Genomic DNA, 113,853 nt, shown 5'->3' on the forward strand with positions numbered 1-113,853 from the left:
TGCTTCCCCAGTATCCCTCGAGCGCTGGGTCGAACATGGTCCCGAGCCAGTGCAGGATCACCGGCTCGTCTGCCTCCGCCAGCAGGATCCCGTAGACGTATTCGTAGTCGGCCGGGCTCTTCGCCACGGCCGCGAGCGCGCGGGAAGCCATGAGGATGACCTTCGCACCGGCGTCGGACACTACCTTCACCTGCTCGCGGTAGGCCTCGACGACGGCGTTGAGCCCCGCGCGTCCGGACGGCAGCGTTGCAATGTCCAGCTGGTCAGTCCCGGCACCGCACGCCAACAGGTCGCGGACCGACTTGCCGCGCGTAGCGTCCGCGTTGGAGCCGACGACGGCGGCAGCCTCGGCACCGGAGCGCCGGATCAGTTCCTGCGTGGCAGCCCAGTCCAGGCCCATGCCGCGCTGGGCTGTGTCCATGGCGTCAGCGACGCCGAGCCCGTAGGACCACAGTTCCCGGCGGTAGGCGAGGGTAGTATCCCAGTCGAGTACGGCGGGGGCTCCGGGGGTGTTGTCCGCAGTCACCACCGGGACCACATGCGCGGCGGCATAGGCGTGCCGGGCGGTGAGCGGCGACGTCGGCTTTGTCCAGGCTGTCGCCGGAGCCAATTCGTAGCGCTCGAGCGAACCCGCGGCGGTAGGAAGGTGAAGCGAGGTCATAGCGTGATCTCCGGGATGTCCAGGGTGCGGCGCTCGGCGGAGGACTGCAGGCCCAGTTCGGCCAGCTGAACACCGCGGGCTGCGGACAGGAGGCCGAAACGGTGCTCGCGGCCGGCGGAGACGTCGCGGAGGAACTCTTCCCACTGCAGCTTGAAGCCGTTATCCAGCTCGGCGTTTGCGGGGACTTCCTGCCACTGGTCGCGGAAGGACTCGGTGACGGGAAGGTCCGGGTTCCAGACCGGCTTCGGGGTGTGGGCGCGCTGCTGGGCAACGCACTTGTTCAAACCGGCGACGGCGGAACCATGGGTGCCGTCAATCTGGAACTCAACCAGCTCATCGCGGTAGACGCGGACGGCCCAGGAGGAGTTGATCTGCCCGAGTACCTGATCCCCGGCGGGGGTCTCCAGTTCGAAGATGCCGTACGCGGCGTCGTCGGCGGTTGCCTTGTATTCCTTGCCCTGCTCATCCCAGCGGGTGGGGATGTGGGTGACGGTGTTGGCGTTGACGCTCTTGACCTTGCCGATGATGCCCTCAAGCACGTAATTCCAGTGGCAGAACATGTCGGTGGTCATGCCGCCGCCGTCTTCCTTGCGGTAGTTCCACGAGGGGCGCTGCGCATCCTGGAACTCGCCTTCGAAGACCCAGTAGCCAAACTCGCCGCGGAGGGACAGGATGCGGCCGAAGAAACCTTCGTCGACCAGGCGGCGCAGCTTCACGAGGCCGGGCAGGTAGAGCTTGTCGTGGACTACGCCAGCGGTGACTCCAGCCTCCTGCGCGATGCGGGCCAGTTCCACGGCCTCTTCGAGCGTCTCGGCGGTGGGCTTCTCGGTGTAGATGTGCTTACCGGCGGCCATGGCCTTCTTCAGGGTGGCGGCGCGGAGGGAAGTCATGGAGGCATCGAAGATGACGTCGACGCTCGGGTCATTGATGATCCCGTCGAGGTCGGTGGTCCAGTGCTCCACCTTGTGCTGCTGGGCCAGCTCGCGGATCTTCGCTTCATTGCGGCCTACGAGGATGGGCTCAACCTGCACCTTGGTGCCGTCAGCGAGGGTGACGCCACCCTGGTCGCGGATAGGGAGGATGGACCGCAACAGGTGCTGCCGGTAGCCCATGCGGCCGGTGATGCCATTCATCGCGATGCGGATGGTCTTGGTCTCTGTCACGTTCACTCCTGTTGACTTGAATTTTTGTCGCCTAGTTGCCGCTGAACTGCCCCTGGAGGAGCAGGTAGGCAACAAAAACTCTAAAGATTGATGGAAAGCGCTTTCCAATATAAGGTGGTGTTCAGCAATTCGTCAAGACCCTTCTCCGCTGAATGTGCAGATAATCGCCTTTCCAGGTGGTTGTAGACCGATCGTGCGCACTCAACGGGAGGCAATGCAAAGGAGCCCGGTGGCCGCTGTAACCCTGTCCGGCGTCGCGAACCACGCCGGCGTCTCCCTCGCCACCGCGTCACGCGTACTGAACGGATCATCCCGGCGCCCCGCGGAAGACATCGCAGAGCGTGTCCGTGCCGCCGCCGTCGAACTTGGATATGTGCCCAATGCGCAGGCCCAGGCCCTCGCCCGTTCATCCACGGGCCTCGTGGGTCTGGTGGTGCACGACATCGCCGACCCCTACTTCTCCTCCATCGCCCGCGGCGTCCAGCACGCGGCCCGCAACTACAGCAAGCAGGTGCTGCTCGCGAGCACTGACCCTTCGGAGGGAGCAGAGCACGACGCCGTCAGCGCGTTCGCGTCCCACCGCACCGATGCGATCATCCTCGCGGGCTCACGGCGGGCAACGCCCCACCCGGGCCTTGAGGACGAACTGCTCCGCTACGAAAAGAATGGCGGGCGTTTGGTCACCATCGGCGGTTCGCCGGGGGCCGGCCTCACAGTCCCCGTAGGGAACGCCGACGGCGCCGCAGCCCTGGTCGCGGAACTGGTGTCCCGGGGCGTCTCCCACTTCGGCATCCTTGCCGGCCCTGCTGAACTGAACACGGCACGTGACCGGGTAGCCGGCTTCACTTCCGCATTGCGGGCAGCCGGGCTTGAGGCCGCCGCCACCGTCGAATCCGCCTTCACCCGAGAAGGGGGCTACGACGCCGCGAAACGCTGCTGGAAGCAGGCCGGCGGGGAGCGCGGGCTCTGCATGCTCGCGGTCAATGACGTGATGGCCATCGGCGCCATCGCGGGCCTACGGAGCATCCGCGTCTCGGTTCCGGAGGAGGCCCTGGTCACGGGATTCGACGACATCCCCACCCTGCGCGACTACTTTCCCGCCCTGACCACCGTCCGGCTCCCGCTGGAGTTGATCGGCGAGAGCGCCGCCAACCTCGCGCTGAACCCTGACCACGCCGGCCTGGAGCCCATCCTCGGTGAAGTGATCATCCGGCAGTCTGCAGGAGCGAACGCATGAGAATCCTCATCGCACCGGACAAGTTCAAGGGCACCCTTACCGGCGCCGAAGCCGCAAACGCGATAGCCGTTGGTGTCCGCAGGGTCATCCCGGACGCCGAGATCACCACCCAGCCAATTGCCGACGGCGGCGAAGGCACCTTCGAGGCGGTGCTCGCCGCGGGCGGCACTCGGCGCCAAACAACAGTGCGGGGTCCGCTGGATGAGCAGCTGGCCGCACCGTGGGCGCTCACCGGACACACCGCGGTGATCGAGACCGCCCGCGCCAGCGGCCTGGAGTTCGTGCAGCCTTCCGTGGACACGGCCGGTGTTGCCCATTGCTACGGCAGCGGAGAGCTGATCGCCGCCGCCCTCGATGCCGGCGCCACCGAAATTGTGCTCGGCGTGGGCGGGTCGGCGATGACTGACGGCGGCTCGGGCGCCTTGCGCGCTCTGGGTGCGCGGATTCTCGACGACGACGGCGCAGAGCTGCCGTTGGGTGGGCTCGCACTGACTCGCGCAGCTCGGCTTGATCTCACCGGCCTGGATCCCCGCCTCGGCGCAGTCAGGCTACGGATAGCCGTCGACGTCCAGAACCCGCTGCACGGTCCCGACGGTGCAGCACACGTCTTTGGCGCCCAGAAGGGCGCGGACGCACACCTTCGTGAGGAACTGGATGCAGCGCTTCTGCGCTGGGCGGAAGTTCTTGAGGAAGCTACGGGAGTGGACGTCCAGCAACCCGGCGCCGGAGCAGCTGGTGGGTTTCCGTCGGCTTTCGTTGCATGCACCACCGCCTCGCTGGAGCCCGGCTTCGACCTCGTCGCCGATCTCACCGGTCTGGACGAGTTGCTTTCGGCCTGCGATCTGGTGATTACCGGCGAGGGTTCGCTCGACGCGCAATCTGCGTTCGGGAAGGCACCCCTCGGCCTCGCAGCCCGGGCGAGGGACCTGCAGTTGCCTGTGCTGGCCGTGGGCGGGAGGATCACCCTTCCCCCGGATGCCCTGAGGATTCATGGGGTCCTTCATGCGCGGAGCCTCGCGGACATTGCCCCATCGGTGGCAGCGGCGATGTCGGAGGCTGCACGGTACACCAGCGCGGCGGCCGAGCAGGTCATAAAGGATTACCTATCTGCCTCATAAGTTATTGATTACTCCTTTTTCGACCCTGCACGGTTGATTCCCGTCAGATCATAAGTAAGCTGATGATTAGACAGATAAACGGTTCGACAGGGAAGGTGAAGTGCGCATGCCCGATCTTTCGGCCTGGTCGACAGGCAGACTCCTCACTACGGCGGCGCGGCTGGTGGAGCAATCTTGGAACCAGCGGCTTGCCGAACTGGACGTAACTCACGCCGGATTCACCGCCCTTGCGGTCCTCTCAGCGCAGGGTCCGTTGCGTCAGGCGCAAATCGCGGACTTCGTCCACGTGCAGGCTCAAACCATTGGGAAGACCCTCAACCGCCTTGAGTCCAAGGGGCAGATTGAGCGGACCAGGGGAGATGATGACCGGCGCAGTCAGACGGTCCGGATCACCGAAAAGGGCCGGGCCACACTGGAGCGTGGGCGCGATATTGAGCGAACTCTCGTATCCGATGAAGCGCTGCTCTCCCCTGACCTCCGAGAGCACCTGCGCGCCGCCATTCAGGAGCTCGCCGAACCCCAACGCACCGGCCGGCGAACCCCGTTGCGGACCGTCGGAGAGCCCGTGGGCTACAAGCCCGCTTCCTCGTAAAAGCCCTCGATATGGCGGGCCACCAGTCCAGCGGCACGGGCACCGTCGTCGTTCTTGATGGCTTTGTGGATCTCGCGGTGCTCTGAGCGGAGTCGGGCCGAGGTAGCCTCCCAATCCGGAAGGTTCCGCGTGAGCCGCAGGGTGTAGCCCTCGATTGATTCTCGCAGGGAAGACATCATGGCGCCGATCAGCACGTTGCCTGCGGCCTCAGCCAGCGCTACATGGAACAGGGAATCAAGGCGCAGGAACTCCTTCTCATCCAGCGCCTGCGTGTCCATTGCGTCGAGCAGGTTCGCCGCCTCGGCCATGGCCGGCGCGGATTCATCAGCGTGCGCCGCGGCCCAGGTTTCGAGCAGCAGCCGGGTCTGCACGATGTCCTCGATGGGCAGGTGCGAGGTTGCCATGTGTAGACGGAGCGCCGAGCCCAACGCCGCCGTGGGATTGGCCGTGATGACCGTTCCAGCCGCAGGGCCAGAGCCGACGCCGGCACGAACGATCCCCATCGCCTCCAGGATTCGAATTCCCTCGCGCACTGATGCCCTTGAGATTCCGAGCTGTTCAGCAACCAGGCGCTCGCCGGGCAGCCGATCACCGACGGAGAGCTGGCCGGCCGCGAGTTGCTCCTCGAGCCAGGACTGAACAAGCTGATGGGTGCGCACGGGAAAAGTTTAGCTTGTGTGGTCAGACCATAGGCGATATCGTGTTCTCAGTGTGGTCAGACCACAGCCTGTGACTTCCCATGACCCACGGCCTACCGTGTCTGACCACAGTGTCCCCCGATCAGGTTCTCCGAAGAAGGTTCCCATGACTGACACCCCCGCAGCCCTCAAGCGCCGGATTCCCAAAGTCGCCGACCTTGCGCCGCTCATGCAGTTCAAGAAGCCGGATTTCACCCAGTCGGCTCGCCTGAAGCGGGCCAACACCATCGGGGATCTGCGGGCCATCGCCAAGCGCCGTACGCCCACTGCCCCATTCGACTACACCGATGGCGCAGCTGAAGCTGAGATCACCCTGCGCCGTGCCCGTGAGGCCTTCCTTGATCTTGAGTTCCGCCCGGGCATCCTCCGGAACGTCGAGAAAGTGGATACCTCAGTCACGGTGCTCGGCAAGGAATCCGCCCTGCCCTTCGGCATTGCCCCCACCGGTTTCACACGGATGATGCAATCCGAGGGCGAGTACGCCGGATCCCAGGCCGCAGAGGCCGCAGGTATCCCCTACACCCTCTCGACCATGGGCACCGCCTCCATCGAGGATGTCGCCGAAGCCGCCCCGAACGGCCGGAACTGGTTCCAGCTTTACCTGTGGACCGACCGCGAGCGCTCCATGGAGCTGATCCAGCGCGCAGCTGCGGCTGGAAACGACACCCTGATGGTCACCGTGGACACTGCCGTCGCCGGCGCCCGGCTCCGCGATGTCCGCAACGGCATGACCATCCCGCCAGCCCTCAGCGTCAAGACGGTCATCGACGCGTCCTACCGGCCCGCGTGGTGGTTCAACTTCCTCACCCACGAACCGCTGGCATTCGCCTCGCTGAACCGGTACTCCGGCACGGTGGCGGACCTGATCAACTCCATGTTTGATCCCACCCTTACCTTCGAAGACCTCGACTGGCTCCGCGACGTCTGGAAAGGGAACCTGGTGGTCAAGGGCATCCAGACGCTTGAAGACGCCAGGAAGGTAGTTGATCACGGCGCAGACGGCCTGGTGCTCTCCAACCACGGCGGCCGCCAGCTCGACCGCGCCCCCGTGCCCCTGCACCTGCTTCCGGAGGTGGCGAAGGAGCTCAAGGGCAAGACGTCGATCATGCTCGACACCGGCATCATGAGCGGCGGAGACATCGTAGCGGCCCTGGCACTCGGCGCCGATTTCACGCTGATCGGGCGGGCCTACCTCTACGGACTGATGGCCGGCGGCCGGCCGGGGGTCGACCGCACCATCGCAATTCTCGAAAAGGAAATCTCACGCACCATGCAATTGCTGGGTGTCACGCGGGTCGACGAACTCACCCCGGACCACGTCCGCTTCCTGTAACAAGTCCGCCCACCTGCCTTGCGAACCGCAGTTCGATAATGGTGGCAGGTGGGCAACAATAACTTTTCCATAAGGCTTGCCCTGGCCGTGGTGGTGATTCGCCCCCGTGCTATTAGGATCAGGGATGGAACCCGTGGGGCGCGGGTTCCATCCCAAGGCCTGGGGGTCAAACTATGGAGCGTCAACGGGTGCATTATCCGTTGAAATTCCGCCGTGCCCGTACAGTTCTTTACGCTGTGGCGCTTTTCTGGATATGGGTCTGGCTGGGTAGCGCGGCTTTCCTGGCCGGCCTCTTCGATTCCCCGATTCACGCAATCATCGCGGCCTACGCCCTCTTCACTTTCGTTCTCCTCTCGATCCCCGTGTGTCTGCTGGCGGTGGCCCAGATGGCACTGAACCGGCCTCAGCGAGCGTATGACGACGTCGTCGTACCGCTGGGTGCCTCGCGGGCAATACCGCGCCCTCCGGCCGCAACGCAGCGCCAGGTTTCCTGAAACTGGAACCACAGTTACCTGACGAAATAAACAATTCAACGCAAGCCGTGAAATCTCGTGAATTTCCGACTATCGAATGCGCATTCGGCCGACCTGCGGAAAACCTGCGGAAAACCTGCGTTTTCGAGAGAATCCTTGGCCTAATTCGGGCGTTTCCCCTTACATTTATAAACCTATACTTGGTGCGGACCATCACCGTTGTCGAGAGGCGCGGACATGCTGCAACGGGGGCGTCGTGCGGCTCTGGTGGCCTGCCACACTCGTACCACCAAGGATCCTCATGCCTTCACTTCAGCGGTCAACAGCAGCGCTCTCCGGCCTCCTCCTCGCAGCAGGCCTTCTTACAGTTGGAGGATCGCCTGCCTCCGCGGAGACAGCAACCCCTGCTCCGTCAGCGGAAACCCTCGATCCGGTAGACACACCCGCCGGGGTCGGGGAGGTTGACGCACACGATTCGGAGCTGAGCCACGACCACTCCGGAATGTCGCAGCTTCAGATCCAAACCGAATCTGCCCTTGCGCTGCCGGACAACATCGCGCACTCGGACCACACCTATGAGGGGACCGTTCCAGGCTCCAGCTTGCGAGGGGCATCGCCGGACGGTGCGGCGATGGATCCGTTGGGCGCTGGTGGAACACTTGCGCGCAGCGGCGACATCAAGGTGACGCTCGTGACCCTGGACCTCGCCGACAGTTCCGCGCGGGTTTCAATGAGTCACGCTGTAGCAGCGGTACAGACTGCCAGCAATTTCTGGAGATCCATGTCGAACGGTCGCCTGACCATGTCGGTGGCCACCAAGTACGAGCACCGTGCAACAAAGGCCAGTTCCACCTGGGGTTACCAGGACATCATGAACCAGGTGACGGCAGAGTTGGGCTGGAGGTACGAGCCCTACAAGGCGCTGGTGGTTGTCACGCCGTCCGGCCTGCAGGGTGGAATCCTCGGGTATGGCTGGAGCAGCAACGGCACCAGCGGCAGGATCCTCCTTCCACAGATCAGCAACTTCACTAACAACGTCACCGCTCACGAGTTCGGGCACGTTCTCGGCCTGATGCACGCCGACTCGCTGCAGTGCATCAACGGTCAATCCGACACCGCAAGCTTCTCCGGTACAGGCTGCAGCATCCGCGAGTACGGAGACACCTCGGACCTGATGGGCATCTCCCGCTGGTTCGATACGCCCGCGATCAGCTCCAGCTTCTGGGATTACGGCGGATTCGGACGGGGAGACGAGATCTTCAACGCGGGCATTGCCACCGGCCGCAAGACCTATACCCTCAAACCCTGGGCCGGCACCAGTGCGAACCGTGCGGTGAAGTTCACCGACCCCCGCAGCCGCGAGATCTACTACCTTGAACTCCGCACCCCGACAGGTTTCGACCAGAACCTGGCCACGGGAGGAAACCGGGGCGTGAAGGTTGTGCAAAGCGGCGGGTGGGGGGCGTCGTCGTCCATTGCCTTGATGCCGTCCACCCGGCCCTACTCGGGCTACTACGCCAGCAACACGGCGTGGCAACAGGGCAGTGTATTCACCACCCACTCTGGAACCACCGTCACAGTCAAGACCGTTTCGGATACTGCCGCCACGGTGACCGTGGACGCCGGGCTTCCGTTCAAGGATCTGCGTACCTCTGGCTTCCGCAGCCAGATCGAATGGCTTGCGGCCAGCAAACTGAGCACTGGTTGGTCCGATGGGACCTACCGACCGTTCTCGGCGATGAACCGCGACGCCATGGCGGCCTTCCTTTACCGCCTCGCGGGCGTCACCAACTACACAGCGCCGGCGACGAGCCCCTTCAAGGACGTCTCAACCCGCCACCCGTACTACAAGCAGATCGCCTGGATGGAATCCTCCGGCCTGTCGGATGGCTACGCCGACGGGATGTACCGGCCCTACCAGCCCATCGCCCGCAATGCGATGGCTGCATTCCTCTACCGTTTCGCCAGCAAGTTCTGTGGAATCGGCGCAGCTGCCTCCTACACGATGCCCAGTACGCAAACCTTCAGCGACGTGTCCACCTCCGGCGCCTTCGCCAAGGAAATCGCGTGGATGAAGCACACTGCAATCTCCACCGGGTGGAATGACGGCACATACCGTCCCCTTGAGCCAATCACCCGCGAGGCCATGGCGGCATTCATCCAGCGACTGGACGGCTACACCGACCGCAACGGCGGCTGCTGACTGATCCGACCAAACACAGTGAGGCCCTCCATCCGGAGGGCCTCACTGTGTTTGAGCCTGCGTTTTACGCCTCAGCATCCAGATCCGGGTCGCTGCGGAAATTGATGAGCTTGTGCGTTCCGTCGCAGTACGGCTTGATGGTTGACGCCCCGCACCGGCACAGCGCCACAGTTTTGCGCCGACGGGGCACGGGGTCTCCCGCAGGAGTGACAATTTCGACGTCGCCCCGCACCAGCAGGGGCCCGTCCGGACACACAACGATGCTCTGGTCTTCACTGCCAGCCCGTGCGCCCATGGTCCTCCTTGTTGTTACCTGCTTCTACCCCTACGATACTAAGCCTGCTGGCCTTTGTAGCCTCAGCCGCCTGTACACCGGCGAAGAAGTTTCCGTCGCAGTCTTGTTATCAGATGCTAAGCATGCTTATTGTGTAGGAGCGATGACTTACTTTCCAGGAGTCCTCCACATCGATCGAAGGAGTCATTATGAGCACACAGAATTGGTCAGAAGACCCGCTGGTTACTTCACGGACTGGCGAGGAGACTTACACCTCCACGTCCGAACAGTCCACCACGTCCGCCGCGAAGGATGAGGCCAAGGACGTTGGGCGTGAAGGCGTAAGCGCAGCAAAGAACGTGGCACAAACCGCCGGATCCGAGGCGAAGAACGTAGCCCACGAGGCTGGCACGCAAGCCAGGAACCTCATCGGTGAACTGGGCTCGGATCTGAAGAGCCAGGCCAACACGCAGCAGCAACGAGTCACCGAAGGCCTCCGCGCCCTGAGCGACGAACTCCGCTCTATGTCTGACAACTCCGAGGGCGGAACCGCCCAGTCACTGGTACAGCAGGCTGCTGACCGGACCGGCGGCGCTGCCTCGTGGCTCGAGGGCCGCGATCCAGGTTCGCTCCTCAACGAGGTGAGCGGCTTTGCCCGGCAGCGCCCGGGCGCTTTCCTGCTGGTTGCAGCTGGCGCAGGCCTCCTCGCTGGACGGCTCGTACGCGGCCTTCAGGGCGGGTCGGATTCAGACAGCACGACGACGGCGGGCAACAGCCCCTCGGGTGCGGTCCCTGGCACGCAGCCGGTCGGCATTCAGCCGGTCAGCACGTATCCCCCGGTACCGGACGAGTATGGAACCGACACGCCCCTCTATGATTCCGGCGTTGAAATCGGCACTCCCCCGGTGGCACCCCCGGCCACCACACCGACACCTTCCATCAACCCTGCGAACCCCGTCAGCCCCGCTGATCCGTTCGCAGAGCCCGGCGTACCAGGCACCGAACCGCGGAGGGACTTCCAGTAATGACTGAGCCACACCTACACGGATCGCACACAGTGCAGCCGCCCGTGGATCGCGATCCAAATGGCGACGCAGATAAGGCATCCATCGGTCAGCTGCTCGGCGAAGTCACCCGTGACCTGTCCACGCTGATGCGCCAGGAAGTTGAGCTCGCGAAGGCTGAGCTCAAGGAATCGGGCACCAAGGCCGGCAAGGGAGCGGGGATGTTCGGCGGCGCTGCAGTCGCCGGGCACTTTGTACTCCTGTTTCTCTCCCTCGCCCTGATGTGGGGGCTCGCCGAGCTCATGGGGCTGGGTTGGGCGTCCGTCGTCGTGGCAGTCATCTGGGGCATCATCGCCGCAGTTCTGGCCATGAAAGGCAAGAAGGAAATGAAGCAGATCAAGGGCCTCCCGCAGACCGCTGAGACAGTCAAGGAAATTCCGCCCACGTTGAAACCAGGAGAGCACACGCCATGAGCCAGACACCTGACGAAATTCGAGCCGACATTGAGCGCACCCGTCGCGAACTTGGGTACGACGTTGACGCAGTCGCCGACAAGGTGAGCCCGTCCAACATTGCGCACCGGCAGACCGACAAAGTGAAGAGCGCTCTCGGCAACGTGAAAAACAGCGTGATGGGATCAGCACACGACGCAAAGGACAGTGTCATGGGATCAGCACACGGCGCAGGCCACTCCGCCAAGGACACCGCGCACAATGCCGGTGATGCCATCCAGGGCGCACCGCAGCGTGTCGCCTCCAAGACCCAGGGCAACCCTCTTGCCGCCGGGTTGATCGCATTCGGAGCCGGATTGCTGGCTGCATCGCTCATCCCCGCGAGCGAGAAGGAGAAGCAGGCTGCGCAGGCCGTCAAGGACAAGGCGCAGCCCCTGGTTTCCGAAGTGACCGACGCCGCCAAGCAGGTAGCCGAGGATATGAAGGAACCAGCGCAGCAGGCAATGGACTCCGTCAAGGAAACCGCCACCCAGTCCGCCAACACGGTCAAGGAAGAGGGCACCCACGCCGCTTCCGACGTGAAGGACCGGGCGCAGGACGCAAAGTCCAACGTGCAGGGCGGTTCAAACACCCCGTAGGGTCATTACCATTTCAACCCGGAGGGCACTGCAGGCATCTGCAGTGCCCTCCGGGTTTTTGCTGTTGACCCAAGCTGCTCAGGCACTCTCTGCGGGGCCCGACGTCGTCGTCGTTCCTGGCACAAGCTCCCTGATGAGCGCAACGAGCAGATCCCGTAGCTCCGGTGACGCATTGTGGAGGTTGGCCGTGAAGTCACGTTCGTCCTGTTCGGCGGCGGCCAGGCAGGCGCGGCCCTGATCCGTGAGACTGACCAGCACCGTTCTGCGGTCGCTGGCGCTTCCTTCGCGGGATACCAGGCCCTGTTGCTGGAGGCGGCCCAACGTCTTCCCCATGGTCTGCGCGGTGATGTGCAGCTGGGAGGCCAACTGCACCTGGGAAGCCGGACCCAGAACCTCCATGGCCCGCAGGGTGACGAAGCTGGCGTGGCTTATGCCGATGGCCGCAAGCCGCTCATTCCAGGCGTTCTCTGTCAGACGCGCGGCCGTGGTCAACAACCGCTCCGTTGACCACATCTCGGTGCCCATTGTGGCCGCCTCTTTCCTGTCAGGTCAGCACAGGTAGGATTCGGAGTCACGGAGACTTTGGATGGCTGTGACGTGCGTGTCGGCTGGCTGGCTGGCTGGCTGGCTGGCTGACCATCCGCTCCGGTGAGCGGATCTCAATCCGCGTGAAAGACCTCGGGGAGCTCGTGCCACCACTCACCGTCGCCGCGTTCAGCAACCGGACGTTGCATCGGCCCGCACACTGCCCACCACCGCTGGGTGGCGGGATCCTCAGCCATGCGGGCCATGTCGCCGTCGTAATCCTCGCCCACGTACTCAAAGTAGGAGAACAGGGTTTCGCCGTAGCGGTAGATCGAGTAGTTGCGGATGTTGCTGCCGGCGATCTGGGCCAGCACCTCGGGCCATACCTCCGCGTGCAGGGCCTCGTACTCGGCTGCGTGCTCGGCGGGTAATCCGATCACCGACGCGATCCGCTTCATGTGTGGCTCCCTGTGTATGTTCCAAGTAACGGACACTTCTGGCCTTCGCCCTGTCAGACGCGTACCGCTAGGGGGCTACAACCTCGATTGAGGCGAAGCGCTTTGCCTCTTCCTGCAGCGCTTCACCGCGCTGGGGATTCGGAACTGTCATCACCGCGTAGCTGCCTGGTTCCAGATCAGCATTGAGGCTGATCGGCGCAGAGTATTTTCCGGTGCCGTCAGCATGGAGAACTACGCTAATGAGCATGTCATCGGAGCGTGCCCAGCCGAAGGTCACGAGGATCTGGTCGCCAGGTTCGTATCCTTCGCCAGTAATGATGAAAGTAGATCCCGTTGTCGTCACGCGCTGCACCTCGTCGAACGTGGGTACGGGCGTGATTATTTGCTGGTCGGTTGGCGGCGGCACCGCCGGCTCGGAAGTTTCCACTTCGGGCTCCGTGGTAGCCGGGGCGGGTTCGGCGCTGGTGGCCTCAGGCTCCGGAGTCGCGGACTCGGTGGGTTCAACCGGGGTACTCGATTGTTCTTCCTGCGGTTCGGACGAGGCCTCGGTTTCAGCTGCGGAGGATTCAGCGGCGGAGGAAGATGCCTCCGTCTCACCAGCATCCGGATCCTGCGACGGTGTACTGCATCCGGCGAGAAGTACCATTGCGATCGATAATGCGGCAATGGAAGGGTATTTGGGCACGGCGGATCTTTCTCGATGAGACTGAAGTGTGGACAGAGGGGCGGGCGCTTGCCGGCCCGCCCCTCTACACCGAACAGTACGGTCAGCAAGACCCCCGAAACAGCACGGTTGGGTCACGTGAGCTAATCGTTATGAGGTGCCGTTCAGGCTCGGAAGAGGTCCTCAATCGGTGCTGTCGAAACGACGCCCGCAGCGCGCTCTGAAGCTTCCTGATCCACTGAGACGAAGGCATCTGCCTGAAGCTTCGCGACGGCGAGATACTCGGCGTCGTACGTTGTCTCCCAGCCCTTCTCCCGGGCGATCTTCCACGCGGTCCCGCGGGAAACCCTGTCACCGAGCAGCCGCATCTTCAGACCGGTCAGGCGCTCATGCTGGGTGAGCGCTTCTGCTTCTGTGAGCGCACCGTTCCTGACCTCTTTGAGCAGGAGCGCAAGCGCTTGGGATCGGATGAGGTTCGGGGCCACAAGTTGATGCCCTGGGTCAGGTGTCAGCTCGTTCGCAACGATGTGCAGGAGGGTGGGCGCGTCAATTACGTAGCGGGTCATCTCAGGCTCCGATCAATCCGCAATCTTTGCTACCAGTTCGGTGATGTGGGCTTCGCGCGCCTCGCGCGTCGACGGGCGTCCGGGAACACCGGGGCGCGCCTGCCAAGGCAGCGGACCTGACGCCTTCCGGTACTCCACACCGATCGCGTCGAGCCGCCCAAGGTGCTGCTCAAGCCGCGGAGCAAAGGCCTCATAGTCCCCGCCCGGCCCCGACCACAGAACCTCCGCGACGGCGCAAAGCCGGGGGAAGGCAAAGTAGTCGATGGTTCGCGGGGAGTCCATGTGCTCGGTCCAGACGTTCGCCTGCCCGCCGAGCACGCGCCGTCGTTCTTCGTCCGTAAGATCGGCGGGAGCCGGGTCGAAGGAGTAGACATCGGCGACGGTGAGTGAAATCGCCACGGGGATGGGCTCTCGCGGATCCTCCGACTGGCGGTAGTCGAGGTACACCTGGTCATCGGGGCAGGAAACCACGTCATTTCCCCGGCGCACCGCTGCCCGGGCGCCGGTCATGCCACGCCAGGAGGCGACCACCGCGTCCTTCGAGAGGTCGCCTTCGAGGATTTCATCCCAGCCGAAGACGCGCCGTCCGCGGGCAGCGATGCGCTCCTCAAGCCTGCCGATGAACCACGTCTGGATCTCGGCCTCGTCGCTCAGCCCGAGTTCGTTCATCCGTTCCTGCGTGCGTTCGTCGGATCGCCACTGATCGCGGGGGCATTCGTCTCCGCCGACCCCGATGAAGCGGCCGGGGAAGAGATCCATGACCTCCTCGAACACGTTGCAGAAGAATTCGACGGTGGATTCCTCGGCGTTGAGCACGGTGGGATTGATTCCCCAACGGGTGAACACCTCGACCGGCTTCCCGGAAACGCCGAGTTCCGGGTACGCAGCGATGGCGGCCTGCGCGTGCCCCGGAGTCTCGATCTCCGGCACCACGGTGATGAACCGTTCGGCGGCATAGGCGACGATTTCCCGGATGTCGTCCTGAGTGTAAAAGCCGCCATGGGGGCGTCCGTCCATGGTGGATCCGGGGTCCGCGCCGACCTGTGTCTCGTGCCGCCACGCGCCGACCTCGGTCAGCAGTGGGTAGCGCCGGATCTCGACGCGCCATCCCTGATCATCGGTGAGATGGAGGTGCAGGGTATTGAGTTTGTGCAGTGCCATGAGGTCCAGGAAACGCAGCACGTCGTGTTTGGGCAGGAAGTGGCGTACGACGTCGAGCATTACGCCGCGCCAGCCGTACCTTGGGTGGTCGGTGATATCGATGGGCGGGACACCCCATTCAATTCCGGTTACAGGCGCCTTGCGGAAAATCTGTGGCGGCAGGAGTTGCAGCAGGGTTTGCACACCGCGGAACACCCCCGCTGGGGCGCCTCCGGTAATGCGCACGACGTCGGTGGCAACCGTCAGTCGGTAGCCCTCCTCCGGGAGGGCCTCGTCCAACCGCAGGGTGATTGCGGCGTCGTCGTCGTTCATTGGCAGCACCAGTCCGGTGGCCGGGCGCAGCGAGGACTGCAGGCTCATTGCAACACCGGTCAATTCCGCGGGCGCCGAAATGGCGGTGGTTGCACTGAGTGTGAACGGAGTGCTCTGCGCTGGGTGCGTGGCCTCAACGGGAATCGGCAGCATGGTGGCCCTTCGGAGTCGGTGGTCTTTCACTGGAGCCTAGCGTCAGGTGGCGATCACACCGGGCGGACTACACGCGGCATTTTGCGGTGACTGCGGAAGCGATCGCGGAGGTCGCAGCGTCCAGGCTGGCTGAAGTGGCAGGCCGATCAGTTGATTCGGAGTCATGGATGAAAGCCTTCGCCCCGCGTTGCATGCCGCAAAAGTCAACGATCCCATGCTCGATCTGCGTACTGAAAGACTCCGCATAGCCATGCTTGGCGAAGGATTCTGGAGCGGTTCCGGAGACTGGCAGCAGATGCATGGTTAGCGACCCCAGCCGCGGGACTATCTTTCCGCTGCTGTCGGTGTCGAAGGCCCAGCCTGCGATGAAGACGCGGTCGATCCACCCTTTGAGCAGCGCGGGCATCGACCACCAGTAAACGGGGAAGACCAGCACCAGGTCCGTTACGCCGTCCAACCGTTCCTGCTCCGCAGTGATGGACGGGTCCACTGTCCCCAGGCCGAGGTAGGTCTGACGATCGTTCGCCGTGAACCTTGGGTCGAAGTTCTCCTGCGCGAGGTGTGCAATTTCAACCGCATCAGTGCCGAGCAGATCGCGTAGTTGTGCAGCGGCCTGATGGGTCAGTGATTTCGGGTCCGGATGGCAGGTGACAATAAGGGTGGTCATGAGCTCAACGTTATGCGCCGGGCACCTGACTCTAGACATCACATTGAGTGGGTCTGGTCACTCTACGCGGGCTCATGTTGCTGGACCAGCAACAATGATTGCTATTCCGATGCATGCACTCGAAGCTGGACCTACCAGCTAAAAGAGGAGACCGGCATGACAAGCAACCAAGTTCACAGCGACATTTTCTCGGCGGCGATGGAGGCGGAAGTATGCAGGCGCGTGCTCGGAGCTCGCCGCCACGGGTTGGACTGCGAATCGGCCAGCGTCGGCAATTATGTCGAGGGAGTAGAACGATTAAGCGAAGCCAGGCGCATGGCGCTTCCCGGCGTTCGCGCTGAGACTCGCCTCTGAGCCCCTATGCCTCTTGCAGATCGAGGTTGAGAGGGTGCTCGGCCCAGTTCGCTGGCATGGTCAGACGCGGTCGTCGCTGCGACAATGGGCCTGTGCATATCGAGCGAGTAGTCCCCAACCTGACGGTGGCCGACCTCCACGCCGCCGTAAGGGAGCACTCCGCCGCGCTCGGGCTCCGGGTCCTGATGGATCATGGTTGGATCGTCACCCTCGGAGACGACGACGGCCACCAGCTCAGCCTCCTGACCAAGGACGCCACGGCACCTGTCAACCCCGACGTGTCGATCTTCGTCGACGATGTCCACGAGGCGCTCGCCCGAGTCGAGACAGCGGGCCTAGAGATCGTGCATCCGTTGACCGGGGAACCGTGGGGAGTGACGCGATTCTTCTACCGCGCTACCGACGGCCGAGTCGTCAACGTCGGCATGCACACCGCCTCGCGCTGACGCCGACTCCATCGACCTTGAAACCTTGAAACGGCATCAAGACCGCATCCGCGCGTTCGTCGTCGCGGCGAGGTGGAATCCACGCAGATGTTCGACTACGTCGGAACTGTGGAGCTTAGGGGAATCGAACCCCTGACCTTTTCATTGCGAACGAAACGCTCTACCAACTGAGCTAAAGCCCCGCACGCACCAAGATACCGCAGCACCCCGGCGCCGGGCAGCCAAACCAAATGTCATCGGCCGGTTGTACGCTCAGACCATGCATTCCCCCGCTCCAGAAATTCGGGCTTGGCCTGCCCTGTGGTCGCTCGTCATCGGGTTCTTCATGATCCTCGTTGACTCCACCATCGTGTCCGTTGCCACCCCGGCCATCATGGAAGCGCTGGGAGCAGATATCGACAGCGCAATCTGGGTCACCAGCGCCTACCTGCTCGCTTATGCGGTTCCCTTGCTTATTACCGGGCGCCTCGGCGACCGCTTCGGCCCGCGCCGCATCTACCTCGCCGGTCTCACCGTCTTCACCCTTTCCAGCGCGCTCTGCGGATTTGCCGGCACCATCGAACTACTCATCCTCGCGCGGGTACTTCAAGGCCTGGGCGCAGCGTTGATGACCCCTCAGACCATGTCCGTGATCACCCGAATCTTCCCTCCCGATCGGCGCGGTTCCGCAATGGGCCTCTGGGGTTCCGTGGCTGGTATCGCCACACTTGTGGGGCCCATCCTGGGTGGGGTGCTGGTGGACTCCCTCGGCTGGGAGTGGATCTTCTTCGTGAATGTGCCCGTCGGCGTCGTCGGCTTCTTTCTCGCCTACCGCCTGGTGCCTGCCCTCACTACCACCAGCCACGCTTTTGACCTGCTGGGTGTTGTGCTGAGTGCGGCCGGCATGTTTTGCCTGGTCTTCGGCCTGCAGGAGGCGGAGAGCTACAACTGGGGCACCATCGCCGGGCCCATCTCGGTCTGGTCCCTCATTGTCACCGGCGCGGTCCTGTTCACCGCGTTCATCGTCTGGCAGCGCTACAACCGCAAGGAACCGCTCGTTCCGCTCAAACTCTTCCGGGACAGGAACTTCTCGCTCGGCAACACCGCCATCTCCGCGATGGGATTCACCATCACCACCATGAGCCTGCCGCTGATGCTGTACGCGCAGAACGTCCGCGGGCTCTCCCCCACGGAAGCCGCGCTACTGCTGACACCGATGGCGGTCATCTCCGGGGCACTCGCACCGTTTGTCGGCAAGCTCGTGCAGCGGGGCAACCCCAAATACATGGCCATCTTCGGGTTCGCAGGCATGGCCACCGCACTGTTCTGGCTCGGTGCCCTCCTCACCCCAACCACACCCATCTGGCTCCTGCTGCTGCCGCTTGGGCTCATCGGCCTGTCCAGCGCGGGAATCTGGGCGCCGGTCTCGCTGACCACCACCCGCAACCTCGCGCCGTCCCTCGCTGGTGCCGGATCCGGCGTGTACAACACCACACGGCAGGTCGGTGCGGTGATCGGAAGCGCCGGGATTGCGGCGATGATGCAGGCGCGGTTGACGGCGAACGCCGCTGAGGAAGGTGTTGCCAACGCAGCAGGCTATTCCGCGGCGATGGGGCAGTCGCTCATCCTGCCCGGCGTCGTTGTGATCATCGGCCTACTCGCTGCACTCTTCTTTGCGCCGCCAGAACAGCGCCAGAAGTGGTCTGCGGACCGGGAACACGCGGATTCAGTATCCGGACAGGGGTAGTTGCCTGCCACAACCACCGATAGGCTCGACGTATGGCTGAAGAATTCGCAACAGTAGACACCACCACCGAGAAAACCGAACCTGCCGCAGTCAAGGAAGTCAGCGACGACTTCGTGACCCGGCAGCACACCACCCGCTCGGGCCTCGCCTACACCACCACCACCGGCCGGCTGGTCCTGCGCCGCGAAGAGGTCAAGGACGGCAAATCGGAGGGCTTCAAACCGAAGGCGGAGATCTTCGTCGTCGCCTACACCAAAGACGACGGCGAGACTGACCGCCCCGTAACCTTCGCGTTCAACGGCGGGCCGGGCTCCTCCTCGGTCTGGCTGCACCTCGGCCTGCTCGGCCCGCGCCGGGTGGACTCCGGCGACGTCGGCGCCATGACGCCGCCGCCCTACGGCATCGTCGATAACCCGGAAACGCTCCTCGAGCACAGCGACCTCGTGATGATCGACCCAGTGAGCACAGGCTTCTCCCGCGTGGTTGAAGGCGAAAAGTCCGACGAGTTCCACGCGTTCATTGAAGACCGCGACCTCGTGGCCGAAGTCATCCGGCTCTGGACTACGCGCAACAACCGCTGGCTCTCCCCCAAGTACCTCGTCGGAGAGTCCTACGGGACGCTGCGCGCCGTAGCGGTCGCCGGCCGCCTGTACGAGGCCTACGGCATGGCCGTCAACGGACTCGGCCTCATCTCGACCGTGCTCAACATGTCCACCCTCCGCTTCTTCCCAGGCAGCGACACACCCTACGCGCTTCACCTGCCCACGTACGCTGCCATCGCGCACTATCACGGGCGCCACCCGGGGAGGGAACTTGCTGACGTCGTGCGCGAAGCCGAAGAGTTCGCTGCCCGCGAATTCGGGTACGCACTCACGCAGGGTGCGCGGCTAACGCAGCCCGAACACGACGACGTCGTCACTCGCCTGAGCGCGATCACCACCCTCGACGAGGCTTTCATCCGGCGGACGAACCTGCGGTGGGCGTACCACGAGTTCGCGGCCGAGCTGCTGCGCGCGGAGGGCCTGGTGGTGGGTCGGATCGACGGCAGGTTCACCGCGTCTCCCGCCAACCTCCAAGCCTCCGTCAACCATGACGACCCAAGCATGCGCGCCATTACGGGGCCCTTCGCCGCGGCGATCAACCACTATGTCCGCGCAGAACTTGGCTACGAGTTTGACCTGCCGTACGAGATCCTCAGCGCCAGGGTGCAACCGTGGAGCTACCGCACTTTTGAAGGCGCACCGGTGGACGTGAGCGATGTCCTCGAACGCCTCATGGTCAACAACCCGGCATTGCGCGTGCATGTGGACTACGGGTACCAGGACGGCGCCACCCCGCACTTCGCGGCGGAGTACGTCTTTGCGCATATGAACCTTGATGAGCAGGCTCGGGCCAGGATGACCCACCACTATCACGAGGCCGGCCACATGATGTACCTGAAACCGGAGTGCAGGCTCGCTCAGTTGGACGCATTGCGGGAATTCGTCAGCCCGTAGTGGCCAAGACAATAGTCAGCGTGCTTACTATAGAGGTGATGTACCTCAACGAAAGGCGGACATCATGTTGAAGAAGCTCCTCTGGACCCTCGCACCTGTCATTGCGTCGAAGCTGCTCGGCAAGCGGCAGAGCGGACGGGGCGGCACCAAGTACTCGGGCGGGAAGTCCTACGGCAAGAACTACGGCCGCAAGCGCCGCTAAGCTGCTGCCCCGGCGGGTCAGCGAGTGGCAAAATGCGCCCATACGGCGATGATCCACGCGCTGCCCGCCAGGCAGGCGAGCAGAAGCTCCACCATAATCCCGATACCCATGGCTTTCAGCGCCTCAATGCTTGACGCTGCTGCAGCCCGGAGATCTTTTAGCCGCGCCGCCTCACTCAGCAGGAGGCCCGCGAGAAATCCAACCAACAGGCCGACAACGGGTATGACAAACATTCCGACGACGCCGAGAACCAGGCCTACGGTGATTGACCGGCCGGGAATCTTCTGCTGACGCAGCTTCCTTCCCGTAAGGACGGTTCCGGCCACCATGCCGATCAGGGCCGCCACGCCCCCGACACCCAGCGCAACCCATCCTGCAGCACTTTGGACAGTCAGAGCCCAGATCAGCAGTGACGCCAAAATCAGGATGCCTCCGGGGAGGACCGGGATCACCACACCGGCCACGCCGACGCCGATTGCGAGTCCACACAGCACGGTGATGATGATCTGCCAATCCATGCTCCCAGTCTGCCACCACGTAGCCCCGCCCTTGTGACGAAGGGTGCAAAATACTAAGGTTGCTTATGAAGTCGCCTTAGGGCCCTGATATCAGGAGGCACCAATGAGTACACCAGTAACAGGGAACAACGATCGGGACAACAACACCCCGAAACACGTAGACCCATCGGCAACACCCGATGCAGGACGCAATGACCGCGATTCCCATGCGTCGGGCCCCGAGACCCGCGCGATGAACGTGAACCGGAACGACGACGGCGCGGGCCAGCGCGACGACGCCACGCGTCAGCACACGGCAGCGGTGCCGGTGTCCCACTCGAAGGACTCGGACGGGCATCACACCCGGGAGCGTCGACTGGATCCAGACCACAATGACCAGGACCGGCACGGGGACCGCGACAGGGATGCGACTCCGGTTCCGGTGGGTGCGGAGCGCGATGCCCTGCACCAGCGCGAGAAGGAAACTTTTGGCGGGATGAAGTTCGGCGCCGCATTCTTCGGTTGGCTCACAGCTACGGGAATGGCCGTGATCCTTACCGCGCTGGTGGCAGCGGCTGGGGCTGCTTTTGGGCTGTCAACGAACACTAACCTGAACGAAGCTACCGATCAGGCCGCTCAGGATCCGCAGACGGTGGGCATCACCAGCGCCATCATTCTGCTGGTAATCCTGCTCCTTGCTTATTACGCGGGCGGGTATGTAGCCGGCCGGATGTCGCGCTTCAACGGCGCCAAGCAGGGCGTTGCGGTGTGGTTGTGGGCCATCATCATTGCGATCATCGTCGCCGTACTTGGACTCATCTTCGGGTCGCAGTTCGACGTCCTCGCCAACCTGAACAGCTTCCCCCGCCTCCCCGTGAATGAAGGAACGCTGACCACGGCAGGCATAATCGCCGTCGTCGTTGCTTTGCTCGCAGCGCTGGCGGGTGCGGTCCTTGGCGGCATGGCGGGTATGCGTTACCACCGCAAGATCGACCGCGCTGACTACAACGCCGTCGACAACAACCGGTAAGTCCGCAGCACCACAACTGAGGGGAGCAGCCGCTTGGCTGCTCCCCTCAGTTATGCGCTCTCAAGGCGGCTACCCGGAAACTGGCGTAGCAGTAACGACGACGTTCTTCCCGAGTGGATCTGCCGTGTAGCAACTGATCAGCACGATCCTGCTGGGCTGGATGCCCCAGATGTCGCTGGACTTGAGCTCGGATTTGACGTAAGTAGTCACGCTGTCGACCCGGTAGGTCATGGACCCGGCGCCAGTGGTGACTTCGAACGTTAGGCAGAATGACGTCACCGGTATCACGAGCATAACCACCAAGCGAACTCAGGGACTCAGCAGCGGAGGAAGTCCGGCGTCGTCGCGCCGGGGTGTGCGCGCTGCCTGCGCCGCAGATCGCTCGCCGAGTTTCCGGCCTTCACGAGTTTCGATCCCGCGTACGGCATGCCGCCGGACAGTCGATACGCAACGGCCACCCAAACGGTGACGGCCCGCTCCGCGACCCACGCCGGTGCCCAGAGCGCGGCGGTGGGTGGGAACACAGCCCGGCCGTTCCGCCGTCGTCGTCCCCGTTCTGCCAATAGGACTGCAGCGAGCGCCGCGTACGCAAGAGCACGGGGACGACGGCGCGCGGCCAGCACCAGCGCCGGCAGCAGGGCCAGCTCGAGGAAGAGGCGGGACGGCTGTGCGAAGTCGTCGTAAGCGTGACGGATACGCTGCCGCAGGAAGTGCCGTACGGAGCATGGCAGCCGGCCAACGAATACATCGTCCGCCTGGGCCTCCACACCCCCTACCGCCCGCACCGTACGAATCAACTCAAGGTTCTCGAAAAGCACATCGCCGTCGTAACCGCCGGCGGCAAGGAGGGTTGACCGCCGCACGCCAAGCGTGCCGGGATAGTCCGATCCCAGCGCCCTGTTCAGCAACGTCCGCCCCGTGTCCCAGCGGGCATGCCAAGGCAACGTCAGGAAGTAGCTTTGAGGGCGTACGACGTCGGCGTCAGCCAGCAGCGCGACGACGCGGCGGAGGGTCGCGGCGCTGTATCGGACATCGTCGTCGGCAATCACCACGCGTGCGCGCGTGGTGTGGTGGAGTCCGGTGAGGACGCCTGCCACCTTCCCGTTCCGGCAGGAGAACTTCGGCCTCAGGTGGCGAACTTCGGGAGGGAAAGCTGCGGCGTGAGCGGCGAACAACTCGTCCGGCGAACCGTCCACCACCAGTACGTCTGCCCACAGCGCCACTTCGCATAGGTACTCGGCCAACTCCGGCAGCCCGGAATCCTCAGTCCACCGCAGCGGCAGCACGTACGCCGCGTCAGCGTTCACTGTTCACACCGCCGTCGGCACCCGCGGGCGCAGTGAAGACTCGCCCCTCTCCCACGCTTCCATGAGATGAATCCCGAGCATCCCGTCCACAGCGAGCGCTGCGGCCGCTCCGAAGTAGACGTCCTCAAGTAGTTCCGGCTCCACCTCGACCAAACCGCCGGCAAGGTCGCGACCGGCAATCTGCTCGTGGACGGCGTCGGCCTCGACGTGCTCGTCGAAGTACCAGGTGACGTCTTCATCGAAGCCGAGGCGCCGGAATCCGTTGCCGTAGAACCGGTTGGGCTGGGAGGACGTCATCTCGTACGCGGCAAGGTGGCCGACTATCGCCCCGCGCAGGCGCCGGTTCAGTCCGAAAAACGACATCATATTGTTGTTCGCAAGCGTGAGGGCCGGGACGGCATCTAGATAGTGGCCGTACTCATCTTCCAGGCCCACGCCGCGCATCGTACGTGCGAACAGTGCTGAGTGCATGCGCTCCGGGCGCCCGCCCCCGTACTCGTCCGCCTGGATTTCGACCATCGCCGCCTTCGCCCGGCCCCTCAGGCGCGGAATGGCCCAGGTGTGCGGGTCACCCTCCTTGAGCTGGTAGATGGACTTGTGAATGAGCCACTCGTGGGCCTGCTCCAAGGTGGCCTTCTTCGCGAGGAACCGGGACACGCTGGGGCCGGCATCAGCCCCGGTGAGCTCGAAAAGCACTGAAGCAACGCCGTCGCTGTCGCGCGGTTCGAGGGAGGGAAGTTCGACGGCGGCGCGAAGAGCCGCTTCGAAGTCCCGTTCGATCCGCTGCCGGACGCTGATGAGGCCCGGGGTCCACTCCCAGTCTGGGTGGGCGCCGTCGATCCCGCCGTAGTGCAGCTCGTAAAGGCAGAAAAGGGTGAGCTGGAGGTCTTCGTCGGCGAAGATGTTTGAAGTTGCGTTGAGCGCGTCGCTGACAGCCGCGCTGAGCGCCGCGACGTCGTCGTCGTTCGGCGCCGCCGACAGGATCCTCAGGAGCGCCTCGCTGGCAACTCCGCGCGCTTCGGGACTCTTCATGGTTCAGCCTTCCTCACCGGCGATACTGTGTCTCGCTGTGGTCCGCCGTCGTCGTCGGACCCCTCGTTACTAAGCCTACTGCGCATTGTGCCTCTGCTACTGAAAGGTCACCCGGACGCGAGACGCAGAACAGCCCGCCGCACCGAAGTGCAGCGGGCTGCCTGGAGCGCACGAACGCTACTCCTTCTTCAGCTTGTCCTGCACCTTGCCGGCCACCTTCTCCACGCTGTTCGGAAGTTCCGTGGTCCCGTAGAACCGGGAATCCGGGTGCGTTGGCGGCGGCATCGGAGCGCTCGTGGTGGGGCCCTCGTGGTAAGTGAACTCGCCGTAGCCGTCGGGGGTGGGGCCGGAAGCCCAGGACCCCTCCGAAGCAGCCTTGCCGTCGGAGAAGTTGAGGTATTGGTAAGACACCTCACGTTCCTCTTCCTTCAGCGGGAAATTGCTCGGTACCGGCAGGTTCTCCGAGCCCTCCTCCTGCAGCTCACGAGCCGCCGCGAGCCACTGGTTTTGGTGCATGGTGTCCCTTGCCAGCAGGAACTTCAACATGTCACGCACGCCGTGGTCGTCAGTCATGTGGTACAGCCGAGCCACCTGTACGCGGCCCTGCATCTCCGCGTTGGCGTTTGCAGTGAAATCGGCCAGCAGGTTGCCGCTTGCCGTGATGTAGCTGCCTGACCAGGGATTACCCATACTGTCCACTGGACGGGCACCCGCGCCGGCCACGATGGCCTGCTGCATGTCCGTACCGCCGATGACCGCGGCGATCGCGGGGTCGGACTGGACGGCGTCGTCGGTGATCCCCAGCGGTGCCTTTTCGAGCAACTGGGCGATCATGGTTGCCAGCATCTCAACATGCCCGAACTCCTCGGAACCAATGCCGAAAAGAAGGTCTCGGTACTTGCCGGGAATGTGCGTGTTCCAGGCCTGGAACGAGTACTGCATGGCAACCGTGATCTCACCGTACTGGCCGCCCAGGACTTCCTGGAGCTTGCGGGCGTAGACGGCATCGGGCTTGTCGGGGGTGGATTTGAACTGCAGTTCCTGCTTGTGAAAGAACACGGGGAAACCTCCGCGGTTGCGGTTCCGAACCTGGACGGCCAACTCATCTGTCGGGGTTGGAGAGAGCGAAACCAAGTCCTTCGACGCTAACCCGAGAGCCTCTCGGTTGGCTACTAATAAGCTTGCTTATTTTCTGCAAATTTTCTCTACGGTGTCGGACTGCCGCCGTTGACGTTCAACGTCTCGCCTAACACGTAGCTCGATTCCGGGGACGCGAGGAATACGTAAGCCGGCGCCAGTTCAGTGGGCTGTCCCGCGCGGCCCAGTGGAGTGTCCTTTCCGAACTCCGGCAGGGCGTCCTTGGGCTGGCCGTCCGAAACCTGCAACGGGGTCCAGAACGGACCGGGCGCGACGGCGTTCACCCGGATCCCGCGTGAAGCGAGCTGCTGCGCCAAACCCTTGGTGAAGTTGTTGATCGCCGCCTTGGTGCTTGCGTAGTCCAGCAGGGTGGGCGACGGGTTATAAGCCTGGATGGACGTGGTGTTGATGATGCTGGACCCAGCCGGAAGGTGTGCGAGTGCCGCGCGGGTGATTCGGAAGAACGAGTAGATGTTCGTCTTGAACGTGTGGTCCAACTGCTCGTCATCGAGGTCTTCCAGCTTCTCGACCGCGATTTGCTTGCCCGCGTTATTGACGAGGATGTCGAGATCGCCGAGACCCTCCACAGCCTGCTCCACCAGCTCCTTGCAGAACTCGGCGTCTTTGATGTCACCCGGAAGCTTCACGGCCTTACGGCCGCATGCCTCAACGAGCTCGGCTATCTCCGCGGCGTCCGCTTCCTCTTCGGGCAGGTAAGACAGTGCGACGTCGGCACCCTCGCGTGCGTAGGCGATGGCCACTGCCGCACCGATCCCGGAGTCGGCCCCGGTGATGAGTGCCTTGCGTCCTTCGAGCCGGCCGGTTCCTCGATAAGACTGCTCACCTCGGTCGCTCTGCGGGGTGAGGTCGCGATCCAGTCCAGGCTCAGGTTGGTCCTGCTTCGGCGGGCTGATCTCGGGGAATCGCGTGACAGGGTTCTGGAAGGTGTACTGATCACTCATGCGTTCCTCCTGGTGTTTCGGGCGATTGGCGCCGGGCCTTGAGGGCCCTTGAGCGTACGACTAGGCTCTATCCCATTGCTAAGCCTACTTATCACACTAGATCGGACCGGCTCGGGCCTTCAAGGGCCTGGACAGGCACCAGGAGGAACGGCTCGCCCATGACCACAGTTATCGGATTTCACGCTTCCCACGAACAGATCGCTCCATCCCAACTTCTGGCCGACGTGCAGTTGGCCGAACAGGCAGGGTTCGACGCCGCAATGTGTTCCGACCACTTCGAGCCGTGGTCCGCGGTGCAGGGCCATTCGGGATTCGCCTGGTCCTGGCTGGGAGCCGCGCTGGCCACCACGAACCTGCGTTTCGGCGTCGTCACCGCCCCCGGCCAGCGGTACCACCCGGCCATCATCGCCCAGGCGAGCGGCACCCTGGCGAGTATGTTCCCCGGACGGTTCTGGGCAGCGCTCGGCAGCGGCGAGAATCTCAACGAGCACATCACAGGCGACGAGTGGCTGCCCAAGGAACAACGGCAGCAGCGCATCGAAGAATGCGTGGATGTCATCCGCCGGATGCACGATGGCGAGGAGGTCACCCACAATGGGCTGGTCAACGTCCACGAGGCCCGGCTCTGGGACGCTCCGGAAGTGAAACCGCTACTGATTGCGCCCGCAGTGAGCGTGGAGACGGCGGCGCGCAGCGCCCGCTGGGCGGACGGCCTGGTCACTGTGAACCAGCCACACGACAAGCTCAAAGAAATGCTTCATGCCTACCGCGACGCCGGTGGCAAGGGTAAAGCCATCCTGCAGGTTCACGTTTCCTGGGCTCCTGATGAGGCCAGGGCACTGGACATTGCCCGGGAGCAATGGCTTTCGAACTGCCTGACCCCGCCCACCACCTGGGACATCTCCCGCCCCTCCGACTTCGAGGACGCTACCCGCAACCTCGGCGAGGAAGAGCTGCGCGGCGCCGTCGAAATCTCCTCGGATCTCGGCCAGCACGCACAGCGGCTCCGTGAGTACGCCGACCTCGGCTTCGACGAGCTGTACCTTCACTTTGTCGGCACGGATCAGAAGCCCTTCATTGAGGCATTCGCCGAGCACGTTCTTCCCGAGGTGCGCTGATGCGCATCACGGATACCGCAGACCTGTGGTGGAAGAACGCCGTCATTTACTGCCTGGATATCGAGACGTTCTGCGATTCCGACGGCGACGGCGTGGGAGACTTCACCGGCGCCGCCCAACGCATGGACTACCTCGCCGAGCTGGGCGTGACGTGCGTCTGGCTCATGCCGTTCTACCCGTCACCCCAGAAGGACGACGGCTATGACGTCATGGACTTCTACGGCGTCGACGGCCGGTTGGGCACGCTCGGTGACCTGGTCGAATTCATCCGGACGGCGAAGGACCGCGGGATGCGCGTGATCGCGGACATCGTGGTCAACCACACCTCGGACCAGCACCCGTGGTTCAAGAAATCCCGTGCGTCCAAGGACAACCCGTACCGCGACTACTACGTCTGGCGGTCCGAAGAGCCGCCCGACACGTCCAAAGAGGTGGTCTTCCCGGATAAGGAGGACTCCATCTGGAAAAAGGACGAGAAGACCGGAGAGTGGTACCTCCACAGGTTCTACTCACACCAGCCGGACCTGAACATCTCAAATCCCCAGGTACGGGACGAGATCGCAAAGATGATGGGCTTCTGGATGGAGCTCGGGCTCTCCGGATTCCGGGTGGACGCAGTGCCGTTCTTCCTCGAAACCATGGGAACCGATGCCGAAGACGGCGGCGACCCCCACGACTACCTGCGTGCCCTGCGCCGGTTCCTCTCAAGGCGGGCCGGCGACGCCGTCCTCCTCGGTGAAGTGAACCTTCCGTACGAGCAGCAGTTGGAGTTCTTCGGGGACGCAGCTGACGAGCTCAACATGCAGTTCGATTTCATCACCATGCAGCAGATGTACCTCTCGCTCGCGCGAGGTAAGGCCGGGCCACTGGCCGACACCCTCACAGCACGCCCGCCCATCGACTCCGACAACCAGTGGGCAACCTTCGTCCGCAACCATGACGAGCTCACCCTCGACAAACTCTCCGACTTCGAGCGTGAGGAAGTCTTCGCGGCTTTCGGCCCGGAGGACAACATGCAGGTCTTCGGCCGTGGCCTGAAGCGCCGCGTCCCGCCGATGATGGACGGCGATCTGCAGCGGATCAAGATGGTTTACTCGCTGCTGTTCTCCCTGCCCGGCACGCCCGTGCTGTTCTACGGCGAGGAGATCGGGATGGGCGAGAACCTGGACATCGAGGGCCGGATGGCTGTGCGCACCCCGATGCAGTGGACAGATGAAGACTCCGCCGGGTTCTCGGCCGCCCCGCCGGACAAGCTGATCGCGCCGCTGGTGAGCGGCGAGTTCGGCCCCGACAAGGTGAACGTTGCAGCGGCACGCAGGGATCCGGCGTCGCTCCTTGCCTTCATCGGTACGCTCATCCGCAGGTACCGCGAATGCCCTGAGCTGGGGTGGGGAGAGTTCCAGGTGATAGACCAGCCGAACCCCGCCATCCTGGCGCACAGGTCCGTCTGGGAGGCCAGCTCAGTGATCCTCCTCCACAACTTCGCTGACGAGCCAGCGAAGGTCACCCTGCACCTGGACGACGACGACGTCCCCGACAGCGGGGGCGTGCTCACCGACCTGCTGCAGAACAGCAAGCGCGACATTTCGCGCGGCGAGGACCTGGAACTTGAGCTGGAACCCTATGGCTTCCGTTGGCTGCGGGTTCAGAAACCGGGGACTGGCCGGCTGTGGTAGGCCGTCCGGGCTGACCGGAAATCAGAAGATAGTGGCGAAGAACCCCGCGCCCACGCTGACAACCAGCGCGACGACGAGCAACCAGACAATGGGCGTGCGGTATTTGTTGACGAATCGCATCATGGTGGACCCAGTCTACGGGCGAGGTGCGGCAGAGCGTGAAGGAAGGGAAATTTGATGAGCAAGCTTGACGAGGTATGGCCGGAGTGGGAGGAAGCGGTCAACATGACCGCCTCCGAAATTGAAAAGTGGCTGGACACTGATGAGTCCAGGGACGTGGGACAGAAGGACGACGGCGGCGAGTCGGTTGGACACGCCTCCGGCAGGCGGATTATCGAACTGCTGTCCACGAAGAAGGCGGACCTGACGGACTCGGATGTCGACCATATGCAGAAGGTGGTGGGCTACGTTCACCGGCACCTGGCGCAGAAGCCGGCCTCCGACGTCGAGCACTCTAAGTGGCGCTACTCGCTCATGAACTGGGGCCACGATCCGCTGAAGTAGGGTCCTCAGGAACGCCTGCTAAGTCCGCGAGGCCAGGCTGTCCCGCTGCGCCGCCAAGCGCTTCAGCCCGTCCGCCGGGCGGATCGGCTCCGGCCAGCGCGGTTCGAGGTGGTCGCCGAGGGTGATGTTACGGAGGCGCCGGCCGAACATGGGGATCACCCATTCGCGCAACCATACCGATTCCTGCTGCAGCCAGTCGCGTGCGGTGACGGGATTGCGCGGGCGGAACGGCTTCGACGTCAGCGTATGGTCGACGCCGAGCACCCGCAGCACGTGAGCGGCAAGATTTTTGTGCCCGGCCGGCGACATGTGGAGACGGTCGGCGTCCCAGAAACGTGGATCGTAGTACTCGTCGAAGCACCAGTAGTCCACCAGGAGGGCGCCGTAAGTCTCCGCTATCCGGCGGACGTGGTCGTTGTAGGTCCAGTTACGGCGCCGCATGGGCTCGAGCATCGGGTGCAGGCGCACGTCGAATCCGGTGAACAGCAGCGGGCGTGCTCCGGCGGCGGCGATGCGCGAGACCATCTCCTCATACATCTCCATGAGCGGCGTCATGCTGGTCCGCAGTTCCAGGATGTCGTTGCCGCCTGCGTACACGCTCACCACCGTCGGCTGCAGGTCCAGCGCGGGCTGAAGCTGCTCGTTGATAATGTGCCGAAGCCGCTTGCTGCGGATCGCCAGGTTGGCATACCGCCAGGATGGATCCTGCTTGCTCAGTTGCTTCGCTACCCGGTCCGCCCAGCCACGCACACCATTGGGGAACCGGGAATCCCAGTCCCCCACACCTTCCGTAAAGGAATCGCCAATCGCGACGAAGAGCCTGGACACTGCTTCACAGTAGGGACCGACGACGACGGCGGCGCGTCGCCCACGCGTCCGCTGGGCGAACTGCCATGGAAGCCGCAGTGAACTCGTGCCCGGGAATAGTAGTGCCAGCCCCAGCGCTCCATCCTTCATGACTCCACGACTGGCAGTAACTGGATCCACCGGGCATGTGGGCGGGCAGGTTGCGCGCGCCCTTTCCGAATCTGGACTCGAACAGACCCTGTTTGTCCGCAGCCCGGAGCGCGCACCGCAGCTGCCTGGCGCAAGCGTCGCCGGGGGGACCTACTCCGACCGAGCCGCCGCAGTGAAGGCCCTGCGCGGCGCGGAGACCCTCTTCATGGTGTCCGGCGCCGAAGCCGAGGACCGGGTACACCAGCACCGTACCTTTGTCGACGCCGCAGCCGAAGCGGGCGTGCGGCACATCGTGTACACATCATTCCTCGCAGCGGCAGAGGACTCGATCTTCACACTCGGCCGCGACCACTGGGCCACCGAGGAGCACATCCGCCGCTCCGGCATGGACTTCACTTTCCTTCGCGACAACCTGTACCTCGACTTCTTCCCGCTCCTGGCCGGCGACGACGGCGTCATCCGCGGTCCGGCCGCTGACGGTCGCGTAGCGGGAGTGGCCCGGGCGGACGTGGCGCGCTCCGCCGTCGTGGTGCTCAAGGACCCGGCCGCGCACGCAGGGCGAACCTACGACCTCACTGGACCGGCCGCGCTCTCGCTTGAGGAGGCTGCGCAAATCATCACCCGGACGACGGGCCGTGAGGTACGGTACGAGGCCGAGACCGTCGAGGAGGCGTACGCGTCGCGTGCCTCGTACGGTGCTCCGCAGTGGGAGGTCGACGCGTGGGTCAGTACCTACAGTGCGATTGCGTCGGGGCAGCTGGAGAGAACGACGACGGCTGTGCTGGACCTGACCGGGCAACCGGCCCTTAGCCTCGAATCGCTCCTGGTGCGCTAGAAAGCCCTTGACCGTTCACCGAAACAGTTTTACCCTTTTAATCAATCAAACCGTTGATAAAGGAAATGGTTGATTATGAACGACGATGAGCTTCTCGACCGGGCCTTCATGGCTCTGGCGGATCCGGCGCGTCGCAGCATAATCGCCCAGCTCAGCCGTGGCCCGGCAACCGTCAACGAGTTGGCCGCTCCTTTTGATATCTCGAAGCAGGCAGTTTCCCGGCACATCCAGGTTTTGGAGCTGGCCCAACTGGTCACCCGTTCGCGGGACGCCCAACGCCGGCCCGTGCATTTGAATCCCGAGAGGCTGGAGCTGCTAACGGCGTGGATCGATCAATACCGGCTCGTTCGTGAGAGCCAGTTCCGCGCACTGGATGCGCTACTCGCGCAAGCAACCGACACAACTGACTCGGCCAGCAAAGGCCGCAAACCCAAGGACACACTATGAGCAACCCATTGAATCTCTCTCTCCCGGAAGGCCTTCCCTTCATTGAAAGCGAGCGGGAGTTCGACTTCCCGGTCGAGGCAGTCTTCGAGGCCCACCGGGACCCCGCGATGATCGCGCAGTGGCTCGGCCCCCGCGGAATGGAATCAAAGGTTGAGGAGTACGACTTCCGGACCGGCGGCAGGTACCGCTACCTCCACATCGACGCCGAGGGCAACGCCTACGCCTTCAACGGCGTTTTCCATACGGTGCGCGAGAACGAGTTCGCCATCCAGACCTTCGAGTTCGAAGGATTCCCTGACGTCGTCTGCATTGAATCCCTGACCTTCGTGGACCTGGGCAACGGCCGCAGCAAGCTCGTGGGCCACTCGGTCTACCCGTCGCTGGAAGCGCGGGATGGCATGGCACAATCCGGCATGGAAGCCGGAATGACCGAGGGTTACGAACGCCTGGACGAGCTGCTTTCGGGGCGCGGGTAGCACTCCTCCATGCAGCCCCGGTAGGTTACCGCCACCGGGGCTGCATGAATGCAGAGGACGATGGCCGGTAGTCTCACGGGCATGACGTCACCACCAGGCCCGATTGCCGGATTCGAGGACTGGCCCGACACCGTGCGGCGGCTCGGCACACACGAAGGGCACAACCCGGCGAGTGCCCAGCTGTCGCGGGTGCTGGGTGTCCCTGGGCCTATCCCTGCGCCGCAGCCAGCGCTGGGCGCCACACAGGTACTGGATGGCGTCCGTGTGCAGCAGCTCAGCTGGCAGCTCCCCTACGGTCCTCCTACACGTGCCCACCTCCTGACACCTGCAGCACCTGCACTAAGTGGCGGGAAGCTGCCCGGTGTCCTGTGGTTCAACTGCCACGGGGGCAACAAGTGGCATGGGTCGGAGCGGCTGATTGACGCCGGCAAACACACCGCTATGGAGGTCACCGCACTACAGCGGGACCTCTACTCGGGGCGTGCGGTGGCCAACGAGCTGGCCCGCGCGGGCTTCGCCGTCCTCGTCCACGATTCGTTCAGCTGGGGCAGCAGGCGGTTCCAACTCAATCCCCCGCCGGCCCGGATAGCCGAAGGACTGGCTGCACGGGAGGCGCGCTGGCGGGAAGAGGGCACGCAGCCCACCCTGGACATGAAGTACAACGCCGCAGCAGCCCTGCACGAACACACCATCGCCAAGACCGCCGGACTGCTCGGGACCAGCTATGCCGGAATGGTCGCTTTCGAGGATCTGGCCGCCCTGCGCATCCTCCAAGCCCTGCCTGGCGTGGACGGAGGGAACCTTGGAGTCGGCGGGTTCTCAGGTGGCGGAGGCAGGGCCCTCGTACTGTCGGCCCTCGCGCCGGAGGTGCGTGCCGCCGTCGTCTGCTGCATGATGACCACCTTCAGCGGGCTTTTCCCTTCTCACTTGGACACGCACTCGTGGCTACTGACGACGCCGGGGCTTGCGCACCACTTCGACTGGCCGGATCTCACGGCCATCAACAGCGCGTGCCACTATCTCGTGCAGTTCGCAGCGGCGGATGCGCTCTTTTCCTCCGAGGGGATGCATGACGCGGCGGACAGGCTCAGCGCCCTGGCCCGTGTGGGTAAGTCCCGCTACACCGGCACCTGGTACGACGCCGGCCATGTGATGACAGCTGAAATGCTTGCCGAGTCCATACGGCACCTAAGGTCAGCCTGCGTAACTGACACCCGCCGAAGCTGACTTTCTGAGGTCTTTTCCGTTCTCAGAAAACGTTTCCTTGACGTGCGCCGCGTCACACACTAGGGTCGATTGAAATCATCAGAAAACGTTTTCTGTGATGTAACCATCAGCTTTCCAAAAGCTCGAAACGATCCCGACAGAAGGTCACCCATGAAGCTTCCGAACGACGCGCTCGCGGCGCCGGAACGCAGCCGCGCTTTTGCGGAAAGGAGCGGCAATGTCAGCACTGTCTGAGATGTCGCGGCTCAAGAAGGAACCGCGCGCCAAGAAGCGAAAGCTGACCGCCGCCGAGAAGAAGGAGGAGTTGGTTTCCTACCTCTTCCTGGCGCCATGGCTGATTGGCCTGGTCCTCATCACCATCGGCCCGATGGCCGCTTCGCTGTACCTCTCCTTCACGGACTACAACCTGCTCCAGGCACCGGAATGGACCGGACTGGATAACTACCTGCGGATGTTTGAGGACACCCGGCTCCAGAACTCCCTCGGGGTGACCTTCCTCTACGTTTTCGTTTCCGTTCCCCTCCAGCTCATAGCAGCATTGGCGCTCGCATTGATCCTGGACCGCGGCATGCGGGGACTCAGCTTCTACCGCTCGATCTACTACCTGCCGTCCCTGCTCGGAGGCTCGGTGGCCATCGCGGTGCTGTGGCGGCAGATCTTCGGAACGTCGGGGCTCATCAACCAGCTGCTGGGCCTGGTCGGCATCGAGGGAATGGGTTGGATCGCTGACCCCTCCACAGCGCTGGGCACCCTGATGGTGCTGAACGTGTGGACCTTCGGTGCTCCCATGGTCATCTTCCTGGCCGGCCTGCGTCAGATTCCGACCATGTACTACGAGGCAGCGTCCGTGGACGGAGCCTCCAAGGTGCGGCAGTTCATGTCGATCACTGTTCCGCTGCTGACTCCGATCATCTTCTTCAACCTCGTGCTGCAGATCATCGGTGCCTTCCAGTCCTTCACCCAGGCATTTGTTGTCTCGGGAGGAACCGGCGGACCGGCCGACTCAACGATGTTCTTCACGCTTTACCTCTATCAACAGGGCTTCGGCAACTTCAATATGGGCTACGCCTCGGCCATGGCCTGGCTGCTCCTGCTCATCATTGCGGCCTTCACCTTCATCAACTTCATCGCCTCGAAATGGTGGGTGTTCTATGACGACTAATATCGCGCCCCAGACCAGCGCAGCCCCGGCCGCCGCCCCAAAACAAACGGTCGAACAGCCGCCAGCGCGGCGGAAGAAGAACGGCCCGGACACACAGGGCAGCGCCGGACGCCGCTTCCTCAAGCACCTGGTGCTCATCGCCTTGGGCATCATCATGCTCTACCCGCTCCTGTGGATGTTGGTGAGCTCGCTGCGGCCCAACGACCTGATCTTCCGGGAAGCCGGCCTCTGGCTCAACACCTTCGAGATCAGTAACTACACCGAAGGCTGGAACGCACTCCAGTCACCCTTCGGCCACTACATGATCAACTCGATGATCGTGGTGATCGGCTCGATCATCGGGAACCTGGTGTCCTGCTCGATGGCCGCCTACGCGTTCGCCCGCCTGAGGTTCCGCCGTCGGAACCTGCTTTTCGCGATCATGCTGATGACCATCATGCTGCCGATCCACGTGATCATCGTCCCGCAGTACATCATCTTCTCCGAGCTGGACTGGGTGAACACCTTCATCCCGCTGGTGCTGCCGAAACTGCTCGCAACCGACGCGTTCTTCGTCTTCCTCATGGTGCAGTTCATCCGCGGGCTCCCCAAGGAACTGGACGAAGCGGCCAGGATTGACGGCTGCGGACACGTGCGGATTTTCACCAAGATCATCCTTCCGCTGATGGTCCCCGCACTGGCAACCACCACCATCTTCACCTTCATCTGGACCTGGAATGACTTTTTCAGCCAGCTGATCTACCTGACCGACCCTGAAATGTACACGGTGCCGGTCGCCCTGCGCTCCTTCGTCGACAGCACCGCGACCTCCTCCTGGGGCTCCATGTTCGCCATGTCAATCGTCTCCCTCCTGCCAGTCTTCCTGGTGTTCCTGTTCGGCCAGAAGTACCTGGTCAAGGGCATCGCGACCACCGGCATCAAGTAAATAATCAACCGCTAAACCGCCCTCCTGTTCGAAGCACTCCACGTAAGGAAAGAAATTCAATGAAGAAGTTCTCCCGCCCTGCCCGCACCGCAACCGCAGCCTCTCTCGCCGTCCTCCTTGGCCTCTCGCTCGGAGCCTGCGGGGACGGCGGCAGCCAGGCTGCTGGAGACGGCAACCTGCGCTTCTCCTGGTGGGGGTCTGACCCGCGCCACGAGGCAACCCAGGAAATCATCGACAGCTACGAGGCGGAGAACGAGGGCGTCACCATTTCCGGTGAATTCTCCGACTTCTCCGGATATTGGGACAAGCTGGCGACGACGACGGCAGGCCGTGACGCCCCCGACGTCATCACCATGGACGAGAAATACATCATGGAGTACGCAGGACGCGGCGCGCTGACCGACCTCACCGAACTCGAGAACCTCGACCTGTCCAAGTTCCCCGAAGGCGCGCTCGACCTCGGACGCTACGAGGACGGCGTGTACGGCCTGAGCACCGGGCAGAACGCCTACTCCGTCATGGTGAATGCGGACCTCTTCGCCGAAGCCGGCGTCGAGATCCCGGACGACAGCACCTGGACCTGGGATGACTACTACGAGATCTCCGCCCAGATCAGCGAGCAGCTGGGCGACGTTGCCGGCACCGACTACGGGGCGCTCGACGGTGACCTGCGTATCTGGCTCCGGCAGAACGGTGAGGGACTCTACAACGAGGACGAGCCGGGCACAGTGGGTTACTCACAGGAGAACCTGCTTTCCTGGTTCGAGCACCTGCTGAATGTCCGCGACACCGGCGGCGGAGTCAGTGCGGCACAGTTCACCGAAGCCGCCGCGGGCACCTTCGAAGCCGAGAACTTCCCGACCAGAAAGACCGCCATGGGCTGGTACTGGTCCAACCAGTTGGGCGCCCTGCGCGCCGCCACCGGTGATGACATCCGCATCCTCCGGGTGCCGTCCCCCACGGGCAACGCCGCAGATAACGGCATGTACTACAAGGCCTCCATGTACTGGTCCATCTCCAGCCAGTCCGATGACCAGGCCGCAGCAGCCGACTTTGTGAACTACCTGGCCAACGATCCGGCAGCAGCCGAGAAGATGCTCGTGGACCGCGGCGTACCGGCCAACCCGGACATGGCCGCCGCCATCGAACCCCTGCTCGATGAGTCGCAGCAGACCGTGGTGGACTTCCTCGAGGAAATCGAGCCGGAGGTTTCCGACTCCCCCAAGCCCTCGCCCATCGGCGCCGGAACCGTACAGGAGACGATCGTCCGCTACGTCGGCGAGGTCCTGTTCGACAACCTCACCACGGAAGAAGCAACTGAACAGCTGACCGCCGAAATCGAAGGCATGATCAGCGCGGGCTGACCGGCTGACCATCATCACTACAGACAGGACGAGACTCAATGAAGAAGATCTCACGCCCCACCCGCATTCTCACGGCCGCTGCCGCCGCCGTCGTACTCACCGTCTCCCTTGGCGCCTGCGGTAACGGAGGCGGCAACGACGCCAGCGGAGACGGGAACCTCCGCTTCTCCTGGTGGGGCTCGGACCCCCGCCACGTGGCGAACCAGGACATCATCGACATGTTCGAAGCCGAAAACGAGGGCATCACCATCGCCGGTGAGTACTCCGATTTCGGCGGCTACTGGGACAAGCTGGCCACCACCACCGCAGGCCGTGATGCTCCGGACATCATCACCATGGACGAGAAGTACCTGCAGGAGTACGCGGGCCGCGGCGCCCTCGCGGACCTGAGTACCCTCGAGGGCATCGATACCTCGAAGTTCGACGACGCCGCCCTCAACCTCGGGCGCTATGAGGAAGGCCTGTACGGGCTGACCACCGGCCAGAATGCCTACGTTGTCATGGCCAACAAGGACCTGTTCGAGCAGGCGGGCATGGAGCTCCCCGATGACAGCACATGGACCTGGGATGACTACTACCGCATCTCGGCTGAATTGAAGGAGAAGCTCGGTGGGGAGATCGTCGGCACGGACTACGGCGCCCAGGACGTTGACCTGAGGATCTGGCTGCGCCAGCACGGCGAGAACCTCTACAACGACGACGAACCCGGCGCTGTGGGCTACACACCGGAGAACGCGACGGCCTGGTTCGAGCACATCCTTGAGGTACGCGACGGCGGCGGGCCAAGTGCCGCCCGGTACACCGAGGAAATGTCGGGCTCCTTCGAAGCCGGCGGCTTCGCAACCAACCGCGCCGCGATGGGCTGGTACTGGTCCAACCAGTTGTCCGCGCTGCGCGAGGCCAGCGGCAGCGACGTCACCATGCTTCGTGTGCCTTCGGAATCCGGGACGGCCGGGGACAACGGCATGTACTACAAGGCCTCCATGTACTGGTCCATCTCCGGCCAGTCCGAAAACCAGGAAGCCGCCGCCAAGTTCGTGAACTACCTGGCCAACAACCCCGAGGCGGCCAAGAAGATGCTGGTTGACCGGGGCGTGCCGGCGAACCCGGACATGGCCGCTGCGATCGCCCCCGAACTGGATGAGAACGACCAGACGGTGGTGGACTTCCTCGACGAAATCCGCCCGGACATGGCCGAGCCGCCGCTGCCCTCCCCCGTCGGAGCCGGCGGCGTCCAGGACATGGTCAAGCGCTACGTCTCGGAGGTCCTGTTCGACAAGCTGACGCCCGAGCAGGCAACCGAACAGATGACCGCGGAAATCGAGGGCATGATCAGCGCAGGCTGATCATGCAAGGAACGGAAACCTGACCCATGCTCGATTCTGTACCCCAAGCGTTGCAAAGCCCTTCCCGGGTGGCGCGGGTAGCCCTCGTCGGTGTGCACGGGTACGGCGCACGGCATCTGGACAACCTGCGCCGGTTGGAGAACGACGGCGCCGCCCGGCTGGTCGCCGTGGCGGATCCGCACCCGCCAAGGGACGGAACGCTGGGCACCGACGTCGGCGTGTTCGCGAACCTGGAAGACCTGCTTGCCGCGGGGGTGGCGCCCGACGTCGTCGTTATTGCCGCCCCCATCCAGGCGCACGCGCCGCTCGCCCATGCGGCGATCGCGGCCGGTGCGGACGTTTACGTCGAGAAGCCTCCGGTGGCATCGATGGAACAGTATGCGTCCCTCCTCGCCGCGGCGGAGGAAGCGGGCGTCTCCGTGCAGACCGGGTTCCAAAGCCTGGGTTCGGCGGCCCTGGACAGGATTGACCAGCTCGCAGCATCGGGGGCGCTGGGTTCGGTCCGGGGCGTCAGCGCAGTGGGTGCCTGGGTGCGGACCCGTGGCTACTTTGCACGCTCACGCTGGGCGGGCAAGCGCACCCTGGACGGAGTGGATGTGGTGGACGGCGTGGCCACCAATCCGTTGGCCCACGCGGTCGCTACGGCGCTGCGCATGGCGGGAGCGCGGGAAGCAACGGATGTTGCCACGGTTGAAACCGACCTCTACCGGGCACACGATATCGAGTGCGATGACACCTCAGCCATCCGGGTACGCACTGTCTCCGGGACGGTCATCACCCTGGCGCTGACCCTGTGTGCCGCGGAGCAGACGCGGCCCAGCGTTACGCTCCACGGCACGCTCGGGACGGCAACCTTTTACTACACCGAGGACGAACTCGCCGTTACCACCGCCGAGGGCACGGTCACCGAATCATTCAACCGCCTGAATCTGCCTGAAAACCTGCTCCAGCACCGTACGGACGGCACTGCCCTGATCAGTCCGCTGAGGTCGTCGGGAGCGTTCATGCGGGTGCTCGACGCCGTGCGCCTGGCCCCGGACCCGAAGCTGATCGATCCGGGATACGTCACCTGGATCGGCGACGGCGAGGACGCACATCCCGCGGTCCACGGTATCGAGGACCTGCTGCAGCGGGCGTGCCTGGCGCAGGCATTGTTCAGTGAACTGGAGCCGGGCTGGGCGCGCCCGGCGCCGTCGTCGTCCCTTCCGCTTGTTCTCGGGGACAAAACCCTTGGCCACTACCGCGACGGTGCCACCGTCTCGCCGTTCCTCTCGCCGCGGCCCTACCTGCACGCCCTCACAACGCTCGACGGCGTGGCGGTCACCGACCATTTCCCCGCCGACCACGTGTGGCACCTCGGTGCGGGTGTGGCTATCCAGGACGTCGGCGGCGTGAATTTCTGGGGCGGCCGCACGTACCGGCGCCATGAGCAGGCGTACGTCTGGCGCCCCGATCACGGCCGGGTCCTGCGCACCGGCATCGCGCAGCACGGTTCCTCCTTCGAGGAAACCCTGCGATGGACCGGACCCGACGACGACGCACTGCTGGATGAGGCCCGCCGTGTCAGTTGGCGGTCCGTCAACGACAACGCGTGGGCGCTCACGATCGACTTCTCACTTACACCCGCCGCCTCCAATGAGGTGCTCCTCGGCAGCCCGGGATCCAACGGGCGCGAGGGCGGCGGCTATGGCGGTTTCTTCTGGCGCCTCCCAGCCTCCGGCGACACCTCGATCACGACGGCGGACGCTTCCGGGGAGGCCGGTGTCCACGGCACTGTCTCCGACTGGCTGTGCTGGCAGGGCACTTTCGGTGGCAAGCGGGCGTCGCTCCTCTTCCTGCCGGGTAATGACTCCCCCGACCCGTGGTTTGTGAGGTCCGAGGGGTACCCCGGAGTGGGACTGGCCCTCGCCTGGGATAGACCCGCCACAGCTACCCGTGAGGCTCCATTGACCCGCTCCGTCACCGTGCTCATCGCCGACGGCGCCTTGACCCCCGAGGCGATCCGCACGTTCGCGGCCGAAGAAGGACACCAATGACCACCACCTCAGTCCCCGGGCTTGAAGCACGTCCGGAGCCAATCGCGAACCTCAATCACGAACGGGCCGTGAAACGCGGGCGCCTGGTGGACATCCTCGACCGGACCGGTCACGATTCCCTCCTGCTCACCAGCAACACGGCGATGACCTGGTACCTGGGCGGCAGCCGGCTGCACATCAGCCTTGCCGGCGATCCGATTGCCACGCTCCTGGTGGACCGGGAGCAGGACCATCTGGTCACGTTCAATAACGAGTCGGACCGATTGATGCGCGAGGAATTGCCGGCCGACGTCGTCGTCCATCCGGTTCCTTGGCACGGCCCGATGGACGAGGTGGCGCGGCGGCTCTCCCCCTCGCAGCCGCTTAAGGAGGCGAGCGTGCAGCGCGAACTCCGGGAGGCGCGGCAATCCCTCCTCCCGATCGAGACGCAGCAGTATGCCGAGCTCAACCGCGAGGTGGCGCAGGCGATGACCGACGTTCTCTCGGCGTCGCGCCCGAACACCTCCGAACGTGATGTCACCGCGGAGCTCGCCGCGCGGGTCATCGCGATGGGTGCGGAACCGCTGGTGCTGCTCTGCAACGGGCGCAAGCGCTCCGCCTTCCGCCACCCGCTACCGACGGCGGCGCCACTCGGCCAGCGGGCAATGGCGGTGGTGTGCGCGCGGCGTAAGGGAATGGTCGCCAACGTCACCCGCTGGGTCAGCTTCGGCGGTTCAACAGCGGAGGAGCGGGACGCCGAGGCGCGGATCGCCGCAGTCGAGGCGGACATCTTCGCTGCGACTGTCCCCGGGGCACGGCTGGACCAAATCTTCGACGTCATACGCAGCTCCTACGACGCCCACGGGTTCGGGCGGGACCAGTGGCGGCTGCATCATCAGGGCGGCCCGGCGGGATACGCAGGTCGCGACCCACGGGTGACGGCGTTGACGGACGACGAGGTGGTTTTGAACCAGGCGTTTACGTGGAACCCGTCCGGTCCGGGCGTGAAGATCGAGGACACCGTCCTGCTGACCTCCGACGGAATTCGGGTTCTCAGCGTCGATGAGCGTTGGCCCATGATCGAGGTGAACGGCCTGATGCGGCCGATGACACTCGAGGTCTAGAGTCGGGCAGTTGACCGAGCCGGTTCTTTGACATGCTCAGCAGGGACAACCGGAAGCCCTGACGAGCAGTGCCAGCTCCAGCGACTCACGCCTGGTCGTGACGATGTAGGGTCGGAGCGATGCAACCTGAACAGCATGCTTCCGACGTCCCGGGGCCCATCCTGCCGACGCTGGCTTCCACTCATCTCACCGATGGCTTTGTCCGGGTGCGCGGCGCCCGGGAAAACAACCTGCGCAACGTTGATGTGAATGTCCCCCGCGATGCCATCGTGGCGTTCACCGGAGTATCCGGTTCGGGCAAGTCTTCCCTGGCCTTCGGCACCATCTATGCCGAAGCCCAGAGGCGCTACTTCGAATCGGTGGCGCCGTACGCCCGCCGGCTCATTCAGCAGGGGCACAACCCTAAAGTGGAAGAGATTACGGGTCTGCCTCCGGCGGTGGCGCTTCAACAGCGTCGCGGCGCACAGAGCAGCCGCTCCACTGTCGGCACGGTCACAACACTGTCCAACTCCATGCGTATGCTCTTTTCCCGGGCGGGCACTTATCCGGAGGGTGCCGGGCAACTTGACTCGGATGCCTTCTCCCCAAACACCGCGGCAGGCGCCTGTCCGGAATGCCACGGCCTGGGCATAGCGCACACCGTCAGCGAGACCTCCCTGGTACCTGATCCTTCGCTCAGCATCCGCGATGGAGCAATCGCCGCATGGCCGGGAGCTTGGCAGGGCAAGAACCTGCGTGACATCCTCGCCCACCTCGGTTATGACGTCGCAACTCCCTGGCAGAAGCTGCCGAAAAAGGACCGGGACTGGATTCTTTTCACCGAGGAGCAGCCCGTGGTGGAAGTGACTCCCGAACGCGATCGCGTTGCGAAGCCGTACAAGGGCCGGTTCTGGAGCGCCCGGAGCTACGTTCTGCACACCCTGGCCGACTCAAAAAGCGCCACCATGCGCAACCGCGTGCTGCAGTTCATGCACACCGGAGCATGCTCGCGCTGCGGCGGCAGCGGGCTCAGGCCCGAGGCCATCGCCGTGAAATTCGCCGGGAAGACCATTGCCGAGCTCAACGCCGTCCCGTTAGCCGAACTGGCCGACATCATCCGGCCTACCGCGGAACTCACGTCAGCCGGGACAGCCTCGCGCAGACAGACCTCAGGAGAAAACGATGAGGTGGCCGTTGCCCTGACCAGGGATCTGCTGGTTCGGATCACAGTACTCCTGGACCTGGGACTGGGTTACCTGGCACTCGGCCGCGCCACCCCCACGTTATCCCCAGGGGAAATGCAGCGCCTCCGGATTGCCACCCAACTTCGGTCCGGCTTGTTTGGTGTCATTTACGTGCTGGACGAGCCCTCGGCAGGGCTCCACCCTGCCGACGCCGAACCACTCCTCGCGGTGCTGGACCAACTCAGGGTGTCCGGCAACTCAGTGTTCGTCGTGGAGCACAACATGGATGTGGTGCACCGCGCGGACTGGATAGTGGACGTGGGACCGCACGCCGGCGAAGGCGGCGGAGAGGTGCTCTACAGCGGACCCGTAGAGGGCCTCCGCGAGGTTCCCTCTTCGGTAACGAGGCCTTTCCTGTTTCCGCAGAGTTCCGGCGGGCCAGACGGCGGCAGTCCAACCGTCGATGATGGAGATGCTCGGGGCGGTGCGAGCCGGGAAGCCACCGGCTGGCTCGAACTAAGAGACATCAGCCGGCACAACCTGCGGAACCTCGATGTGGACTTCCCACTGGGAGTACTGACGGCAGTGACCGGAGTATCCGGCTCCGGCAAATCGACTCTGGTCAGCCAGGTTCTCGCCGAGGTTGTCAGTGAACGGTTACACCCTCAGGGCGCGATGCAGGAAGACACTGAGCCGGAAATCCACGATGGCACGGCCGCTCCGCTCGGCAGGTTGTTGAGGAGGGGGTCTGTTCCAGGGGTGAACCACCTTGACCGGCTGGTGAAGGTGGACCAGAAGCCGATCGGCCGGACTCCCCGCTCCAACCTCGCGACCTATACCGGGCTCTTCGACGCCGTGCGGAAAGAGTTTGCCGCCACAGACGAGGCCCGGTCCCGGAGTTTCGGCCCAGGACGGTTCTCCTTCAATGTGGCAGGAGGTCGATGCGAAATCTGCCAAGGGGAGGGGTTCGTCGCGGTGGAGCTGCTGTTCCTGCCCGGGAGCTATGGGCCCTGCCCTGAGTGTCATGGCTCGCGGTTCAACCCCGAAACTCTTGAGGTTGAATACCGCGGCCGGAACGTCGCTGAAGTTTTGGGAATGACGGTGAGCGCTGCCGCAGAGTTCCTCGCCGACGTACCCGCAGCAGCGCGCAGCCTTAAGACCTTGCAGGAAGTGGGCCTGGGCTATCTCCGGCTCGGTCAACCCGCGACGGAACTGTCCGGAGGCGAGGCTCAACGCATCAAGTTGGCCACCGAGATGCAGCGCGCCCAGCGAGGTCACACTCTGTACCTGCTGGATGAGCCGACGACGGGACTGCACCCGGCCGACGTCAAGCTGCTGATGACGCAGCTGCACGGGCTGGTCGACGCCGGCAATACAGTGATCGTCGTTGAACACAAGATGGATGTCGTAGCTTCAGCTGACTGGGTGATCGATCTGGGGCCCGCCGGTGGAGACGGCGGCGGGAAGATCATGGCCGTCGGTACCCCTGACGTGGTCGCGCGCTCCGCGGAGAGCCGGACTGCTTCCTACCTCGCTGTGGCGTGCCAGGTCGGAGAGGCAGCCCGGCCACACGCCGCACATGTCTCCTGAGGCTGCTCCTCGCGTCGGCGGACCGGGCGTTCAACGGGGCGGGCTGAGCTTCAACCCGAGTCCCGGCTGCCCGGTCACCGTGAGTCCCGCTTCCGTAATGCTCACCGGCGACGGGCCGGCGAGGATACCCATCTCAGCCAGGCTCGCGCCGTCGACCGCTTCCACCCACGCCGTCTCAGCCAGGGTGGAGGCCAGCTGCCCGGACAGTTCCGGTAGCAGGTGCGGGGCCACAGCGATGCTGTTGGCGCGCGCTAATTCGACGATCCGCCGAAACGGGGTAATCCCACCGACGCGGACGATGTTGGGCTGGATGATGTCCACTGCATCTGCCTCGATGAAGTCCCGGAACCTGTAGATGGTGTGGACGTTCTCGCCAAGCGCGATCGGCACTGATGTGGAGCGCCGCAGCCGCCGGTAGGCAGACAGGTCATCGGCACGGATTGGCTCTTCGAGCCAGTGCAGCCCGTACTCACCCAGCCGTTCCAGGGCGCGCAAGGTAGTTGGCAGGTCCCACCGCTGGTTGGCATCGATCATCAGCGCACGGTCGGGGCCAATAACCTGCCGGACAGCGGCGATCCGCTCCGCATCCTCGCGCAGGTCCGGCTTGCCCACCTTGACCTTCACGGCCTGCCGGCCCTCCGCAATCCAGCGCTGCGCCTGTTCGACCAGCTCATCCAGGCGGTAGTGCAGGTTCACTCCGGACCCGTAGACGGGCACGGTCTCACGACGCCGGCCCAACAGGTCCGGCACGGAACATCCCGCTTGCCGACCAGCCAGGTCCCAGAGCGCGAGGTCGACGCCGGCCATCGCGATAGTGGTCAGCCCGCCTCCGCCTGCTTCGTGGAGCCGGACCCACAGTGCGTCCCAGACTTCCTCGGCATTCGCGGGGAGTCCTGCGACAAATGGTGCGATGTCGTTCTCAAGGAGGGCCAGCACTGCCTGCGGCCCGATGGTCGGAGTCCACGCGAACCCGTGCCCGGTGCCGCCGTCATCGGTAGTTATTGTGGTCGCGATGAAGTGGTTCTCCAGCACGTCCGCGCCCCACGGCCGCTGCAACGGCACGGTGATCAGCCGGGCGGAGAGCCCGACAATCTTCGGGGTCATGTGCGGGCGGGGCTGATACCGCTGACCAGTTCGTGGCCAGCCGCAAGGATGCTCTTGAGCTCCACCAGCTGGCTCTCGCTCGGATCGACCAGTGGCGGGCGGACGGAGCCGACGTCGAGCCCGTCCAGGCGAAGCCCGGCCTTGATGAGCGACACCCCGAAGCCGGGAGTCTGGTCACGCAGGCGCACCAGCGGCCCGTAGAAACCTTCGAGCAGGCGGTGCCGGGTGGATTCGTCGTTGTCGATGTATGCCCGGTAGTAGGCGGTCGCGATTTCCGGTGCCATGGCGAAGGCCGCGGAGGAGTACAGGGGGATTCCCAGCCCGCGGTACGCCCCCTGGCTGAGTTCAGCCGTGAGCAGTCCGTTGAAGAACTGGAAGTCGGTTCGGCCCGTTGCGGCAACCGCAGAAACGATCTCCTGCGCGAGGCCGACGTCGCCAACGCCGTCCTTGAAGCCGATGACCTTGGGGTTCGCGGCCAGGCGGGCGACGGCGTCGGCTGTGAAGGAACCGTTGGCGCGGTGGTAGATGATGACCGGCAGCTTCGAGGCGGCCGCTATGTCTTCGACGTAGGCGACCAGGCCGTCCGTCGGCCCCTTGACGAGGTAGGGCGGCAGCACGAGCAACGCATCCGCCCCTGCCTGCTCAGCGGCCTTCGCCGCTGCCCGCGCATGGCCGAGCGGCCCGCCTGCACCGGCGATCACCGGGACCTGACCGTTGACGGCGCTCACAGTCGTACTGACGACGGCGGCAACCTCCTCGATGCCGAGGGCATGAAACTCACCGGTGCCGCAGGCGGGGAACACTCCTCCCGGGTGGAAGTCCAGGCGGGACACGACGTGCTCGCGCAGTAGCGCGGTGTCCACCTCTCCTGACCGCGAGAAGGGCGTGACGGGGAAAAACAGCACTCCATTGAACTGCATGACTTACCTGGCTTCCTGGGTTGCGGCGGCTAGCTCCTGCGCTTCGTGTAGTTCGGTGCGCCAGCTTCGCTTCGGTTCCCAGCCGAGCAGCCTGCGCGCCTTCCCGATCGAGAAAGCCGGGCTTGATCCGGCCAGCTTTCCGGCAAGCGCACCGGCTTCCGGGAGATAGCGTGGGATGAGGACCGAAAGCGGCTCGCGGGCGAGTGCATCTGCAGCTCCCACGAAGAAGGTCTCCGCGTTGGGGATCCGGTCCATCGATTGCAGCAGCACGTCGAGGAAGTCCGCGACATCGCGGGCGTCCACGTAGTTGAAGATGGCCGGCGCGGCGAGCGCCGGGTCATCAAGGCGTTCGACGACGGTGTGCCCCTGCTGGGTCGGCGCGCCAGCCCACTCCTCAGGAGAGATGACATAGCAGGGCCGGAACGCGGCGTAGCGGATGGTCTCACCCTGTGCCGCGGCGAACATGCGCATGGTCTGCTCGGCGAGCAGCTTGGACAGGGCGTACGCGTTCCAGGGCTTCGGCGTGGTGTCTTCGTCCAGCGGGAACGCTTCGGGCACCCACCCGGCCGGCGATCCGTAGCCGAGCACCGTTGGGCTCGACGCCGTGATGATTCGGCCAACCCCGGCGTCCGTAGCTGCCCCCATCACCTGGAACGCCAACTGGCTGTTGGTCTGCAGGATCACGTCCTCGGGTGCGCTGAACGGAACGGCAATCGCGGCGAGGTGGATGACGGCGTCGGGCAGGTGCTGCTCGATGACGCGTCGTGCCTCACCGGCAGCTAACAGATCCGCGGGCGCCTGCCTGATACTGGCCGGGAACACGCCGTCGGGGACCGGCACGCGGTCCACTGAAACGACGTCGTACCCTGCTTCCGCCAGGCCGGTCACCACGCTGCGGCCCAGCCTGCCGGAACCGCCCGTGACGAGCACCGTGGTCTGCGCGCGCTCAGCCACGGCGCGCCTGCCCGTCCTGGTTGCGGTCGGCGGCGAGGTCAGCGCCGAGGTCCAGTTCGCTGATGCGCACGGGCAGCTCCGACTCAAGAGAAGCGTTGCCCGCGATCCCCACGGCGACCGCGCGCAGCCCGTCAAGGTAGCCCGATGGCCGTCCCAGCGGATCCACTCCGGGACCTTCAAACAGATCGGTGAGCAGCAGGGCGTCTCCGCCACCGTGGCCGCCGTCCCCGTTGATGATCGGCACGTCGACGGCGCGTTCCCAGTGCCGCTGGAGGGTGAGGCGTTCACCGTTGACACGGACGGCGTCGTCCTCGTTTATGGGAGTTGCGCTGGGATCCACCACGTTCTTCTGGTCGGTGCTGTCGGACACCGCAGCCCGCTCCACGACCTCAAGCTCCGCGCGGCCCAAGGTCCCATTGACCGCGACCCGGTAGCCCTCCCACGGGCTGTGGGCGTTGAGCGAGTAGCTCAGCGTGGGCCCGGACCGGTAGTCAACGACGAGGGCGAGGTTGTCCTCGATGGTAATGCCGGCGGCAAAGACGTCCTGGTCGCGCTGATACCCGTCGTGGTGTTCGTTGGCGTAGTAGAGGGCGTTCAGGCGTTCGTCCTCCCGGAGGTCCAGGGCGAACGGGTCTCCGGCGGATTCGTCGTTGGTACCGCGCCCGGGCCGGTTGGTGAGCCCGCGTCCGGCTGCGTTCCGGTCCCCGTAGAAGCGCAGCGCGCCGCTCGCAAAGACGCGCTCGGGGACGTCGTCGATCCACCAGTTCACCAAGTCGAAGTGATGCGACGCCTTGTGGATAAGAAGCCCGCCGGAGTTGTCCTTCTCGCGGTGCCAGCGCCGGAAGTAGTCGGCCCCGTGGACCGTGTCCAGCATCCAGCTGAAGTCGATGGAGGTGACTTCCCCGATTGCACCGCTCTGGATGATCTCCTTGAGCGCGCTGTTCCGGGGAGAGTAGCGGTAATTGAAGGTTACGACGACGTCGCGTCCGGTGCGCTCGATCGCGTCGCAGATCCGGCGGCAGCCCTCGGCATTGATGGTGAGCGGCTTCTCGACGACGACGTCGGCTCCAGCTTCCAGCGCTTCGACGATGTAGTCGGCGTGGGTGTAATCGGGGGTTGTGACTATGACGCGGCCAATGCTGTTCTCGCGGATGAACGCGGTGAGCTCCTCTGGATGGAACTGCTGGATCTCCGTCCCCGGAGAGAGTTCAGCAGCTACCCCGAGGTAGAACTCAACCCGCCCCGGATTAGTGTCGCTGATGGCCACCAGTTCAGCAGAGGACGCGTGGTCGCCGAGGGCAGCGCGCACGTACATCTCGGCGCGGGATCCCGTGCCGACCAGCGCTATGCGGGTGCGCTCGCGGCCAGGAATCTGTTGGTCTGCGGTCTGGGTATGCGGGGCGGTGCTCATGGAACTCCTTCAGTCACCGGCATCGGCGATGATGCGACACCGCGATTGCGAGAAAACGTTTTCTGGAAAGGTTATATGCTTTCTATCAACACACAGGTGCGCCCGTCAACCGTTTCCCGCCGGAGCACCGATTCGAGAGCCGTAAGGATCCCATGGCCAGGAAAGCAGCCAACCGCAGGGTAGGCATCACAGACGTAGCCCAGCGTGCGGGAGTTTCGCTCGCCTCGGTTTCGCGTGTCATGAACGGCAACTTCACGGTGGACCCTGATATTGCCGCCCGGGTGCGGGCTGCAGCTGCGGAGTTGAACTACCAGCCGAACGCTGTGGGCCGCAGCCTCGCACTGGGCAAAACAGACACAATCGGCGTCGTCGTACCGGACCTCGCCAACCCCACGTTCCAGGGGATGCTGCGCGGAGTCAGCCGTGCCGCTGCCCAGGACGGCTACCGGGTCCTGATCGCAGACTCGTCCGAAGTTTCCAGCGAGGAGTCGATCCTGGCGGGCGAAGCGCGGCGCCGGTGTGACGGCGTCGTGCTCTGTGCTCCGCGCATGAACGAGGCAGAGCTCGAGGCGCTCATGCCCTCGTTGCGCCCGCTGGTCTTGATCAACCGCTCGACGGCGGACACCGACACTCCCAGCCTCGTGGTCGATTACGGGCAGGGCGTGCAGGATCTCGCCGTACACCTGGTGGAGCTCGGGCATGCCAAACTCGCGTACCTCACCGGACCCGAACGCAGTGCCGGAAACCGTGCGCGGCTGGAGGGGCTCGAGAAGTTCCGGCTGGATTATCCGGGCGTGGAATTGGCCGTAATCCCTGCAGGGTCAAGCTTCGAGGCTGGGCACACCTCAGTGGACGGTGTTCTCGCAACCGCCGCAACCGGCGTACTTGCATTCAACGACCTCGTGGGGATGGGGTTGTTGAGCGGGCTGCACGAACGCGGCATCGACGTTCCCGGCGAGATTTCCATCACCGGATTCGATGACATTCCCTTCGCCAGCTACACCACTCCGCCACTCACCACGGCGGCCGTGCCAATCAACGACGTCGGCGAACAGGCCTGGCATGAGATGCGGCGGCTCCTGAATGACGAGGACGCCCAACCAGAGCACACCACCTTCCAACCGGTGGTGATCCAGCGCGGGAGCACGGGTCCCGCGCGCGGGTAACGCTGACCCCGTAGAAAACAAATTCGGTTGACATCTGAGAAAACGTTTTCTAGGGTTGCTTGACCGGGGTCGGCCCCCGTCGGGGTGCCGACAAGAAAGCTTTCGAACCAATAGCTCAATCTCAATGAGGAGAATCTCAATGAGCCTGTTTCGTCCTGCCCTCACGCTGATATGCGCAGCAACACTCGTCTCAACGGCCGGTGCACCCGCCACTGCCCAACCCCCGTCACATGCGGCACACCCGGCACAAACTGCTTCCGTACCCCTTGAGCACCAGACCCTCCCTGCTAACGATGGTTGGGGTTCGTCCGGCGCCGGCACCAGCGGCGGCGCAGGAGCACCTGCCAAACGCACCTTCGACGTCTCCACCCGTGCGGAACTCAAAGCGGCCTTTGCGAGCGCCGGGAATGAGTCGAAGATCATCCGTGTCCACGGCGAACTGCTCGGCAACGCTGACGACGCCGGTAATCCGATTTCCTGTGAGCAGTACGCATCGGGTACCGGTTACTCGCTCGACGCCTACCTCGAAGCGTACGATCCCGCCACGTGGGGCTGGGACCGGGAGCCCGAGGGCGAACTGGAGGATGCCCGCAATCGGGCGGCCCAGAAGCAGCGGGCAACCATGCTCGTTGATGTGCCGAGCAACACCACCATCGTGGGCGCCTCACCCGATTCGACCCTCAACGGACTCTCACTGCGCATCAACGGTTCCAGCAATGTCATTGTGCGGAACCTGCACCACAAGGGCGTCATCGACTGCTTCCCGCAGTGGGATCCCACCGACGGCAGTTCCGGAAACTGGAACAGCGAGTATGACATGGTCCAGATCGTCAACCGCGCCGCGAACATCTGGATGGACCACAACCACTACACGGATGATCCGTTCTTCGATGACGAGGCACCGACGTACTTCGGTCGGTCCTACCAGCAGCACGACGGCGCGATCGACATCACCAACGGCTCCGACCTTGTCACCGTCTCCTACAACCGTTTCGCAGACCGTGACAAGCTCATGCTTATCGGTTCCACGGACTCACCCGGGCGCGGGGACCCAGGAAAACTTCGGGTAACCCTGCATCACAACGAGTTCGTCAACGTCGGGCAGCGGGCACCCCGCCTGCGCTACGGGCAGGTTGACGTGTACAACAACCACTACGTGGCCAATGAACAGTCGAGGATTCCCTACCAGTACAGCCTCGGCGTCGGCGTGCAGTCCCACATCTGGGCCGAAGCAAACGCGTTCAGCCTGACACCGGACGTTGACCCGGCGGACATCATTGCCCACTGGAAGGGCACCATGATCGCGACGATCGACAACACCGTGAACGGCCACGTGCTCGATCTGCGCGCGGCATACAACGCCAGTGCGCCTGCGGACAAGCAGCTCGCCGAGGACACCACCTGGCGGCCGGTGCTGCGTACACAGATCCATCCAGCCCAGGCGGTGCCAGCGATCCTCAAGGGCAATGTTGGGCCGGTCTTCACCGCGGGAGGTGCGAAATGAAGGTCGAGCAATCCATTAAACGACGAACCGTTCTGACTGGAATCACGGGCGCAGCCGGTTGGCTAGCGCTGGGTACCAATCCAGCGTCCGCTTCAAACCTTGGGGCTGAGGGCCTTCGTTCAACAGGGAAACCAGCAATCTACGTGGTGGGAGATTCAACTGCTTCGACCTATGCTCATCGTGAACTGCCGAGGGCAGGCTGGGCGCAGGCCCTCCCCCTCGCACTCTCATCCGGAAACCGGGTGGTGAACCGTGCACTGTCAGGCGCTTCATCGAAGAGTTTCACGGACTCGGGACTGGCCGCCGAGACGCACGCGATGTTGCGTGCGGGAGATTACCTGCTGATTTCGTTCGGTCACAACGATCAAAAGACATCTGATCCCGCACGGGGTACTCATCCACAGACCACCTACAAGGAATATCTCACGGGTTTCATTCGTGGCGCGCAAGCCGCAGGAGCGCACCCGATCCTGGTTACCCCCGTGGAGCGCCGACGCTTCGACAGCGCGGGAAACGCTAGGGAATCTCACGGGGAATACCCCGCGGCGATGAGGGAACTGGCAGCCGCTACCACCACACCCTTGATTGATCTGACGCGCACGTCGCTCAATCTGTGGCAGGAATTAGGGCCCAAGGCAACCGAAGGCATGTTCCTCTACACCACCCCTGGGGAATTCACTCAGTATCCAGAGGGCGTACAGGACAACACCCATTTCAGGGCGGAGGGGGCGCTTGCTGTCGCACACCTCGTGGTTCACGGTCTCCAGGACCTCGGCGTCACCGCTTTGGATCCCAAATCTGCCGACTTGTCGGGTGAGAGCCTGCTGACTGCAATGTACTGGCCATTGGAGCGCCCAGTCGACAAGCCGGTTGTACTCGAAGTGGGCCCGGACCGTCAGTTCAAATCAGTGCAAGCTGCGGTCGATGCTGTGCCCGATAACGCCGAGGTGCGTCACGAGATCCGGATTGCACCTGGGCACTACCGGGAGCTGATCCTCGTAGCGCGAACCAAGGCGCGCATCAGCTTCGTGGGCATGGGAGCCTCCTCACGTGATGTCGTTCTGGTCTACAACAATGCGTCAGGCACACAGAAACCGGACGGATCCGGCACTTATGGAACCAGCGGGAGTGCTTCAACAAGACTCGACGCCGCCGATTTCCAAGCCAGGAACCTCACCTTCAGCAATGACTTCGATGAAGTGGCAAATGGTCAGATCAGCAACCGACAGGCCGTCGCCGTGCACGTGACCGGTGACCGCTGCATTTTCGAGAATGTACGCATACTTGGGAATCAGGACTCGCTGCTCGTCAACACTCCGAACGCTCAAACCGTGGCACGCCACTTCTTCGTCGATACGTACCTGGAAGGCGACGTTGACTTCATCTTCGGGCGGGCAACCGCAGTATTCCAGCGTTGTTCGATCAGGTCTCTGGATCGGGGCTCGTCCTCGAATAATGGCTACGTCACAGCGGGGAGCATCAACCAGCGGTTCCAGTACGGGTACTTGTTTGAAGACTGTCGCTTTGAATCAAGCGCCGCACGGGGCACCGTGCACCTCGGGCGGCCGTGGCATCCCGGTGGTGATCCCACGGCCACAGCCCAGGTGCTGGTCCGGAACAGTTATCTTGGCCAGCACATCAAATCGTCGCCCTGGACCGACATGAGCGGGTTCTCCTGGAAGGACGCCCGCTTCCATGAGTTCCACAACAGCGGGCCGGGGTCGGCGCGCTCCGCTGACCGTCCACAAATGACCAGTGCCCAAGCGGCGAGTTTCAGCGCAAGTCACTATCTCCGCGGGGCAGACTGGTGGCAACCGCAGTTGGCAGGCGGCAGGTCAGATACAACTGTCTGAGACCCCTGGTGTGGCGGTCGATAGTTGCGCCGATTACAAAGCTGCCTTATTGTTTCCGGGGATCACTCACAATTGGAGGCAAACATGGCCATTATTGGTTTTCTTATCGCAGGACTCATCATCGGCGCACTCGCGCGGCTCATCAAGCCGGGCAAGCAGAACCTGGGTTGGATCGCTACCCTGCTGCTCGGCGTCGCAGGCTCGCTGATCGGCGGGATCGTCGCCAGCGCCATCGGAACCGGAGACATCTTCGAGCTCAACATCATCGGGTTCATCGTCGCGGTGATCGCCGCGGTGCTGCTGATCGGTGTTGCTGAGTCGCTGACCGGCCGGAAGAACCGTAGCGTTCGCCGCTAAACAGCGCTCCTGCGGCACACAGCCGTAAAAACGGCCCTTACGTGCAGGCCTGCCGGTTCGAACCGGCAGCTCTTCATGTAGGGGCCGTTTCTCTGTCCACGGAGTGCTTGAACCTGAAATAGTCAGTAGGCTGCATATTTTCAGCCCGCGCACAGGTGATTTCTGTAAGATTGGGGAATCGACGGGACTATGGGGACCCTCCGCGGCTGGGAAGTCGGATCTCGACCTCAGGGAATTTCATGACTATCACCGCACCCGCCCGGGTAGTTCGCGTCGCCAAACCGAACGACGTCGTTGCCTCCTACGCGACGCTTCTCAAGGAAGTCCGCAAGGAAGGCCTGCTGACCCGCCGTCGCCGGTTCTACATTTCCGTCATGGCCCTCCTGGCCCTGGCCATGGGCGCCGCCTGGACCGGCTTCGCACTCCTCGGTGACACCTGGTTCCAGTTGCTCATCGCGGCGGTGCTCGGCATCGTTTTCACGCAGATCGCGTTCCTGGCCCACGAAGCTTCCCACCGCCAGATCTTCGCCTCCCGCGGCGCCAATGACTGGTCCGGCCGCATCCTGGCTGCCGGCGTCGTCGGAATCAGTTACCAGTGGTGGATGAACAAGCACTCACGGCACCACAATGACCCGAACGTGGTGGGCAAAGACCCCGACATCGAGGTGGACACCATCTCCTTCCTCGAGGAAGACGCCGCGAAGGCCAAGGGCCTCCAGGCGTGGATCACCCGCCGCCAGGGCTACCTCTTCTTCCCGTTGCTCACCTTCGAGGGCCTGAACCTTCACGCGCGCTCCATTGCCACGCTTTTCCGCCCCGGTGCTATGAAGGGCCGCTATGTTGAGCTTGCCCTCCTCGCAGTGCGCTTCGGCCTGTACCTCGGTGTACTGTTCTACTTCCTGCCCGTCGGAATGGCATTCGCCTTCATCGGTGTGCAGATGGCAGTCTTCGGCATTTACATGGGCGCGTCCTTCGCTCCAAACCATAAGGGCATGCCCGTCATCCCGAAGGACAGCAAGCTGGATTTCTTCCAGAAGCAGGTCCTCACCTCACGCAACATCCGCGGAGGTAACTTCATCAACAATGCTTACGGCGGGCTGAACTTCCAGATTGAGCACCACCTCTTCCCGGACATGCCGCGCCCACACCTGCGCCGCGCTGCAGTGATCGTGCGCGAACACTGCGAGCGCCTGAAGGTCCCCTACACCGAGGTTGGTGTCGCGGCGTCGTACGGTGCAGTGGTTTCCTACCTGAACCGCGTAGGCCTCGCAGCCCGCGACCCCTTCGACTGCCCCATGGTCAACCGGTACAGGCGGCGGTAGTTCACCCTTGGTACGACGGCGGCCCTCACCTTCTCGGTGGGGGCCGCCGTTCAGTCCAGCTAACTTTGGGTCAGGCGTTCCAGAGCCCGTAGGAGTCGGCGAGCGAGGAAATCTTCTGCGCACGGGCCAACCGGGGAAGGTAGGAGCCGTCGCCCACCACAGAACCGGACGCATGCGCCTCAAGGAGTTCGTGTGCCCAGAGGATCTCCGACTCACTCGGCGAAAGGCCCATATTGATGGTGTCAGCGGCATCGGGCATCAGGCACAGCTTGCCCGTCATGCCCATGGACGCGGTCACCTTGCAGGCCTCCAGCAGATCATCGCCGAGTGCGCCGACGGTTGGCCCGTCGATCGGGCCGGGGAGCTGGCCCACGCGTGAGGCCACCACCAGCTTCGCCCGGGCATAGGCGAGCGCCATCGGGTCATCGGATGCCCCCGTGTCACGGCGGAAATCGCCGACGCCGAACGCCAGGCGGAACGTGCCCGGGGCGCTGGCTATCGCCGTCGCGTTCTCGATGCCGAGCGCCGACTCCACCAGCGCTAGCACCGGAGTTCCTGCCTGCAGGCGCATTGCCGTGTGGGTGACCTGCTCGGGTTTCTCGGTCATGGCGAGCATGACGCCGCGAAGGCCAGGAGCCTTGGACAGCGCGGCGAGGTCATCAGCCCAGTAGTCGGTTTCAATTCCATTGACCCGGACCCACGCCGTCATACCGTTCGAAAGCGCTTCGACCACGCGTTCACGAGCCTCAGGCTTGTGCTCCGCGGGAACGGCGTCCTCCATGTCAAACACCACGGAGTCAGCCTCCGAGGCAAGCGCCGGCGCGAAATTTGCCTCCGATGCCGCCGAAGCGAGCAACCAGGAACGGGACAATTTGGCGGGAAGCGCAGCAGCGCGACTATTTCGAAGTGGAGCCATACCTAGAACCTTACGCAACGGCCGTCGTCGTAATCCACCGGGCGGCCTTGCGAATCAGAGAACACTACGACCAAAACAGTGAAGTAGCCGTCAGGCTGCCACAGTCGTAAGCTTTTCGTAGATCGATAATTATCTTCCATCTAATGAAAGCGCCCACATGACTCTCTCCGTTGGACAGACCGCTCCCCTCTTCACGCTCCCCGATGCTGCCGGGAAGTCCGTCAGCCTGGCTGACTTTGAGGGTGACGGCGTCGTCGTGTACTTCTATCCAAAGGCGGAGACGCCCGGGTGCACCACCGAGGCATGTGATTTTCGGGATAATCTTGCGTCGCTCCAGGCCGCCGGGTTCAACGTCGTGGGAATCTCAGCCGATTCGCCCGAAGAGCTCACCGCCTTCGCCGACAATCACGAGCTCTCCTTCCCGCTGCTCTCCGATGCGGACAATGCTGTCGCGAAGGAGTGGGGTGCGTTCGGTGAGAAGCAGGTCAACGGTTCTACCGTCATCGGGATCATCCGGTCCACCGTTGTGGTTTCCCCGGACGGTACTGTGCAGCAGGCCGAGTATGGCGTCGATGCCAAGGGCCATGTGACGCGGCTCCGCGAACAGCTCGGCGTCGCGTAACCATAGGCAGCACATGCGAAAGGCCCTCCCTGGCTCAAGAGGGAGGGCCTTCCATGTTCCCGGACGGACGTGCTAGCACCCTTCCGGAGTCTTTGCTGGCATCGAGTCAGCAAAAATGACTGGATTCCCACAATTTTCCAGTCATTTCTGCTGACTCAATGCGTATTGTTACGCGGCTTGTTACGCGGCGCCGCGCTTGAGCAGGCGTCCGGTCGGCTTCTCGAGGTCCAGTGCCTCTCCGCGCAGGAATGTCGAACGCACGACGCCGGAAAGCGCCTTGCCCGCGTACGGCGAGATGGGGTTCTTGTGGTGGAGTTTCGCAACGTCCACCACGAACGTCTCGTCAGCAGCGAAGACTGAGAAATCGGCATCGTACCCAAGCGCAAGCGCACCCTTCCGCTGCAGCCGGGCGAGCTTCGCCGGGCGGGCCGACATCCACTCCACAACCTGCTCCAGAGAAATCCCGCGCTGCCGCGCCTCAGACCAGATCAGTGCCAGGCCCAGCTGCAGCGACGAAACACCTCCCCACGCGACGCCGAAGTCCCCGTTCTCCAGGTCCTTCAGATCCAGGGTGGACGGCGAATGGTCCGACACGATGCAGTCGATCGTCCCGTCGATCAGCCCTTCCCACAGCAGCTCCCGGTTCGAGGCCTCGCGGATCGGCGGGCAGCACTTGAACGCCGTCGCACCGTTTGGGATCTCCTCCGACAGCAGCGTGAGGTAGTGCGGGCACGTCTCGACGGTCAGCGAAACGCCGTCGCGCTTGGCGGTTGCGATCATGGGCAACGCGTCCGACGACGACAGGTGCAGAATGTGCGCCCGCGCGCCCGTCCAGCGGGCCCGTTCGATGACCTCAGCGATGGCCACGTTCTCCGCACCGCGGGGGCGGGAGGCGAGAAACTTCGAGTACTGGTCGCCCTCAGCAGATGGTGCCCGGTCGATGGCCCGGGAATCCTCCGCGTGGACGATCATGAGCGAGTCGAACGTCGCGAGTTCGGCCATGTCGGCTTCCATCTCGTCAGCCTCAAGGTGCGGAAACTCGTCCACGCCCGAGTGCAGCAGGAAGCACTTGAACCCGAACACGCCTTCGTCGTGCAGCGGACGTAGGTCGGCCTTGTTGCCCGGGATCGCGCCACCCCAGAACCCGACGTCGACAAACGCCTGGGTCTCCGCCGCCGCCCGCTTCTGATCCAGCGCGTCAACTGTGACCGTGGGCGGGATACTGTTCAGCGGCATGTCGATGATGGTGGTCACTCCCCCGGCAGCCGCAGCCTTCGTGGCGGACGCGAAGCCCTCCCACTCGGTGCGGCCAGGCTCGTTGACGTGCACGTGCGAGTCAACCAGCCCCGGGATCAGCGTCTCGTCAGGTCCGAGTTCGACGATGCGAGCGCCGTCGAGCCCGTTACCCAACGGCTCGAGCGCAACGATCACACCGTCGCGGACGCCCACCTCACGTGGTGCGATGCCCGCCGTCGTCATTACTCTCTCACCCCGGATCACGAGGTCATACGTATTTTCCGCTGAATAGTCCGTCACAGCTCAGTCATCCCCTGTCCGTTCCCACTCCAACGCCCAACTGCAGGGCAATGTCCCGCCCAACGCTGGTCAACAACTCGGCGGCATTCGCGATGCACTTGCTCACATCCGGCTCACGGTCCGTCAGCGCGTGCACGCCGGCAAATCCCGCACCGTTTGCCTGTTCAAGGGTCAGCGTAGTCCGTCCGCACACCGCAATCACGGGGAGGCTGCCAGCCGCATACGCAACTCCGAGCGGAGTCTTCCCGCCCAGGCTCTGCTCATCGAGGCTGCCTTCACCGGTGATCACCAGGTCTGCGCCCTTCAGCTTGTCCGCCAGGCCGGTGAGCTCGAGTACGACGTCGATGCCCGGCCTCCGCTGCGCGTCCAGTACCGCGAGGGCGGCGTAACCAACACCACCGGCAGCGCCCGCGCCGGGAGCTTCGGCCACAGCCCGCGCCCGCGGACCCAGTTCCTTCTCAAGCACCTCGACGAAGCGTGCGAGGGCGCTGTCGAGGTGCGCGACGTCGTCGGGCGTTGCTCCCTTTTGGGGGCCGAAGACTGCAGCGGCGCCGTTCGCGCCGAGGAGCGGGTTGTCGACGTCGGATGCCAGGGTGACCGTGGCCGTCGCCAGCCGCGGATCGAGCCCGGAAAGGTCGATCCAGGCGAGGTTAGCCAGGGCCGCGCCACCGCCCGGCAGAGGTGTGCCGGCGTCGTCAAGCAGCGCAGCGCCAAGCCCGACGATCATGCCCGCACCGCCGTCGGTGTTAGCACTGCCGCCAACGCCGAGGACGATGCTCGTGCAGCCACGGTCGAGGGCGAAGCCGATCAGCTCGCCTGTTCCCCGGCTCGAGGCCTCCCGCGCCTGACGCACGCCGCCGGGCAGCACCGCGAGACCGGAAGCGACCGCCATCTCAATGACCGCCGTCGAACCGCGGATCGCGATGGGTGCCTCGACTGGTTCGCCGGTGGGCCCGGAAACCGTGGTGACATGGCGTTCGAACCCGGCGGCGAAGGCAGCATCAAGCGTGCCTTCACCGCCGTCGGCTACCGGAACCTGGACGACGTCGAGACCTGGGTCCGCGCTATGCAAACCCCTGGCCAGCGCTGCGGCGACCTCGGGTGCGGACAGCGAGCCCTTGAACTTGTCCGGTGCGATAACAATTCGCATGTACTAGACCAGCAGCGAGATGGCGGTGGGGGCGTCGTCGGCGGATTCGGCGAGGTCCTCGAACTCGTTGATCGCGTCGATTCCAGCGGCGCCCATCGAGATGTTGGTGACCTTTTCGAGGATGACCTCCACGATCACCGGCACGCGGTATTCCTGCATGAGCGCGCGGGCTTTCTCGAACGCGGCCTGCAGATCGTCAGCCTCACGGACGCGGATCGCCTTGCAGCCCAGGCCTTCGGCAACCTTCACGTGGTCCACGCCGTAGCCTTCCAGCTCCGGTGCGTTCACGTTATCGAAGGCGAGGGACACGTGGTAATCCATCTCGAACCCGCGCTGCGCCTGGCGGATCAGGCCCAGGTAGGAGTTGTTCACAACCACGTGGATGTACGGCAGCTGGAACTGAGCGCCGACGGCGAGCTCCTCGATCATGAACTGGAAGTCATAGTCACCCGAGAGTGCGACGACGGTCTCCCCCGGGCTGGCCTCGACCACGCCGAGCGCTGCTGGTCCGGTCCAACCCAACGGGCCGGCCTGGCCGCAGTTGATCCAGTTGCGGGCCTCGTACACGTGCAGGAACTGTGCGCCGGCAATCTGGGAGAGGCCGATCGTCGAAACGTAACGGGTGTCCCGGCCGAACGCGCGGTTCATCTCCTGGTACACGCGCTGTGGTTTGACGGGGACGTTGGTGAAGTTGGTCTTGCGCTGCAGCATGGACTTCCGCTGCGCACAGTCCTTCACCCAGGCGTTCCAGTCAGGCAGGCCCTGCTTCTCCTTGCGGTCACGGGCAACCTCAACCAGCCCGCTCAAGGCGGCACCGGCGTCGGACACTATCCCGAGGTCCGGCGAGAATACACGGCCAATCTGGGTGGGCTCAATGTCGATGTGAACGAACTTGCGGCCCTTCGTGTAGACATCGAGGGCACCGGTGTGGCGGTTCGCCCAACGGTTGCCGATACCGATCACGAAGTCCGATTCGAGCATGGTCGCGTTGCCGTAGCGGTGCGAGGTCTGCAGGCCAACCATGCCGGCCATCAGCTCGTGGTCATCGGGGATGGTGCCCCAGCCCATGAGTGTGGGGATGACGGGGATGTTGAGCAGTTCGGCCAGTTCCACGAGTTGAGCGGAGGCGTTGGCGTTGATGATGCCGCCGCCGGCCACGATCAACGGGCGCTCGGCCGCTGTCAGCATGTCCAGTGCCTTCTCCAGCTGCCTGCGCGTTGCTGCGGGCTTATGGACCTGGAGTGGTTCATAGGTGTCGGGATCGAATTCGATCTCGGTCTGCTGCACGTCGATAGGCAGGTCGATCAGGACCGGCCCGGGACGGCCCGTGCGCATCTCGTAGAACGCCTTCTGGAAGGTTCCCGGAACCTGCCCGGCTTCCATCACGGTCACGGCCATCTTGGTGACCGGCTTGGCGATCGAGGCGATGTCCACCGCCTGGAAGTCTTCCTTGTGCAGCTTGGCTACGGGAGCCTGGCCGGTGATGCAGAGGATGGGGATGGAATCCGCCCAGGCCGAGTACAGGCCGGTGATCATGTCGGTTCCGGCCGGGCCGGAGGTACCGATGCAGATGCCGATGTTGCCTGCCTTGGCGCGGGTGAAACCCTCTGCCATGTGCGAAGCGCCCTCAACGTGGCGGGCAAGGATGTGGTGGATGCCGCCGTGAGCTCGCATCGCGGAATAGAAGGGATTGATCGCTGCGCCCGGCAGGCCGAACGCCGTAGTGGCGCCCTCCTTCTCCAGGATCGCAACGGCTGCGTCAACAGCGCGCATTTTGGGCATGGTGTGCTCCTACTTGAGGGAAGTTTTGGGGTTATTGCTTGCCGGAGAGCTGGTTGATCAGCTTGAAGAGGCCGGAGTGGTCCAAGCCGCCGTCGCCATTGTTGACGAGTGAGGCAACCAACTGCGCGACGACGGCACCCAGTGGGGTGGCGACGCCGGCTTCGCGGGCGGCTGAGGTGACGATGCCCATGTCCTTGTGGTGGAGGGCGAGGCGGAAGCCGGGGTCGAAGTTGCGGTCGAGCATCTTCTGGCCCTTCTGGTCGAGCACCTTGGAACCGGCGAGGCCGCCACCAAGGACCTTGAGCGCGGCGTCGGTGTCAACGCCGTACGCCTCGAGGAAGGCGATTGCTTCAGCTAGGACGCCGATGTTGACGGCGACGATCAACTGGTTGGCGGCCTTCACGGTCTGGCCGGAGCCGGATGGACCTACGTGGACCACAGTCTTGCCGACTACGTTGAGGATGTCCTCGGCAGCTGCGAAGTCTTCCTTCTCGCCGCCGACCATGATCGAAAGGACGGCGTCAATGGCGCCCTGCTCGCCGCCCGAAACGGGTGCGTCCAGGGGACGGATGCCAGCCTCGCGGGCCTGCTTCGAAAGTTCTGCAGCGACGTCGGGGCGGATGCTGCTGGCGTCGATCCAGAGGGTGCCCTTCTTCGCATTGGCGAAGACGCCGTCGTCGCCGCTGACTGCACCCTTGACGTCCGGGGAGTCCGGCACCATGGTGATGACGACGTCGGCTTCCTTGACGGCGTCGGCGATGCTGGTTGCGCCGTGGCCGCCTTCGGCAACGAGCTTGTCGATGGCGTCCTGGCTGAGGTTGAAGCCGGTGACCTTGTGGCCGGCTTTCACGAGGTTCTTTGCCATGGGCAGGCCCATGATGCCGAGGCCGATAACTGCGATGTGTGTCATTGTGCGTGTCCTTTGTGTGTCTGTGCGGGAATCGAATCAGCAGAAATAGCTAGCTACGTGCAGATGTTCCAGTTATTTCTGCTGAGTCGATGGGGGGTGGGGTGTCAGCGGGAGGCGCGTTCGCGGATCGCCCAGTTGAAGGCCGTGTCCGCCGGTTCCTTGTACTCAAGGCCGATGTGGCCCTCGTAACCGAGTTCGCGGCTGCGGGCAATCCATTCGCCGAGCGGTAGCTCCGCGCTGCCGGGGGCGCCGCGGCCGGGTGCATCGGCGATCTGGATGTGCCCGAAGTCCGGTCCGTGGTGTTCGATGACCTGCGCGACGTCGTCCCCGTTGACCGCTAGGTGGTAGAAGTCGGCGAGAAGCTTGATGTTGCCCTTGCCGGTCTTCTGGATGACATCCAGTGCGTCCTGGGCTGTCTTCAACGGGTAGCGTTCAGCGCCGCTGACAGGTTCAAGGAGGACGATTCCGCCGATTTCCGCGACCGCATCAGCAGCGAAGGCGAGGTTTTCGACGGCGACGGCGTCCTGTTCCTCGGCGCTCACGCCCTCGATCCTGTTGCCATAGAGGGCGTTGAATGCCTTGCAGCCGAGCCGCTGGCCGATTCCGACGACGACAGGAACGTTCGCGCGGAAGTCTGCCTGCCGTTCGGGCCAGGAGACGAGGCCGCGGTCACCGCCGGGCATGTCGCCGGCGTTGAAGTTGAGACCGGTGAGCTGGACCCCGGCGCTGGTGATGGCGTTCTCGAACTCGGCCACCTCGGCGTCGGTCGGTGTGGAGGTACTGAACGGCCACCAGAACTCGACGGCGTCGAATCCGGCCTTCTTCGCGGCGGCCGGGCGCTCGAGCAGCGGCAGTTCGGTGAGGAGGATGGAGCAGTTCACGGTGTACGTCATCGTTGTAATCCTTAGTCGCTGGCTCCCCCATTCCGTTTCCGGATTGTGGAAGTAAGTTTCTGTCTAATGAAATAGTAGGGCGTCTGGCGGACGCGCGTCAACCACTGCCGGAAACAGAAACTGCCCGCAGTGTTTTGTTCGCGGTGAAGGTGTGCGGCGGGCGGGTCAGGCCACCTGGCGGGCCTCTGCGACGAATAGCGACCAGGATCCGCTCCTTCGGCATGCCTCGTTGAGTATGTGCTTCCACTCAATGCGACTGAAGGTCCCCCCTCCTCCATCAGAGCCTTTTCTGACAGACAGGTGGAGCCCGTGGAGACGGGCAGCATTAGCGTGACTGTAGGTCGCCGACGCAACGATTCGGCGAAGACGCATCACCTACCCTGCCCGGACGCGATAGCCTTAAATCGGAAAGGGAATCATGCAACGCGCGGATAAACACGACGACGTAACAGCCACGGTCGAATGGCCACGCCCCCTGAGTTCGCAGGCGCTGAAGCTCATCAAAGGCCTACTGCTGGGTGTGCTGGTCATCACGGCGCTGATTCAGGTTGTCCCACTGCAGCTCATTGGCGGGTTCGCGAACCACTTCTTCACACTCTTCCTCATCCTGTCCTGGCTCGGGCCAGCGCGGAGGTACTTCCGCCGTCGTGCGGAGGAGCGCCGCCAGGACGGACCTGCCGCGCCTGATGAGAACTAGGCCAAAGGGACAAAGAGCTCGCTCACAACTACGCGCCCTTCCAGCACCATTCGAACCACTGAAGGCATCGTCCCTGAAGCGCCGGCAGCCAACGGGATGTCCACCACCCCTTCGTACCCGGATGCGATCGGCGCAGCACCACATTCGCGCCAGGTATCCCCTGGCGCAGGCACCAGGATTCTCAGCACTCCTCCCTTACCCGGAACCACCCGCGCCTTCATGAATGGCGGCACGGAGCCGTCCCAGCCACGGTAGGTCAAACCAGCATGCAGCAACGCTGGATCCTTGACGGTCACCGCGGTCCGGCTAAGCGGCGTCTCGGGTACAAGAAGCGCGTTGGTGGATTCGTCGAAGAGTTCGGCTCGGATCCACTCGCCGCGCTGACGGGCAGGACTCCCCTCGGCGCGGACCGCGAGCGTCGCTGCGAGCGGCAGATCTTCTGCTGACCGGCCAATCAGCAGGACGTAGGAGCCCGGTAGTAATTGCATCCGGTCCGCTGAGGGGCTGAAGGTTGCAAGTTTCTCTTCGTCCACCGGGATCGGGATGACCGCATTCTCCCCAGGCGGCAGCGTTACTCGCGCATGGGCGATGAGTCTCCGCCGCGGGTAACCGGGAAGGTCAGCGGACGCATAGACCTGCACCAGTTCGTGCACTTTCCGCTCACCGGTGTTTCTCAGGGAGACATGGAGGACGCCCTGCTCCAACTTCACCGAACTGTACTCAACGGCGGCATAGCCCAGTCCGTGGCCGAGCGGGTAGAGCGGCTCTGCTGGACTGTAGTGGTAGGTGGACTGAGACCCGATGATGTCGTAGTCAAGGATGTCTGCGAGGTCCGCATCACGCGCCCACCACGTCTGCGGCAGTCGACCGGAGGGTTCATGATCACCGCTCAGCACATCGACCATGCCGTGCCCGAGCTCCTGCCCTCCGTGGGAGGACCACACAATAGCCGGCGTCTCCGCCAACTCGCCGAGCGCGTAGGGATACGACGAGACGATAACAAGCACGGTGCGCGGATTCGCTTCACGGACCACCCGGATCAGTTCCTGCTCACTGTGCGGGAGTTCAAGGGTGGAACGGTCGATCGTCTCGCGCCCGCCGAGGTGCGGATCATTGCCGACGACGACGACGGCAACATCCGCCGACGCCGCCGCCTCACGTGCCGCTTCGGTGCCGGACCGGATGGTCCGCAGTACGAACCGGGCAGCGTCCCGCTCGGAACCAGTAGTCAGGGCTGCGCTACCAGTCCCCTCCTCCACCCGAACCCATTTCCCTGAGGCGACGTGGCGCAGGGCAACCGTCCCGTCGATCGAGCGGTGCAGCGCGAAGGTTTCCTGCACCACCCAGCCGCCGACACGCTCAGCGGAAGCGCGGAGATACCCGCTCTCTCCGGAAACGAAACAACCATTCGCTGAGGAGCGCAGCGTATATTCGCCGTTCCCCCAGTCCTTGAGCACCAGGGACTCGGCAGAGTCCGGTGACATCCCGCACGCCGTCAACGCCGCGGAGCCATCCGGCACACTCAAGTACCGGTTGGTCCTGGTGCTACGAAGAGCGACAAGATCCAGCCCTTCTTCTGCTACAACGCTGCCGTACCGTTCGGCCATGCCGTCGGCGATACTGACGGGCTTCACGAGGGTTCCGCTGTACCAGTCGCTGAGAACCTGCGATCCAAGCGAGCCGATCACCGCAACGGTGCCTGGTGCATCCCCCAACGGAAGGAGCGGGCGGCCGCTGGTCGAAGAATTACGAAGAACCACCACGGACTTGCGGGCAGCTTCGCGGGCCAGCCCGCCATGCTGGGCGGTAAGAAGCGCGTCCGTCGAGATCGATCCGTATACACCACCGTTGGGCTCGAACTCACCTGCACGTTCACGCAGCAGGAGCAGGCGAAGCACGGCCGCATCGACGTCCACCATAGTGATGAGTCCGCGATCCAGCGCCTCCGTCAGGTAGGCGACGGACGGCGCGGGATTGTCGCCGTCGTCCGTGAAGCTGTCGACGCCGGCACGCAGGGCAGCGGCGTAGGCGCTTGGTCCGTCGTCGAAATACTTCTCAGCGGTAAACAGGGAGGACGGCGCGCCGGCATCCGTCACGATCGCCAGCGAATCGCCGTTGCGCCACTGCCGCAGGTGTTCCGCCACGAGGTCAGACACGTGCGCGGGCCGCCCGTTGACAAGGTTGTAGGAGAGCATGACTGCGCCAGCCGCGCCGGATTCGATGGGTAACCGGTAGGCGGGAAGTTCGTACTCGTGCAGAACACGAGGCGGCAGCTGGCTTGAGGTGACGTTCCGATCGCGTTCGTTGTTGTAGCCCAGGAAGTGCTTCAGCGTGGGGACGGTCAGCCAATGCTCGGCGTGATCCCCCTTCAAGCCTTCACAGTAGGCGGTTGCCAGCAGCGCGGTGAGACCCGAATCTTCCGAGAAGCCCTCCTCGTTCCGGCCCCAAAGCGGGTGCCGGAGCGGATTGACCACGGGCGCCCAGACGTTAAGGCTCACGGTGGGATCGGTAGCTTTCTTGGCCCGCATCTCTGTGCCGACCGCTCGCCCCACCCGGCGGAGAAGGTCTTCGTCCCAGGTGGCCGCCAGCCCCACGGTCTGCGGAAAGACCGTTGCATCGCCGAGCCAGGCAACACCATGGGCCGCCTCCGCCCCGGTGTGGAAGTATGCCAGGCCGGCGTCGGGAATAGCGGGCGAATGCTGGTGAAGCAGCGAGATCTTTTCGGCGGGCGACAGCGCGGCGAGAATGCTCTCGGCGCCGCGGGTGGCGAGAGGAGTTTCGGTCACGAAAGAGTTCCGATCGATGAGGGAATTGTTTAAGCGCTTGCACAACGCTCTTCGCCCACCATGCTGGCAGTAACCGCTGTGATAAGCAACACAATTTCCTCTTGTCTACGGGCGCGTGATGCCCTACCGTTGAATCAATCGAAGCGCTTCGACTTATTTGCCGGTTGCTGCGCCACCGATACGACAATCACGCAAAGCGCCCCGACCGGCGCGCCTGGACACGAAGGAGTGCACCATGCCAACTCACCCACACGGCTCCAATTCGGGGGCAGAGAGCCTTATCCGCAAACCCCTGGGCCGAAGGTCCTTCCTCGGCCTGCTGGGCGGGGCCGCCTTCTTCGCCGCTTCGCCCGCCCTCCTGACAGCGTGCAGCTCCGGCGCGTCAGCCCCGCAGGCGACGACGGCGGGCGGCCTGGCTGATGCTGTCGCCAAGCTTGTGCCCAAATACATTCCGATGAACGTGGTGCAACCCGACATCCCGGGCGTCAATGGATCCACCCCTGGCTTCACCACCATCCCAACCAATCTGGTCAAGTCGGTTTCAAAGGCGCCCGGCAGCGGCGGTACCTACACGGCGATGACGCCGGCGTGGTGGGCCATCCCCCGTGGCTTGCCGGACAACGCGTACTACGCAGCGGTGAACGAGCAACTGGGCGCCACCATCAATTTCCAGGCCAATGACGGCAACACCTACGGCGACAAGATCCAGACCGTGCTCGCCTCACCGCGTGATGTTCCCGACTGGGTGGTCATTCCCTCCTGGAACCTCCCGCCCCGTTTCGGCCAGGCAGCAAAGGGCCTGTTCACGGACCTCTCCCCCTACCTGGCCGGCGACAAAGTAGAGAAGTACCCAAATCTTGCGAACATTCCGACGGCGGCGTGGAAGTACAGCTGCTTCGAGGGCGGCCTGTACGGACTGCCGATGCCCACCCCGCTTGTCAACGATGCGTTCTTCTTCCGCAAGGATCTGTTTGACGAGATGGGCCTCGAAGTCCCGAAGACCGCGGAGGAGTACATCACCGTCGCTAAGGAAATCACGGACCCGGCGAAGAACCGGTGGGGTTCTGAAGACGTTTGGAACGGCGCGCAGCTTATGCACGGGGTCGTTCCCAAATGGAAGCTTGTTGACGGCACGCTGGTGAACAAGTTCGAGACCGAGGAGTACCGCGCCGCCCTCGAGTGGATTGTCAAGCTTTTCGAGTCCGGCGCGGTTCACCCTGACGCCGTCGCGGGCAACGCCCAGCAGGCCAAGCCCCGCTTCGAATCAGGTGCCACGCTCATGACCGTTGACGGAGTCGGCGGTTGGCATGAGTCGCTCGGACGTGTCCTGCCCACCAACCCTGATTTCAACGTGCAGCCCATGGACTTCTTCTCGCCCGACGGCGGTGATCCGGTTCTCTACAGCGGCCAGCCCGCTGGAATCTTCAGTTTCATCAAGAAGACCGACGACACTGCAAAAATCGAAGAACTGCTGGCACTCGCCAACTTCATGGCCGCACCGTTCGGAACGGAAGAGAATCTCCTGATCAACAGCGGGGTAGAGGGCGAGCACTTCTCGCGCGACGACCAGAACATCCCGCAGATGACCGACCTCGGCCGCCAGGAAGTGACCAGCACCTACCAGTTCCTCGTAAGCCCGCCCACCGTCAACTCGCACGTCCAGTACCCCGGCTTTGTCGAGGCGAAGACGGAGTGGGAGGCCCGCCAGGCACCGTTCGTACAGGAGGATGTCTTCTTCGGCATGCAGATCCAGGAGCCGCCGCAGTACGGCTCGCTGAGCGCACCGTTCGATGATTTGGCCAAGGACATCGCCCGCGGCCGCAAGAGCCTGACAGACCTCGATACTGAGATCGAGGCCTGGAAGCGGAACGGCGGCGAGGAGCTTCGCGAGTTCTACGCCGGCTTCCTCACCTCTTAAGCACGGTCATGACCACTACCGATTTCATCCGCCGCGGGCAGCGGACGGCAGACGCGCACGACGACGTCGCTGGCCCGCCTGCCCCGCCGCCGGGCCGGCGCAAGCAGGGCTTGCGGGCGCGCTTCCGGCGCGACCGTTCACTGGTCCTCATGGCGCTTCCCGCCGTCGTACTTCTGATTGTCTTCGCCTATATACCGCTACTCGGCAACGTGGTGGCCTTCCAGAGCTATTCGCCGTTCGTCGGTATCCCGGCCAGCCCCTGGGTTGGATTGGATAACTTCACGCGGGTATTCGGTGATCCCAATTTTTGGAATGCCGTGCGGAACACGCTGGTGATCACGGGCTTCCAGTTGGTGTTCTTCTTCCCCGTCCCAATTGCATTGGCGCTGTTGCTGAACTCGCTGATCCGCCCGGCAATGCGGGCAACGATCCAGGCGATTGTGTACCTTCCGCACTTCTTCTCGTGGGTACTGGTGGTTTCGGTCTTCCAGCAACTGCTGGGCGGCGCAGGACTGCTGAGCCAGATGCTGCAGGCGAACGGGTGGAGCGGCATGGACATCATGACCAATCCCGACACCTTCCTTTTCCTCATCACCTCGCAGGCGGTGTGGAAGGACGCCGGGTGGGGCATCATTGTGTTCCTTGCTGCGCTTGCCGCCATTGACCAGGAGCAGTACGAGGCCGCCGCAGTCGACGGCGCCAACCGCTGGCGCCGCATGTGGCACGTCACACTTCCCGGACTACGGTCGGTCATTGTCCTGCTGCTCATCCTCCGCCTGGGTGACGCGCTGACGGTTGGGTTCGAGCAAATGATCCTGCAGCGCGACGCCGTCGGTGCTGAGGCAGCAGAGGTGCTGGATACGTTCGTCTACTACACCGGCATCCAGAACGGTGACTGGAGTTACGCTGCCGCCGCCGGTCTCGTCAAGGGTGTTATCTCGCTCGCGCTCATACTCGTCGCCAACAAGGTGGCACATCTCTTCGGTGAAAACGGGGTGTATTCCAAGTCATGACAACGATCATCAAACCAGCCCGGGTTCGCCGGACGGGCCCTTCCAGGCCGGCGTGGGAAGAAGAACCGGGAGTTGTAACCAAGGCAGGCAAAGCGGTTCTGCTGTGCCTTGTGGTCCTTGCAGTCCTCGGACCGCTCTACACCATTGTGCTCACGAGCATTTCGTCGCAGGGCACGATCACCCAGGCGGGCGGCCTAGTCCTTATCCCGGGTGAATTCTCCCTCGACGCGTACCGCCAGATCCTGAACGGCGGCGTGGTGACCCGCGCTGTGCTCGTGAGTGTCGGCGTCACCTTCACCGGAACCCTGATCAGCATGGTGGTGTCAATCCTGTGCGCCTACGGCCTTTCCCGGCCAGGCTCCTTTGCCCATACACCGATACTGTTCACCTTGCTGATCACCATGTTCTTCAGCGCTGGGATGATCCCGTCCTACCTTCTGGTTTCCGGGCTGGGGCTGATCAATTCCTACTGGGCGCTGATCCTGCCAAGCGCGGTGTCGGTCTTCAACATCATCATCCTGCGTGGTTTCTTCATGGGCATTGACCGCGGCATCCTCGACAGCGCGCGGATTGACGGCGCCAGTGAGTGGCGCGTTCTGGCCCAGATCGTCCTGCCCATGTCCAAGGCTGTGACCGCAGTGATCGCACTGTTCTACGGCGTGGGCTACTGGAACGCCTTCTTCAACGCCGTGCTCTACATCAATGACAGCGCCAAGAACCCGTTGCAGGTGGTCCTGCGCTCCTATGTGCTGCAGGGCGTGTCCGTCCCGGGGCAGATCGACGTCGGCCAGGGCGTGGCGCCTTCGCTTGCCCTGCAGATGGCAGTCATTGTGATCGCGATGGTGCCGATCCTCGCCGTCTACCCGTTCGTGCAGAAGCACTTTACCAAGGGTGTCATGATCGGCGCGGTGAAGGGATGAGCCGGCCCGCCCACCCAGTCTCACCGGGTGCCCGTGGTCTCCCGCGGCACCAGGGTGGGAACGATCAGCCGGACCTCCACCGGTTTGTCCGAGTTGAGCCTGTCCATGACCATTTCGACGGCGGCGCGGCCGATGTCATGCGCCGGAATGGAGACGGCGGTCCATGGCCGCACTGCGCCGAGTGCCACGTCCTCCGGGGCGATCACCACCACGGAGATGTCCTCGGGAATGCGCAGCCCGCAAGCGGCCAGCGCCTCGTGCAGCAGGGGCAGCAGCCCCTCGTTATGCACCACGAGCGCGGTGACCGGAGTGGCGCCATCGCCGTCGAGCACTGCATTGAGCGCCTCGGCGAGGGCGGGCATGGACGCCTCGCAGGCGCGCAGTACGGAAGTCACGCCGGCGGCGTCGCACGCCTCGGTGAATCCCTTCCGGGCGCGGTCGGCGTAGGTTGCATGGCGCTCAAGGGAGGCCTGGGGGGAACCGATGAAACCGATACTGCGGTGGTTGAGGTCCACCAGGTGCCGCACGGCGGTGCGGGAGGCCCCCGCGAAGTCGAAGTCGACGCAGCTGAGTCCCTGCGGATCATCCGGCAGCCCGATCAGTACCGCGGGCTTGCGCAGCTTGGTAAGGAGCGGGATACGGGGATCACGCGCTTCGATGTCCATCATGACCAGCCCGTCCACCATGGACTGGGACGTGACACGCTCCAGTCCACCGGCGTCGTCCTGTGTCAGCAGGAGCACGTCCTGGTTGTAGGTGCGCGCGGTGGTGACGACAGCGGCCACGAACTGCATGACGACGCTGACGTTCACATCCGCGCGCAACGGGGCCATCAGGCCCAGCACGTTGGAGCGGTTGGAGGCCAGCGCACGCGCACCCGAATGCGGGCTGTAGTTGAGTTTCCGGATGGCTTCCTGGACAGCCAGGCGGGTCTCTTCGGAGATGGTTCGTTTTCCGCTCAGCACGTAGGAAACGGTGCTGAGCGATACGCCGGCTGCCCGGGCGACGTCATTCATGGTGGCCACGGTCCCCATCCTAGCTTCGACAGTCTTCGACGCGCGTTCGCGCCAAAGTGACGGTGATGCCGGCAGAAGCGCTTCGACTCCCGGCAGCTGAACTTTCCCACGCACGACAATAAAGGAACAGCATGAAATTTACTGACGGCTACTGGATGTATCGAAAGGGCCTCACGGCACTGCATCCGCGGCACATCTCCGACGTCGTTGCCACCGACTCGGGACTCGAAATCTATGCGCCGACGCGGCCGATCAACGCGCGCGGGGATGCATTGAACTGCCCGCAGTTGACGGTGTCCTTCACATCTCCGTTGGAGGGCGTCATCGGCGTGACGATCGAGCATTTCCAGGGCGCGCTCGACCCGGGTCCGTGGTTCGAGCTACAGGACGCGCATCCCGCCGTCGACGTGTCAGTGGACGAAGCGCACGCAACGTTCACCTCGGGTCCACTCACCGCCTCCGTCAACCTCAGCGGCGACTGGACGGTCGATTTCACCGGCGACGGCAAGCTGCTAACAAGTTCGGTGCCGCGAAGCGTCGGTTTCATTACCGACGACGCCGGACGCTCCTTTGTGCACGAACAGCTCACGCTCGGCGTCGGCGCCAACGTATACGGGCTCGGCGAGCGCTTTGGTGCGTTCGTCAAGAACGGCCAGTCGGTGGACGTCTGGAACGAGGATGGTGGAACCTCCAGCGACCTCGCATACAAGAACGTGCCGTTTTTCCTGACGAACTCTGGCTACGGCGTGTTCGTGAACCATCCTGAGCGCGTTTCATTCGAGATCGGATCTGAGGTCGTTTCCCGCGTGCAGTTCAGCGTGGAGGGGCAGAAGCTTCAGTACTTCGTGATTTACGGGCCATCCCCGAAGGAGATACTGCGCCGCTACACGGAGCTCACCGGCAGGCCGGCGCGGATCCCGGCGTGGTCCTACGGGTTGTGGCTGTCGACCTCCTTCACCACGGACTATGACGAGGACACCGTCATGTCCTTCATCGACGGGATGGCAGAGCGCAACCTGCCGCTCTCCGTGTTCCATTTCGACTGTCACTGGATGCGGGCCTTCCACTGGAGCGACTTCGTCTGGGATCCGGATACCTTCCCCGACCCCGAGGGCATGCTCCGGCGCCTGCATGAACGCGGCCTCAAGGTATGCGTGTGGATCAACCCGTATATAGCCCAGCGCTCCCATCTGTTCCGGGAAGGCCAGGAACTCGGCTATCTGGTGCGCAGGGCGGACGGCTCAGTGTGGCAATGGGATCTCTGGCAGGCCGGCATGGCCCTGGTGGACTTCACCAATCCCGACGCCGTTCTCTGGTACCAGGACAAGCTGCGCGCGTTACTCGGTCAGGGAGTCGATTCCTTCAAGACCGACTTCGGCGAGCGCATCCCCACCGACGTCGTCTGGCATGACGGGTCTGACCCGCAACGGATGCACAACTACTACACGCAGCTCTACAACGAAGCAGTTTTCAAACTGCTCGAGAAGGAGCTCGGCGAAGGTGAAGCCGTCCTGTTCGCGAGGTCCGCAACTACCGGCGGGCAGAAACTTCCGGTGCACTGGGGCGGTGATTGCGAGTCCACGTTTGCTGCGATGTCCGAGTCCCTGCGTGGCGGTTTGTCCCTGGCGTCCTCGGGGTTTGCATTCTGGAGCCACGATATCGGCGGGTTCGAGGGCACGCCCGAGCCGGAGATCTTCAAGCGCTGGATCGCGTTCGGACTCCTGTCATCGCACTCACGCCTGCACGGGTCGAACTCCTACCGGGTGCCCTGGCTTGTGGACGAAGAGTCGGTGGATGTGCTGCGCCACTTCACTGAACTGAAGATGCGCCTGATGCCCTATCTGGCGGGCGTTGCTGAGGAGGCATATTCATCCGGCACCCCCGTGATGCGCCCGATGTTCCTCGAGTTCCCGGGCGACCCGGGATGCGCCCACCTCGACCGGCAGTACATGCTCGGCAGCAGTCTGCTCGTTGCTCCGGTGTTGGAAGCCGGCGGCGAGCATTCCTTCTACCTCCCGGAGGGGACGTGGACACACCTCGAATCGGGACAGACTTTGGAGGGCCCGCGGTGGCATTCGCAGGCCTTCTCGGTAATGGAAGCACCGGTCTTCGTGCGGCCCGGAACCGTACTGCCTTTCGGCACGGTGTCGAACAGGCCCGACTACAACTGGGCAGCGGACGTCAATTTCAGAGCCTTCGGCGTTGGGGAAGGTCATCGGGCCCTTGTTCGGGTGCCCTCCCCCGATGGTTCCTCGGTGACATACGAGGTGGAGGCCGTGCAGGGCGAGGTGACCGCCGTCGTCGTCCCCTCGTAGTGGCTGCGAAGACGGTTGGCTCAACCCGCGGATTATCGGTGAGTGCTTGAGCCGGGAAAGAGGGCGCGCAGGAACGGTTACTCCCAACGGCGAGCGCCCGAACCCTCCATGCCTAACGCATCGGACGGGTTCTGCAGCGTGCACTCCTTCAAGCTGAGGCACCCGCACCCGATGCACCCGTCGAGGTCCCGGCGGAGATGCTCAAGAGAGGCGATCCGCGCGTCGAGCTCCGACCGCCACAGCAGGGAAAGCTCCGCCCAGTCCCGCTTGTTGGGCGTCCGGCCCTCCGGCAGCGAATCCAACGCCGTCCGGATGTCCTTCAACGGAATACCCACGCGCTGCGACACCCGGATGAACGCCACCCGTCGCAGCGCATCCCGGCGATACCGCCGCTGGTTGCCCCACGTGCGCTCCGACGAAATCAGACCGTTTCGCTCATAGAAATGAAGGGCCGACGTCGACACCCCACTACGCGCGGATAGCTCGCCGATACTCAGGACGTGATGCGGCAGGGACACGAGGAACTTTCGTAGAGGGCAGACGGATTGACCTCAACCATAGTTGAGGTTCTACGGTTGCGTCCATGACATCAACTGCCGCCGCCCCGCGCGAATCCGCCGGTACTTTTGGAATCCTTCAACCGGCCTTCCGCTGGGTCACCATCGGCACGTTCGCGCTCGTCTTCCTCGGAGCGTTCGAAGCCCTCGCCGTCACCACGGTAATGCCCCTCGTCAGCCGCGAACTCGACGGCGCCGCCCTCTACGCCCTCGCGTTCGCCGGCCCCCTGGCCACCGGTGTGATCGGCATGGTCGCTGCCGGCAACTGGTCCGACCGCCGCGGACCCTCCCTTCCGCTCTACACATCGGTCGCGGCGTTCGTCGTAGGCCTCCTGATCGCTGGCCTTGCCGCCACCATGCCGGCCCTGGTTGTCGGCAGGCTCATCCAGGGCCTCGGCGGCGGCGCGATGACCGTGGCGCTGTACGTCGTCGTCGCACGCGTCTATCCGCCGACCCTGCATGCCAAGATATTCGCCGGGTTCGCCGCCGCCTGGGTACTTCCGTCTCTGGTAGGTCCATTCGCCGCGGGACTCGTGGCAGAGCTGGTCAGCTGGCATTGGGTGTTCCTCGGCGTCATCTTTTTGGTCATCCCCGCACTGATCATGCTCGTCCCGGCGATGCGCGGCCTTGATTCCGTGCCCGACTCCCCCGTCCCCTGGAACTTCGGCCGTCTCGGTTGGGCCGCACTCGCCGCAGCGGCGGTCCTCGGGTTGAACCTCTCCGCCGAGGTTCCGTCCGTCGGTGTGCTGCTCGCCGTCGTCGCGCTCGCGGTTGCCCTCGTCGCTGTTCGACCGCTGGTGCCGCGCGGCACGCTGAGCGCCCGGCGCGGCCTGCCGAGCGTCATCCTGGCCCGTGGCCTTGCCTCGGCGGCGTTCTTTGGCGCGGAGGTGTATCTCCCCTACCTGTTCATCGAGCGTTACGACTTCCCGCCTGCCCTCGCCGGCCTGACCCTCACACTCGGGGCACTCGCCTGGGCCGGAGCGTCCGCCGTCCAAGGGCGCATGGGCGACCGGTTGCAAAGCACGACGGCGGTGCGCGCCGGAGCCGCGCTGGTGCTCGCCGCCACAGTCCTTGCGCTGACGACGGCGCTCCTCACCTGGCCGGCCGCCGTCGCCATCGCCGGGTGGGTCCTCGCCGGCGCGGGTATGGGCGTGATGTACCCGAGGCTGAGTGTCATGATGCTCGCGCTGTCCACCCCGAAGACCGAAGGATTCAACAGCTCGGCGCTGTCCATTTCCGACTCGCTCGGCGGCGCGTTGGCCCTCGCCATCACAGGGATCGTGTTCACCACGCTGACGACGGCGGGGGCATCCTTCGCGGGCGTCTTTGCGCTGACGGTGGTGATCGCCGCCGCAGCGGTAGCTATTGCCCCGAGGGTCGCTCCTTCTGCTGAACAGCTACCCCAGCAGGGTGCCGCCGAGATTGAGGGAGCATCGGTGTGAAAGCGGTCAGCCAGCTACTTTTCGCCGGCCCGGAACGCCTTGTATTCGACGGCCGGAACGCACAACGCGAAGGGACCAAGCCGGGCACCCCAATGGAACCGGACGCTACTTCTTCGCCGCGACCGACTCCGTCATGAACTCCGCCACCACCCGCTGGGAGATAGCTACGTCGAGGACGAAGACGCCGTCGTCGTTCCCTGCCAGCCACTCCTTGAGGGCACCCAGGTCCGCGAGGGTGTGAGCCTTCGCGCCATCCGCACCGAGGGCACGCCCAACGGCAGCGAAGTCCACCTCGTCGATGAGCATCGCCGCGTTGTGGAGGCCCTTCACCGCGTACTGGTGAAGCTCGGCGCCGTAGGCGGAATCGTTCAGGACGATCAGCACGCCGCGGCGGGTGGCGCGGAGGAAGGTCTCGAAATCGGCTAGTCCCATGAGCCCGCCGCCGTCGCCGCTGAACAGCACCGTGGTGCGTTCCGGCCGCGCCACCGAGACGCCCGCAGCGGACCCGAATCCGAGCCCGATGGACTGGAACGCCGTACCGACCAGAATCATGGCCTGCGGATCCGGCACCGAAAGGTACATCGGCGCCCAACCGATGAAGTGGCCGCCGTCCATGACCACCGAGCGCTCCTTCGGAAGGATGTCTTCGAGCGCAGCGACCACGGCTCGCGGATTCAGGCGACCATCGGGGCCGAACTCCACGGGATCCTCGATGGGGTGCGCGGACCTGAACTCCTCGCCCGCAACCTCAGGGATGCTCTCACGCCAGGGCTTCGACGCCGGCTGCACCCGATCCAGGAGGCCGTCGACGAAAGACCCGATGTCGGACCGGATGTAGTCCACGGTAATCGGGTGGGACTCCTGCGGTTCGTTGTCTACGCGGATGATGAGCGTCTCCGGCGGGAACAGCGTTCCGTAGCGCGTCTGGAAGATGTTCATGCTCGCACCGACAACCAGTACGACGTCGGCCTTCCGCGCCACCGCGAGCCGGTGGCGCCGGGTGAACCCGCCGGCTACGCCGAGGTCCCATTCGCTGTCGAACGCGTTGATCGCCATGACGGACGTCATGAACAGCGCGCCAAGGCGGTCACCAATAGCTCGCAGCGGAGCAGCCGCATCGGCGAGAACCACACCGCGGCCGGCGATGACCACTGGGCGCTGCGCTGCGGCAAGCAGCCCGGCCACGCGGTCAAGATCCTCCGCTTCGGGCGGCCAGACGGCCTTCGGAGCCAGCGGTTCAAGTGGCTCGGGTTCCGCAAGCGGCGCGTTCGCAAGGTCATAGGGAATGGCCACGATCACGGGCTGAACGGTCCGCAGCGCCAGGTCGAAGGCGCGGTGCGTGATCGCTTCCGCGTTGCCGGGACCAGCTACGAGCGTGGTCACGCCGACGGCCTCGGCGGCTTTCAACTGGTCGATGTCAAAGTTTCGCCGACCGCTGGCCGGTGCATCCCCCACCACGAGCACCAGCGGGATCCGGGCTATGCGCGCCTCCGCCAGGGTTGTATACGCGTTGGTGAAACCGGCGCCGTAAGTAGTGGTTGCCGCAGCGACACCACCGGTGGCCCGGTGATACGCATCGGCCATGGCGACGGTTGCCGACTCATGCCGCGCCGACGTAAATGGGAAACCGCGCCTGGTGAGGCGGCTGATCAGGTATACATTTCCGTTGCCCATCAGGCCGAACAGGTGCCCGGCCCGCTCCGCGACCACATCGGCCACCGCGGCGGAAACGTGTCCTTCGTCCGGCAGCGGCTGGGATCCTCCAGCTGGCTCCGGCTGAGGCGTGGGTATGCTTGCGCTCGTCATTGCTTGTGCTCACTCCTTCGTGTTCGTCGTGAACAGGGTATGCGGTCCAGCTGCACTACGGCGTATCGCAAAGTATCTGACGAAGGAGCTGTCTCCCGCTGTTGTGGCGGCGTCCGCGGCCTACTCTTCCGTCGCTTGGCGCAGAATAGCTGCGATCTCTTGGAATCCTAGGGACGTGGCCTGCTGCAAGGGCGTCAGACCATCGCCCTTGGAGGGAAGCTGAACGTCGGCACCGCCTTCGACGAGCAGCTGCACGGTCTCCACGTACCGGGCCGATCCATCGCCATAGACGATCGCCTCGTTCAGTGCAGTCCAACCCACGTTGTTGACGTGGTTAACTTCCACGTCCGTCTCCAGCAACCTCCGCACCACGTCCGCGTGGCCACGCTCCGCAGCGCGGATCAGGGCGGTGCCGTTGTAACTGTCGTGGGCGTGGACGTCCGCACCGTTGCTTAAGGTCAGATCCAGGAGCTCGACGTAGCCCTCACTCGCTGCGATGAGGAAGGCGCTTTGTTGGGTCTCGTCCTCGTAGTTGACGTCAGCGCCGGCGTCGATGAGCCGGCTAGCTTCGGTGACATTGTTGTCCCAGGACACCGCGATCAGGTTCTGATTCAGCGCGATCAGTTCGCCGGGGGCGAGCGACTTGGCAGTAGCCGATGGCCTGCTCAGCGACGCGCTGGGCGCGGTCGACGGACTCGGGGTTACCGACGGGCTCGGGGTGCTGGACGGGCTCGACGTTATCGACGGGCTCGCGGACCCGGAAGGCGCCTGTTGCGTTGGACCGGACACCTCGCCGTTGCCGGTGCAGCCGGTCATCAGCAGCAGCCCGGCAAGAACACCACACCGTAGGAGGGCCCTCACCAGGACGCCCGCCGCGGGATCACCGAGGTGGCACACCAGAACTTCATCGGGAATATTCCCATGCCTGCCAGCATACCGAGCCACGCCTCGGACAACCTAGGGTTGAACAGTGACAGACGTCGGTAGTGACCGCCCGCGCGGAGGCCTCGTGGCCATGTGCATCGCGCAGACAACCAGTTGGGGCCTGCTGTACTACTCCCTCCCGGTGGCATTGGTGCAGATCAACCGGGACACCGGGTGGTCGATACCCGCGATGACCGCCGCGTTTTCCGCTGGACTGATCATCTCGGCATTCGCTGGCGTGCGGGTGGGTAAGATGCTCGACCGCACCGGCCCACGCCTGTTGATGGTGGTCGGCAGCATGATCGGAGTGCTCGCCCTGCTCCTGGTCGGCGCAGCTCCAAACTTCGCGGTGTTCGCTGCCGGCTGGGTGATAGCGGGGTTCGCACAGGCGGCTGTGTTCTATCAGCCGGCGTTCATTGTCATCACCCGCTGGTACGGAACCCGGCGGGTCCGCGCCCTTACCACCCTCACCCTCGTGGCAGGCTTCGCGTCGACCATCTTCGCTCCGGTCACCGCGGTCCTGGTCGAGAGTCTCGGTTGGCGTAATGCCTACCTCGTCCTCGCCGTAATCCTCGCGGTGGTGACCCTTCCCCTGCACTGGTTCTTCCTGAACGCCCGATGGTCCGCGCGGCCCAGCTCCCCTACAAGCAACCAGCCGCAGGACACCAGGACCGTCTCAAAGAGCCGCTCATTCCTCCTGCTGCAGATCACCATGTCCCTCTCAACGCTCGCCCTATTTGCCGTGACGTTCAACCTGATCATCCTGTTTGTGGAACGCGGCATGAGCTATCAAACCGCCGCCCTGGCGTTTGGGCTCATTGGGGTGGGGCAAGTCATCGGCCGGGTCGCGTACGCCCTGCTACCCTCCGGGATCTCCGCAGTACGGCGAACGGTGGTGCTCACGGCCGCCGGAGCCGCGAGTGTATGGGCGCTGGCCCTGGTGCCCGGTCCGCCCGGCCTGCTGATTGTCGTCGCGGTGGTCGCCGGAATGGTGCGTGGCTGCAACACGCTCCTCCAGGCAACAGCCGTCTCAGACAGGTGGGGCACACAGAACTTCGGCGCACTGCAGGGGATCTTCGCGGCGCCGGTCACCGTAGTCGGCGCGCTCGCCCCAGCTGCGGGACCGGCTCTCGCGGCCGTGCTCGGCGGCTACCCGCTCATGGCTGTCTTGATGGCAATCCTGGCGACGGCCGCCGTCGTGACCGCTGCCCGCACCTGAGCGAAACCATTACGACTCTTTGACGGGCCGCCACTCCGAACTATAGGGTCAAGAAAACGTTTTCTGGTATTCCTAGAAAAGAGGACCGTGAGACGCGACGCACCGGAGCAAGCACCTCCCGGAATGGTCCCAACGGTTGGCGTGGTTGCTTACGGCGCCGGCGATATAGCGAACAGCATGACGTTCAGCACCATCGGGATGTTCCTGCTGGTCTATTACACGGACGCCGCGGGCATTCCTGCTGCTGCAGCCGGAACAGTCCTGCTTCTGGGAGGGCTCTTCAACGCGTTCACCGATGTGTTCGCCGGAAGAATGGCGGACCAGAACCGCCGCCTCCGGATGGGCAAGTTCCGTCCGTTCCTCCTTCTAGGTGCGGCACCGCTTGTGCTCTGTGCCGTGGTGTTCCACGTTCCGTCGCTTGATTCATCCGGCAAACTGCTCTACGCCTACATCTCCTATTTCGTGTATTGCCTGGCCTATAGCCTGGTCAATGTTCCGTATGGTGCCTTGGCCGGCGCCCTGACGCAGGCTCCCAGGGGCCGCGCGCGGCTCGCCAGTGCTCGAACAGTCGGCGGTCTCTGCACCGGCGCCTTCCTTGGAATCCTCATCGCTCCCCAGTTCGAGAGCGGCGCGGACATCCAGGGCATCATGACGGTCCTTACTGTGGGCTTCGCGATCGTTGGAACGTTCCTGTACCTCTTCACGGCCCTGTCGACGCGGGAACAGATCCCGCAGTCGAGCCCGAATCTGTCACTGCGGCAGGCTGTCACGGTGCTGCGAAGCAACGGACCGTTGATGGCCCTCTGCATCAGTTCGCTGCTGTTCATGACCTCCAACGTGGTGACCAACACGGCGAAGCTTTTCTACCTTCGGGATGTTTTTCAGCGACTCGACCTGTTCGCCGTCGTGGCGGCCGCACAGGTGGTCATCACCCTTGGTGCGGCAACGGTCATGCCGCGCCTGGTCCACAAGTGGGGTAAACGGACGGTCTATGTTACAGGCGGTCTCGCCGGTGCTACCGGCGGTATCCTCGTGTTCGCGGTGCCGGATGGGATCGTCTGGATAGCCCTCGCGGGCATCATGTTGAGCTTGTTGGGAGCAGCCGTCATCAGCATGTTGATGTGGACGCTCGTGGCAGACACCGTCGAGTTTGGGGAGTGGCGCAGCGGCCACCGCACCGACGGCACCAATTACGCCCTATTGTCCTCCACACGGAAAATCGGAATGGCTCTCGGCGGCGCGCTTGCCGCTTTCGCTCTGGCGTGGGGCGGTTACGAGGCTGGAGCGGCGACCCAGAGCGCCCAGGCTGAACTTGGCATCCGCATCGCCGCTGGTCTGGCTCCGGCCCTCATTCTCCTACTCGCCCTCGTGGCCATGCGCTGGTACAAGCTCACCGACGCGGCGCACGCGGAACTGGTGCTGGAAATCGAGGACCGCCGCGCGAGGCAATAGGCGCGCCGGGAGTCCCGACGCTCCTATTGCCCGGCTAGTTCTGCCGCAACAGCGCGTACCCAAACGACTCCAGGTGCACCTTGTCCACGGATTCCCCACTCAGCAGATCGGTCCCCGCAACCTCGATCGCGACGCCATCAGCGCCGTGGTTGATCACGGTCAGCACGTCGCCGCGCTGGGCGACCTCGACCGTCTCGGGCAGCCCGTCCAGAACCGGTACGACGCCGGCACCCGCGAACACGTGCGCGCTCACCAGGCGGGCGCCGTCGTCGTCGGGCAGTGTCGCAAGGTAGTAGGCGCGGCCCGCGCCGGACGAACGAGCAGTGAACGCAGGCATACCCTCGGTCCGGCCGCCGCTGAAGGTGGCAAGCACCTCGGCGTCGGTGGCGGCAATCTCCTCGGCGAGGAATTGCCCCTCGAAGTCCGATCCACCAAGCGAAACCGGCGCCGAACGCTGTCCCGGTCCGGCTGAGTCAGGGGCAACCAACGCGCCGAACTCCTCCACCGACACACCCAGCACGGGGCCAAGCTGGGTCAGGAAGCCGCCCTCGCGGAAGCGGTCGTTTTCGTCGACCACGTCGCTGAACGCGGTGACAAGCAGGTGCCCGCCACCCTCCACAAAGCGGGTCAGGTTGGCGGCACCCTCTGAACGGAGCAAATACAACTGCGGCGCGATGACCACCGCATACGAACCAAGGTCCGACGTCGGCTGCACGAAGTCCACCTGCACGTGCTGGCGGTGGATCGCGAAGTACCAGCGCTGCACGCAAGCAACATAGTCAAGGATCACGGGGTGGTCAGGGGCCTCGATGGCCCACCAGTTTTCCCAGTCGAACACGATCGCAACCCGTGCGTCACGCGAACCGGCCGGCAGGGTAGGGAGGGAGCCGAGCTCCAGGCCCAGCTGCACAACCTCACGCCACGTCCGCGTGGACGTTCCTGCGTGCGGCAGCATAGCCGAGTGGAACTTCTCCGCACCGGCGCGGGACTGCCGCCACTGGAAGAACAACACGCCATCGGCGCCGCGCCCAACCGACTGCAAGGACAGCGCGCGCATCTGGCCAGGAGCCTTGGGGGCGTTGGTCGGGCGCCAGTTCAACGCATTGGTGGACTGCTCCATCAGCAGCCAGGGAACCTCGGGCTTGAAGGAGCGGATCAGGTCCCGCTGGAAGGCGCCGGCGCGGAAGCTCTCGGCGTCGTTGGGGTCGGGGTAGCAGTCGTCGGAGATGACATCCATCTCGGCAGCCCACTCCCAGTAGTTCCCGGGCTTGAAGGCACCCATGAAGTTGGTGGTGACCGGCTGCGTTGCCCCGGCGGCACGGATGATGTCCCGCTCCATCCGGTAGCACTCGAGCAGCATGTCGGACGTGAAGCGCCGGAAGTCGAGCAACTGGCCCGGATTGTGGCTGTATGGAGCCTTCCGCGGCGGGAAGATGTGGTCGAAGGACTCATAGTGCTGCGCCCAGAACCAGGTGCCCCACGCCTCGTTCAGCGCGTCAAGCGAGCCGTACTTCTTCTGCAGCCACCCGCGGAAAGCATCCCTCGCGGAGTCCGAGTAATCCAGGTTCAGGTGGCACCCGTACTCGTTGTTCACATGCCAGAGCACCACCGCGGGGTGGTCCACGTACCGTTCCGCGAGCCGCTGCACCAGAGCCGCGGCAAGACGACGGTACGACGACGACGACGGCGCGTAGTGCTGCCGGCTGCCATGCCAGTAAGGTGCACCGTTCTCGTCCGCCGCGAGGATGTCCGGGTAGGCGACAGTCATCCACGGAGGAGGCGACGCCGTCGCAGTCGCGAGGTCGACGGCGATTCCCGCCTCATGCAGCAGGCCAATCACCCGGTCGAGCCACTCGAAGTCGTACACATCCTCAGCAGGCTGAATCCTTGCCCACGCGAAGATCCCGAGGCTCACCATGGTGACCCCGGCCTCCCGCATGCGCTCGATGTCCTCAGGCCAGACTGATTCCGGCCACTGCTCAGGGTTGTAATCGCCGCCGTAATGCACGGTGGGGTGTCCTTTCGGGTGGGTGTTCAAAACCTAACGCTTGCGCTCGCGTTCCTTCACGACGAGCACGGCAAAAACAAGGCAACCAAGTCCCGGCACCACAAGCGGCGGGAGCTGCCAGGTCACTACGATCGCGAGGACGACGGCGACCAGCAGGGGCACGATGGCGCCGGCATCAGCGGTCAAACTCCGGAAACCCTCGCGGATGGCCTGGCGCCAACCCGCCTGCGGTGTCCAGCGAACCGCTGACTGCAGCAGCGCGAGGATGAGCACGGTCAGGGCAAGGAGCGCGAAGCCGAAAATCAGGGGCCAGCCCGGGAGCAGCCGTGACCCGGCAATCACCAGGTTGATGAGCAGGACGGCGGCGAGCGCCGTCGTCACCAGTCCCACCAGCCAGCCGGTGCGGAGCGCAGACAGGAAATCCGCCCACCACTGGCCGAGCGTGGAGCGCTCGGCCAGCAGGTAGCGGTGCAGGTGGCGGGTGGAGGCAGCGATCGCGGCGGGAAGCGTGATGATCAGCAGTCCGCCAGCGACGGTGAGGATTCCCATCCACAGCACTTCGGCGAACAGCGCGAACTTCCCCTCGGCACCCGGCCACTTGAGCTGGGTGCCGTCGGGAAGTTCTCGCTTGCGGCTCAAACCACGCGGTTCACGCTGTCCGCGAAGGCTGCGGGCTGTCATCCCTTGAGGCCCTGGGTGGCCACACCGGCCACGAGGAACCGCTGGAAGATGATGAAGAACAGCATCACCGGTAGGAGTGCAAGGACCGAAATCGCTACGGTTGCGCCGTAGTCGGAAGCACTCGATTGGTCATTGAATACCCGCAGAGCAAGGGGCAACGGGTAGTTGTCCGGTGAGTTCAGGTAGAGCAGCGGGCCGAGGAAATCATTCCAGCTCCAGATGAACGCGAAGATCGAGGACGTAATCAGTGCGGGTTTGATCAGCGGGATAGTGATGGACCAGAAGACCCGCCAGTGTCCACAGCCGTCAATGCGTGCGGCCTCATCGAGTTCCTTGGGCAGGTTACGGATGAACTGGACCATGAGGAACACGAAGAACGCCTCCGTGGCCAGGAACTTTCCGATCAGCAGCGGGAAGAAGGTGTCGATCATGCCGAGGTTACGGAAGATCATGTACTGCGGAATGATCAGCACGTGGAACGGCAGCAGCAGGGTGCCGATCATCATGGTGAAGAACAGTGGACGGCCCTTGAATTCCATACGGGCAAACGCGTAGGCCGCCATGGAGGAGGAGATGACCGTGCCGATCACAGCGCCGATGCCGAGGATGGTGGAGTTCCAGAAGAACTTCCAGGTGGGGATACCCGCAACGCCTTCCATCACCTTGACGAAGTTGTCGAACGTCGGGTTCTCGGGGAAGAAGGTCTGATTCGCACCAAACTCGGAGCTGGGCTTGAACGACGCCGAGATCATCCAGATGAGTGGGTAGAGCACAAGGGCGGTCAGCAGCACGATTCCGATGACCCAGGCGACCGTCGATGCCGTCTTCCGTCGCGGCTGGCGGCGCTTCCTGGCTGGCTGCACCGGTGCAGTCGGTCCATTGGTTATTGGCACATTAGTCGCGGTCACTTTGTGTCACCTCCGTAGTGCACCCAGCTCTTTTGAGTGCGGAAAAGGATGAATGCGAGGAGCCCTACGGCAATCAGGAGCACCCAGGCCATCGCTGATGCATAGCCCATCTGGTTGTTCGTGAAGGCCCGGGTGTAGAGGTAGACGGTGTAGAAGTTCGTGGCGCCAGCCGGGCCGCCAGTGCCCGAGCCGATGATGTACGCCGAGGCAAACACCTGGAATGCACCGATCATTTCGAGCAGCAGGTTGAAGAAAATCACAGGGGAAAGCATCGGCAGAGTGACGCTGATGAACTTGCGCCATGCCTTTGCGCCGTCCACAGAGGCGGCTTCGTAAAGCTCGGCCGGGACCTGCTTCAGGCCGGCCAGGAAGATGACCATGGGGGCGCCGAACTGCCAGACCGCGAGGAGGATCATCATCGGCATGATGAGCGTGGGAACGCCTATCCAGCCGCCGAGGTTGATGCCGAACAGGCTCAGGCCACTGTCCACCGGACCATCCGAGGAGAACATTGCCCGCCAGACGATCGCGATGGAGACCGAAGCTCCGATGAGGCTGGGTGCGTAGAACGCGGACCTGAAGAAGCCGGTGCCTTTGGACCTGAAGTTCAGAAGCATCGCGACAGCGAGTGCGGCAGCCAGTTTGATCGGTGTACCGACGAGGACGTAGATCAGGGTGATCTGAACCGAACCCCAGAAGACTTCGTCACCGGCCATGCGCTCAAAGTTGCCGAGGCCGGACCACTGCGGTGAACTGAAGAGGTTGTAATCGGTGAAGGCCAGGTAGAGCGAGAACAACATGGGGCCCAGCGTCAGGGCGAACAGCCCAATCAACCAGGGCGAGAGGAACAGGTAACCGGCGAGGTTGTCGCCATTACCTTTGCGCCTGCGGTTGGAAGACCCACCCGTCCGGCGGTTGCCCGCCGGACGAGTGCCGGATTCGGCGGTATTGCGGGTTTGTGTTGGCGCGTGCGCCGATCCCGTGGTCATGAACTGCTCCTATACTGCGGTCGGATCGAATCAGCTGCCGAGCGTAACGGCGGCCTCATCGAAGAACTGCTGTGCTGCTTCCTCAGGAGTGATGGCGTCGAGGCCAATCGAGGTCCCGAGGGTCAGGAAGGTGTTCTCGAGCGAACCGTAACCAACTACAGGTGCTGCTGGGGGCTCACCGATACGGTCAGCAACCGAGTCGAGGTATTCCTTGACTTCGAGTTCAGGGCCTTCAAGCGCTGCACCTTCGAGCGCCGTTTCCGAAGCAGGAACGCCGAGCGATGCTCCGAAGATCGCGCCGACCTCGGGGCTGTTGATCAGGAACTCAACGAAGGCAACCGCAGCTTCAGGGTTCTCGGTCCCAGCGGATACCGCGTGCAGCATGGACGGCTTCTGGTAGAGGTCCTTGGCTGAGGGATCGTTGGTCGGAGGAGCCAGGATGGTGAGATCCTCAGCTCCGGTGTCCGCGAGGTAGCCACCCATGAAGTTGGACCAGGTCATCTCACTGGCCGTGAGGTTCGACCCGAAGCCCGACTTGGGCAAAACTTCTTCCAGCTGGCGGGCCGGGATGGTCACGTTTTCACGCAGGTCCTGGGTGCTGCTCCAGAATTCGGCCAGTTCTTCCTGGGTGAAGCCGAGCTCGCCCTCTTCGGTGAAGAGTTCGCGGCCTTCCTGGCGCAGCTGCAGTTCGAAGTTCTGGATGCGACCCGTGTAGTCGGTTCCGCCGTAGACCTCGCCGCCGGTCGCTTCCGTAACGCTGGCCATGTAGGCCTCGTAGTCTTCGTAGGAGGTGCCGCCTTCGTACCCTTCGACGCCGGCCTGCTCAATCAATGCCGGGTTCTCGAAGAGCGACCAGGCGTTGTAACCGGTCGGAACGCCGAGCGTCTGGTCCTCGAGCTTGCCGGTAGCCATCAGGGTTTCGTCGATGGAGTCGGTGGTCAGCCCGTTTCCCTCGAACCCGCTCAGGTCGAGGAGCAAACCGTTCTCGCCGTACTGGCGAAGGTAGCTGTAGTCGAACTGCATGACGTCGGGGAGACCGCCACCTGCAGCCTCGGTCTGGCGCTTCTCCCAGTAAGCGGGGAAGTCCATGAAGGTTCCGTTGACGTCGATGTTCGGGTTGGCTTCCTCGAACAGGGCGATCGCCTCGTTGTAGCGCTCTGCGCGATCCTCGTTACCCCACCAGGTGAAGTTGAGGGTTACTTCTTCGTTGGGGTCGGGGGTGCCTCCGGCTTCCCCTCCGCCATTTCCTCCACATGCTGTCAGCATGAGGGCTGCAGCCATTGTGACTGCTACGCCGGACCCGGCGCGTCGTGAGAGCTTATTGAACATCTTTGTCCTCCTGGGAACGGCTCAGAATTGAGATGAAGCTCTTTGGTCCGCTGGTACTGTGGTGTACCTCACGGGAAAGCGCTCTCCATAGAGACTAAATTGAATCGTCTCAATTTGCAAGGCTTACTCCTAGAATAGTGTGATCCGTGATACATCCGAGACCTTTCACGGACACATCTCGGACACGTTCTCGAAACCTTTCCCCTACGTAACAGCGAAGGATACCGATGCCGCAGTTCGACCTTCCCCTTGATGAACTTCAGCAGTACCGTCCGGAGCGCACCGAACCCTCGGACTTTGACTCGTTCTGGGAGGCCACTCTCGCCGAAGCCGCGACCTTCGATCTGGACGCACGCTTTGAGAAGGTCGACGCCGGCTATAGCGAGCTCGTCACCGAGGACGTAACCTTCGCCGGCTACGGCGGCCATCCCATCAAGGGCTGGATGCTACGGCCGCGCTCGGCAACCGGCCCGCTTCCCGCCGTCGTCACGTATATCGGATACGGCGGAGGCCGCAGCCTCCTCGGGGAGTGGACCGCTATCCCAAGTGCCGGCGTCGCGCATTTTGTCATGGACCTGCGCGGGCAGGGGGCAGGGCACCGCAGCGGCGATACGCCGGACCCTGGGGTGAGTGGTCCCTTCCTCGGTGGCCACCTGACTCTGGGCATAGACTCGCCGGAGACCTACTACTACCGGCGGCTGTTCACCGACGCTGTGCGCGCGGTCGAGGCGGCACAGGCCCACCCGTTCATCGACCCTGCGCGGGTGTTGATCTCGGGCGGGAGCCAGGGTGGCGCCATTGCGCTGGCTTCGGCTGCGCTCTCCCCCACGGTGCTTGAGCATGCGCCGCTTGCGGCCATTGTGGATGTACCGTTCCTGTCCCACATCCGGCGTGCGACGGAAATTGTCGACACAGCTCCCTACGGAGAGCTGGTCCGGTTCCTCGGCGTACAGCGCGGACGCGAGGAGGAAATCTTCAATACCCTGGGCTATTTCGACGGCGTCAACTTCGCCTCCCGCGCCAAGCTGCCAGCCCTCTTCTCGGTGGGCCTGCTCGATGACGTTTGCCCGCCGTCGTGCGTGTACGCGGCCTACAACCACTACGCCGGGCCGAAGGCCATGAACGTGTTCCCTTACAACGGCCACGAGAACGGCGGCGCGGCCCAGGCCGCAGAGCACATCCGGTTCCAGCGGGAGATCTTCGCTTCGGCGTAGCGCCGCGTGCTGAGGCAACGAATCCGTCACTTTACCGCAGACGGGGTTGTCTCCACACAACGGACCTGCGCCTAGGCAGCGGATCCGTTGGCGAGGTGCAGTTGGAGGCGCCGACCGCGAGGGGCACCTCAAGCGGCTTAAAACAGACAGGGCGGGCCCGGCATACGCCGAGCCCGCCCTGTCTTGCAATGACCCCGGAGCTACCGCACCATTCCGAGGACCGTATTCGCGCCGTTCCCGAGCACCGCGCGGGCGGTGTCGCTTACGACGTCGGGCTTCTTGCCCTGGTTGAGGAACTTCACGAACTTGTCCATCGCCTTACCGACGTTGGTGGTGTTGCCCTGCTCGACGGCGGCCTGAGCCTGGGCGAGCGCGGCCTGCAACTGCTTTGCTACCGGACCGGACACATCGCCGCTGGCGATGAGGGCGTCAAGCGTACGCTGCAGGTCAGCGACGATGCCTGGCGTCCACGCGTCCGGTACCGGCACCTCCGAGAAGTCCATGTCCGAGGCAAGGTAGTAGCTCGTGTAGGACGGCTGGTTGTAGGAGGTGTTCTGGCGAGCAACCTCTGCGCGGTACTGGGGATCGTGCATCAGCGTGGTGAGCTTGTGCTCAGTAACCTCGGTGCTGAGGTACACGCGGATCGCCGAGCTGTCAGCCGTACGGACAAACAGCTCCTCACGCCAGTCGCCGAAGGCATCTGCCACAAGCGCGGGGTTGCCCTTGGTTCCGTTGTTGGTGCGCGTTCCTTCGGCGGTAAGCAGGCGGCCACGGGTCCAGTCGTCGATGGTCGGCGTTGCGTTGCCGGAGCCGTTGACGATTTGCGTGGTCATGTCTGCTGCCCACTTGATGCTCTGATTGGTGCCTGGTGTGCGGGTGTCCAACTGGTCGCCGTCGGAACTCAGCAGACCGGACCCGAGCGAGCCGTTAGGCATTCCTGCCCACACTTCAATGCCGTCGACGTCGGCGCGTACGTCGCCAATCATGCCGCGGCCGGTATCCCGGCCGGAGTAGGCGCCGTGAAGCACCTCACCTGTGGCGGCGTCGCGCATTGCCGAACCGTACGGTGCAAAGCGCCCGCCTTCATGTACGGTCCACATCTCCAGTCCCGGGCGGTTTGGGTCGATGTCCGTCACATGCATTGCGTCACCGTGACCCAGACGTGCCTCGGTGCCCGGCGCAGCGCTGGCGTCCGGCATGGTGTCGAACGAGCTGTAAAGGAGCGAGCCGTCGTCGTCGATCGTCGCAGCGCCGTAGACGATTTCCTGCCGCCCGTCGCCGTCGACGTCCGCGGCACTCAGCGAGTGGAAGCCCTGCGTCGTGATCGAGCCGAACTCGGGGTCGGTTCCGTCCCGGCCGTGAGGTCCGTCGTTGAACGGGTTGGTCATCGGCGTCCAGCCGCTGTCCACGTCCCAGACCTTGGAGAGGTTCTTGCCGTCCCAGTTGTAGGACACCAGCGTGGTCCGGGTGTAGTAACCGCGGGCAAATACCGCGGAGGGCCGCTGCCCGTCCAGGTAAGCAACGCCCGCGAGGAAGCGGTCCACGCGGTTGCCCGGCTCGATGCGGGACATGGCGTAGTCGCCCCACATGAGGCCGTCGTCGTGCCGTCCAGGCTCATAGTCGACGGTCTGGAGCTCTTCGCCCGTTGCGCCGTCGAACACTGTCAGGTACTCGGGGCCGGTGATGATAAAGCCCTCGAACGCGCGCAGGTTGTTGCGCCCGCTGCGGCTCGGTGCGTAGACGTCCATGAAGTAGTCGGCCATGGAGCGGGCATCGGCGTCGGAGAGCGGGTAGTCGTGGCGCGGCTCGATACCGAAAGCCTCCTCGAGGGTTGCAGGCCAATTTCCTGCCACAACCTCGGGGTGCTCGTGCCAGGCCTTGAACATGCCGACCACGTGCTCGTAGTAGTCCGGGGCGCTCATGCGGTAGTCGTCTTCGTTCGAGAAGCCGGCTTTGACGTCTTCCTTGGGCATGGTGATGAACTCGGGTTCGCCCGCGACGCCGTCGGTGTAGGTGGTGACCGTGGTGCCAGGCGCGGTCTTCATCATCATCTCGGTGCGGCCGTCGCCGTCGAAGTCGTAGACCATGAACTGCGTGTAATGCGCGCCCGAGCGGATGTTCACGCCGAGGTCGATGCGGTGCAGCAGCGACCCTTCCATCGTGTACGTATCAACGTAGGTGTTGCCGGTATACCCGACCTGCGAGACGTCCTTGGAGTTGGATGGCTCCCACTTGACGACGTACTCGTAGTCGCCATCGCCGTCGGCATCGCCGAGGCTCATGTCGCTCGCCGCGTAGGTGTACGGCTCGCCTGCGGGCGTAACGCCGTCGGCCGGTTTCTGCAGCGGGATGTCCGTATGGCCCTGCGACCATGGGGTCACCTCAGCGCTGCGGCTGAGTTCCACACCGTCGACGACGGCGGCAACCTGGTAGGTTGCGCCGGCTTCGGCCCCGGCGTCGAGGTAGTTGGTGCTGTCTGTGACCGTGGCGACCTTCTCGCCGTTGCGGTAGACGGCGAAGTCGGAGCCGGTCTGGCCGGTGGCGTTGGCGCCGGTCACCTCGGTGGCCAGGAGGCGCCAGCTGAGGAACGTTCCCTCGGACGTGCTGGCGGCGACCAGGCCTCGGTCGAGGTGCTCCAGTTGGATGCCGAGTTGAGCGTCCTGCTTGGTTCCGTGAGCGGGGGCCGCAGCGGCAGGAACGCCGCCACCTCCCGCGATCAGGGCGACACTCAGGGCAAGAGTTGCTGGGACGGGGATGTGGCGAAAGCGCGGAGTCATCTTTGAATCCTTTCAACGGAAAACGCTTTCTCTACCGTAGGGGAAGTGACGGAGAGAGGTCAAGGGTTGATTTTGATGCCGTGCGGGCTGTACCGGCTGGTTGGGGTGTTGCCCCCTACCTCGCAGGATCGATCGATATCTTCATCTGCACGCGGTAATCGGGCGCACTGGACCGAATCGATCGAAGATATGGGGCCAGCCGAGACCGGCTTCCCTAAACAGGAGAGCAACCTGGACACGGCCGGTAGCAGGCCGGTCAGCGTAGAGCAGTACTCCCCTCACCTCGTCCGGGTTGCTCACCGTCCCGTCCGTTCCGGCCAGTCCGCCATGCAGCCTCTGAAACAATGAGGGTTCAATGTCTCGCCAGCCGCCAAGGGGCACAATGCAGAACCCGCTCATGCCAACCACCTGGGAATGGACCGTGACCGCGCTGGCGCTTGCCGCGCTCGCACTGGCGGTTGCCGCCGTCGTAAGCCTTGCCCGCAACCGGCGCTACACACCGGTTCAGCGACTGCTCTGGTTGCTCGTCATCATCGCCGCGCCGATTGTTGGCGCCCTTCTCTGGCTGACGGTCGGGCGTACTGCCCCCGCCCCGGGCAACGCGCAGGTGAGGTAGTGAACGCACAAAACTCGCCACCGACGGACCAGTGGTTCGAGGACAATCGGACTAATTGGGATGATCGGGGCGCTGAAAAGCGTGTTATCTGCGCACTCAACGGAGGGGTGAAACTATAACGCATCCACCGGAGCGTCCCGGTCGAAGCGCAGCACGCCGTCGTCGTCGACCCACAGCCGCGCCCGGTGCAGCTCCGAACGCCGCATCGCGCCCGCCTGCCCTTCGACGTCGTTGCTGCCATCCCACTCGGGATGCGTGAAGTAGAAGGCCACCGCGTCCTCGCCGCGAACGACGACGTCGGCATGGCGCCCCACCTGCCGGTCGTCCGGGTGTGTGCCGGAAGCGTCCAGAACGAGGCCCTGCGCGGACCATTCGACGCCGTCGTCGGACCGGTAGACGCGCTGCCCGCGCCACTCGTCGACGATCATCCACAGCGAGCCGCCGAGCGCGAAGACATTCGGCCCCTCATGCGGATCGCCGCCGATCACCTGGCCATCAACACTCCAGCTGTCCCAGTCGGAGCTGACCGCGGACCACGTGGTCGAACCATCGGCCTCGTCCTTGTACCAGAGGCGTAACAGGCCGTCGGGCGTGCGGGCGACGGCGGCGTCGATCACATACTGGGAGCTCAACTTGAGGAAGCCGCGGTGCTCCCACCGCTCAAGATCGGCGCTGACCAGGTGCGCGATGCGCCGCTCATGCCCAGCCCAGGAGGATGGAACGCCGCGGATCCACGACAGGTACATGTGGTACTTCGACCCGTCCCACACCACCTCCGGCGCCCAGTGCGTGTTGACGCCCTGTGACCCGGCCGGATCCAGACCGTCAACGACGCCGCGGTAAACCCAGCGGGCGCCGTCGTCGTCGGACACGGCAATGCCGATCCGTGAACCATGAACCCATTCGACGCCGGCACCTGAATCCGCGGGCCGGCGCTGGGTGTAGAACATCCACCACTGGCCGGTCTGTTCGTTCCGGATGACCGCGGGGTCGGTGGGGCCGCCGAGCGGGTCCCGCAGCAGCGGCGCGCTCACCGAACCGGGCGGAGATCGGTGACAGGGACCTGCATGCCACCCCGAAACTCGGGCGCCGCGAGCTGCGCGCGGGTGACCGGAGCCCCGCGGCCGGCGGAAGCGTACAGGGCAGCGACAATCTCAATCGCGCGGGTTGCATCGGCGGCAACAGGCGGCACGTCCGAGCCGGTTTTCAGCGAGGTGTACACCTCGCTCAAGAGTGCGTCGTGGCCGCTGGGCACCTCGACGTCGGGCAGCGCCCAACCTGCGGCCTGCGCGGAATCAATGTGACGCGCCGGGGTGATCTTCCAACTCGCGTGGTTGTGCCCGTAGAGATGCTCGAGCTCGATGGTGGCGTGCTCCGTATCGATGCGGATCAGGCTTGATTCCCGCGGTGCGAGCACCGTCGTCAGCACAGACGCAACAGCCCCGCTCTCGAAAACCACCACACCACAGGAGGTGTCCTCCGTCTCCACATCCCGGTCCAGGCGGAACAGTTGACCGCTCGCGGAGTTCCACTCCCCCAGCAGGTAAGCGAGCAGGTCGATCTGGTGAATCCCGTGATTGAGCGTGGTCCCGCCGCCCTCGGATTTCCACGTTCCGCGCCAGTCCACGTCGAAATACTCGGCGCCGCGGTACCAGTGCGTGTGGCAGATGGCGGTGAGTGGCCGGCCGAGCTCACCCGCGTCGAGCAACCGCTTCACGTGCGCCGCCGCAGTGCCGGTGCGCTGCTGGAAGACGACGGCGAGCTGCCGCCCGGCTTCCTCGGCGGCCGTCTGCATCGCGTCGACCTCAGCCAGTGACAGCGCTGGCGGCTTCTCGACGACAACGTGGGCACCGGCGTCGAACGCGGCCTTCGTCTGGCCTGCGTGCCCGGCAGGCGGAGTGCAAACGTGCACGACGTCGGCGGCCTCCTCCGCGAGCAGCTCCTCCAGGGTGCCGTACCCGGCGGGGATGCCGTGGCGCTCGTTGAAGCTGTCGACGCGCTCCTGGCTGGGGTCCGCCGACGCAACGAGCGTGACGCCGTCGATCTTCGCCAGCGCCTCAGCGTGCAGGTGCGCGACTGCGCCGGTGCCGAGGATTACGGCGCGGAGGTTCGGGGTCATTTTGGTGCTCCTTCGAGCGTCTGGGCTGGATCCGTTGCCTGGCTGCACGTTCGTTGTCTCGATGCTACGGATTTTGCACTAGATCGGCGGGTTTGGCGCTAGAGCTGGTCCTCAAGGTGGAAGACTTCTTCGAGCTGGAGGAACCCTTCATCCGGGCGGCCATCGAGCTGCACAAAGAACTCGCCCATTTCGGCCTGCCAGCGGGCGTTGACACCGGTTTCCGCCATGGCCTTCTGCGCAGCGGCAAAGTCTTCCGACTCCACGTAGCCGATGAGCAGACCGTCCGGACGGAGGAACAGGGAGTAGTTGTTCCACCCCGTGTCTTTGAGCGCTCGGACCATGTCCGGCCAGACGGCGGCGTGGCGCTCCTTGTACTCCTCGAGGCGCTCGGGCTTGACCTGCAGCTGGAAGCAAACGCGTTGCATGGTTCTCCTCATTGAGTGCGAGTGAATCGATTCAAGATTAGGCTAGTGATGCTATCACTGCTCTTCTGGCGCCCCACGCGCATCGACTCAGCAGGAATAGCTAAGGCTGGCGCCAGTAGGTAGCCGTTTCCGCTGACTCGATGAGTGGACAGTCTGAGAATCCTTCACCACTGGACCAGCATTGCACCAGAGGCGCTCTGTGTGATGTCGATCTGCATCCCCTGGGTAACCCCGGAGAGGATGGAACACTGCGGCCACGGGAGGGACCATATGCTCACGCCGCATCAGCGGCTGGTGAATGCCGGCAGCTTTACAGCGTACTTCCCCGGCTGACCAACTCAGGCTGGAAGATCACCTGGCGGCTTTCGCCGCGCTTGTCCTCGATGGCTTCGAGCAGGAGTTCGACGGCGGTGCGCCCCATCAGTTCGGTGGGTCGCCGCACGGTGGAGAGGGGGACGACGGCGGACTGCGCAAAGTCGATGTCGTCGTAACCGATCAGCGCCAGGTCTTCGGGTATCCGGAGGCCCCGGATCAGCAGCACGGCCTGCATGACGCCGATCGCCAGGAGGTCGTTGGCGCAGAAAATGCCGTCCGGCAGCCCCTCACGCCCCCGCTCGGCGAGCAGTTCCCCTGCCGCGCGGCCGGCCAGCACCGTCATGGCAGCCGCCTCGACCACCTCGAGTTCCGCACCGGGTTGCTCATCAATGGCCTGCTGGGCGCCGGTCAGACGATCCGCGACCTGCTGGATATCCGTCGAGGCGCCGATGAAGGCAATCCGCCGCCTGCCCCGGGAGAGCATGTGCTTGACGGCCATGTATCCGCCCGCCACATCATCCACGGACACCGAGCTCACGCGGCGCTGCGGGTCGAGGCGATCCACCAGCACCACGGATATGCCGTGTATCCGCAACTGGTCCAGCCGGGCGTCAATGTTGCCGACCGGAGAGATCAGCACGCCCTTGACGCGCTGTTGCTCGAAGACGTCCAGGTAACGGCCCTCGCGGACAGAGTCGTGACTACTGTCGCCAAGCAGCACCGTACTGTCCGATTCGGCGGCGCGGTCTTCCGCGGCACGCGCGAGAGAGGAGAAGAACGGGTTGCTGACGTCCAGCACGATCAGGCCGATTGTCCGGCTCAGTCCCGCGCGCAACTGCCGGGCAGCGTCGTTCCTGACGAACCCAAGCTCGGAAATAACGTTGAGCACGCGCTCACGCGTTTTCTCGGCAACCCGGTCCGGGTTGTTGAGCACGTTGGACACCGTGCCGACCGCCACCTGCGCCTGGTCGGCAACGTCTTTGATACTGACCATCTGAGAGATCCCCCGTTTGTATTTGGTGCAATCTTCCGCAAAACAATCAGTAATGTCCAAAAAGGGTTGGGGGTTTGCCCGCCCCGGCGCCGATTGCTTGACACCCAGTAAGGCCAAGGATACCTTTGAAACGAAACAATGAATCGATTCAAACCGCAACTGAAACCGATTCCCCAACAGATGACTGATTGACGTTCCTGATGGTCACTTATTGGAGAGTCGATCCAGACAAACGACGACGACGACGTGCGGCGGCTGAGAGGCCGGCCTGCCAAAGATTTGGAGTAGTAATGGTGGACCTAAGCCGCATAGCGCCGGTGCTGGAGAACCTTGCCATCGAGGTGCCCTCCTGGGCGTACGGCAACTCCGGCACCAGGTTCAAGGTGTTCCAGACCGAGGGCACACCCCGCACTGTGCATGAGAAGATCGCAGACGCGGCGAAAGTCAACGAACTGACCGGCCTCGCTCCTTCAGTTGCCCTCCACATCCCATGGGACAAGGTGGAGAACTACTCGGAGCTCTCCGAATACGCACTGGGCCTCGGCATCAAGCTCGGCACCATCAACAGCAACACTTTCCAGGACGACATCTACAAGTTCGGTTCCCTCACCCACAGCGATGCTGCTGTGCGGAACAAGGCACTGGACCACATGTACGAGTGCATCGACGTCATGAACGTCACCGGCTCCCAGGACCTGAAGATCTGGCTCGCTGACGGCACCAACTACCCGGGCCAGGGCGACATGCGTTCCCGCCAGGACTGGCTGCATGCCTCCCTGCAGAAGGTTTACGAGCGCCTCGGAGATGACCAGCGCATGGTCCTCGAATACAAGTTCTTCGAGCCGGCGTTCTACCACACGGACGTTCCCGACTGGGGAACCTCCTACGCCCACACCCTCGCCCTCGGCGAGAAGGCGTTCGTCTGCCTCGACACCGGCCACCACGCACCGGGTACCAACATCGAATTCATCGTCGCCCAGCTGCTCCGCCTCGGGAAGCTCGGCTCCTTCGACTTCAACTCACGCTTCTACGCCGACGATGACCTCATTGTCGGGTCCGCTGACCCGTTCCAGCTCTTCCGCATCATGTACGAGGTTGCCCGCGGCGGCGCGCTCGATCCCTCAAACGGTGTGGCCCTCATGCTGGACCAGTGTCACAACCTGGAAGAGAAGATCCCCGGCCAGATCCGCTCGGTCCTCAACGTCCAGGAGATGACGGCGCGTGCCCTCCTCGTTGACCGCGATGCTCTGACCACTGCCCAGGAAGCCGGGGACGTGCTTGCAGCCAACGCCCTCTTCATGGACGCCTTCTACACCGACGTCCGTCCGGCACTGGCCGAATGGCGCGAATCCCGAGGCCTTCCCGGGGATCCCATGGCCGCGTACACAGCAAGCGGCTACCAGGAGAAAATCAACGCTGACCGTCAAGGCGGCCAGCAGGCCGGATGGGGTGCATAACCATGGAGAACGTAGTGAACTATCCGGCAGAGCCTAACCCGACCGTTAAGACTTTGATCGAGCGTTCCAACCGCCTCGGAGCGGATAAGCGGAACACCAACTACGCCGGCGGCAACACGTCTGCGAAGGGCAGCGACACGGACCCGGTGACCGGGGAGAATGTGGAGCTGATGTGGGTGAAGGGCTCCGGCGGTGACCTCGGCACTCTCAAGGAGCAGGGCCTCGCCGTCCTCCGCCTCGACCGGCTCCGCGCGCTGACCAACGTCTACCCGGGCTTGGACCGCGAGGACGAGATGGTCGCAGCATTCGACTACACCCTCCATGGCAAGGGCGGCGCCGCTCCCTCGATCGACACCGCCATGCACGGCCTGGTCGACGCCGCGCACGTCGACCATCTCCACCCGGACTCGGGTATCGCGATTGCCACGGCGGTCGACGGCGAAGCCCTCACCGAGAAAATCTTCGGCGACAAGGTGGTCTGGGTTCCCTGGCGCCGTCCCGGCTTCCAGCTCGGGCTCGACATCTCAGCCATCAAGGCCGAGAATCCGCAGGCCGTCGGCACCATCCTCGGCGGCCACGGCATCACAGCATGGGGCGAAACCTCCGAAGAGGCAGAGGAGAACTCCCTCTGGATCATCGAAACCGCCGAACGCTACCTCGCCGAGAACGGCGCCCCGAACCCCTTCGGTGAACCCCTCGAGGGCTACGGCGCCCTGGCCCCCGAAGAGCGACGCGCCAAGGCTGCGGCCCTCGCGCCCGTGATCCGCGGAATTGCCTCCACCGACCGGGCGCAGGTTGGGCACTTCACCGACGACGACGTCGTCCTCGACTTCATGGGCGCCTCGGAGCATCCCCGGCTGGCGGCTCTGGGCACCTCCTGCCCGGACCACTTCCTGCGCACCAAGGTCAAGCCGCTGGTCCTGGACCTGCCCGCGGACGCATCCATCGAAGACTCCATCAAGCGTCTCAAGGAACTGCACCAGGAGTACCGCGGGGACTACCGCGGCTACTACGAACGCCACGCTGATGAGAACTCCCCGGCCATGCGCGGAGCCGACCCGGCGATCGTCCTGGTTCCCGGCGTCGGAATGTTCTCCTACGGCGCCAACAAGCAGACCGCCCGCGTGGCAGGCGAGTTCTACATCAACGCAATCAACGTGATGCGCGGCGCGGAATCAATCTCCACCTACTCCCCGATCGATGAGGCCGAGAAATTCCGCATCGAATACTGGGCTCTGGAGGAAGCCAAGCTGGCGCGGATGCCCAAGCCAAAGTCCCACGCCACGCGCATCGCGCTGGTGACCGGTGCCGCGTCGGGCATCGGCAAGGCCATCGCCACCCGGCTTGCCGCGGAAGGCGCGTGCGTAGTCATCGCTGACCTCAACCTCGACAACGCGCAGGCTGTGGCCGATGAACTCGGCGGACCCGACGTCGCTATCGGCGTCCAGGCCGACGTCACCAGCCCCGAGCAGGTCCAGCGGGCCGTCGACGCAGCAGTCCTTGCTTTCGGCGGACTGGACCTCGTGGTCAACAACGCCGGGCTTTCCATCTCCAAGCCGCTGCTGGAAACCTCCGAGAAGGATTGGGACCTGCAGCACAATGTGATGGCGAAGGGCTCCTTCCTGGTGTCCAAGGCAGCCGCGAAGGTGCTCATCGAGCAGGAAATGGGCGGAGACATCATCTACATCTCCTCCAAAAACTCTGTCTTCGCAGGCCCCAATAACATCGCCTACTCTGCAACCAAAGCCGACCAGGCGCACCAGGTCCGTCTCCTCGCCGCCGAACTCGGCGAGTACGGCGTCCGCGTCAACGGCATCAACCCCGACGGCGTTGTCCGCGGCTCGGGCATCTTCGCCGGCGGCTGGGGTGCCAAGCGCGCGGCTGTCTACGGTGTGGATGAGGAAAAGCTCGGCGAGTACTACGCCCAGCGCACCCTCCTCAAGCGCGAGGTGCTGCCCGAGAACGTGGCGAATGCCGCCGTCGTACTCACTTCAGCGGAACTCTCGCACACCACCGGCCTGCACGTGCCGGTCGACGCCGGTGTGGCCGCGGCGTTCCTGCGCTAGGCCCCGGCAATGAACTCGGACCACGCGAAGCCTGCGGTTTACGCGGCAATCGATATCGGTGCTTCGTCCGGCCGGGTTATTCTCGGCCGGATGGGTGCTGACGGCCCGTCGCTCGAAATCGTTCATCGCTTTCCGAACGGTGCACGGGAGGTCGACGGCGCGCTGCGTTGGGACGCCACGGGCCTGTTCGGGCAGGTGCTTCATGGGCTGACCCTCGCGGTGGAGCGCGCGGCGGCGGACGGTGAGCGCATCGTGAGCGTTGGCGTCGACACCTGGGCTGTGGATTACGGCTTGGTGCACGACGACGGCGAACTCGCCTCCGAGCCGCACAGTTACCGCGATCCCCGGGCGGCTGGCGTGGTGGACACCGTGCACGCGGCCGTGCCGTTCGAGGAGCTGTACGCGACCACGGGGCTGCAGTTCCTGCCGTTCAACACCGTGTACCAGCTGGCCGCCGAACCATCGCTTGAGGGCACGCAGGCCCTGCTGATCCCGGATCTGTTGGGCGTTTGGCTCACTGGCGAGCGGCGCTGCGAGGTCACGAACGCGTCCACCACCGGATTGTTGGACGCATCGACGGGGATGTTTTCCGGAGAGCTCTTCGACTCGCTCGGCCTGAAGCGGTCCGTGTTCCCCGAGCTGATCCAGCCCGGGGAAACGCTTGGCACCGTGCTTCCGACCATCGCGCAACGAACGGGGCTCGACGCCGGCACGCGGGTTGTGGCCGTCGGATCGCACGACACGGCGTCGGCTGTCGCGGCTGTTCCAGCAAGTGACCTGGGTTTTGCGTACGTCTCCTCGGGCACCTGGTCGCTGGTCGGCGTCGAACTCGCGAAGCCGATCCTCAGCACCGCCAGCCGTGACGCGAACTTCACCAACGAACGCGGCGTCGACGGCACCATCCGCTACCTGCGCAACTGCGGCGGATTGTGGCTGCTGCAGGAGTGCCTGCGTGAATGGGGGCCTGCCGTCACGCTCGAAGGCGTGCTGGCAGAGGCCGCTGCACTTCCCGCCGGTGGGCCGTTGATTGACGCCGATTCGGACACCTTCATCCCGCCCAACAACATGCCGGAGCGCATCCGCGCCGCGGCGAGCGGAGCGCTTGAGTCTCCCGCCGCCGTCGTGCGCTGCGTCCTTGATAGCCTCGCGCAGGTCTACGCGCGCACGCTCGCGCAGGCGGCACAGCTGAGCGGCCAGCCGATCGATGTGGTGCACATTGTGGGCGGCGGATCGCAGAACCGGTTGCTGTGCCAGCTCACTGCGGATGCAACCGGGCTGCCCGTAGTGGCCGGACCGGTTGAAGCGACAGCGCTCGGGAACGTGCTGGTGCAGGCGCGGGCCGACGGCGCACTCGGTGCTGAAGCCAGCCTTTCGGACATCCGCTCCGCCGTCCGCCGCACCGCGCAGACGCATTCCTTTCAACCCAGCAAGACCCTGAGCACCATCTAACTCAACGTTCAATTTCGCGTCATCAACTCAACGAAGAGGGTCACCAGTGGGCATCCCCAAACCAATCCGCGCCGCCGTCGTCGGGGCAGGAGGCATCGCGCAGGGCCAGCATCTGCCCGGGCTTCGCAGCCTCGGCGACCGGGTGGAAATTGCCGCCGTGGTCGACATGGACGCCGAGCGGGCCGGCGAGGTGGCGCGGGAGTGGGGCGCGCCGTCGTCGTACTCGTCAGTGGCGGACATGCTCGAGGAGGTGCGGCCGGACCTGGTGCTGGTGTGCACGCCGCCCGGTTCGCATACGGATGCGGTGATCCGGTCGCTCGACGCCGGTGCGTCCGTCTGGTGCGAGAAGCCGCCCACGCTTTCGCTCGCGGAGTATGACGCGATCCTTGAGCACGAGTCCGACGCCGGCCCCTGGGCCTCGTACGTTTTTCAGCACAGGTTCGGCTCAGCGGCGCAGCGGCTTCGCTCGCAGGTTGAGGACGGAACGCTTGGGGCGCCGCTGGTGGGCATCTGCCATACGCTCTGGTACCGCGATACCGCGTATTACGACGTCGAGTGGCGCGGCAAGTGGGAAACCGAGGGTGGCGGGCCGGCGATGGGCCACGGCATTCACCAGATGGATCTGCTGTTGTCCCTGCTGGGTGACTGGTCGGAGATCAGCGCCACGGCCGCTACTCTGCACCACGACGTCGAGACCGAAGACGTCTCCTTCGCGCACGTCACCTTCGAGAGCGGCGCCATAGTGTCGGTGGTGAACAGCGTGCTGTCGCCGCGGGAAACGAGCTACCTGCGGTTCGACTTCGCCGACGCCACCGTGGAGGTCGAGCACCTCTATGGGTACGACAATTCTCACTGGACGTGGACGGCTGCCCCGCACGTGGATGCAGCCCAGGCGGCTGTGTGGGCGCCGTCCGAGGACCTTGCGAGCTCGCACGCCGTGCAACTGGAGCAGCTGGTGTCGTCACTGGAACGCGGCGAGCGCCCTGCTGCTTCGGGGCACGACGGCCGGCGGGTGCTGGAGCTGATCGCCGGGCTTTACCAGTCGGCGTTTGAGGGCCGGCGGGTGCGTCGCAGTGAACTGACCCGGGATAATCCGTTCTACTGGTCGATGAATGGTGTTCCTTTGAAGGAGTCAACACATGTCTGAGCTTTCCGTACGGCGTCCGGGTAACAGCGAGCTGGTGGTGTCCCACGGCTCGGTGGACCTGGCGACGTACGTGTTCATCCCCGCCGCAACCCGTTCCGAAGCACCCAAGCCGTACCTCCACCCGCTACGGACGCTGAGCGGTGCGCCGCTGACCGGATTCCGGCCGTGGGACCACCGCTGGCACAAGGGCCTGCAGATGACGTGGTCGCATGTGTCGGGGCAGAACTTCTGGGGCGGGCCCACATTCTCACCGGACACGGATTACCAGTGGCAGGAGAACCTGGGGTCGATCGAACACGACGAATTCACCGCCGTTGCCGCCTCCCCTGACCGCGTTGCTCTCGCTGAGACGCTCACCTGGCGCAACTCCTCGGGCGAGCGCTGGCTGTCCGAGGAACGTTCGACCGTGTTCTCCGACGTCAATGTGGAGGAGCAATCCTGGCAGCTCGACTTCACGACTGAACTGACCAACATCTCCAACCGTTCCCTTGACCTCGGCAGCCCGACGACGGCAGGGCGCCCCAACGCGGGCTACACCGGCTTCTTCTGGCGCGGGCCGCGCGCGTGGACCGGGTGCTCGATCATCGGACCGGACGGCGTCGAGGGCGAAGCGATGATGGGTGTCTCTTCGCCGTGGATCGCTTTGACCGCGCCGCATGACGAGCTCGACGGCGGGGCGACCATCGTCGCGTTGGCGGGGACGTCGTCGTCGTCGATACCGTTGAAGTGGTTCGTGCGCAGCGAGCCGTTCGCCGCGTTGGCGCCGTCGCCGTCGTTCGATGAGGAGATTGTGCTGGCACCCGGCGAGACGCTGCGGCTGCAGCACCGGTACCTGTTCGTGGACCGGATCTGCGGGCGTGACGACATCGAGCGGCTCGCCAAACAGGCTGCGCTGTGACTGCTGGCCCGTTGTTTCCGGGCGCTGTCGGGTTCAGTGACCTGCGCGTGTATGAGTGGGAGACCAGCGACGGTCACCGTGGCGGGACCCCGCACGTACACACGGTGTCGAACGAGGGGTACGTGGTGCTCGGCGGGACCGGTGAGGTGCACACGCTGTCCGCTTCCGGGTTTGCGCGGGATTCGCTTTCGGCCGGGTCGGTGCTGTGGTTCAGCCCTGGGACGGTGCACCGGCTCATCAACTCCGGCGACCTTCACATCCTTACGGTGATGCAGAACTCCGGGCTGCCCGAAGCCGGGGATGCGGTGCTTACGTTCCCACTGTCGGTTGTGTCTGACCCGGAGCAGTACCGCGCGGCCGTTACCCTGCCCGACGGGTCGGAGGCCGAGCGCGCTTCGGCGGCCCGTCGTCGTCGTGACCTGGCGCTTAAGGGGTATTCGGAGTTGCTCGACGCACTGTCTCTTGGCGACCGCGGGCCTCTGGAGGCGTTTTACGCGGCGGCGGCTGCGCTGGTGCGGCCGCGTGTGGAGGAGTGGTCGCGGCTGTGGAGTGAGACTGTGTTGGTGGATGTTGAGACCACCCGGTCGCAGCTGGCCGCGCTGGCTTCCGGGGACGCCTCGCACCTCGGTGATTCCGCCGTCGTCCGCGGCGTTCCGCGCCCGGAGCCGCGCGCGTTCGGGATGTGCGGGCGGTTGGGGGTCTGGGACGCAACGCCTGGGCGTTGACCCTTGTCCCCCTGCGAACGCGCCGATAAGTGGCACGATCGTAGGGTCTTCGCATCGATCCTGCACGTTGTCGGCGCGTTTGTGCGGCGTCCCGGTCGCGGGCTAGTTGCGCCAACGAATTCGTTTCCCGGCTGCATTTCGTCGCAGGATCCGCGCACGGTCGTTTGCGGGTAAGCAACGAATTCGCAGCTTAGCGACCAGCCCAGAAACAGGTCGATAAGCTTGCACCATGCGCCCCGCAATCGTTTCAACCACCCTGTGACCCACCCGGGCGCTGGGGTCGGCGCGCTCTTCGTCCTCGCCGCGTCGGTCCTCTGGGGCACAACGGGAACGGTGGCAAGCTTCGCGCCCGGCGTCGGGCCCCTCGCGATCGGCGCTGCAGCGATGGGAATCGGCGGACTCCTGCAGGCAGCGATCGCCATCCCGGCGCTGCGCCACACAGGCTCCCAATTACGACGACGATGGCCGTCGATACTCGTTGGTGGACTTTCGGTCGCGGTATACCCACTCGCCTTCTACAGCTCCATGCGGTTCGCCGGTGTAGCGGTCGGTACGGTCGTCTCAATCGGTTCGGCACCGATTGCGTCGGCGGTCATCGAGCGGGTCATCGACCACCACCGGCTCACGCCACGCTGGCTGCTGGGCGCCGCCGTCGGACTGGCCGGCGTCGTCCTCCTCTGTTTCGTGGAACCGGCGGGCGAAGCGAACGACGGCGGGAACACCGCCGTCGGAATCCTCCTTGGGCTGGTGGCGGGGCTGACGTATGCGCTGTATTCATGGGCAGCGCACCGCACCATGCAGCGCGGTGTTCCGGCGCGGGTGGTGATGGGCGCCATCTTCGGGCTGGGCGGGGTGCTGCTCATGCCGGTTCTGCTGGTGACGGGAGCGCCGCTGCTTGAATCGTGGACCAACTTCGGCGTCGGTGCGTACATGGCCGTGGTGCCGATGTTCCTTGGATACGTACTTTTCGGTCTGGGCCTGGCCCGAGTGAGTGCGAGTACCGCAACCACGCTGTCGCTGGCGGAGCCGGTGGTCGCGGCGGTTCTCGCCGTCGTCGTCGTGGGTGAACGCCTTCCGGCCGCTGGCTGGGTGGGCGTGGCGCTGGTGATCGCGAGCCTCGCGGTCCTCACTGTTCCACTGCGGCAGACGAGAATGTCCAACCCGCGAGCCGAGGAGAATGTGCCGCACTTGCCGTGAAAACCTTGGCTCGCGAAGCGGGATGTGCGAGGGTCGGGTTATGGCATCACGCACAGCGAACTTCTGCATCGACGCTCACGACCCGCTGGCCCAGGTGGCCTGGTGGGACCAGATCCTTGATGATTTCGAGCCCGGCGATGAGAACAACGAAGAGGAAGCGGAGTTGATTGGCCCGGCCGGGCGGTGCCTCGAGTTCCTCAAGGTCCCCGAGCCGAAGGCGGTCAAGAACCGGATGCACATCTGCGTGCGGCCGGTCGATCGTGGCCGGGACGAAGAGATCGACCGCATTCTGGGCCTTGGCGCAACCATGGTCAACGACCTGCGCGACGGCGACTCCGGCTGGGCTGTCCTCGCCGATCCCGAGGGTAACGAATTCTGTGTTCTCACGACGCGGGCCGATGAGGCAGGGATCGCGCGGCGGTAAGCGCCGGATCTTCCGCAGCTGGTAGCTAGGGCCTGGTCACGGCGAAGATGTACTCGACGCCGGATGCTCCAGCTTCACCGTTGAAGCTGACGAAGTAGCCCGGCTCGGGTATTGAGACACTGAACCAGGTAGGCCCGCCGCATGTGAGAGAGGACATTTGCTCGTTGCCCGCATTCGATGCGGGGGAGAACGTCAAGCTCTCAACGCCACGGCACTGCGCGTGAACCTTGTAATCGCCCACGGGGAGTTCCGTCCCCGGCCAGCCGATGGTGTTCATTGTGGAGGAGTCGCCGGATCCTTGAGAAATGATCGTCTCGGGATCGGGCCCCAGGTCCAGCGGTGCCAGCGAAGTTGCAGTGCCTTCCGGCTTGGCCAGCGGATCCTCACTCAACGCGGCTGTGAATGCCTCGCCCGATCCGCATGCGCTCAGCAGCAAGGCCGCCGCTATCAACATGCCCGAACTTGCCCAGCGCTGACGTGCTTCGGTGTTCCCCATCCGATAAGGCTATTGTATCGATTCAACAATGGAGTTGTCGCAGACGATCTCTATAGTCGGGTCCCAGGCGGGCCGTTCCCGAAGACCCGCGTACGTAGTTCATCGTAGGCGCGCCCGGCCCACCCAGCAGGAATGACTACTTCTTCGGGAAAAGGTTGTCATTCCTGCTGACTGGATGCCCATCTATTCGAGGAGCTTTCCAGCTGGGGAATCGTCTGTGGTGCCCTCTGCCAGAGCCCGGAAGGATTCCGGAGCAGCTGGCAGCGCTTCGAAGCTGACGCCGTCGGTTGGTGACCAGACGAAGTTGCCCTGTAGCGAGGGGTCGATCTCCGGGAAATCTGCACGGTTATGGGCTCCGCGGGTTTCTCTGCGTTCGAGCGCGCATTCCAGGGTGGCTCGTGCGGCCAGCAGTGAACCCATCAGGTCGTAGGCGTGGGCGAGGTCATCGAACCCGGCGATGTCCGGACGCGCGGTGACGTGCTGTACCCGTTCCTCCAGGGCCGCCAATTTGTTCAGGCCCTGCTGCAGACGCTGCCCGGTGCGCACCACACCAGCGTGCTCGGTCATCAGATCGCGCAGCTCGCGCTGCAGGCGCCGTACTGATTCTGTGCCGTTTCCGTCCAACAGGCTCTGCATTTCGCTGCGGGCCAGTCCGACGGCGGCGGGATCCCGCCGGACCTCCGTGCGGGAGGATACGTACCCGGCGACGTGCTCACCGGCGATTCGCCCGTAGACGAGCAGTTCACTCAGCGAGTTTCCACCCAGCCGGTTAGCGCCGTGCAGGCCCGAGGAGGCCTCGCCGATTGCGTACAGCCCGTCCACTCCCGTGCCGTGATCCTCCGGTGCGACCCATACTCCGCCCATTGAGTAGTGGGCGGTGGGGGCGATCTCCATTTTCGTGGTGGTGATGTCCAGCATCTGAAGGTCGATCAGGGTGCGGTACACCCGGGGCAGCTTTTCCATTATGGTCTCGCGAGGCAGATGGGAGACGTCCAGGTAAACCCCGCCCTTCTCGGTTCCGCGGCCCTCGGCTACTTCAGTGAATGCGGCAAGTGCTACCCGGTCGCGGGTGGAGAGCTCCATGCGCTCCGGGTCATAGCGTTCCATGAAGCGTTCACCGAGCGCGTTCGTGAGGATACCTCCTTCGCCACGCGCGGCTTCGGAGACGAGGGTGCCTGCGGCGTCGTCTGGCTCCAGCAGACCCGAAGGATGAAACTGAACCAGTTCGGCGTCGCGAATCCGGGCCCCGGCGAGCACGGCCAGCCGAAAGGAGTCGCCGGTGTTCTCGTCGCGCCGGGAGGACGTGTGGCGCCAGATTCGCGTGTGCCCGCCAGCAGCAAGGACGACGGCGTCAGCGTGGATCTGCACGGGAGTTCCGTCCACGATGTCGAAGCCATAGGCCCCAAATACCGTGCCATCAGCAACAAGCAGTCTGGTGATGTAGACAGTGTCGATGATGGGCACGTTCAACTCGGCTGCCCGGCGCATCAGGGTTCGCTGAATCTCCAGGCCGGTGTAGTCCCCAGCATAGGCCGTGCGGCGGTGCTTGTGGGCGCCGAAGAAGCGCTGAGAGATCCGTCCGTCCTCCTCCCGCGCGAATGGCATCCCCCACTGTTCGAGGTCCTCGATGCCGCGCGGCGCGTTTCGCGCCACGGTTTCGACTATGGCCGGGTCGGCCAGGAAGTAGGACTCGCGCAAGGTGTCTGCCGCGTGCTGCTGCCAGGTGTCCTCCGGGTCCATGGTGCCCAGGGCGGCGTTGATGCCCCCGGCCGCTAAGGACGTATGCGCGTCGTGCTTGCGGCGCTTGCCCACCGCCAGCACCTGCACGCCGCGCTGAGCAAGCTCGATTGAGGCGCGCAACCCGGCGCCGCCGGTACCGATGACCAGCACGGACGTGGACATGAGTCGTTCGGGAGTGCGTGTAAGAGTCATGTACTCAACGGTAGTCAGGGCAGCCTCATGTCTCCAATGCATTGATCAACTCAGCGTCATGCGATTAGGCTATGGGCGTGAAGTTAGAACAGTTGCGCTCCTTTGAAGCGGTAGCCCGAGTGGGGCATTTCACACACGCGGCTGAGGAACTGTACCTCGCCCAACCTTCCCTGAGCCGTCAGATCGCCGCTCTTGAGACCGATCTCCGTGCCGAACTGTTCCACCGAGGTTCCTCGGGGGTAACGCTGACGAACGCCGGCGAGCTATTGCTGCCCATCGCCCGACGCATGCTTGGCGACGCGCGAGCGGCGCGGGAACAGATGGATGAGTTGACGGGTCTGCGCCGCGGACGCGTGAAACTCGGAGCTCCGCCCACCCTGTGCGTCTCGCTGGTGGCCGATGTGCTGGCCGACTTTCGCAGCACGCACCCGGGAGTGGAATTGCATATCACCGAGGGCGGCTCGCGTTCCCTGGTGAACGCGCTCAACGAAAGCGCACTGGATCTGGCTTTGGTGGTAACCCGCGGAACGGATCCCGCTGCGCCGGGCACCGAGTTGATCCCCCTGCTTTCCGAGGAACTTGTGGTCGTTGCCGCTGCCGGATCAACCACACCGAAAGAATTGACACTGAAGGATCTGGCGCACATCCCGCAGGTGACATTCAACCGGGGTTACGACCTGCGCGTGGCGACAGATGCTGCGTTTTCGGCCAATGGTCTGGAACCGGTAATCGCCGTCGAGGGAGCCGAGATGGACGCCGTCCTTCGGTTTGTAGAACGCGGGTTGGGCGTGGCGGTGGTGCCGGCGATGGTGGTCATCGACCGCCCCGGACTGCGCAGCTCCCGCTTGGTCAACCCCTCGCTGACCCGGACCGTCAATCTGGCCCGTCGCAACGACGTCGGCCCTTCGGCTGCTGCGGCCGCCATGCAACAGTTCATCTTCGACACCGTGGACCGGCTCGCGGCGCCGGGCACCGATTTGTCGCGACTCGTCACGGTGATACCACGTAACTGAAGAGAGGTCAGATGAGGCCGAGATCGGCTACAGCCGCCCGCTCACCGGAAAGTTCATCAGCGGTCGCGTCCATCTTTCTACGACTGAAGTCGTTGACCTCCAGCCCTTGCACTATCTCCCAGTTTCCATCGGACGTGGTGACCGGGTAGGAGTAGATCAGTCCCTTGGGCACTCCATACGAACCGTCCGACACAACAGCCATCGACGCCCAGTCACCCTGAGGGGTGCCGTGCAGCCAATCCCGGGCGGCGTCGATGGTTGCCGAGGCCGCGGATGCTGCCGAAGATGCGCCACGTGCTTCGATGATCGCTGCCCCTCGCTGAGCAACGGTAGGGATGAAACCGTTCTCAATCCAGTCTTGGTCGTCAACAACATCGGCTGCATTCCGTCCGGCAATTTCAGCGTGAAAGATGTCCGGGTACTGCGTTGCTGAATGATTACCCCAGATCGTCATCCTGCGGATGTCCTCGACCTTTGCGCGCGTCTTCTTGGCGAGCTGTCCGATAGCACGATTGTGATCCAGCCGAGTCAGGGCGCTGAACCGCTCGGCAGGGATATCCGGCGCGTTGCTCATCGCGATCAGAGCATTTGTGTTGGCAGGATTGCCCGTTACCCCGATGCGGACGTTGTCGGCAGCAACCCGGTTCAGAGCCTTACCTTGGGCGGTGAAGATTGCACCATTGGCCTCGAGCAGGTGGCCGCGTTCCATTCCCTTGGTTCGCGGACGGGCGCCCACCAGCAAAGCAAGGTTGACGCCGTCGAACATCTGCTCCGCCTCGGCGCCAATCTCGACCGAGTCGAGGCTGGGAAACGCGCAGTCATCGAGCTCCATGACCACACCCTCCAGAGCCTTGAGCGCGGCCGGGATCTCCAGGAGTCGAAGTTGCACCGGGGTGTCCGCGCCGAACAACTCGCCGCTGGCGATCCGAAAAAGGAGGCTGTAGCCGATTTGGCCGGCCGCACCGGTCACAGCGACTCTGACGGGAGCGTTCACTGGTTCTCCTTGCGGATCGACGTACTCTGGCACACCTGTATCGCTCATCGTGCCATAGAGCCTGCCTGTGGCACGGCTCAACAATTAGAACTCTTTGGCCAGGGCTTGATAACCCCGTCCAACCTGCTAAGTCGAGGCACCTACATGCGTCCGAACTTCGCCCGGATGATCGCGAAGACCCCATAACAGATCAATCCAGCCGCAATCCCGATCAGCAGCGGCACGCCGAAAGGGTGCTCGGTGAGCGCTTTGAGACTGCCGTCGAGGCCCGTGGACCGCGCCGGATCATGCGTAAAGACAGCTGCCACGAAGAGGATCCCTACCAGGATGAGCGCGGCGCCCTTGGCAACATGCCCGACGACGCCGAGCACCTCGATCAGCGCCCCACGCCGGGTGTCCTCGAAGTGGCGCAGCTCCGGGCGGAACTTGCGCAGCAGCCCCTTGAACACGAAGTAAACCCCGATCCCAAGTACCGTCCCGCCGACCGCCAGGATCACGAAATTGCCAACTCCGGTCCCGATGAAGGATTCGGTGAAGTCCCGTGTCGACTCGCTGGAATCAGGTTCCCCGCCGAAAGCGAAGCGGGCAAAGGTGAACGCCATGCTCCCGTAGATGATGCTGAGCGCCCCGGAGGAGATGGTCTTCGAGATCTCCTGGCCGGTAGGCAAATGGCGCGCCCTGAGCGTTGCTTCGCTGAGCTGCCACGCCGCCAGTCCCAGGCACCCGATCGCGCAGGCGCCCATGGTCCACGGGCCGGTTGCTCCCGCGGCGAGTTGCTCGAGGGCGCCGGTAGGCTCGGCCTCGCCCTTGCCTCCGAAGGCAATCTGCAGCGCAATTATGCCGATCAGAATGTGAACCAGGGCCAGCACCGCGAATCCAAAGCGTGCGACGACGTCGAGCGCTTTGTGATCCGACACCTCCTCGACGGCGTCAGCGGCTTCACTCGCCCGGCTGTCCTCGTCCGCTGACATCACCGCTCCTTATGCCTCAGCTTTTCAGCGTACCGCCGCGCCAGGAAACACGCAGCGCTACCCGCTCCACTGACCAGTGGCGAAGAACCTTTCGATCACAGCGGACGACGACGACGGGTCGAGCCCGCGCGAGGCCAGCCAGTCGTCGTCGTTATAGGAGCACGCATACCGCTCGCCGGAATCGCACAGGATCGACACGATGCTCCCCTGCCGACCCTCCGCGCGCATCCGCGCAACCAACTGCCACACGCCCCATAGGTTGGTGCCGGTCGAGGGACCCGCCGAGATGCCCGTGAGCGATTTCAGGTGCCGGGAGGCCGCCACAGACGCAGCGTCGGGCACCTGGATCATGGTGTCGATGACTGCGGGAACGAAACTTGGTTCGGAGCGGGGCCGGCCGATTCCCTCAATACGCGACGGACGCCCGACCGCCGGTTCACCCGGAAACGCCCACGTCGGGTAGAACGCGGAGTTCTCGGGGTCGACGACGGCGAGCCGCGTTGGGAAGCGGTTGTACCTGACGTACCTGCCGACAGTTGCGCTGGTGCCGCCCGTTCCGGCTCCGACCACGATCCAGTCCGGAAGTGGGAACCGCTCGTGCTCCATCTGGCGGAAGATCGATTCGGCGATGTTGTTGTTCCCGCGCCAGTCCGTGGCCCGCTCAGCGTACGTGAACTGGTCCATGTAATGCCCGCCAGTGGCCGCGGCGATCCGCTCAGCCGCTTCGTACACCTCGGACGCATCGTCAACGAAGTGGCAGCTGCCACCGTACTGCTCAATGAGGGCAATCTTCTCGGGGCTGGTTGACTGTGTCATTACCGCGACGAACGGCAACTCAAGCAGTTGTGCGAAGTACGCCTCGGAGACCGCCGTCGAGCCACTGGACGCCTCAACAATGGTGGTGCCCTCACGGATCCACCCGTTCACCAGCCCGAACAGGAACAGTGAGCGCGCCAGCCGGTGCTTCAGGCTCCCGGTCCGGTGTGTGGATTCGTCCTTGAGGTAGACATCGACCCCCCACTCCTTCGGCACCGGCACAGCCAGCAGGTGGGTGTCCGCGGAGCGGTTACCCTCGGCCTCGACCCGGCGAATCGCCTCATCCGACCACGCCCGGTCCGTTGCTTCCAGATTGCTCATGACTTCACCCTACGTAACTCCAGGCACACCCCAAACGCGGCAATGGGCTGGGGCTTCGTCCCCGACCGATCGCCGCGATTATTTCGGTACCGCTCGTTCGCCTACATGAGGGATAGAACGAAGGACAGGACGAAGCCGGCCGCGGTACTCATGGCAACAGCGGGTCCGCCATGTTCGTAAGCTTCAGGCATGAGTGTGTCGGCAAGGGACGCGATGACAGCACCGGCGGCGAAGGCCAGGGGCAGTGAGATCGCTTCTGGACTCGCTTCTGATAGAGGGCCCGCGCCAACGATGACTGCGCCGACCAGCAGGACGGCACAAGCTCCCCACAGTCCTAGAATCTTGCCTGTGGATCGACCCTGAGAGCGCATCGATGACGCACCTACCAGCGCCTCGGGCAGGTTGGATACGAAGATCGCGGCCAAGAGTGCAAGGCCGCCTGTTCCCCCTCCCAGTGCTACGCCCAGGGCAACGTTTTCGGGTACGCCATCGAGGGTAACTGCAGCGAGAAGGGCAAGACCTGCGGCACCACGTGTCGATGCTTTCGACGCCGGGCGCTCGGATGCGGCTGCGTCGGTGTCCAACTTCGCGCTGCCCTGGTGTTCATCGGCGGACGTCGGCTGCGAGCCTGCCTGAGCCCATCGGTCGAGCAGTGCGCTCAAGACCGTGAAGACGAGCGCGCCGGCGAGTAAGCCGATTGCTGCCCGCCAGATACCTCCTTGCTCGAAGGCATCCTCGAAAAGCTCGAAGGCCAGCGCGGTGATCAGGGACCCGGCGGCGAAGGACAGCAGGATCGCCAGCACCCGCTTCGGCAAGTTGAACCGGACGCCGACCAGTGCACCGATGATCAGCGCGCTGGAGGCCACCACGCCAAAGAGCAGTGACATCATCATGCGCCCAGTATAAGGACCACGAAACCACTATCAAGACTGAAAACCCACCACACCCAAAGCCCGACACCCAAAAGCCCGCCCACTTCTGGAAAGTGGGCGGGCTATTGGGGTGAGGTAGGTGTGTCCGTCGCCGTCAGGCGGGTCCACTTACAGGTTCCGCTCAGCGAAAACCTTCATCGTGTCGCGGACGAACTCCGCGCCTTCACGGCCGCCGTAGTTGACGCCGAAGCGCTCGTCCGCGACGTACATTTCGCCCAGTCCCACGAAATACTCCTTCGAGGGACGGCCGCTCGACGACGGCAGCCCGGGCATACCGGACAGCCATTCGAAGTGCCGGCGCGCCAGCTCCTGCGCCTTCTGGCCTGCCGGGTCTGTACCCCTTTGTGCGGCGTCGGTCCAGTCCTCACCGAGGCGGGCGGTGTGGTCCTTCCATGCCTTCCGCTCGGCGTCGGACATGCCCGTCCACCAGCGGTCCCCCGCGGCGTACGCGTCCCTGCCCCAGCGTTCCGCGACCTCGTCCTTGTATTGCGTGTGGTCGAATCCGTCGAACATGGTTTCAGCCATGAGTTCCTCACCTTCTTCGAGCCTCTCAATGGTTTCCGCGACCGACGCGATCTGCCGCGCAAGCCGGTCCTGCTCCTGCTTCAGCCATTCAAGGTGGCGTCGCAGGGCACCCGTCGGTTCGGCGTTCCTGCCAAGTGCGTCAGAAATGGCGGGCAGGCCGAGCCCCAGGTCACGCAGGAGGAGGATGCGCTGGAGACGAACGAGGGCGCCGTCGTCGTAGTAACGGTAGCCATTACTACCAATGCGCGACGGCGGCAGCAGGCCGACGTCGCCGTAGTGTCGCAGCGTGCGGCTGGTAGTCCCGGCCAGGCGCGAGACCTCCTGGATTGACCAGTCCATAGCTTCCTCCTTGCGTGGTGGAATCAACGGTATTAGTTGACGCCGCGTCAAGGTCAAGGGGTGGTGGGTGTGGTGCGTTAGCTCTGTGCCCGCAGCGTTCGCCGCTCGATGAGCTGCGGCGGCATGACCAGGCGCTGCAGCGGCTGGTCACGGCCCTGCGGCTCAAGCCGCGCAACCAGAAGCCTGGCCGCGCCGGCTGCCATGGCATTGAGGTCGTGTCCGATGGTGGTCAGCTGGAAAGACTCCCAGGAGGCAAGCGGAATGTCATCGAAACCGATCACGCTGAGATCCTCCGGCACCCGCAACCCCGCGCTCAGCGCAGCGTTGAGCACACCGATGGCAACGACGTCGTTCCCGCAGAACACCGCCGTCGGCAGGTCCGCGCGGTCACGCTCAAGGAGCTTGCGCAGGGCGCTCGCCCCAGCTTCGAAGTCGAAGGGACCCTGCAGTATGTTTTCGGGTGCAAGGCCAATGCCTACATCCGCGAGGCCCAGGAGGAAGCCAAGCTTCCGGTCCCGGCCCGTGCTTGTGTTCTCCGGGCCGAAAATCCCCGCGATCCGCCGGTGCCCCAGCTCAGCGAGGCGGGCAGCCGCCAGCCGTCCGCCTGCAACATTGTCGACGACGGCGGCGTCCCCGATCCCGTCCCCGCTCTCACGGTTGAGGAAGACAAAGGGCAGACCACGCCTACTCAGTTCGGCCGGGAGTGGGGAACCGATCACGCTGGTCAGGAGCACAGCGCCGTCAATGGAACCCGTCAAAAGTTGGGAAGCTGCCATCTGGTTGTCGGAGCGCTCGGTGAAAACCATCATGCGGTAGCCGTGCGTCTCGAGCTCATCATGCA

The 113,853-nt window shown here is 64.2% G+C and carries 104 protein-coding genes and 1 tRNA gene (2 of these 105 running past the window's edge); 54 read left to right on the plus strand and 51 right to left on the minus strand.

Annotated elements, in window-relative coordinates; all coding sequences use genetic code 11:
- Both ACWA1U_RS02200 and ACWA1U_RS02205 read right to left on the minus strand, forming a co-directional pair.
- Positions 1-661, minus strand: the 5' portion of a protein-coding gene (locus tag ACWA1U_RS02200) for a dihydrodipicolinate synthase family protein (RefSeq protein WP_463723711.1). 554 nt of this gene lie to the left of the window's left edge; only the first 661 of its 1,215 coding nucleotides appear in the window; the start codon lies at positions 659-661; its stop codon lies off the left edge, out of view.
- Positions 658-1,794 carry a Gfo/Idh/MocA family protein gene (locus ACWA1U_RS02205; RefSeq protein ID WP_463724932.1) on the minus strand — a complete coding sequence of 379 codons (1,137 nt, stop codon included), beginning with the start codon at positions 1,792-1,794 and terminating at the stop codon, positions 658-660. Before ACWA1U_RS02205 ends, ACWA1U_RS02200 begins: the two co-directional genes overlap by 4 nt.
- A 259-nt stretch (positions 1,795-2,053) precedes the next feature.
- Between ACWA1U_RS02205 and ACWA1U_RS02210 the strand changes: the two genes are divergently transcribed.
- The 3 genes from ACWA1U_RS02210 (at position 2,054) to ACWA1U_RS02220 (ending at position 4,771) form a co-directional block, all read left to right on the plus strand.
- A complete protein-coding gene (locus ACWA1U_RS02210; RefSeq protein WP_463723712.1) occupies positions 2,054-3,061 on the plus strand; it encodes a LacI family DNA-binding transcriptional regulator in 1,008 nt (335 codons plus the stop codon).
- On the plus strand, positions 3,058-4,179 hold the full coding sequence (locus ACWA1U_RS02215) for a glycerate kinase (protein WP_463723713.1): 1,122 nt from the start codon (positions 3,058-3,060) through the stop codon (positions 4,177-4,179). The genes ACWA1U_RS02210 and ACWA1U_RS02215 overlap by 4 nt, the downstream gene beginning before the upstream one ends.
- 106 nt (positions 4,180-4,285) lie before the next feature.
- Positions 4,286-4,771 carry a MarR family winged helix-turn-helix transcriptional regulator gene (locus ACWA1U_RS02220; RefSeq protein ID WP_463723714.1) on the plus strand — a complete coding sequence of 162 codons (486 nt, stop codon included), beginning with the start codon at positions 4,286-4,288 and terminating at the stop codon, positions 4,769-4,771.
- Here ACWA1U_RS02220 and ACWA1U_RS02225 read toward each other — a convergent pair.
- Positions 4,750-5,430 (minus strand): FadR/GntR family transcriptional regulator, encoded by a 681-nt coding sequence (locus ACWA1U_RS02225; RefSeq protein ID WP_463723715.1) that lies wholly within the window; start codon positions 5,428-5,430, stop codon positions 4,750-4,752. The genes ACWA1U_RS02220 and ACWA1U_RS02225 overlap by 22 nt on opposite strands.
- 145 nt (positions 5,431-5,575) lie before the next feature.
- Between ACWA1U_RS02225 and ACWA1U_RS02230 the strand changes: the two genes are divergently transcribed.
- The 3 genes from ACWA1U_RS02230 (at position 5,576) to ACWA1U_RS02240 (ending at position 9,478) form a co-directional block, all read left to right on the plus strand.
- On the plus strand, positions 5,576-6,802 hold the full coding sequence (locus tag ACWA1U_RS02230) for an alpha-hydroxy acid oxidase (RefSeq protein WP_463723716.1): 1,227 nt from the start codon (positions 5,576-5,578) through the stop codon (positions 6,800-6,802).
- Positions 6,803-6,990: 188 nt separating this feature from the next.
- Positions 6,991-7,296: a hypothetical protein gene (locus ACWA1U_RS02235; RefSeq protein ID WP_463723717.1), complete on the plus strand. Its 306-nt coding sequence runs from the start codon at positions 6,991-6,993 to the stop codon at positions 7,294-7,296.
- 280 nt (positions 7,297-7,576) lie between these two features.
- The gene (locus ACWA1U_RS02240; RefSeq protein ID WP_463723718.1) at positions 7,577-9,478 is read left to right on the plus strand and encodes an S-layer homology domain-containing protein; all 1,902 of its coding nucleotides are present in this window, start codon (positions 7,577-7,579) and stop codon (positions 9,476-9,478) included.
- 64 nt (positions 9,479-9,542) lie between these two features.
- On the opposite strand, the gene ACWA1U_RS02245 is transcribed toward ACWA1U_RS02240, so the two are convergent.
- On the minus strand, positions 9,543-9,773 hold the full coding sequence (locus tag ACWA1U_RS02245) for a CDGSH iron-sulfur domain-containing protein (protein WP_463723719.1): 231 nt from the start codon (positions 9,771-9,773) through the stop codon (positions 9,543-9,545).
- A 188-nt stretch (positions 9,774-9,961) separates the two neighbouring features.
- On the opposite strand from ACWA1U_RS02245, the gene ACWA1U_RS02250 reads away from it, so the two are divergent.
- Genes ACWA1U_RS02250 through ACWA1U_RS02260 form a run of 3 tightly spaced genes read left to right on the plus strand, consistent with a single transcriptional unit; the run spans position 9,962 to position 11,846 of the window.
- Complete coding sequence (locus tag ACWA1U_RS02250) at positions 9,962-10,777, plus strand: hypothetical protein (protein WP_463723720.1); 816 nt, start codon at positions 9,962-9,964, stop codon at positions 10,775-10,777.
- Positions 10,777-11,229 carry a phage holin family protein gene (locus ACWA1U_RS02255; protein ID WP_463723721.1) on the plus strand — a complete coding sequence of 151 codons (453 nt, stop codon included), beginning with the start codon at positions 10,777-10,779 and terminating at the stop codon, positions 11,227-11,229. The genes ACWA1U_RS02250 and ACWA1U_RS02255 overlap by 1 nt, the downstream gene beginning before the upstream one ends.
- Positions 11,226-11,846 carry a DUF3618 domain-containing protein gene (locus ACWA1U_RS02260; protein ID WP_463723722.1) on the plus strand — a complete coding sequence of 207 codons (621 nt, stop codon included), beginning with the start codon at positions 11,226-11,228 and terminating at the stop codon, positions 11,844-11,846. Before ACWA1U_RS02255 ends, ACWA1U_RS02260 begins: the two co-directional genes overlap by 4 nt.
- 78 nt (positions 11,847-11,924) lie before the next feature.
- Here ACWA1U_RS02260 and ACWA1U_RS02265 read toward each other — a convergent pair whose 3' ends face one another.
- From ACWA1U_RS02265 to ACWA1U_RS02290, 6 genes are all read right to left on the minus strand, one after another.
- Entirely contained in the window at positions 11,925-12,371 is a 447-nt protein-coding gene (locus ACWA1U_RS02265) for a MarR family winged helix-turn-helix transcriptional regulator (RefSeq protein WP_463723723.1), read from the minus strand.
- A gap of 134 nt (positions 12,372-12,505) precedes the next feature.
- Positions 12,506-12,829: an L-rhamnose mutarotase gene (locus tag ACWA1U_RS02270; RefSeq protein WP_463723724.1), complete on the minus strand. Its 324-nt coding sequence runs from the start codon at positions 12,827-12,829 to the stop codon at positions 12,506-12,508.
- 67 nt (positions 12,830-12,896) lie between these two features.
- A complete protein-coding gene (locus ACWA1U_RS02275) occupies positions 12,897-13,514 on the minus strand; it encodes a hypothetical protein (protein WP_463723725.1) in 618 nt (205 codons plus the stop codon).
- 143 nt (positions 13,515-13,657) lie between these two features.
- Positions 13,658-14,059, minus strand: a complete 402-nt coding sequence (locus ACWA1U_RS02280; RefSeq protein WP_463723726.1) for a type II toxin-antitoxin system VapC family toxin — start codon at positions 14,057-14,059, stop codon at positions 13,658-13,660.
- A 12-nt stretch (positions 14,060-14,071) separates the two neighbouring features.
- Positions 14,072-15,685, minus strand: a complete 1,614-nt coding sequence (locus tag ACWA1U_RS02285) for a beta-N-acetylhexosaminidase (RefSeq protein WP_463723727.1) — start codon at positions 15,683-15,685, stop codon at positions 14,072-14,074.
- Between the two features lie 67 nt (positions 15,686-15,752).
- Positions 15,753-16,352 (minus strand): NAD(P)H-dependent oxidoreductase, encoded by a 600-nt coding sequence (locus ACWA1U_RS02290; RefSeq protein WP_463723728.1) that lies wholly within the window; start codon positions 16,350-16,352, stop codon positions 15,753-15,755.
- A 156-nt stretch (positions 16,353-16,508) separates the two neighbouring features.
- Between ACWA1U_RS02290 and ACWA1U_RS02295 the strand changes: the two genes are divergently transcribed.
- Positions 16,509-16,706 (plus strand): hypothetical protein, encoded by a 198-nt coding sequence (locus ACWA1U_RS02295; RefSeq protein WP_463723729.1) that lies wholly within the window; start codon positions 16,509-16,511, stop codon positions 16,704-16,706.
- A 92-nt stretch (positions 16,707-16,798) separates the two neighbouring features.
- Positions 16,799-17,152 carry a VOC family protein gene (locus tag ACWA1U_RS02300; protein WP_463723730.1) on the plus strand — a complete coding sequence of 118 codons (354 nt, stop codon included), beginning with the start codon at positions 16,799-16,801 and terminating at the stop codon, positions 17,150-17,152.
- 109 nt (positions 17,153-17,261) lie between these two features.
- On the opposite strand, the gene ACWA1U_RS02305 is transcribed toward ACWA1U_RS02300, so the two are convergent.
- Positions 17,262-17,334 (minus strand) — tRNA-Ala (locus ACWA1U_RS02305).
- A gap of 77 nt (positions 17,335-17,411) precedes the next feature.
- Here ACWA1U_RS02305 and ACWA1U_RS02310 point away from each other — a divergent pair.
- The 3 genes from ACWA1U_RS02310 (at position 17,412) to ACWA1U_RS02320 (ending at position 20,576) form a co-directional block, all read left to right on the plus strand.
- Positions 17,412-18,878, plus strand: coding sequence for a DHA2 family efflux MFS transporter permease subunit (locus ACWA1U_RS02310; RefSeq protein WP_463723731.1), 1,467 nt, complete (start codon positions 17,412-17,414; stop codon positions 18,876-18,878).
- A 32-nt stretch (positions 18,879-18,910) separates the two neighbouring features.
- Positions 18,911-20,374, plus strand: a complete 1,464-nt coding sequence (locus ACWA1U_RS02315; RefSeq protein ID WP_463723732.1) for a S10 family peptidase — start codon at positions 18,911-18,913, stop codon at positions 20,372-20,374.
- Between the two features lie 64 nt (positions 20,375-20,438).
- Positions 20,439-20,576, plus strand: coding sequence for a hypothetical protein (locus tag ACWA1U_RS02320; protein WP_463723733.1), 138 nt, complete (start codon positions 20,439-20,441; stop codon positions 20,574-20,576).
- Between the two features lie 17 nt (positions 20,577-20,593).
- Here the strand turns inward: ACWA1U_RS02320 and ACWA1U_RS02325 are convergent, their stop codons facing one another.
- A complete protein-coding gene (locus ACWA1U_RS02325) occupies positions 20,594-21,094 on the minus strand; it encodes a DUF456 domain-containing protein (protein ID WP_463723734.1) in 501 nt (166 codons plus the stop codon).
- A 103-nt stretch (positions 21,095-21,197) separates the two neighbouring features.
- Here ACWA1U_RS02325 and ACWA1U_RS02330 point away from each other — a divergent pair, with 103 nt between their 5' ends.
- Positions 21,198-22,103 carry a hypothetical protein gene (locus tag ACWA1U_RS02330; RefSeq protein ID WP_463723735.1) on the plus strand — a complete coding sequence of 302 codons (906 nt, stop codon included), beginning with the start codon at positions 21,198-21,200 and terminating at the stop codon, positions 22,101-22,103.
- Positions 22,104-22,172: 69 nt separating this feature from the next.
- Here ACWA1U_RS02330 and ACWA1U_RS02335 read toward each other — a convergent pair whose 3' ends face one another.
- The 5 genes from ACWA1U_RS02335 to ACWA1U_RS02355 all read right to left on the minus strand — a co-directional run bounded on the left by ACWA1U_RS02335 (position 22,173) and on the right by ACWA1U_RS02355 (position 26,541).
- Entirely contained in the window at positions 22,173-22,403 is a 231-nt protein-coding gene (locus ACWA1U_RS02335; RefSeq protein WP_463723736.1) for a sortase family protein, read from the minus strand.
- A gap of 17 nt (positions 22,404-22,420) precedes the next feature.
- The gene (locus tag ACWA1U_RS02340; protein ID WP_463723737.1) at positions 22,421-23,410 is read right to left on the minus strand and encodes a glycosyltransferase family 2 protein; all 990 of its coding nucleotides are present in this window, start codon (positions 23,408-23,410) and stop codon (positions 22,421-22,423) included.
- Between the two features lie 3 nt (positions 23,411-23,413).
- On the minus strand, positions 23,414-24,442 hold the full coding sequence (locus ACWA1U_RS02345; RefSeq protein ID WP_463723738.1) for an iron-containing redox enzyme family protein: 1,029 nt from the start codon (positions 24,440-24,442) through the stop codon (positions 23,414-23,416).
- Positions 24,443-24,619: 177 nt separating this feature from the next.
- Entirely contained in the window at positions 24,620-25,501 is an 882-nt protein-coding gene (locus tag ACWA1U_RS02350; RefSeq protein ID WP_463723739.1) for a manganese catalase, read from the minus strand.
- Positions 25,502-25,647: 146 nt separating this feature from the next.
- Complete coding sequence (locus ACWA1U_RS02355; protein WP_463723740.1) at positions 25,648-26,541, minus strand: SDR family oxidoreductase; 894 nt, start codon at positions 26,539-26,541, stop codon at positions 25,648-25,650.
- A gap of 158 nt (positions 26,542-26,699) precedes the next feature.
- On the opposite strand from ACWA1U_RS02355, the gene ACWA1U_RS02360 reads away from it, so the two are divergent.
- The 3 genes from ACWA1U_RS02360 (at position 26,700) to ACWA1U_RS02370 (ending at position 29,839) form a co-directional block, all read left to right on the plus strand.
- Positions 26,700-27,659, plus strand: coding sequence for a TIGR03885 family FMN-dependent LLM class oxidoreductase (locus tag ACWA1U_RS02360; protein WP_463723741.1), 960 nt, complete (start codon positions 26,700-26,702; stop codon positions 27,657-27,659).
- The gene (locus ACWA1U_RS02365) at positions 27,659-29,335 is read left to right on the plus strand and encodes an alpha-amylase family protein (protein WP_463723742.1); all 1,677 of its coding nucleotides are present in this window, start codon (positions 27,659-27,661) and stop codon (positions 29,333-29,335) included. Before ACWA1U_RS02360 ends, ACWA1U_RS02365 begins: the two co-directional genes overlap by 1 nt.
- 177 nt (positions 29,336-29,512) lie before the next feature.
- Entirely contained in the window at positions 29,513-29,839 is a 327-nt protein-coding gene (locus ACWA1U_RS02370) for a DUF3140 domain-containing protein (protein WP_463723743.1), read from the plus strand.
- An 18-nt stretch (positions 29,840-29,857) separates the two neighbouring features.
- Here the strand turns inward: ACWA1U_RS02370 and ACWA1U_RS02375 are convergent, their stop codons facing one another.
- On the minus strand, positions 29,858-30,796 hold the full coding sequence (locus ACWA1U_RS02375; protein ID WP_463723744.1) for an SGNH/GDSL hydrolase family protein: 939 nt from the start codon (positions 30,794-30,796) through the stop codon (positions 29,858-29,860).
- Here ACWA1U_RS02375 and ACWA1U_RS02380 point away from each other — a divergent pair.
- The 11 genes from ACWA1U_RS02380 to ACWA1U_RS02430 all read left to right on the plus strand — a co-directional run bounded on the left by ACWA1U_RS02380 (position 30,795) and on the right by ACWA1U_RS02430 (position 44,470).
- Positions 30,795-31,631 carry an SDR family oxidoreductase gene (locus ACWA1U_RS02380; RefSeq protein ID WP_463723745.1) on the plus strand — a complete coding sequence of 279 codons (837 nt, stop codon included), beginning with the start codon at positions 30,795-30,797 and terminating at the stop codon, positions 31,629-31,631. The genes ACWA1U_RS02375 and ACWA1U_RS02380 overlap by 2 nt on opposite strands.
- Before the next feature lie 75 nt (positions 31,632-31,706).
- Entirely contained in the window at positions 31,707-32,078 is a 372-nt protein-coding gene (locus tag ACWA1U_RS02385) for an ArsR/SmtB family transcription factor (protein ID WP_463723746.1), read from the plus strand.
- Positions 32,075-32,554, plus strand: a complete 480-nt coding sequence (locus ACWA1U_RS02390) for an SRPBCC family protein (protein ID WP_463723747.1) — start codon at positions 32,075-32,077, stop codon at positions 32,552-32,554. The genes ACWA1U_RS02385 and ACWA1U_RS02390 overlap by 4 nt, the downstream gene beginning before the upstream one ends.
- An 81-nt stretch (positions 32,555-32,635) precedes the next feature.
- Positions 32,636-33,781, plus strand: coding sequence for an acetylesterase (locus ACWA1U_RS02395; protein ID WP_463723748.1), 1,146 nt, complete (start codon positions 32,636-32,638; stop codon positions 33,779-33,781).
- Positions 33,782-33,998: 217 nt separating this feature from the next.
- Positions 33,999-34,943: a carbohydrate ABC transporter permease gene (locus ACWA1U_RS02400; RefSeq protein WP_463723749.1), complete on the plus strand. Its 945-nt coding sequence runs from the start codon at positions 33,999-34,001 to the stop codon at positions 34,941-34,943.
- Positions 34,933-35,868, plus strand: a complete 936-nt coding sequence (locus ACWA1U_RS02405; RefSeq protein ID WP_463723750.1) for a carbohydrate ABC transporter permease — start codon at positions 34,933-34,935, stop codon at positions 35,866-35,868. Before ACWA1U_RS02400 ends, ACWA1U_RS02405 begins: the two co-directional genes overlap by 11 nt.
- A 59-nt stretch (positions 35,869-35,927) precedes the next feature.
- The gene (locus tag ACWA1U_RS02410) at positions 35,928-37,232 is read left to right on the plus strand and encodes an ABC transporter substrate-binding protein (RefSeq protein WP_463723751.1); all 1,305 of its coding nucleotides are present in this window, start codon (positions 35,928-35,930) and stop codon (positions 37,230-37,232) included.
- A 38-nt stretch (positions 37,233-37,270) separates the two neighbouring features.
- Complete coding sequence (locus tag ACWA1U_RS02415; protein ID WP_463723752.1) at positions 37,271-38,578, plus strand: ABC transporter substrate-binding protein; 1,308 nt, start codon at positions 37,271-37,273, stop codon at positions 38,576-38,578.
- Positions 38,579-38,604: 26 nt separating this feature from the next.
- Positions 38,605-40,614 (plus strand): DUF6807 family protein, encoded by a 2,010-nt coding sequence (locus tag ACWA1U_RS02420; RefSeq protein WP_463723753.1) that lies wholly within the window; start codon positions 38,605-38,607, stop codon positions 40,612-40,614.
- The gene (locus tag ACWA1U_RS02425) at positions 40,611-41,717 is read left to right on the plus strand and encodes a M24 family metallopeptidase (protein ID WP_463723754.1); all 1,107 of its coding nucleotides are present in this window, start codon (positions 40,611-40,613) and stop codon (positions 41,715-41,717) included. The genes ACWA1U_RS02420 and ACWA1U_RS02425 overlap by 4 nt, the downstream gene beginning before the upstream one ends.
- Before the next feature lie 119 nt (positions 41,718-41,836).
- Entirely contained in the window at positions 41,837-44,470 is a 2,634-nt protein-coding gene (locus ACWA1U_RS02430; protein ID WP_463723755.1) for an excinuclease ABC subunit UvrA, read from the plus strand.
- Between the two features lie 30 nt (positions 44,471-44,500).
- Here ACWA1U_RS02430 and ACWA1U_RS02435 read toward each other — a convergent pair whose 3' ends face one another.
- The 4 genes from ACWA1U_RS02435 to ACWA1U_RS02450 are packed head-to-tail and all read right to left on the minus strand — an operon-like array spanning position 44,501 to position 48,859.
- Positions 44,501-45,574, minus strand: a complete 1,074-nt coding sequence (locus ACWA1U_RS02435; protein WP_463723756.1) for a mandelate racemase/muconate lactonizing enzyme family protein — start codon at positions 45,572-45,574, stop codon at positions 44,501-44,503.
- Complete coding sequence (locus ACWA1U_RS02440; protein WP_463723757.1) at positions 45,571-46,494, minus strand: 5-dehydro-4-deoxyglucarate dehydratase; 924 nt, start codon at positions 46,492-46,494, stop codon at positions 45,571-45,573. Before ACWA1U_RS02440 ends, ACWA1U_RS02435 begins: the two co-directional genes overlap by 4 nt.
- 3 nt (positions 46,495-46,497) lie before the next feature.
- A complete protein-coding gene (locus tag ACWA1U_RS02445; protein ID WP_463723758.1) occupies positions 46,498-47,448 on the minus strand; it encodes an NAD-dependent epimerase/dehydratase family protein in 951 nt (316 codons plus the stop codon).
- Entirely contained in the window at positions 47,441-48,859 is a 1,419-nt protein-coding gene (locus tag ACWA1U_RS02450; protein ID WP_463723759.1) for a Gfo/Idh/MocA family protein, read from the minus strand. The genes ACWA1U_RS02445 and ACWA1U_RS02450 overlap by 8 nt, the downstream gene beginning before the upstream one ends.
- A gap of 152 nt (positions 48,860-49,011) precedes the next feature.
- Here ACWA1U_RS02450 and ACWA1U_RS02455 point away from each other — a divergent pair, with 152 nt between their 5' ends.
- From ACWA1U_RS02455 to ACWA1U_RS02475, 5 genes are all read left to right on the plus strand, one after another.
- Positions 49,012-50,025 (plus strand): LacI family DNA-binding transcriptional regulator, encoded by a 1,014-nt coding sequence (locus tag ACWA1U_RS02455; RefSeq protein WP_463723760.1) that lies wholly within the window; start codon positions 49,012-49,014, stop codon positions 50,023-50,025.
- A gap of 139 nt (positions 50,026-50,164) precedes the next feature.
- Positions 50,165-51,529, plus strand: a complete 1,365-nt coding sequence (locus ACWA1U_RS02460; protein ID WP_463723761.1) for a pectate lyase family protein — start codon at positions 50,165-50,167, stop codon at positions 51,527-51,529.
- Positions 51,526-53,382: a pectinesterase family protein gene (locus tag ACWA1U_RS02465; RefSeq protein ID WP_463723762.1), complete on the plus strand. Its 1,857-nt coding sequence runs from the start codon at positions 51,526-51,528 to the stop codon at positions 53,380-53,382. The genes ACWA1U_RS02460 and ACWA1U_RS02465 overlap by 4 nt, the downstream gene beginning before the upstream one ends.
- 84 nt (positions 53,383-53,466) lie before the next feature.
- The gene (locus ACWA1U_RS02470) at positions 53,467-53,739 is read left to right on the plus strand and encodes a GlsB/YeaQ/YmgE family stress response membrane protein (RefSeq protein ID WP_463723763.1); all 273 of its coding nucleotides are present in this window, start codon (positions 53,467-53,469) and stop codon (positions 53,737-53,739) included.
- Positions 53,740-53,978: 239 nt separating this feature from the next.
- Positions 53,979-55,061 carry a fatty acid desaturase family protein gene (locus tag ACWA1U_RS02475; RefSeq protein ID WP_463723764.1) on the plus strand — a complete coding sequence of 361 codons (1,083 nt, stop codon included), beginning with the start codon at positions 53,979-53,981 and terminating at the stop codon, positions 55,059-55,061.
- Between the two features lie 70 nt (positions 55,062-55,131).
- Here ACWA1U_RS02475 and ACWA1U_RS02480 read toward each other — a convergent pair whose 3' ends face one another.
- Positions 55,132-55,977: an HpcH/HpaI aldolase/citrate lyase family protein gene (locus ACWA1U_RS02480; protein WP_463723765.1), complete on the minus strand. Its 846-nt coding sequence runs from the start codon at positions 55,975-55,977 to the stop codon at positions 55,132-55,134.
- Between the two features lie 157 nt (positions 55,978-56,134).
- Here ACWA1U_RS02480 and bcp point away from each other — a divergent pair, with 157 nt between their 5' ends.
- Positions 56,135-56,599 carry a thioredoxin-dependent thiol peroxidase gene (gene bcp, locus ACWA1U_RS02485; RefSeq protein WP_463723766.1) on the plus strand — a complete coding sequence of 155 codons (465 nt, stop codon included), beginning with the start codon at positions 56,135-56,137 and terminating at the stop codon, positions 56,597-56,599.
- A gap of 180 nt (positions 56,600-56,779) precedes the next feature.
- On the opposite strand, the gene allB is transcribed toward bcp, so the two are convergent.
- From allB to ACWA1U_RS02510, 5 genes are all read right to left on the minus strand, one after another.
- On the minus strand, positions 56,780-58,135 hold the full coding sequence (allB, locus tag ACWA1U_RS02490) for an allantoinase AllB (protein WP_463723767.1): 1,356 nt from the start codon (positions 58,133-58,135) through the stop codon (positions 56,780-56,782).
- A gap of 7 nt (positions 58,136-58,142) precedes the next feature.
- Complete coding sequence (locus ACWA1U_RS02495) at positions 58,143-59,285, minus strand: glycerate kinase (protein ID WP_463723768.1); 1,143 nt, start codon at positions 59,283-59,285, stop codon at positions 58,143-58,145.
- 3 nt (positions 59,286-59,288) lie between these two features.
- Positions 59,289-61,067 (minus strand): glyoxylate carboligase, encoded by a 1,779-nt coding sequence (gene gcl, locus ACWA1U_RS02500; RefSeq protein WP_463723769.1) that lies wholly within the window; start codon positions 61,065-61,067, stop codon positions 59,289-59,291.
- 31 nt (positions 61,068-61,098) lie between these two features.
- Positions 61,099-61,977 carry a 2-hydroxy-3-oxopropionate reductase gene (locus tag ACWA1U_RS02505; protein WP_463723770.1) on the minus strand — a complete coding sequence of 293 codons (879 nt, stop codon included), beginning with the start codon at positions 61,975-61,977 and terminating at the stop codon, positions 61,099-61,101.
- 104 nt (positions 61,978-62,081) lie between these two features.
- The gene (locus tag ACWA1U_RS02510) at positions 62,082-62,870 is read right to left on the minus strand and encodes a hydroxypyruvate isomerase family protein (protein ID WP_463723771.1); all 789 of its coding nucleotides are present in this window, start codon (positions 62,868-62,870) and stop codon (positions 62,082-62,084) included.
- A gap of 418 nt (positions 62,871-63,288) precedes the next feature.
- Here ACWA1U_RS02510 and ACWA1U_RS02515 point away from each other — a divergent pair, with 418 nt between their 5' ends.
- Positions 63,289-63,567, plus strand: coding sequence for a hypothetical protein (locus ACWA1U_RS02515; RefSeq protein WP_463723772.1), 279 nt, complete (start codon positions 63,289-63,291; stop codon positions 63,565-63,567).
- On the opposite strand, the gene ACWA1U_RS02520 is transcribed toward ACWA1U_RS02515, so the two are convergent.
- Positions 63,564-66,353: a glycoside hydrolase family 3 C-terminal domain-containing protein gene (locus ACWA1U_RS02520; protein WP_463723773.1), complete on the minus strand. Its 2,790-nt coding sequence runs from the start codon at positions 66,351-66,353 to the stop codon at positions 63,564-63,566. The two genes, ACWA1U_RS02515 and ACWA1U_RS02520, sit on opposite strands and share 4 nt — an antisense overlap.
- Positions 66,354-66,588: 235 nt before the next feature.
- Here ACWA1U_RS02520 and ACWA1U_RS02525 point away from each other — a divergent pair, with 235 nt between their 5' ends.
- The 3 genes from ACWA1U_RS02525 to ACWA1U_RS02535 are packed head-to-tail and all read left to right on the plus strand — an operon-like array spanning position 66,589 to position 70,204.
- Positions 66,589-68,271 carry an extracellular solute-binding protein gene (locus ACWA1U_RS02525; RefSeq protein ID WP_463723774.1) on the plus strand — a complete coding sequence of 561 codons (1,683 nt, stop codon included), beginning with the start codon at positions 66,589-66,591 and terminating at the stop codon, positions 68,269-68,271.
- An 8-nt stretch (positions 68,272-68,279) separates the two neighbouring features.
- A complete protein-coding gene (locus ACWA1U_RS02530; RefSeq protein ID WP_463723775.1) occupies positions 68,280-69,284 on the plus strand; it encodes an ABC transporter permease in 1,005 nt (334 codons plus the stop codon).
- A complete protein-coding gene (locus tag ACWA1U_RS02535) occupies positions 69,281-70,204 on the plus strand; it encodes a carbohydrate ABC transporter permease (RefSeq protein ID WP_463723776.1) in 924 nt (307 codons plus the stop codon). Before ACWA1U_RS02530 ends, ACWA1U_RS02535 begins: the two co-directional genes overlap by 4 nt.
- Positions 70,205-70,224: 20 nt before the next feature.
- On the opposite strand, the gene ACWA1U_RS02540 is transcribed toward ACWA1U_RS02535, so the two are convergent.
- Positions 70,225-71,238: a LacI family DNA-binding transcriptional regulator gene (locus tag ACWA1U_RS02540; protein ID WP_463723777.1), complete on the minus strand. Its 1,014-nt coding sequence runs from the start codon at positions 71,236-71,238 to the stop codon at positions 70,225-70,227.
- A gap of 113 nt (positions 71,239-71,351) precedes the next feature.
- Here ACWA1U_RS02540 and yicI point away from each other — a divergent pair, with 113 nt between their 5' ends.
- Positions 71,352-73,535 carry an alpha-xylosidase gene (yicI, locus tag ACWA1U_RS02545; protein ID WP_463723778.1) on the plus strand — a complete coding sequence of 728 codons (2,184 nt, stop codon included), beginning with the start codon at positions 71,352-71,354 and terminating at the stop codon, positions 73,533-73,535.
- A 77-nt stretch (positions 73,536-73,612) separates the two neighbouring features.
- Here yicI and soxR read toward each other — a convergent pair whose 3' ends face one another.
- Positions 73,613-74,053 (minus strand): redox-sensitive transcriptional activator SoxR, encoded by a 441-nt coding sequence (soxR, locus tag ACWA1U_RS02550; protein ID WP_463723779.1) that lies wholly within the window; start codon positions 74,051-74,053, stop codon positions 73,613-73,615.
- 65 nt (positions 74,054-74,118) lie between these two features.
- Here soxR and ACWA1U_RS02555 point away from each other — a divergent pair, with 65 nt between their 5' ends.
- Positions 74,119-75,534 (plus strand): MFS transporter, encoded by a 1,416-nt coding sequence (locus tag ACWA1U_RS02555; RefSeq protein ID WP_463723780.1) that lies wholly within the window; start codon positions 74,119-74,121, stop codon positions 75,532-75,534.
- 105 nt (positions 75,535-75,639) lie between these two features.
- Here ACWA1U_RS02555 and ACWA1U_RS02560 read toward each other — a convergent pair whose 3' ends face one another.
- Both ACWA1U_RS02560 and ACWA1U_RS02565 read right to left on the minus strand, forming a co-directional pair.
- On the minus strand, positions 75,640-77,340 hold the full coding sequence (locus ACWA1U_RS02560) for a thiamine pyrophosphate-binding protein (protein WP_463723781.1): 1,701 nt from the start codon (positions 77,338-77,340) through the stop codon (positions 75,640-75,642).
- A gap of 120 nt (positions 77,341-77,460) precedes the next feature.
- A complete protein-coding gene (locus ACWA1U_RS02565) occupies positions 77,461-78,285 on the minus strand; it encodes an ankyrin repeat domain-containing protein (RefSeq protein ID WP_463723782.1) in 825 nt (274 codons plus the stop codon).
- A gap of 25 nt (positions 78,286-78,310) precedes the next feature.
- On the opposite strand from ACWA1U_RS02565, the gene ACWA1U_RS02570 reads away from it, so the two are divergent.
- Together ACWA1U_RS02570 and ACWA1U_RS02575 are read left to right on the plus strand one after the other, a co-directional pair.
- Positions 78,311-79,483 (plus strand): MFS transporter, encoded by a 1,173-nt coding sequence (locus ACWA1U_RS02570; RefSeq protein ID WP_463723783.1) that lies wholly within the window; start codon positions 78,311-78,313, stop codon positions 79,481-79,483.
- Between the two features lie 87 nt (positions 79,484-79,570).
- Positions 79,571-80,935: a glycoside-pentoside-hexuronide (GPH):cation symporter gene (locus tag ACWA1U_RS02575; RefSeq protein ID WP_463723784.1), complete on the plus strand. Its 1,365-nt coding sequence runs from the start codon at positions 79,571-79,573 to the stop codon at positions 80,933-80,935.
- 34 nt (positions 80,936-80,969) lie between these two features.
- Here the strand turns inward: ACWA1U_RS02575 and ACWA1U_RS02580 are convergent, their stop codons facing one another.
- The 5 genes from ACWA1U_RS02580 to ACWA1U_RS02600 are packed head-to-tail and all read right to left on the minus strand — an operon-like array spanning position 80,970 to position 86,850.
- Positions 80,970-82,973, minus strand: a complete 2,004-nt coding sequence (locus ACWA1U_RS02580) for a beta-galactosidase (protein ID WP_463723785.1) — start codon at positions 82,971-82,973, stop codon at positions 80,970-80,972.
- A 3-nt stretch (positions 82,974-82,976) separates the two neighbouring features.
- The gene (locus tag ACWA1U_RS02585; RefSeq protein WP_463723786.1) at positions 82,977-83,624 is read right to left on the minus strand and encodes a hypothetical protein; all 648 of its coding nucleotides are present in this window, start codon (positions 83,622-83,624) and stop codon (positions 82,977-82,979) included.
- Positions 83,621-84,532, minus strand: a complete 912-nt coding sequence (locus tag ACWA1U_RS02590; protein WP_463723787.1) for a carbohydrate ABC transporter permease — start codon at positions 84,530-84,532, stop codon at positions 83,621-83,623. The genes ACWA1U_RS02585 and ACWA1U_RS02590 overlap by 4 nt, the downstream gene beginning before the upstream one ends.
- On the minus strand, positions 84,529-85,521 hold the full coding sequence (locus ACWA1U_RS02595) for a carbohydrate ABC transporter permease (protein WP_463723788.1): 993 nt from the start codon (positions 85,519-85,521) through the stop codon (positions 84,529-84,531). Before ACWA1U_RS02595 ends, ACWA1U_RS02590 begins: the two co-directional genes overlap by 4 nt.
- A 30-nt stretch (positions 85,522-85,551) precedes the next feature.
- Entirely contained in the window at positions 85,552-86,850 is a 1,299-nt protein-coding gene (locus ACWA1U_RS02600; protein WP_463723789.1) for an ABC transporter substrate-binding protein, read from the minus strand.
- 227 nt (positions 86,851-87,077) lie between these two features.
- Here ACWA1U_RS02600 and ACWA1U_RS02605 point away from each other — a divergent pair, with 227 nt between their 5' ends.
- Positions 87,078-88,064: an acetylxylan esterase gene (locus ACWA1U_RS02605; protein WP_463723790.1), complete on the plus strand. Its 987-nt coding sequence runs from the start codon at positions 87,078-87,080 to the stop codon at positions 88,062-88,064.
- 200 nt (positions 88,065-88,264) lie between these two features.
- Here the strand turns inward: ACWA1U_RS02605 and ACWA1U_RS02610 are convergent, their stop codons facing one another.
- Positions 88,265-90,841: a rhamnogalacturonan lyase gene (locus tag ACWA1U_RS02610; RefSeq protein WP_463723791.1), complete on the minus strand. Its 2,577-nt coding sequence runs from the start codon at positions 90,839-90,841 to the stop codon at positions 88,265-88,267.
- A gap of 382 nt (positions 90,842-91,223) precedes the next feature.
- Here ACWA1U_RS02610 and ACWA1U_RS02615 point away from each other — a divergent pair, with 382 nt between their 5' ends.
- Complete coding sequence (locus ACWA1U_RS02615; protein ID WP_463723792.1) at positions 91,224-91,457, plus strand: PLD nuclease N-terminal domain-containing protein; 234 nt, start codon at positions 91,224-91,226, stop codon at positions 91,455-91,457.
- Positions 91,458-91,570: 113 nt separating this feature from the next.
- Here ACWA1U_RS02615 and ACWA1U_RS02620 read toward each other — a convergent pair whose 3' ends face one another.
- From ACWA1U_RS02620 to ACWA1U_RS02635, 4 genes are all read right to left on the minus strand, one after another.
- Positions 91,571-92,491 carry a family 43 glycosylhydrolase gene (locus ACWA1U_RS02620; protein ID WP_463723793.1) on the minus strand — a complete coding sequence of 307 codons (921 nt, stop codon included), beginning with the start codon at positions 92,489-92,491 and terminating at the stop codon, positions 91,571-91,573.
- Positions 92,488-93,576 (minus strand): Gfo/Idh/MocA family protein, encoded by a 1,089-nt coding sequence (locus tag ACWA1U_RS02625; RefSeq protein ID WP_463723794.1) that lies wholly within the window; start codon positions 93,574-93,576, stop codon positions 92,488-92,490. The genes ACWA1U_RS02620 and ACWA1U_RS02625 overlap by 4 nt, the downstream gene beginning before the upstream one ends.
- Before the next feature lie 98 nt (positions 93,577-93,674).
- A complete protein-coding gene (locus ACWA1U_RS02630) occupies positions 93,675-94,001 on the minus strand; it encodes an L-rhamnose mutarotase (RefSeq protein WP_463723795.1) in 327 nt (108 codons plus the stop codon).
- 310 nt (positions 94,002-94,311) lie between these two features.
- Positions 94,312-95,319: a LacI family DNA-binding transcriptional regulator gene (locus ACWA1U_RS02635; protein WP_463724933.1), complete on the minus strand. Its 1,008-nt coding sequence runs from the start codon at positions 95,317-95,319 to the stop codon at positions 94,312-94,314.
- A gap of 281 nt (positions 95,320-95,600) precedes the next feature.
- Between ACWA1U_RS02635 and rhaI the strand changes: the two genes are divergently transcribed.
- From rhaI to ACWA1U_RS02675, 8 genes are all read left to right on the plus strand, one after another.
- Positions 95,601-96,767, plus strand: coding sequence for an L-rhamnose isomerase (gene rhaI, locus ACWA1U_RS02640; protein WP_463723796.1), 1,167 nt, complete (start codon positions 95,601-95,603; stop codon positions 96,765-96,767).
- Between the two features lie 14 nt (positions 96,768-96,781).
- The gene (locus tag ACWA1U_RS02645; RefSeq protein WP_463723797.1) at positions 96,782-98,833 is read left to right on the plus strand and encodes a bifunctional aldolase/short-chain dehydrogenase; all 2,052 of its coding nucleotides are present in this window, start codon (positions 96,782-96,784) and stop codon (positions 98,831-98,833) included.
- Positions 98,834-98,842: 9 nt separating this feature from the next.
- Positions 98,843-100,282, plus strand: a complete 1,440-nt coding sequence (locus tag ACWA1U_RS02650; protein ID WP_463723798.1) for a rhamnulokinase — start codon at positions 98,843-98,845, stop codon at positions 100,280-100,282.
- Positions 100,283-100,328: 46 nt separating this feature from the next.
- Positions 100,329-101,429 carry a Gfo/Idh/MocA family protein gene (locus ACWA1U_RS02655; protein ID WP_463723799.1) on the plus strand — a complete coding sequence of 367 codons (1,101 nt, stop codon included), beginning with the start codon at positions 100,329-100,331 and terminating at the stop codon, positions 101,427-101,429.
- Positions 101,422-102,327: a DUF6807 domain-containing protein gene (locus ACWA1U_RS02660; protein ID WP_463723800.1), complete on the plus strand. Its 906-nt coding sequence runs from the start codon at positions 101,422-101,424 to the stop codon at positions 102,325-102,327. Before ACWA1U_RS02655 ends, ACWA1U_RS02660 begins: the two co-directional genes overlap by 8 nt.
- Positions 102,324-103,052 (plus strand): cupin domain-containing protein, encoded by a 729-nt coding sequence (locus ACWA1U_RS02665; protein ID WP_463723801.1) that lies wholly within the window; start codon positions 102,324-102,326, stop codon positions 103,050-103,052. Before ACWA1U_RS02660 ends, ACWA1U_RS02665 begins: the two co-directional genes overlap by 4 nt.
- 258 nt (positions 103,053-103,310) lie before the next feature.
- The gene (locus ACWA1U_RS02670) at positions 103,311-104,249 is read left to right on the plus strand and encodes a DMT family transporter (protein ID WP_463723802.1); all 939 of its coding nucleotides are present in this window, start codon (positions 103,311-103,313) and stop codon (positions 104,247-104,249) included.
- A gap of 40 nt (positions 104,250-104,289) precedes the next feature.
- Positions 104,290-104,673 (plus strand): VOC family protein, encoded by a 384-nt coding sequence (locus tag ACWA1U_RS02675; protein WP_463723803.1) that lies wholly within the window; start codon positions 104,290-104,292, stop codon positions 104,671-104,673.
- A 25-nt stretch (positions 104,674-104,698) separates the two neighbouring features.
- Here ACWA1U_RS02675 and ACWA1U_RS02680 read toward each other — a convergent pair whose 3' ends face one another.
- Both ACWA1U_RS02680 and ACWA1U_RS02685 read right to left on the minus strand, forming a co-directional pair.
- Entirely contained in the window at positions 104,699-105,169 is a 471-nt protein-coding gene (locus ACWA1U_RS02680; protein ID WP_463723804.1) for a hypothetical protein, read from the minus strand.
- 183 nt (positions 105,170-105,352) lie between these two features.
- Positions 105,353-107,101 carry an L-aspartate oxidase gene (locus tag ACWA1U_RS02685; RefSeq protein WP_463723805.1) on the minus strand — a complete coding sequence of 583 codons (1,749 nt, stop codon included), beginning with the start codon at positions 107,099-107,101 and terminating at the stop codon, positions 105,353-105,355.
- 71 nt (positions 107,102-107,172) lie between these two features.
- Between ACWA1U_RS02685 and ACWA1U_RS02690 the strand changes: the two genes are divergently transcribed.
- The gene (locus ACWA1U_RS02690; protein ID WP_463723806.1) at positions 107,173-108,114 is read left to right on the plus strand and encodes a LysR family transcriptional regulator; all 942 of its coding nucleotides are present in this window, start codon (positions 107,173-107,175) and stop codon (positions 108,112-108,114) included.
- Positions 108,115-108,121: 7 nt separating this feature from the next.
- On the opposite strand, the gene ACWA1U_RS02695 is transcribed toward ACWA1U_RS02690, so the two are convergent.
- The 6 genes from ACWA1U_RS02695 to ACWA1U_RS02720 form a co-directional block, all read right to left on the minus strand.
- On the minus strand, positions 108,122-109,108 hold the full coding sequence (locus tag ACWA1U_RS02695) for a malate dehydrogenase (RefSeq protein ID WP_463723807.1): 987 nt from the start codon (positions 109,106-109,108) through the stop codon (positions 108,122-108,124).
- A gap of 140 nt (positions 109,109-109,248) precedes the next feature.
- Positions 109,249-110,079 (minus strand): DUF1206 domain-containing protein, encoded by an 831-nt coding sequence (locus tag ACWA1U_RS02700; protein WP_463723808.1) that lies wholly within the window; start codon positions 110,077-110,079, stop codon positions 109,249-109,251.
- Positions 110,080-110,136: 57 nt separating this feature from the next.
- Complete coding sequence (locus ACWA1U_RS02705; RefSeq protein ID WP_463723809.1) at positions 110,137-111,216, minus strand: PLP-dependent cysteine synthase family protein; 1,080 nt, start codon at positions 111,214-111,216, stop codon at positions 110,137-110,139.
- Between the two features lie 101 nt (positions 111,217-111,317).
- Positions 111,318-112,109, minus strand: a complete 792-nt coding sequence (locus tag ACWA1U_RS02710) for a ZIP family metal transporter (protein ID WP_463723810.1) — start codon at positions 112,107-112,109, stop codon at positions 111,318-111,320.
- Between the two features lie 147 nt (positions 112,110-112,256).
- On the minus strand, positions 112,257-113,012 hold the full coding sequence (locus tag ACWA1U_RS02715) for a MerR family transcriptional regulator (protein WP_463723811.1): 756 nt from the start codon (positions 113,010-113,012) through the stop codon (positions 112,257-112,259).
- A gap of 77 nt (positions 113,013-113,089) precedes the next feature.
- Positions 113,090-113,853: the 3' portion of a LacI family DNA-binding transcriptional regulator gene (locus tag ACWA1U_RS02720; RefSeq protein WP_463723812.1), read on the minus strand. 244 nt of this gene lie beyond the right edge of the window; only the last 764 of its 1,008 coding nucleotides appear in the window; its start codon lies off the right edge, out of view — the gene reads right to left on this strand; it ends in the stop codon at positions 113,090-113,092.

This window comes from Arthrobacter sp. TRD_SC_6, from assembly GCF_055361185.1.

What these genes read in the sequence shown, in the direction of transcription:
- ACWA1U_RS02205 (WP_463724932.1), bottom strand. Translation starts at nt 1,794, where the DNA reads ATGAATGGCATCACCGGCCGCATGGGCTACCGGCAGCACCTGTTGCGG.
- ACWA1U_RS02215 (WP_463723713.1), top strand. Translation starts at nt 3,058, where the DNA reads ATGAGAATCCTCATCGCACCGGACAAGTTCAAGGGCACCCTTACCGGC.
- ACWA1U_RS02220 (WP_463723714.1), top strand. Translation starts at nt 4,286, where the DNA reads ATGCCCGATCTTTCGGCCTGGTCGACAGGCAGACTCCTCACTACGGCG.
- ACWA1U_RS02230 (WP_463723716.1), top strand. Translation starts at nt 5,576, where the DNA reads ATGACTGACACCCCCGCAGCCCTCAAGCGCCGGATTCCCAAAGTCGCC.
- ACWA1U_RS02240 (WP_463723718.1), top strand. Translation starts at nt 7,577, where the DNA reads ATGCCTTCACTTCAGCGGTCAACAGCAGCGCTCTCCGGCCTCCTCCTC.
- ACWA1U_RS02245 (WP_463723719.1), bottom strand. Translation starts at nt 9,773, where the DNA reads ATGGGCGCACGGGCTGGCAGTGAAGACCAGAGCATCGTTGTGTGTCCG.
- ACWA1U_RS02250 (WP_463723720.1), top strand. Translation starts at nt 9,962, where the DNA reads ATGAGCACACAGAATTGGTCAGAAGACCCGCTGGTTACTTCACGGACT.
- ACWA1U_RS02255 (WP_463723721.1), top strand. Translation starts at nt 10,777, where the DNA reads ATGACTGAGCCACACCTACACGGATCGCACACAGTGCAGCCGCCCGTG.
- ACWA1U_RS02260 (WP_463723722.1), top strand. Translation starts at nt 11,226, where the DNA reads ATGAGCCAGACACCTGACGAAATTCGAGCCGACATTGAGCGCACCCGT.
- ACWA1U_RS02265 (WP_463723723.1), bottom strand. Translation starts at nt 12,371, where the DNA reads ATGGGCACCGAGATGTGGTCAACGGAGCGGTTGTTGACCACGGCCGCG.
- ACWA1U_RS02270 (WP_463723724.1), bottom strand. Translation starts at nt 12,829, where the DNA reads ATGAAGCGGATCGCGTCGGTGATCGGATTACCCGCCGAGCACGCAGCC.
- ACWA1U_RS02280 (WP_463723726.1), bottom strand. Translation starts at nt 14,059, where the DNA reads ATGACCCGCTACGTAATTGACGCGCCCACCCTCCTGCACATCGTTGCG.
- ACWA1U_RS02285 (WP_463723727.1), bottom strand. Translation starts at nt 15,685, where the DNA reads ATGCTGCCGATTCCCGTTGAGGCCACGCACCCAGCGCAGAGCACTCCG.
- ACWA1U_RS02290 (WP_463723728.1), bottom strand. Translation starts at nt 16,352, where the DNA reads ATGACCACCCTTATTGTCACCTGCCATCCGGACCCGAAATCACTGACC.
- ACWA1U_RS02295 (WP_463723729.1), top strand. Translation starts at nt 16,509, where the DNA reads ATGACAAGCAACCAAGTTCACAGCGACATTTTCTCGGCGGCGATGGAG.
- ACWA1U_RS02310 (WP_463723731.1), top strand. Translation starts at nt 17,412, where the DNA reads ATGCATTCCCCCGCTCCAGAAATTCGGGCTTGGCCTGCCCTGTGGTCG.
- ACWA1U_RS02315 (WP_463723732.1), top strand. Translation starts at nt 18,911, where the DNA reads ATGGCTGAAGAATTCGCAACAGTAGACACCACCACCGAGAAAACCGAA.
- ACWA1U_RS02320 (WP_463723733.1), top strand. Translation starts at nt 20,439, where the DNA reads ATGTTGAAGAAGCTCCTCTGGACCCTCGCACCTGTCATTGCGTCGAAG.
- ACWA1U_RS02325 (WP_463723734.1), bottom strand. Translation starts at nt 21,094, where the DNA reads ATGGATTGGCAGATCATCATCACCGTGCTGTGTGGACTCGCAATCGGC.
- ACWA1U_RS02330 (WP_463723735.1), top strand. Translation starts at nt 21,198, where the DNA reads ATGAGTACACCAGTAACAGGGAACAACGATCGGGACAACAACACCCCG.
- ACWA1U_RS02345 (WP_463723738.1), bottom strand. Translation starts at nt 24,442, where the DNA reads ATGAAGAGTCCCGAAGCGCGCGGAGTTGCCAGCGAGGCGCTCCTGAGG.
- ACWA1U_RS02355 (WP_463723740.1), bottom strand. Translation starts at nt 26,541, where the DNA reads ATGAGTGATCAGTACACCTTCCAGAACCCTGTCACGCGATTCCCCGAG.
- ACWA1U_RS02360 (WP_463723741.1), top strand. Translation starts at nt 26,700, where the DNA reads ATGACCACAGTTATCGGATTTCACGCTTCCCACGAACAGATCGCTCCA.
- ACWA1U_RS02365 (WP_463723742.1), top strand. Translation starts at nt 27,659, where the DNA reads ATGCGCATCACGGATACCGCAGACCTGTGGTGGAAGAACGCCGTCATT.
- ACWA1U_RS02370 (WP_463723743.1), top strand. Translation starts at nt 29,513, where the DNA reads ATGAGCAAGCTTGACGAGGTATGGCCGGAGTGGGAGGAAGCGGTCAAC.
- ACWA1U_RS02380 (WP_463723745.1), top strand. Translation starts at nt 30,795, where the DNA reads ATGACTCCACGACTGGCAGTAACTGGATCCACCGGGCATGTGGGCGGG.
- ACWA1U_RS02375 (WP_463723744.1), bottom strand. Translation starts at nt 30,796, where the DNA reads ATGAAGGATGGAGCGCTGGGGCTGGCACTACTATTCCCGGGCACGAGT.
- ACWA1U_RS02385 (WP_463723746.1), top strand. Translation starts at nt 31,707, where the DNA reads ATGAACGACGATGAGCTTCTCGACCGGGCCTTCATGGCTCTGGCGGAT.
- ACWA1U_RS02390 (WP_463723747.1), top strand. Translation starts at nt 32,075, where the DNA reads ATGAGCAACCCATTGAATCTCTCTCTCCCGGAAGGCCTTCCCTTCATT.
- ACWA1U_RS02395 (WP_463723748.1), top strand. Translation starts at nt 32,636, where the DNA reads ATGACGTCACCACCAGGCCCGATTGCCGGATTCGAGGACTGGCCCGAC.
- ACWA1U_RS02400 (WP_463723749.1), top strand. Translation starts at nt 33,999, where the DNA reads ATGTCAGCACTGTCTGAGATGTCGCGGCTCAAGAAGGAACCGCGCGCC.
- ACWA1U_RS02405 (WP_463723750.1), top strand. Translation starts at nt 34,933, where the DNA reads ATGACGACTAATATCGCGCCCCAGACCAGCGCAGCCCCGGCCGCCGCC.
- ACWA1U_RS02410 (WP_463723751.1), top strand. Translation starts at nt 35,928, where the DNA reads ATGAAGAAGTTCTCCCGCCCTGCCCGCACCGCAACCGCAGCCTCTCTC.
- ACWA1U_RS02415 (WP_463723752.1), top strand. Translation starts at nt 37,271, where the DNA reads ATGAAGAAGATCTCACGCCCCACCCGCATTCTCACGGCCGCTGCCGCC.
- ACWA1U_RS02420 (WP_463723753.1), top strand. Translation starts at nt 38,605, where the DNA reads ATGCTCGATTCTGTACCCCAAGCGTTGCAAAGCCCTTCCCGGGTGGCG.
- ACWA1U_RS02425 (WP_463723754.1), top strand. Translation starts at nt 40,611, where the DNA reads ATGACCACCACCTCAGTCCCCGGGCTTGAAGCACGTCCGGAGCCAATC.
- ACWA1U_RS02430 (WP_463723755.1), top strand. Translation starts at nt 41,837, where the DNA reads ATGCAACCTGAACAGCATGCTTCCGACGTCCCGGGGCCCATCCTGCCG.
- ACWA1U_RS02435 (WP_463723756.1), bottom strand. Translation starts at nt 45,574, where the DNA reads ATGACCCCGAAGATTGTCGGGCTCTCCGCCCGGCTGATCACCGTGCCG.
- ACWA1U_RS02440 (WP_463723757.1), bottom strand. Translation starts at nt 46,494, where the DNA reads ATGCAGTTCAATGGAGTGCTGTTTTTCCCCGTCACGCCCTTCTCGCGG.
- ACWA1U_RS02450 (WP_463723759.1), bottom strand. Translation starts at nt 48,859, where the DNA reads ATGAGCACCGCCCCGCATACCCAGACCGCAGACCAACAGATTCCTGGC.
- ACWA1U_RS02455 (WP_463723760.1), top strand. Translation starts at nt 49,012, where the DNA reads ATGGCCAGGAAAGCAGCCAACCGCAGGGTAGGCATCACAGACGTAGCC.
- ACWA1U_RS02460 (WP_463723761.1), top strand. Translation starts at nt 50,165, where the DNA reads ATGAGCCTGTTTCGTCCTGCCCTCACGCTGATATGCGCAGCAACACTC.
- ACWA1U_RS02465 (WP_463723762.1), top strand. Translation starts at nt 51,526, where the DNA reads ATGAAGGTCGAGCAATCCATTAAACGACGAACCGTTCTGACTGGAATC.
- ACWA1U_RS02470 (WP_463723763.1), top strand. Translation starts at nt 53,467, where the DNA reads ATGGCCATTATTGGTTTTCTTATCGCAGGACTCATCATCGGCGCACTC.
- ACWA1U_RS02475 (WP_463723764.1), top strand. Translation starts at nt 53,979, where the DNA reads ATGACTATCACCGCACCCGCCCGGGTAGTTCGCGTCGCCAAACCGAAC.
- ACWA1U_RS02480 (WP_463723765.1), bottom strand. Translation starts at nt 55,977, where the DNA reads ATGGCTCCACTTCGAAATAGTCGCGCTGCTGCGCTTCCCGCCAAATTG.
- bcp (WP_463723766.1), top strand. Translation starts at nt 56,135, where the DNA reads ATGACTCTCTCCGTTGGACAGACCGCTCCCCTCTTCACGCTCCCCGAT.
- ACWA1U_RS02495 (WP_463723768.1), bottom strand. Translation starts at nt 59,285, where the DNA reads ATGCGAATTGTTATCGCACCGGACAAGTTCAAGGGCTCGCTGTCCGCA.
- gcl (WP_463723769.1), bottom strand. Translation starts at nt 61,067, where the DNA reads ATGCCCAAAATGCGCGCTGTTGACGCAGCCGTTGCGATCCTGGAGAAG.
- ACWA1U_RS02505 (WP_463723770.1), bottom strand. Translation starts at nt 61,977, where the DNA reads ATGACACACATCGCAGTTATCGGCCTCGGCATCATGGGCCTGCCCATG.
- ACWA1U_RS02510 (WP_463723771.1), bottom strand. Translation starts at nt 62,870, where the DNA reads ATGACGTACACCGTGAACTGCTCCATCCTCCTCACCGAACTGCCGCTG.
- ACWA1U_RS02515 (WP_463723772.1), top strand. Translation starts at nt 63,289, where the DNA reads ATGCAACGCGCGGATAAACACGACGACGTAACAGCCACGGTCGAATGG.
- ACWA1U_RS02525 (WP_463723774.1), top strand. Translation starts at nt 66,589, where the DNA reads ATGCCAACTCACCCACACGGCTCCAATTCGGGGGCAGAGAGCCTTATC.
- ACWA1U_RS02530 (WP_463723775.1), top strand. Translation starts at nt 68,280, where the DNA reads ATGACCACTACCGATTTCATCCGCCGCGGGCAGCGGACGGCAGACGCG.
- ACWA1U_RS02535 (WP_463723776.1), top strand. Translation starts at nt 69,281, where the DNA reads ATGACAACGATCATCAAACCAGCCCGGGTTCGCCGGACGGGCCCTTCC.
- ACWA1U_RS02540 (WP_463723777.1), bottom strand. Translation starts at nt 71,238, where the DNA reads ATGGGGACCGTGGCCACCATGAATGACGTCGCCCGGGCAGCCGGCGTA.
- yicI (WP_463723778.1), top strand. Translation starts at nt 71,352, where the DNA reads ATGAAATTTACTGACGGCTACTGGATGTATCGAAAGGGCCTCACGGCA.
- ACWA1U_RS02555 (WP_463723780.1), top strand. Translation starts at nt 74,119, where the DNA reads ATGACATCAACTGCCGCCGCCCCGCGCGAATCCGCCGGTACTTTTGGA.
- ACWA1U_RS02560 (WP_463723781.1), bottom strand. Translation starts at nt 77,340, where the DNA reads ATGACGAGCGCAAGCATACCCACGCCTCAGCCGGAGCCAGCTGGAGGA.
- ACWA1U_RS02585 (WP_463723786.1), bottom strand. Translation starts at nt 83,624, where the DNA reads ATGACAGCCCGCAGCCTTCGCGGACAGCGTGAACCGCGTGGTTTGAGC.
- ACWA1U_RS02595 (WP_463723788.1), bottom strand. Translation starts at nt 85,521, where the DNA reads ATGACCACGGGATCGGCGCACGCGCCAACACAAACCCGCAATACCGCC.
- ACWA1U_RS02600 (WP_463723789.1), bottom strand. Translation starts at nt 86,850, where the DNA reads ATGTTCAATAAGCTCTCACGACGCGCCGGGTCCGGCGTAGCAGTCACA.
- ACWA1U_RS02605 (WP_463723790.1), top strand. Translation starts at nt 87,078, where the DNA reads ATGCCGCAGTTCGACCTTCCCCTTGATGAACTTCAGCAGTACCGTCCG.
- ACWA1U_RS02610 (WP_463723791.1), bottom strand. Translation starts at nt 90,841, where the DNA reads ATGACTCCGCGCTTTCGCCACATCCCCGTCCCAGCAACTCTTGCCCTG.
- ACWA1U_RS02615 (WP_463723792.1), top strand. Translation starts at nt 91,224, where the DNA reads ATGCAGAACCCGCTCATGCCAACCACCTGGGAATGGACCGTGACCGCG.
- ACWA1U_RS02625 (WP_463723794.1), bottom strand. Translation starts at nt 93,576, where the DNA reads ATGACCCCGAACCTCCGCGCCGTAATCCTCGGCACCGGCGCAGTCGCG.
- ACWA1U_RS02630 (WP_463723795.1), bottom strand. Translation starts at nt 94,001, where the DNA reads ATGCAACGCGTTTGCTTCCAGCTGCAGGTCAAGCCCGAGCGCCTCGAG.
- rhaI (WP_463723796.1), top strand. Translation starts at nt 95,601, where the DNA reads ATGGTGGACCTAAGCCGCATAGCGCCGGTGCTGGAGAACCTTGCCATC.
- ACWA1U_RS02650 (WP_463723798.1), top strand. Translation starts at nt 98,843, where the DNA reads ATGAACTCGGACCACGCGAAGCCTGCGGTTTACGCGGCAATCGATATC.
- ACWA1U_RS02660 (WP_463723800.1), top strand. Translation starts at nt 101,422, where the DNA reads ATGTCTGAGCTTTCCGTACGGCGTCCGGGTAACAGCGAGCTGGTGGTG.
- ACWA1U_RS02675 (WP_463723803.1), top strand. Translation starts at nt 104,290, where the DNA reads ATGGCATCACGCACAGCGAACTTCTGCATCGACGCTCACGACCCGCTG.
- ACWA1U_RS02680 (WP_463723804.1), bottom strand. Translation starts at nt 105,169, where the DNA reads ATGGGGAACACCGAAGCACGTCAGCGCTGGGCAAGTTCGGGCATGTTG.
- ACWA1U_RS02685 (WP_463723805.1), bottom strand. Translation starts at nt 107,101, where the DNA reads ATGACTCTTACACGCACTCCCGAACGACTCATGTCCACGTCCGTGCTG.
- ACWA1U_RS02690 (WP_463723806.1), top strand. Translation starts at nt 107,173, where the DNA reads ATGGGCGTGAAGTTAGAACAGTTGCGCTCCTTTGAAGCGGTAGCCCGA.
- ACWA1U_RS02700 (WP_463723808.1), bottom strand. Translation starts at nt 110,079, where the DNA reads ATGTCAGCGGACGAGGACAGCCGGGCGAGTGAAGCCGCTGACGCCGTC.
- ACWA1U_RS02705 (WP_463723809.1), bottom strand. Translation starts at nt 111,216, where the DNA reads ATGAGCAATCTGGAAGCAACGGACCGGGCGTGGTCGGATGAGGCGATT.
- ACWA1U_RS02710 (WP_463723810.1), bottom strand. Translation starts at nt 112,109, where the DNA reads ATGATGATGTCACTGCTCTTTGGCGTGGTGGCCTCCAGCGCGCTGATC.
- ACWA1U_RS02715 (WP_463723811.1), bottom strand. Translation starts at nt 113,012, where the DNA reads ATGGACTGGTCAATCCAGGAGGTCTCGCGCCTGGCCGGGACTACCAGC.